The organism is Rhodococcus sp. YL-1, from assembly GCF_001942025.1.
Lineage (GTDB): Bacteria > Actinomycetota > Actinomycetes > Mycobacteriales > Mycobacteriaceae > Rhodococcus_F > Rhodococcus_F qingshengii.
Genome location: NZ_CP017299.1, coordinates 1,052,208 through 1,167,550, shown reverse-complemented (window position 1 = coordinate 1,167,550; position 115,343 = coordinate 1,052,208). Strand labels below are relative to the sequence as shown.

Here is a 115,343-nt window from a genome sequence, read left to right as displayed (position 1 = left end):
CTTTTCTGCAATCGCCGGGTCTGATCACCGCTGACACCAAGTACGACCTGACGCAGAATCCGTTCGGTTTTCTCGAACGCGCCTCGCATCAGTGGAGTAGTCAGGCCCCGCTCGGCCAGGTTCAAAACCAGGCCTACGGATATTTCTTTCCGCACGGGCCGTTCTTCGCGCTCGGCGAGTTGGCGAACGTTCCGCCGTGGGTCACCCAGCGCATCTGGTGGGCGCTGCTTCTGATCGCAGGTTTCTGGGGCATCATCCGAGTTGCCGAGGCTCTCGGCATCGGCAGCCGTAGTTCGCGCGTGATCGCAGCGGTTGCCTTTGTTCTTTCTCCCCGCGTGCTGACCACGCTCGGTTCGATTTCCTCGGAAACCCTTCCGATGATGTTGGCGCCGTGGGTGTTGTTGCCGGTGGTTTTGGCCTTCGGCCCTGTGCGTGGAAAAGGAGTCCCTGGACTCCCTGACCACTCACGGGGGTTGAGGCGGTTGGCCGCACAATCCGCACTTGCCGTCGCACTCATGGGTTCGATCAACGCCGTCGCCACCGCCGCGGCCTGCCTGGTCGCGATCATCTGGTGGCTCTCGCACAAACCCAACCGAACATGGCTGACGTTCACCGCGTGGTGGGCGCTGTTCGTCGCTCTCGGCACCCTCTGGTGGATCGTGCCGCTACTTCTGCTCGGCAAGATCAGCCCACCGTTTCTCGACTACATCGAGTCCGCCGGTGTCACCACTCAGTGGGCATCGCTCGCCGAGATACTTCGCGGCACGGACAGTTGGACCCCGTTCGTCTCCCCCGAGCGCATTGCCGGCGCCGTCCTGGTCACCCAACCCGCAGCAGTCGTCGCCACCGGCCTGGTTGCCGCCGCCGGCCTCGCCGGGCTCTGCATGCGGTCCATGCCTGCTCGCGGCCGGCTGACGCTCATCCTGTTCGTCGGTATCACCGGCCTGGCCGCGGGTTACGTGGGTGAACTCAGCTCGCCGGTGTCGGAGTCGGTGCGCCTGTTCCTCGACTCGGCAGGCGCGCCGCTGCGCAACGTCCACAAGCTCGAGCCGTTGGTCCGTCTGCCGCTGGTGCTCGGACTCGCACACCTGCTGGCCAAAGTGCCACTGCCGGGATCGGTTCCACTCCCCCGATGGCGCCGCGCGTTCGCCCATCCCGAGCGCGAACCGATGGTCGCACTGACCAGCCTGATCCTCGTTGCCCTCACCCTCTCGACCGCCTTGGCCTGGACGGGAAAGCTCGCTCCCCGCGGTGCGTATCCGGACGTCCCCTCGTACTGGAACGAGGCGGCGCAGTGGCTCGAGGACAACACCTCCCCCGGATCGGAAGCCGAACGTGCCCTGGTCGTCCCGGGAGCGCCCTTCGGCAGCCAGGTGTGGGGTCTGACGCGTGACGAACCGCTTCAGGCGTTGGCGAGTACGCCGTGGGCAGTACGTGACTCGGTCCCGCTGACCCCTCCCGGCGCCATCCGAGCGCTCGATTCGGTGCAACGTCTCATCGCCGACGGACGTCCGTCGGACGGCCTCGCACAGACCTTGCTGGGGCAGGGCATCCACTACCTGGTGATGCGCAACGACCTCGACGGCGAAACGTCGCGCTCGGCCAGACCGATACTCGTGCACCAGGCGGTCGAAGGCTCGCCGGGGATCAAGCGAGTCGCCCACTTCGGTGAAGACGACAGCCCCGAACCGATCGAAGGGCTGGTCGCGGACAGCGATCTGCGGCCCGGTTACCCAGCCATCGAGATCTTCGAGGTCACCCCGCCCGACGGCACCCCGGCGGTCAGCGGCCCGTACTCCGTCGACCTGAACCAGGTTCCGCGTGTACAAGGTGGGCCGGAATCGTCTGTGCGACTTCACGAAAGCGGGCTGGTTCCGGGGACCGGGCCGATGATTCTTGCCGCCGACGCCGAAGCTGCGGGACTGCCCGTCGATTCTGTCACCGTCACCGACACACCGCGCGATCGAGAAACCGATTTCGGTCAGGTCGACAACCACAGTTCCGCCCTGCGCACCCCTGACGACGCTCGTCGTACCTACAATCTGGTGCCCGACTACCCGGTTGCGAACACGCCTCTCGTGGAAGGCCGTTGGAGCGGAGCTTCGATCACCGTCTCCAGCGCCGCCTCGGATGCCACCCAGCTGGGCGGCACTTCACCGTCGAGCAGTCCCGCGTCGACGGTCGACGGCGATCCCGCCACCGGCTGGTTCAGCAACGGCATCGAGCGCGCACTGGGCCAGTGGTTGCAGATCGACTTCGACACACCGATTTCCAGTGGGTTGCTTCATCTGACCACAAGTGCCGCGGCAATCGGAGCTCCCGTCAAATGGCTCGAGGTCTCGACACCGAACGGCAGCACGGCGGTGAAGGTGGAGCGTCCCGGTGAGCCCATCACCGTCTCGATTCCGGGTGGCAACACTCCTTGGGTACGCGTCACAGCGACTCACACCGAAAACGGATCGCCTGGAACACAGTTCGGCATCAGCGAACTCTCCGTCGAAGACTTCTCCGATCGCAGCGCGCCGAAGACCGTACCGATCCGTTTCGACACGGTCCTGCCGAGTACGCCGACGGGCGCATCTGTGAACGCGTGGAACCTGAGCCAGGAGTTCCCCGGTCGCAACGCCTGCGCCGACTCGACGGACCGCGTGCGGTGCAGCAATGCATTCATGGCGATACCCGAAGAGCCGAGCCGTTTCCAGCGCACGCTCACGGTGCCCGAAAACACAGTCGTTGCAACGACACTGACTGTCCGAGCGCGTCAGGGCAACGCCCTCGAAGATCTGCTTTCCGTCCCCGGCCGAATCACGGCTTCGGGTTCGAGCGACATCGGCGACACACGCGGATCTGCCTTCGCTGCCACCGACGGCGACGCACGCACCACGTGGTCGGCGCCGCAGAGCACCACCGAACCGGGCGGCCCGAAACCGACGCTGACTCTCAATCTTCCCGAGCCCACCCTGGTCACCGGCCTGGACATCACGCGGGGACTCGGCACCCTGCCGTCGCTGCCGACCAGCGTCGCGGTGAATCTCGGCAACGGGCCGCAGGTGCGAGAGCTGCCCGAACCCTCGGACGATACGCCTCGAACCAGTCGAATTACCCTCTCCCCCTTCGTCACCGACAAGATCGTCCTGAGCATCACCGATTGGGAACCGGTCCTCGATCAGACGGCGCTCGGCTTCGCCCAGGCGCAGCCCACCGGCCTCGCCGAGGTCGGCGTCATCGGTGCCGACGGAACCCCGATCGCCGGTTCGGGAGTGCAGGGCTCGGACTCATTCGACAACCGCACCGTCACCGTCACCTGTGGCGATGGCCCGACCATTTCGGTTGCCGGACAGCAATTCCCCACCTCGATCACGGCGACGGCGACGCAACTCCGGACCGGCGCACCCGTCGAGGCACGTGTGTGCGGTCTGGACGCTTCGGCGACTTTGCCGGCGGGACAGCCTGAAGTGGTCGTCGAACCAGGCCCCGCATTCTCGGTCGACAATCTCGACCTGACGGCGGTCGGTCCTTCAGCCGCGCAGCGGAATACACCGCTCGAATCGACCGCGTGGACGGCGAATCACCGCGAACTCACCGTCACGAACTCGTCCACCGATCAGCTGATCGTCAATCCCGAGAGCACCAGCATCGGTTGGATCGCCACGGCGCCGGACGGTTCCGAGCTGACGCCGGTGGTCGTGAACGGTTGGCAGCAGGGCTGGATCGTGCCGGCAGGCACCGCGGGAACCGTCACCATCGACTTCCCCAGCGACCGTTGGTACCGCCTCGGCATATTCGGCGGGCTCGTGTTGCTGATCCCGCTGCTGTTCGCGGCACTTGTCCCTACGCGCCGAGAGCCCAAGTCCCTCACACCACCCCGTCCGTGGCGCAGCGTCGCGGCAGGATGGGTGGGCGTGCTCGCGGCGGCCACCGTCATCGGCGGCGGAGTGGGAGCGGCGATCGCAGTTGTGTGCTCGATCCTCGGACTTGCCGCGCTGCGAATCTTCGGCCCCGCTCGGACCGCACGCATTCTCGTCGGCACCGCCGGCGTGGCCGCGATGATCGGCATCACGCTGCTCTCGACCGGACCGTGGCGAGCACCGGGCGGCTATGTGGGCGACTCGTTCGCGATTCAGTTCTCGATGTTGGTGGCCTTGGTCGTGACCGGGTTGGCCGCGTTGCCCTTTGCCGGTTCACCGATATGGCGGCGCTTCTCCCAGCGCGTCACCGCGACGCGCGCCGGTTCCTCCACCAAGGCGTAACTGGCCGAGGCCACAGCGACGCTCAGGACGACCGTCAGGGCCAGGACGTAGAAGAAGCTGCCCGAGAACGGAACTATGCCGAACACGGGGAACACAGCGTTCAGTACGGCCAGGTGCCAGATGAACAGGCCGTAGGACCAGCGTCCGATTGCCAGCGCCAGCGGGCTCGCCAGGAATCGATGCTGCGATTGATCGCGCAGAACCAGTGGAGCGATCAACGAGAAGCTGATGATCGCGCCGAGTGCAATCTTGATCGCGTACTGCCACGGCTCCGGCCGCACCAGACCTTCGGGCCCGGCCAGATCGGTGCACGAGAGAACGAAGGCCACAAACGCAACAAAAGTCAGGAGCACCCGCCGGTGCGCGAGGCGATGCATCCACGTCGACGGGCCCACGGCCAACTCGGCCAGCACCATGCCTGCGCCGAACCACGGCAGGTAGCCCGGCAGCCAGTTGTCGTGGTGAATGGCGTCCGGAGTCGGGATCGGAATGAAAGCCCACGTCAGCGCCAACACCGACACCCCGAGCAGAAGCGGTAGCCGGAACCGGGCCGAGTTTCCGCGTAGTCGCACCATCAGATACGCGAACAGCGGCAGCAGAACATAGAACGCCACCTCGACCGACAGGCTCCACATCTGCGTGAGGCCCTCGGTGAGTGTCAACGGCACGAAGACCTGCGCCAACCCGAGATTCGCCAACCACACTTGGTAGCCCCCGCCGGCACCGGGCAGGAACAGCAGGATCAGGACCACTGCCACCCAGTACGCCGGCAGAATGCGCGTCGCGCGGGAGATCCAGTACCGGACGGTCGACTGCGGCTGCCCGATTCCGCGAGCCTTTGCCGCGTGGGGGCGCCACAGGAGAAATCCGGACAAGGCAAAGAACACCGCTACGGCGAGATCGAGTCGACCGAACGCCCGCCCGATCGCGCCGGACTGCGCTTCACCGGTTTGGAACGCGACATGGGTGACGAGGACACCGAGCGCCGCCAATCCACGCATACCGTCCAAAGCCGGAACGAAGCCCCGAGCCTGTGGCGGGACCGTCTGAGGGGAATTCGTGGAACTGATCATCACGGATAAGTGTGCACCCCAGGCCGATTGAGGGAAACCACCAGGGACTCACAACAAAATGCCTGGCCAATTCATGCCCTCATGCGACAAACCGGGCCGGTGGACTGTTAGTGTTCTGCCACACATGGTGTCCATCGGGGGCCCCATGCGATCTGCGCAGCTCATATTGTGCCGGTTGGGGAACCTCGAAAGACTTAACGGGTTAGGAGTCACAGCATGGCGGAACGCTCAGGGCCGAGCCGGATACTTCCTTGCATTCTGGTGGGCCTCGGTGCCTTCCTTTTGGCCATCGCCATCCTCATTCCTACCTACACGGTAGGCAAGCTGGAGAAGACGCCACTCGACCTCGAGGTGACCACTGTCGCCACAGGCACCGGTAGCGTCCTCAACTCGGCGGCCCTCCTCGGCGGAAAGGCACAGGTCGACACCAACGTGCCGATCGTCGCTCAGCGCTACGTCACCACGCAGGACCCGTCCGACGCCGACATCATCACCGTCGAAGCCGGCCAGACCGTCCGTCGTACCGACAAGCAGGGTGACACCGGACTGCTGACCGCAACCCTGGACCGCGTCACGCTCGATCGCGTCAGCTCGATGCCGACCAACGATCCGGTCGGAACCGTCCAGACGTCCAGCGACCAGCCCGCCGAAGAAGTTTCCCGCGACGGTCTGCAGTACAAGTTCCCGTTCAACACGGAACAGAAGAGCTACCCCTACTTCGACCTGAACGCTCGCGCCACGAAGGACATCGACTTCGTCGAAGAGACCGAGATCAACGGTCTGAAGGTGTACCACTTCCAGCAGACGATCGATCCCGTCGACCTGTCGAAGGTCGTCAACTCCCCCACCAACAAGCTGAGCCTGCCCGCCGACACCTGGGGCGTTCCCGGTGGCGCTACTCCGATCACGATGACGCGTTGGTACACCAACGTCCGTGACCTGTGGGTCGAGCCCAAGACCGGCGTCGTCGTCAAGGGCCAGGAGCAGTTGCACCAGTACTACGGACGCAACAAGGACTCGGTCGACGTCGAGGTTCTCAAGGTCACGCTGCCCTTCGACGAAGCAACCATCGAGTACCAGGTCCAGCAGGCACGTGACGGCATGGACAAGCTCTCGCTGTTCGGCCGCACAGTCCCGATCGTGGCAGGTGTCCTCGGTGTCATCGCGCTGATCGCCGGTATCTTCCTCGGCATTCGCGGCGGCAAGGGCGGAACTCCGGCCCGCGCTGCACACGGCGGAACGAACCAGAATCCCAGCGGCCAGGGCTCGCCCGAGCCGGCTCCGGGTGAGCACGACTGGACCTCGGACGACACTCAGGTGATTCCGCGTCCGGATCTGCGCAAGGACTGATTCAGACAGTAAGCAGAGCGCCCCTTCCACACGGAAGGGGCGCTCTGCTGCGTTTCGGGGCTTTGTTGCCGGATCGGCGTACGGATTGGCGCAACGGGTCGTTCCCTCCGCGTGGTTGCGGGCTTAGCGTTTTCTGGAAGTCCAGACCACCCCGAACACGAGGAGCCACATGCCCGCATCAACAGTTCTGGGTTCGCACATCTGTGTCAGCGATCTGACGCGACGGAGATTTGTTGTCGGCACGGCTGCATTCTCCGGGCTGTTCGCCGCCGGTTGCGCGAGGTCCGCCGGTACCGAGGGCGATTCGGCCGGGATGCGCACGGTCACGACCTCGCTCGGAACCTACGACATTCCGGTGACACCGAAACGCGTCGTCGCCATCGACTCCAGACTCGACCTCGAACCAGCCGTTGCGATCGGCCTGCCGGTCATCGCGTACAGCTTCGACGCCGCCGAGCCGTGGGTTCCGGCCGATCCCACGGCACAGGTGTTCGAGGCACCGGTCAACGTCGAGGCAATTCTCGCGCTGGAACCGGACCTGATCATCTGCACCGACATCGGTGAGGCCTCCGACATGTGGCCGCTACAGCAGTTGAGCCAGACAGCGCCTGTGCTTCCGATGGACTTCACGCGTCCGTGGCGCGAGAACATCGATCAGCTGGCGAGTTGGCTGAATCGCACCGAGAACCCCGACGTCCGTCAGGTCATCGGAGCGTACGAGGACAAGGCAGCCGGATTGAAGGAACGTCACGCCCCGAGCTTGGCGAGCAAGCAGATCGTGCTGCTGAACTACGTGAATCAGAAGGTCAACGGCGTCAACCGCAAGGGCATCTCCACGCAGGTGGCCGAAGACCTCGGCGTCCAGCTCCAGTGGCCGGTCGAGGGACAGAAGGAGATCTCTACCGAAAACCTGGTGACTTCCCTCGACTCGGCTGACGGAATGATCGTCACCACCGCGCCCGGCGTGGATCCCGTCAGCGACGACCGCGCGATGTGGAACCGTATCCGCGCAGTACAAGGCGACAACGTCGTCTACACGGGCGGGAACATCAACTACGGATCCGTCTACACCGCGATGCGTACGCTCGACTACTTCGACGATTTGTTCACGCGTCTGGAGAACTGACGCCGGTGTGAGGTGCCGGCCGGGCGCGGTCGGCACTTCGCACTGCGGCGACGGACACCGCCAACGCCGTCGTCGACGCAACCACCACGGCGACGCCGATCAACTCTCCCGGCGTCTTCGCCCACACCAGCATCACCGTCGCCTCCACGGCCAGTCCTGCCCACGCCAGAACGGCCACTCGTGTGCGTTCTGACGCGATTGCGGACAGCAAAGCACCCTGGAGTACCGCCAGCGCTGCACCGTGCAGAGCGAAGGCCCACAGCATCGGAGCCACGGCGGCGTACGCGTCGCCCACGAGCATCGGCACCAGCGGGCCGGCAACCGCGGCCCCCAGAACCAGGACGGCGCCGATACCGACGAGCACCGCCAACGCCGAGCGAACCGCCTGCGCCGAGTGCGCCGGGTTCGCCATCTTCGGGTACAGCACGACGCCCACTGCCTGTGGCAGCCAGAACGCCACCTTCGTCCCGACGGCGCCGAGTGCGTAGACACCGGCGTCGTATTCGCTGAGAACGACACGGACGATCAGCAGGTCCAGCGAAGACAACGCGATCAGCGCGAGCTGAACCTGAGACGCCGCGAGCACGGAGACGACGCCGATACGCACCGGACGGTCCGCGCTCACCGAGACGGTTCGGTCGACCACTCGAACTATCGCCACCAGCAACGCAGTTCCGGCCGCGCCCGCGACCAATGCCGCGCCTGCTCCGCCGCCGAAAGCCAGAACGATCACTGCCGGAAGGACTTTCATCACCCCGGCCCCTGCCAGTACGGCGCTGAGAGTGCCGAATCGACCGTGTCCCTGCAACAACCCCTGCTCCGTGGCCAGCAGAACCAACATGGGCGCAGTCACCAATGCCGAGAACGACGCCACGATTCCGGTGTCGAGCAGCCACGCCATCGCCGGAGTGAGCGCCACCGCGAGGACGGCGACGATCGCGGTGCATCGATACCCCAACGACCGCAACGCATCTGTGCTCTTGCCACGCACCGCCTCGCGGGCGACCACCGTCTGCAACGCCAAAGCCGGAACCGCAAGTACCAACTGGGCGGCAAGCAGACTCGCGAACTCGCCGTAGCCGACCGGCCCCAACCATCGGCTGGCCAACCATGCCAACAGGTACGACGCGACATTGGCCGTCATCGATCCCACCAAAACCATGCCGACCCCGGCCGCGGCGGCGCGATCGAGTGGTTGGCGAGGCATGGCAGTAATGATGCACCACGTATCGTGCGCGTCATGACAGTGCAAGCCGGATACCGCCGTTACCTGCCTGCGGCGTACAGCCTGGCGCTGGCACTGTTGATCCTCGGACCGCTGCTCGGCCCCGGCTACCTCCTGCTGCGCGACGCCGTCAGCACGCCGCGCTCGTACCTGACCGACTCCGCCCTCGGACTCACCGACGCCGCGGCCCGCGCCGTTCCCCAGGATGCGCTGATCGCAGCGTTGAGCACCGTGATCGACGGCGGACTGGTGGCCAAGTTCATCCTGCTCGTGGCGCTCTGGCTCGCCGGTTGGGGTGCGGCGCGCATGGTCGCCGTCCTGCTGCCGACGGCCGGTGTCGGTCCACAACTCGTCGCGTCGACGGTGATGCTCTGGAACCCCTACGTGGCCGAGCGCCTGTTGCAAGGACATTGGAGCCTGCTGACCGGATATGCCGCACTGCCGTGGATCGTGTGTGCCGGAATCGGAGTTCGCCGAGCCACGCCCGGGTCCTGGTGGGCGTCGGCCGCGTCACTGGCATTCGCGGGCCTGACATCTACCGGCGCTCTGCTCGCTCTGACGGCCGCGCTGGTGGTGGTAGCCACCCCAGGAGGCCGAACCTCGGCCATGCGGCGTGTCTGCGGCACTATCGGGCTGTTCCTCGTCGCCGCCTCGCCGTGGTTGGTCGCCACCTTCGTATCCGGAGCAGCAGGCGACGGTTCCGATCCGGCGGGAGTTGCCGCCTTTGCCGCCCGAGCAGAACCGGGACTCGCGACGCTGGGCAGCCTCGCCGGTCTCGGCGGTATCTGGAACTCGGCAGCGATACCGTCCACTCGCACAACACTCTTCGCATTGATCGGAACACTTCTTCTGCTAGTCGTGGTGTTCTCCGGTGTGCCCGCTCTGTGGCGACGACGCCGAAACCCCGTTGTCAGCGGACTCGGCGCGCTGGCCCTGTTTGCGGTGCTGGCTCCGACCCTGGGCGCCACCCCGTGGGGACTCGACGTCGGCCGATGGTCGGTCGAGATGTTCACCGGCGCCGGTCTGCTGCGTGACGCGCAGAAGTGGGTCGCGCTGGCCGTACCGTTCTACGCACTCGCTGCCGCCGCCGCGGTGATGTGGGCAGGCAATCGGTTCTCCCTTCCCCGCCCGGCATTCTCGATCGCCGCCGTCGTGGTGACGATCGTGGCGCTGCCGGATCTGGTGTGGGGCGTCGGCGGCGCGTTGAAGCCCGTGCACTATCCCGGGTCATGGACCGTGGTGGCCGAGCAATTGCGAGACGAAACCGGTGACGTTGCAGTGCTTCCCGCCGGAATGTTCCGTGCCTTCCCCTACAGCGGCGATGCGCCGGTGCTCGACCCCGCACCACGCTTCCTGCCTCTCGATGTTCTGCAGACCGGCCAACTGGTGGTTGCCGGTGGCGCTGTCGGCGGCGAGGGTACCCGGGCCACCCAGGTCGAGGACCTACTGCTGGCCGGCGGAAGTCCCACGCAGTTGGCCGATCTGGGGGTCGGATGGGTACTGATCGAGCGCGGGACACCGGGCCAAATCGGCAACGCGGCAACCACGCTCGACGGATTGGAGCAGGTCTTCGCCGACGACGATCTCGAGCTCTACCGAGTACCGGGAGACGTTGCCACACAGGAAGCCTCGACCGGCGCCCGAACTGCCGTCATAGTCGCGCATCTCGCGTGGGTACTGATGGGCGTGATCGCGCTGATCTCAGTCGGACTGAACCAGAACCGAATTCGACTCGCGCGGCGCGGCCAGTCCTGAGACCCACCGACCGTCCTTGTGTGCAGTCAGCACCTCGAGGACTCCGGTGCCGGTCTGTTCCCAGGAGAACTCGCCGGACCACACGCGAGCTTTCTCGCCGAGCACCGTGCGGAGTTCGTGGTCGCGGAGCAGGGTGCCGGCAGCCTGCGTCAGATCAGCGATGTCACCGTCGCCGGCATGCTCGCCACCGACGAGAAGCCCCGTCACTCCGTCGACGATCGAATCGGTCAGGCCTTTGGAACTGCGGTAGCCGATCGTCGGAACACCGTGCTGCGCAGCCTCGATGACTGCAAGACCCCATCCTTCTTTTCGCGAAGGCATGAGATGAATCCACGACTGCGCCAGTAGTTCATGTTTACGAGCCTCGTCGACGTGACCGTAGAACGAGACGGCGTCACCGATCCCCAACTCGGCGGCACGATCACGCAGGTTCTGCTCCCACCAACCACCACCGATGACGTCGAGATGGATGCCAGGAAGCGTCGGCCGCAGCGCCGCAACCGCTTCGAGTGCGTCCTCGATCTGCTTGTGCGGCACCAGCCGTGAGAGAACCGAAATGGTGGGACGCTCGGCCCTGGTGATGGATCCGCCCGCGTCGACGCCGACGGGAAGCCGATCGGCACCGTTGCGCACCACGGCAATTCGTTCGCGCTCGACACCGAGATCCACCAATTCTTCCGCCGAGGGAAGCGACACCGTCAGGTACTGACTACGCCGATGGGTGCGCGGTGACAATCGCGATTCGACCCACCAGCCGATCCGACCGACGAGCTTGCCTGCCACCGGCCACTGTTCACGATGGCAGTGATGGACGAGAAGCGTGACCGGTGCGCCCGCCACGGTCTTCGAGAAGAAGGGGATGCCGTTCTGGGTGTCGATCACCGCGTCGGGTCGAATGCCCTTCAGCGATCCGAAACCCAGACGCCCAGCGGCAATGGCAGCCAGAGCGCGGGGATACACGCTGAAGCGTCCACCTGCTCGGCTGATGGTGATGCCGTCGCGAACCTCCGACGCGGGCGCCCCGGGATACGACGCCGTCCGCAGCGTCACCTTGATACCGCGCTCGGCCAACTGGGATCCGACCTGCTCGAGGTAACGCTCGCTTCCACCGCCCTGGGGATGCCCGGTATCGCGCCAGCAGAGCAACAGAACCTCGCGCACGTGCGTTACTCCCTGAGTTGGTCGGTGGCCACCCCGGTTCGGGCGATCCTGCGGGATGCCCCGCCTGACCGGCCGGTAACCCTGCCGAACACCCTAACTGTTCGAGCGTCCGTATTGCCGCGCTCCTGACGGTGTTCGTGGACCGGGTGCCCCAGTGGCTAAAGTTGCTACCCGTGACCAAGCCCGCAGTGACCCGCATTTTCGGCCGACGGGCAACTCTGAAACGCTCGTTCGGCCTGCTCAGCGACTTCCGCCACGAGCAGTCCGCGCCCGACATCTTCTACGGCGCGCTCGCGCGCGACTCCGTCGAATTGATCTCGGACCTGCACGAAGGTCACACCGGGCGATCCCTCGACGGTCTCACCGTCCTCGACGTGGGCGGCGGTCCGGGCTATTTCGCGGAGGTCTTCCAGGCCGCAGGTGCCCGCTACATTCCCGTCGAACCCGATCCGTCGGAGATGCACGCAGCGGGTCTGACGGTGGGCGGAGCGGTGCGTGGATCCGGTTTGGCACTGCCGTTCCTGGACTCGTCCGTGGACATCTGCTTCTCTTCCAACGTGGCCGAACACGTCAGTGAGCCGTGGTTGATGGCCGAGGAAATGCTGCGCGTGACCAAGCCCGGCGGCTTGATGGTTCTCTCGTACACCCTGTGGTGGGGTCCGTTCGGCGGCCACGAAACCGGACCGTGGCACGCGCTGGGGGGCGAGTACGCAGCCAAGCGGTACCTACGCAAGACCGGACGCGAACCGAAGAACAGATTCGGGGTCTCGTTGTTCAAAGTCGGCGCCACGGACGGCTTACGCTGGGCCCGTGGAACCAGCCAGGGCACATTGCTCGCCGCGATCCCGCGCTACCACCCGTCGTGGGCGTGGTGGATGGTCCGAGTCCCCGGTCTGCGGGAGTTCCTGGTGAGCAACCTCGTCGTGGTTCTCGAAAAGCGATAGCGACATGCGCCTCGCAGTCGACATCGGTGGTACCAAGATGGCTGCCGGGGTCGTGTCCGAGGACGGCCGCGTTCCCGTGTTCGACAGCGTTCCGACGCCGCAGACCGACCCGTGGGGATCCTGTGCGGCGCTGCTCGAACGAGTCGCAGACGGCCGAGAGGTCGACGGTGTCGGCATCGCGTGCGCCGGGCCGGTGGACACCGTCGCCGGCGTCGTCGCTCCCATCAACATCACCGAGTGGGCACAGGGATTCGAGCTCGTAGCGGGCGTCCGCAGCGTCTTTCCCGATGCCGGAACCGCCCTCGCAATGGACGGAGCCGCAGCGGCATTGGCGGAGTTCCACCACGGCGCCGGACGCGGAACCCCGAACCTCCTGAGCCTGGTCGTCTCGACGGGAATCGGCGGAGGAATCGTTCTCGGCGGTGAGATTGCTCGGGGTCGCACGGGGAACGCCGGTCACATCGGCCACTTCGTCGTTCCAGGATCTGCCGAACCGTGCAGCTGCGGGGGCGTCGGCTGCCTCGAGACGGTGGCAAGTGGACCGTCCGCGGTGCGATGGGCTCGTAGCCAGGGCTGGTCGGGGAACACCGGCCGTGAACTAGCCGAGGGTGCACGCAGCGGCGACGCGATCGCCGTGGACGCGCTTCACCGCGCAGGGACGGCGCTCGGTGGTGCCATCGCCTCGGCGGCTGCCCTCCTGGACGTGGACCTCGTGGTGATCGGCGGCGGTTTCGCGCAGTCGGGTGCACCGCTGTGGGAACCGATGCTCGACGCGGCTGCCCGACATGCCCGTTTGTCGTTCATCGCCGGGCTCCGGATCGTTCCCGCCGAGCTGGGTGGCGCCGGAACTCTGACCGGTGCGGGCTTGCTCGCGCTTACCGCCGTTATCTGACACGCGTTCTTCCCCGATAAATCCGCAGGGAGTCCCACTAAACGGGTGCCACCTGTTCCCAATTTCTGTAACGTGTTTTAGTGTTCTGACTCACACCGTTACGGGCATTGCACGTGACGCCTACGGGAAGGAGGTGACCGTGAGCCCAGACGCTTCCTCATCTGACGTTGCCTCGACTGCTTCTTCGACCGATGAAACCGAGCATCACGCCCAGGTCGCCCGACCAAGCGATTCCCTCCGCGACACCGAAGACCTCCGTGAGCGCCTGGAACGGTGGATGGCCGGCAAGGTGCCGAGCGGATCCACTGTGACCGTCGCCGACGTCACCTTGCCCGCAGCCAACGGCATGTCCAGCGAAACCATCCTCTTCGACGCCACCTGGGACGGCGAACATCATCCCTTGGTCGCTCGGGTGGCACCGACGGAATCGACCATGCCGGTCTTTCCTGCCTACGACCTCGAATCCCAGTTCCGCACCATGGCTCAGGTGCGCGAGCACTCGGCGGTGCCCGTACCCGCGGTGTACTGGTCGGAATCCGACCCGGACGCGTTGGGTGCGCCGTTCTTCGTGATGGAACGCATCTCCGGCGACGTGCCACCGGACGTCATGCCGTACAACTTCGGATCGTGGGTCACCGAAGCGTCTCCCGAGCAGCGAAAGACCCTGCAGCGCAGCTCGGTCGACGTCCTGGCTCAGTTGCATGCCATCGACAAACCTGGTGAGCGTTTCGACTTCCTCCGACTCCCGAATTCGGGAACGACTGCACGAGAAGCATTCACGGCGCACATCGCCGAGCAGCGCGCGTACTACGAGTGGGTGGTCTCCGACGGGATCAGATCACCGCTCATCGAACGTGCCCTCGACTGGATCGAGGAGAACAATCCCGCGGACGATTCGCCGGCCGTGCTCTGTTGGGGCGACTCGCGCATCGGCAACGTCATGTACCAGGACTTCGCGCCGGTAGCCGTACTGGACTGGGAAATGGCAACTCTCGGCCCGCGGGAGATGGATCTGGGCTGGATGGCATTCCTGCACAGGTTCTTCGAGGACATCGCCGGTCTGGCGAACCTACCCGGCCTTCCCGACTTCCTTCGACTGCCGGATCTCGCGCAGACCTACGCCGAGATCACCGGCCACACCCCACACGATCTGGAGTTCTACGTTACGTACGCTGCACTTCGCCAGGCGGTGATCATGTGGCGAATCCAGGCCCGTGCCATAGCTTTCGGCCAGTCACAGCGACCCGAAGACCCCGACGACATGATCATGCATCGCGCTTCGCTGGCCGCCATGCTGGACGGTACCTACTGGGAGAGGTTGGCCTGACATGCTCTCACCGATGGACGACTACCCCGTTCACCAGATCGCCGAACCGATCCGTCACGTAGCCACCTCGGATCGAAACTTCTACGACCGCTACTACTTCAACTGCTACCCCACGGAATCCCCCGACGTGTTCCTCATCGTCGGACTCGGCCAGTACCCCAACCTCGGCGTCATGGACGCCTTCGCGGTACTGCGCCGCGGTGACGACCACATCGTTGCTCGTATGTCGAAGGCTCTGGGCGCCGACCGCACCGACACCACCGTCGGACCTTTGCGCATCGAAGTGCTCGAAGGACTGCAGAAGCTCCGCGTCGTCCTCGAACCAGGCAGCGAATACGATCTCTCCTTCGACATCACCTTCGACGCCACCATCCCGGCGGCGCTCGAGCCCAAGCACTTTCGCCGTCAACTCGAACGAGTCACGTTCGACACCTCACGCTTCCTGCAGACCGGAACCTGGACCGGATCGCTCACCGTCGACGGGGAGGAGTTCGCGATCGACCCGAAGACGTGGCGGGGGAACCGCGACCGCTCGTGGGGTGTGCGTCCGGTCGGTGAAGCCGAACCGCAAGGCAGACGCGCCGTCGACGGAATCCAGAACTTCTTCTGGATCTACGCGGTCATGCAGTTCGACGAGTTCACGATCTCGGTGATCATGCAGGAAGACGAGCAGGGCAGGCGCATCGTCGAAGAAGCCATGCGAGTGTGGCCGGACGAAGCCAGGGACAACGAATGGCTCGGCCGGCCCGAACACGAGCTGACGTTCTGCCCCGACACCCGCGACGTCACCGGGGCGAGAGTCACCTTTCACCGGCCGGGTGGTGAAGTCCTGACCGTCACCTGCGAACTGTTGCTGGCCAACTACATCGGAATCGGCACCGGCTACGGGCTCGAACAGGACTGGCGTCACGGAATGTGGCAGGGCGAACTCGTCGTACAAGGGCTCCGCCACAAGGTCCACGAGATCGAACCGTTCCAACGCATGTTCTCCCCCGTCGACAATCTCGCGTCCTTCACTCTCGCTGAGGGCACGAACACCAACACCGGCACCGGTCTTTTCGAGGTAGCCGCCATCGGACCGCACGAGAAATACGGATTCACCAGTTTCACCGACACCGCACAGGCAGACGACGCGTATGCCCTCGCGGCGACCGACAACACCGAGGAATGAATTGATGACTGACTACGACAAGCTCCACATCGGTGGAGCATGGGTGGCCCCGGCCACCGACCAGGTACTCGAAGTGTTCTCTCCCGCAACGGAGGAGCGCGTCGGCAGCTGTCCCATCGCAGCACCGGCAGACATCGACGCGGCCGTGTCCGCAGCCCGCGCGGCGTTCGAGGGACCGTGGTCACGCACCACCCCCGCCGAGCGCGGCGCGATCCTCGCCAAGGCCGCCAAGCTGATCGAAGAGCGCAGCGCGGAGATCAACCAGCTCATCTCCAACGAGATGGGCCAGCCGCCCGCCATGGTCGGCATGATGCAGCAGACCCCGTCGATGGCGACGCTGGGCTACTACGCCGAGCTGGCCGACAAGTTCGCGTGGGAAGAGAAGCGCACCGGCGCATTCGGGCAGACCAAGGTGACCCGTGAGCCCGTCGGCGTCGTCGCCGCCGTGCTGGCCTGGAACGTCCCGCTGTTCCTGGCGATCAACAAGCTGGCCCCCGCACTGCTCGCCGGCTGCACCGTACTGCTCAAGCCCGCACCCGAATCCCCTCTCTCCGTCCACGTGATCGCCGAGATCTTCACCGAGGCAGGTGTTCCCGAAGGCGTCATCTCCGTGCTCCCCGGCGGAGCCGAGACCGGCGAATATCTGGTCTCTCATGCGGGCATCGACAAGATCACGTTCACCGGATCCAGCGCCGTCGGCCGCAAGATCGGTGCCATCGCCGCGCAGAACCTCAAGCGCTGCTCCCTCGAACTGGGTGGCAAGTCCGCCGCGATCATCCTCGAGGACGCCGACATCGCCGCCGGAATGCCGATGCTCGTCATGTCCGGCCTGATGAACACCGGTCAGGCCTGTGTCGCTCAGACCCGAATCCTCGCTCCCCGTTCGCGTTACGACGAGGTCATCGAGGGAATGAAGACCGCCGCAGGCTTCATGACCGTCGGCGATCCGTCCGATCCCGCAGCACAACTCGGCCCGCTGATCTCCGAGAAGCAGCGCGAGCGCGTCGAGGGTTACATCGCCAAGGGTAAGGAAGAAGGCGCGCGCGTCGTACTCGGTGGTGGACGTCCCGCCGGCCTGGACAAGGGCTGGTACGTCGAGCCGACGATCTTCGCCGACGTGGACAACTCGATGACCATCGCACGCGAGGAGATCTTCGGACCCGTTCTCTCGGTGATCCCGTACGACTCCGAGGACGAGGCCATCAAGATCGCCAACGATTCGGATTACGGCCTCGCCGGATCGGTGTGGACCACCGACATCGATCACGGACTCGAAGTTGCTGCGCAGATCCGCACGGGTACCTACGCGATCAACTGGTACGCCTTCGATCCCGGATCGCCGTTCGGTGGTTACAAGAACTCCGGTATCGGGCGCGAGAACGGACCTGAGGGCCTCGAAGCCTTCTGCGAGACCAAGTCCGTACTCATGCCGCCCGGCTACGTGGGCTGACCCACCCGGGAGTTGGCACCCTTTGCTGACAGTTGGCACCCGTTCCGACCTGCCGGAACGGGTGCCAGCCCCATGAAATGGGTGCCAACTCCCAGCGAATCCACAGATCCACCCGGTACCGTCGAAAACGAATCAGTCATCTCACAAAGGACATTCATATGCTCACCAACGCCATCAACGCTTTCCTCGCACTCTGGGGCAGCGCCTCCGTCGGCAGCAGTGGATACCAGATCCCGCCGGGAACCCTTCCCTTCGGTTCCTGAGACAGGACAACAGAACCCGCTGAGCGCACTTCGCGCCCAGCGGGTTCTCTGCTTTACCGACCCGGTATCTACCGGTCCAGAACGTGATCCACCAATCGATCCTCGTGACCGGAGACCAAGGCCTCGGCATCACCGGCGTCCACATGACCGAACCAGGTGCCACCGGGGTTCGCGATCACCAACGGGCCCAGGTTGCACGGGCTCAGACAACCGGTTCCGGTCACCTTTGCCGAAGTGCCTTTGGCCGCCGCGCTCATCGCCCGGTGCAACGGTCCTGCTCCGTACGCCATACAGCGAGGGCCCTTGCACACCAACAGATGCCTATCGTGCTGCTCGATCACGGACCAAGCCGGACTGCGATACGACGCCGGACTCGCGGCGATCGGCTTTCCCGCCGAGTCGAGTTCGTCGATCAACTGCGCGGCCACCGCACCTTCGAGCGTTTCCGATTCGTGGAGCGTCACTTCCAGTTCGGCGTCGATTCGGGTTTCGCGCCAGTTCGCAACCGCCTTGCTTGTCCACGTGAGCAGGTACCGATCCCTCGGCACCGCAACTGGAATCAACACGACCTTGTCGACGTCATCGACATGGGCTCGATCGAGTTCCTCGTGAAGGCTCGGCGAAGCGACATCGAGGTACGCAACGCGAACGTCGGCGTCGGTGCCGGCCCGAACAGCGTCGAGCATCCGTCGTGCAGCCGACTCGTCCAGGCCGCTGACAGTCGGCCGTAAGACGACAATCACCCGACGCGAGCACCGGTTGTTGCTCATGCCGACGGCGCGGTTGTCCAGTCGATGCTGCTCGACGGAGCCAGCCCGAACTCTTCGATCTTCGCGCGCAGCTGTTCCGCGCCGTAGATATTGGGGAACCCACTGGTGAACATGGCGAGCGGGAGTACGACGAATCGGTTCTGCTTGACGGCGTCGAGGTCGCGTAGTCCTTCTCGGCTCTTGATCGCGTCGATCTTGCCCTGTACTTCGTCAGCACTCTTCTTGTAGTCCATGATCACGATGACGTCGGGTTCGGACTTCGCCACGGTTTCCCAGCTCGCTTTGAACCAGGTGTTGTCGACATCGGCGAACACGTTGGTTCCTCCGGCCGCGTCGATGATTCCGTTGGGGGCTCCGTTACCACCACTGGTGTACAGATCTTCCACACCGCTGTCGTAGATCAGCACCTTCGGCTTGTCGGCGGCATCTGGCGCGGACTCCAGACGTGCCAAACGTGAATCCAATTCGGTCAATGCCTCGGCGGCGGTGTCCTCGGTTCCGAACAGCTTTCCGTAATTGGTCACGTCCGCACGAAGGGCATCCCACGGACCCATCGTGCCGAGCGCGGAATCCGCTGCGGCACTCTGCCGACAACTATCGGAGATCACATATGCATCGATGTTGTTGCTCTGCAGCGATTCCGGCGTCACACCGGAGGCGCCCTTGAACAAGCCACTGTAGGAGCCGACCACCAGGTCCGCCTGCTTACCCAGAATCGTCTCCATCGTGATCGTTCCGTCCAGGTGTGGGACGTCCGCAATTCCAGGGCCGAACATCGACTCCATGACCGCGTCGTTGTTCGTGTTCAACACGACGGCCGCGAGACGATCCAAACCGCCGACTCGGAGAATGGTGCCGATATTGGCCGCATTGCTTGTCGCAACGACGTTCTCGATCGGAAGCTGGAAAGTGCTTTCGGTCCCGCAGTTCTCCAATGTCACCGAAGTCTTGTCTGCAGCTTCGTCCACCGGTGCAGTTGCCGAGCAGCCGGCAACTGTCAACAACGCTGTCGCGGCTACAACCGCACCGAACGACGCTCGAGTCTTGACATGTATCAAAGTGCACTCTCCGAAAATGATTGTTGTAGTTGAGAATTTCGTGATTCGAATACGAGGTGTGAACGGCCTGTCGCGGGGTTCACGAGCTCGAAAGTCTCGACGCCGAAGACAGTTGCCACCACCGAGGCGGTGAGTACGTCGGATGGATGTCCGAACGCCCTGGCCACTCCATCCGCGAGCACGAGCACCCGATCGCACACTGCCGCAGCCAAATCGAGGTCGTGCAGTGCCATGATCACCGTCCGGTCCAACGACCGGACCAGATCGAGCAGTTCGAGTTGATGCCGGATGTCGAGATGATTGGTCGGCTCGTCGAGGATGAGCACACCGGCGTCCTGCGCGAGACCTCGGGCGAGAAACACCCGCCGGCGCTCACCGCCGGAAAGCGTGTCCATCGAAGAGAACCGGTGCTCGATCATTCCGACCTCGCCCAGAGCACGATCGACGACGGCATTCTCGTGCTTTCCACCGACGCTCCAGGGCTTTGCATGTGGTGTGCGGCCCAGACTCACGTACTCGTGAACCAACAAATCGGCGGGGCTCTGCTCTTCCTGCGCCACAAAGGAAATGGCTTTGGCCCTCGACCGCGCGGACATCGCGTGCACGGAGTCGCCGCCGACACGAATGTCACCGCCGGCGATCGGCCCGAGACCGGCGAGAGCACGCAAGAACGTCGACTTGCCCGAGCCGTTCGGACCAACCACGCCGACCACTGCGCCGGCGTCGGCCGCGATGTCGACGCCTTTGACGATGGTTCGACGGTCGATGCGGACAACTACTCCGGACGCGGTCAGCGCCAGGGCTCGGGCGCTCACGAACTGCCACCGAATCGGTAGCGCCGACGGCCGAGAAGCAGGAGAAACAGCGGGGCCCCGATCACCCCGGTCACCACGCTCAGCGGGATCTCGGTCGGCCGCAACGAGGTCCGCGCCACGACGTCGACCCACACCAGGAAGGACGCGCCGATCAGTGCTGCCGCCGGTAACACCACTCGATGTCTGGCTCCGACGAGCATGCGTGTGACGTGCGGTATGACCAAGCCTACGAAGGCAATCGCGCCGGACACTGCAACCATCGTGCCGACCAACGCTGCCAGCACGCCGAACAGCACGTTTCGCAGGGTTCGGACGGGAATGCCGAGCGAAGCCGCGACGTCCGGTCCGGCCGCCAGCGCATCCAGCCAACCGTGCAGGGCGAACACCGCTGCCGTCAGCAGGAACACAACGATGACCGGCGCCCACAACTTGTCCCAGGATGCCCCGGCCAAACTTCCCAGGAGCCAGAACAATACGGACTGCGCGGCCTGGGAATCATTGGTACGCAGCACCAGAAAACTCGCGATCGCCGACAAGGCGGATGCGGTAACGGTGCCGGTCAGAACCAATCGCAGTGGAGTGATACCGCCTTGCAGCGTCGCGATGGTGAAGACGAGAATCGCAGCTCCCAGCGCCCCGATCATCGCGCCGAAACTGAGCGCCCACACTCCCGCGCCGGCGAACAGTCCGGTGGTGATGACGGCGGTGGCACCGACACTCGCGCCGGACGACACTCCCAGCAGGTGGGGATCGGCGAGAGCGTTACGGACGAGGGTTTGCACCACCGCGCCGGCGACGGCAAGACCAGCGCCGACGGCCAGACCGAGCAGTACCCGAGGTGCTCTGATCCCCCACACGATCGCAAGTTCGGAACGCGTGACGGGTGGGCCTCCAAAGCGCGAGTGCACCACGTCCACCACAGTGGACACGGGGAGCATCTCGGATCCGAATGCCAACGCGCACACAGCAGAGAGCACGGCGACGACCAGCAGAGCGGGCAGCACGATACCCGGACTGAGCCGTCCTCGAGGCGCACCAGCCTTCGGCGAAGGCAGGTGGGTAGGTGGAGACAGAGCTCCGCCAACAGCATTCATGGTGTGACCGATCCATCCTCGTGGCATGACACAACGTCAACGAGGGTGGTATCTGGCTACGGTCGACGCAGGGACGACCTCACAGTGGCGGGACCGCGCCGGAATTGCACCGACTTCCCATTACCTCGATGATGACGTCAGAAACCATAACGGACCGCGGTCACCATTCCGCACACCGGATCAGGATTCCGACGCGATCATCGATCTCGCCTGCCGCACGACGGCTTCCGTTCGCACTCGAAGTTCCTCGGGTGAATCCGATTCCAGCACAACCCGATGCACCTGACTGTCCACGGCAGTCACAGTCAGCCGCGACGTCAACAACGCATCCTCCGCACTGAAACCGTGGCTCTGGAGGTACTCCGAAAAGCCGAGTACCAGTTGACGATTCATTCCTTCGACCTGCTCGATGAGCTCACGCGTACGTGGAACCTGATCGTAGAGCAGGTGAAAGAACTCTCGCGGCTTACTGTTCACTTCGACCGCGCACTCCACCAACATCCTCACGGCCTCGTCCAGGGAGAGTTCGCGCTCGACGATGTCGGCAAGGCAGAGCGCAAAACTCTCCCGCGCAGCACTCACGTGACGGTTCGCCAACTCCGCAAGGATCTCGTACTTGTCGCTGAAATACTGGTAGAGCGAGCCCACCGACACCCCTGCTTCGTCAGCGATCCGGTTGGTGGTCGCTGCCATGGCTTCCGAAGCGAAAACGCGAGTAGCTGCCTCCAGGATCGCGTCGTAGGTAGCCCTCGAGCGCTGCTGGGAGGGCCTTTTCCGCCGAGTCGACACGGTCCTCCGATGCGAGTTGTCAGCCGCGACGCCGATACCGAGAATTGTGTAGGTGACCAGCGCCGATTACTCGAAGTTTATGCCCGACCGGTACACCGACTACATGCCGGCGCCGACCCCGACGTGGTGGGAGTGGAACGGCAACACCGTCCACGTCGCACGGGCCGTGGTTCCAGACGCGCCGGTTCGTGTTCTCGGCATCCACGGCGCCGGCGGCTACTCGGGCGCGTTGTGGCCGTTCGCCGGGATCGGCGTGAAACTCGGCGCCGAAGTCCTCTTCCCTGATCTTCCGCTGTACGGCGACACCGTCGTAGCCGATCCCGCCGGCGTCCGGTACGAGCAGTGGGTCGGTCTCTTCTGCGATCTCGTCCGGGCCGAGAAGGCAGCCGACGATCGGCCGCTGGTGTTGTTGGGCGCCAGCATCGGCGGTCTGCTGGCCTACGAGGTAGCCGCGCGGACCGGTCTGGCCGACGCCGTCGTCGCTACCTGCCTGCTCGATCCCTCGGATCCATCGGCCAGAGCTGCCGCGGCGCGGTTCGGCCCGATGGGTGTCTACGGCGCTCCCCTGATGCGGCGCACCGAACGACTGGTGGGCCGTATCCGCGTGCCCATCCGTTGGGTCGCCGACGTGGCGAACATGAGCAGCAATCGGGAGCTCGCAACGCTGTGCGCAACCGATCCGCGCGGTGGCGGTGTTCGGATGCCACTCGGATTCCTCAGCAGCTACTTCTCGTTCGAGCACACCGCACCCGAAGCATTTCGGACGACGCCCGTTCTGCTCACCCACCCGGCCGACGACCGATGGACGCCACCCGAACTGAGCCTGCAGTTCCTCCGCCGCATCAACGCACCCACCGAATTCGTGATGCTGGACGGGTGCGGGCACTTTCCCGTCGAAGAGCCGGGCCTGACGCAGTTCCACGACGCCGTCGCCACACTGCTGCACTCCGTCGCCGAGCGTCACCGCACGAAACCGTCGTCACCCGCCTAGCCTGAGAATCGTGAGCACCGAAACGGAAGCATCGGCCGACGAGAGCACCACGACGGTCGTACTGGCGTTTGCGGCGAACGCGCTGATCGCCGGTGCCAAGACGGCGGCCGCCATCGTCACCGGATCTGCATCGATGGTCGCAGAGGCCACCCACTCCTGGGCCGATACCGGCAACGAAGTGCTGCTGCTGATCGCGAACCGCCGCTCGAAAAGGGTTCCCGACCGAGACCAGCCACTCGGCTACGGCCGGGAGGCCTACATCTGGTCGATGTTCGCCGCCCTCGGACTGTTTGCACTCGGCGCGGGTGTCTCGATCACCCATGGCATCCAGGAACTGTTCCATTCCGAACCGGCGTCCGACTTCGGTGTCGCCTACGCCGTCCTCGGCGTCTCGTTCATCCTCGAAGGCATCTCGTTCCGGCAGGCGTACAAACAACTCCGAAACGAAGCGTCCGCCGTGAACCGCGACGTCATGACCCAGGCACTCAACACATCCGACCCGACGACTCGGGCCGTGTTCGCCGAAGATGCTGCGGCACTTATCGGTTTGGTCATCGCGTTCGTCGGTGTTCTGTTGCACCAGGTCACCGGTTCGCCGATCCCCGACGCCCTCGGCTCCATCTTCGTCGGCATTCTCCTCGGGGTCATCGCAATCATTCTGATAGATCGGAACCGCCGCTTCCTGGTCGGCGAAGAGGCCTCACCGACGCTGCGGGCAGCAGCCGTCGAAGCTCTCACTCAACTACCCGAAATCAACCGAATCACGTTCCTACGCATGGAATACCTCGGGCCGCGACAGGTCTACCTCGTGGCCAGCGTCGACCTGGTCGGTGACTACGCGGAATCCCGTGTGGCCCACACGTTGCGCGAACTCGAGCGCTCACTCGAGCAGAGCCCACGTGTCGTGCGGGCGATCCTGACCCTCTCGACCCCCGAAGAACCGTCGATCACGGTCTGAACTTCCGGCCGGGCGATAGGCTCGGGCGATGCGCACACTGATCGTGATTCTGGCGGTTCTGGGATTTGTCGTCGGGGGAATTCCCCTGGTGGGCAGTCTGATCGACGTGATGACCAGTCCTGACGAGACCATCGTCTATCAGGGTTCCTACGTACCACTGCGCGGCGTACAGATGGCTCGGGACTACGAGTCGTCGTTGAACATCGCTTTCGACGCCCGATCGGACAATCCACGCTGGCTCGTCCTGGCCTGCTATCCCTTGATCGGAGCAGCATTGGGCGCTGCGACGGCCGTCGTACTGGGACGTCGCGGGTGGCACCTGACGCGAGCCTGAACAGACGCCGACGGCCACCCGCCGTCTACACGAGGGTGGCCATCGAAGAAGGAGTGCTTCAGATGTACATCGCCGGATCGATGTAGCTGTTCGGGTCCACCAGTTTTTCCTTGGTGGTCCGTGGCCGCGCCACCGCCGGGATACCCGTCGCGATGGATTCGGCCGGAACATCTCTGGTGACAACGGCATTGGCGCCGATAGCGCTACCTTCACCGATGACGACAGGTCCGAGGATCTTGGCACCAGCGCCGACGGTTACCCGATCACCCAGCGTCGGGTGACGTTTGACCTGTTCGAGCGAGCGACCACCGAGAGTGACGCCGTGATAGAGCATCACGTCGTTACCGACCTCGGCCGTCTCCCCGATCACGACGCCCATGCCGTGGTCGATGAAGAACCGTCGACCGATGGTGGCACCGGGATGAATCTCGATGCCGGTGACGAAGCGTGTCAGCTGCGAGAGCACTCGCGCCGGGCCGCGCAGCGCAGGGACGGCCCACATGCGATGTGCAACCCGATGCGCCCAAATAGCATGCAGCCCTGAATAAACGAGCGCGTTCTCCACATTGCTGCGCGCGGCAGGATCCTGACCGCGCGCAGCCTGCAGGTCCTCGCGAATTGTCCCGAGGATACTCACAAGTCTCAGTCCCGGATGTGTTCGAACAGCGGGGTGGAGATGTAACGCTCGCCGAAGTCACACACGACAGCCACGATCAGCTTGCCGGCGTTTTCCGGACGCTTCGCCAACTCGAGTGCTGCCCAGACGATGGCGCCGGACGAGATGCCGCCCAGGATGCCTTCTTTGGTGCCGAGTGCGCGAGCGACCTCGATGGAATCGGGGAACGAGACGTCGATGATCTCGTCGTAGATCTCGCGATCGAGGACGTCGGGCACGAAGTTCGCGCCGATTCCCTGGATCTTGTGGGGGCCGGGCTGGCCACCGTTGAGGATCGGCGAGTCGATGGGCTCGACGCCCACGATCTTGACCTCGGGCTTGTACTTGCGAAGGGTGCGTCCGACGCCGGTGATAGTGCCGCCGGTGCCGATGCCGGACACGAAGATGTCGACGGCGCCGTCGGTGTCGGCCCAGACCTCTTCGCCCGTCGTTGCCTCGTGGATGGCCGGGTTGGCCGGGTTCGCGAACTGGCTGGCCGAGACAGCGTTCTCGGTCTGCTCGACGATTTCCTTGGCCTTGGCGACCGCACCGGCCATGCCCTCGGATCCCGGGGTCAGCACGATCTCGGCGCCGTAAGCACGCAGCATCACGCGACGCTCGGTGGACATGGTCTCGGGCATGGTCAGGATGACCTTGTAGCCGCGAGCAGCACCGACCATGGCGAGTGCGATACCCGTGTTACCGCTGGTTCCCTCGACGATGGTGCCACCGGGCTTGAGTGCACCGGACTTCTCGGCGGCGTCGATAATCGCCACGCCGATCCGGTCCTTGACGCTGTTGGCCGGGTTGTAGAACTCGAGCTTGACGGCGACCTGTGCGTCCAGGCCCTCGGTCAGACGGTTGAGCCGCACGATCGGGGTGCGCCCGACCAATTCGGTCACGTTGTTGTAGATCCCGCTCATATCTGGTCCTCCTGAGGATCGAGTGTGTCGACCCGCTCGCTGATCACTGCTTTACGGCTGAACTGCATAACGGCTGAACTGCTTAACGGCTACAGGCAAGGGCATACAGACGACCGATGCCGCATCGGTTCATCAAATTGAACCAATGCGGCATCAGGCCACTACATACGGGGGCGGTTTATCAGGCCAACCGCTGCTTCAGAGCTTCGAACTCGTCGCGAATGCCGGTCGGCAGCTTCTCGCCGACGAAGTCGAACCACTCTTCGATGAGCGGGATCTCGGCCTTCCACTCGTCGATGTTGACCGCGAGGGCCTCGGTGATGTCGGCGTCCGACACGTCCAGGCCTTCGATGTCGAGTGCCGATCCGGTGGGAACGACGCCGATCGGTGTGTCGATACCGGCAGCCTTGTGCTCGATACGCTCGACGATCCACTTCAGGACGCGAGAGTTCTCGCCGAAGCCTGGCCACAGGAAGCGTCCGTCGTCGCCGCGGCGGAACCAGTTGACGTAGAAGACCTTGGGGAGCTTGGACGCGTCCGCGGACTTGCCGAGGTCGATCCAGTGCTGGAAGTAGTCACCGACGTTGTAGCCGAGGAACGGCAGCATTGCCATCGGATCGCGGCGAACCGTACCGACCTGGCCTTCGGCTGCTGCGGTCTGCTCGGAGCCGACCGTTGCACCCATGAAGACGCCGTGCTGCCAGTCGCGAGCCTCGGTGACCAGCGGAACCGTCGTCTTGCGGCGGCCGCCGAACAGGATTGCCGAGATCGGCACGCCCTTCGGGTCGTCCCACTCGGGAGCCATGATCGGGCACTGCGACATCGGGGTGCAGTAACGCGAGTTGGGATGAGCCGCATGGGTGCCCGACTCGGGCGTCCACTCGTTGCCCTTCCAGTCGATCAGGTGCTGCGGGTCGCCTTCGAGGCCTTCCCACCAGACGTCACCGTCGTCCGTCAGAGCGACGTTGGTGAAGACCGTGTTGCCCTGGTCGATGGTGCGCATGGCGTTGGGGTTCGAGGACCAGTTGGTGCCGGGAGCCACGCCGAAGAAACCGAATTCCGGGTTGACGGCGTACAGCTGTCCGTCCTCACCGAAACGCATCCAGGCGATGTCGTCACCGAGGGTCTCGGCGCGCCACCCGGGGATGGTCGGCTGGATCATCGCGAGGTTGGTCTTGCCACAAGCGGAGGGGAATGCCGCCGCGATGTAGTAGGCCTTGTCCTCGGGCGAGATGAGCTTGAGGATGAGCATGTGCTCGGCCAGCCAGCCCTCGTCGTGCGCCATTGCCGAGGCGATACGCAGCGAGTAGCACTTCTTGCCCAGGAGAGCGTTTCCGCCGTAGCCGGAACCGAAGCTCCAGATCTCACGATCCTCGGGGAAGTGGGTGATGTACTTGGTGTCGTTGCACGGCCACGCGACGTCTTCCTGGCCTTCGGCCAGCGGAGCGCCCAGCGAGTGCAGCGCCTTGACGAAGAATCCGTCGGTGCCGAGCTTGTCGAGAACCTTGCTGCCCATGCGGGTCATGACGCGCATGGATACGACGACGTACTCGGAATCGGTGAGCTCGACGCCCAGCTTCGGGTCCTCGGCGTCGAGGGGGCCCATGCAGAACGGCACGACGTACATGGTGCGTCCACGCATGCAACCGCGGTACAGGTCACCCATGAGGGTGCGCATCTCCGCCGGGTCCATCCAGTTGTTGGTGGGACCTGCGTCGATTTCTTCCTTCGAGCAGATGTACGTACGCGATTCGACTCGCGCGACATCGGACGGATCGGAGTTGCCGAGGAAAGAGTTCGGCTTCTTCTCGTCGTTGAGGCGGGTGAAGGTTCCTGCCTCGACCAACTTCGTTGTCAGTCGGTCCCATTCTTCGTCCGAGCCGTCTGCGAAGACGACGCGATCAGGCTGGGTGAGTTCGGCAACCTCTTGCACCCATGCAAGCAGTTCCTTGTGCTGCGTGGGGGGCGTGCCGTCAGTTCCATTGAGACCGGGAATGGTCGCTGAGGTCATCAAACTCTCCTGGGGTGAGCCGGAACCGGGTTCTCGTGACACCGGATGCGAACTGCAGCGCCCCGATACCAGTCGATCCCGGTGTCCCCCTCTCGACGGGGTCCAGCCGCGTCATCCACTCACGTGGATTTCACGGACGCCGGGTGTCCTATGTATTGAGGTTAACGCTGGCTGTTCACCTGCAGGTAATCGGGTGCGGTCAGAAATGTCACAGAAACGATTCAGTTGGTGTGTTCAGGTGCCTACCCGGCGCTCAGAGCACATAAACGGAAGCTTTTCAGAGCGCTCCGGCATCGATTTTCTGCCACACGAGGGCGCCTTCGTCGTCTCGACTGCATTCCCAGGCCGAGTAGTCGCCGTCCGAGTCGATCATCGTGAGGCGATCGGCGCTACCGTCGCGATCGAAATCGGACACGATCACGACGGCGTCGTCGGAGTGGACGACACGGCTGTCGACCGTTCCGTCACCGTCCAAGTCGAAGGCGTCGAAGTTCAGGTCGCCGGCATCGACCGGTCCCGACGCGGGCCCGAAGGTCTCGGGCTCGATACGCCCAGGATCGAGCGCTTCGGCTTCGTGCCCGTCGATGTGTCCGGCCGTGATCAGAAATGCGTCCATTACTCCCCCTACTGGATGGTGACCTACTGCTTCGGCAACCCCTACCGAAACCGTCCGCTCAGTATTACCAGACCCCGACGATCAGTCGAGGCCGAAATTGCGGCACTGTGGAGAACTCTGCACTCGCGGAATGATCAGTAGGCGGCGTTCAAAACGGCGAGGTCGCGCTCGCACGACGCGAGCTGACCCGATCTGGCCGCGGCGAGCTCACGAAGTTCACCGTCGATCTCCACGATTCGGGCCTGCGCCGACGCCACCTGCTCGCGGCTCTCCGCCATGATCGCCGCTCCCAGATCCGCCTCGGCCTCGAGCAGAACACTCTGGACTCGCTGCTCCCACTGTGCGCGAACCGTCGACATCGATTCGACGATCCACGACCTGGAGTGGGCACGATCGGCCGTCAGCCCGCGAGTTCGCGCCAACCACCACGCCGCGGCGCCACCCAGAATCAACGTCACGGGGATACTTGCGAACTCCAAGGCCGGAATCATTTCCAGCGGAGTCACTGCGATACGGCCGAGGCCGAGACCCGCGGACGCGCCGACAAGAATTGTCACCCGGTCCTCGTTTCCGCGCTGACGGCCCGGCAGGCCCTCCGGAATCTGCGGGGAAGGCATGTATCCGTTCGTCCCCGCAGATTCCACCGCTGCCGCCATCGCGGCGTCGAACACCCGGGTGTGATGGTCGACCTCGTGCTGCAGTCGCGTCGGCACGCTGCCCAATTCGGCTCGCGAGGCCGCATCGACCCAGGCACGTGCCCCGGCGACCGTCGCCCGGGTTGCCTCGGCGATTTGTTGTGACAGATCCCCGCGCGCTCGTTGCAGTCGGCTTCGCACCTGCACCAGGCGTTCGCCTCGCCGGCCGTCACGATCTGTGAGCAGCTGCGATCGCTCGGCCCGCAATTCGGCACCAGGAACACTGTCACGTAGATTCCGGATCTCCATCTCGATCATCCGGCGCGTCTGTGCGATGACTCCGGAATCCGAACCACCTGCTTCCCTCTCCCGTGCCGCCCGGCTCACGACCGCAACGAGTGACTGCTCCCGACCAGGCGCAATCGGGACCACCGGAGCCTGAGCAAAAGCGGTGCAGTGCGAAGCGAGAATCTCGGCATCACGCCGGCGCACCGCCTGCCAGTCTCGATAGACGTCGACGCGGGTCAGCGCCACCACCACCGGGGTTCCGCTCGCCGCAGCGTCGCCGAGGAGAAGGAGATCCTCGCGTCCGATCACACTGGCGGCGTCGACGACCAGAAGTACGACGTCGGCGTCCACCTCGCGTGTCACTGTCGAACAATCTTCCGAAGCATCGAACATCTGCGTGACGTCTTCCCCTCCACACCTTGGTGGACCCACAACGTAAATGCGAGTGCCACTGGATGTTTCGGCGGCGACCCGGCGACCCGGATCGGATGCCGGATTCCATCGCTGCACCACGCGCAGCACCGAATCCGGAAGTACCGAAACGCTATTCATCGGTCACCGCCGGGGCAGAGCGATCGCCTCCGAGCTGCGCCCACCGACGCACATACCCGCGTCGAATCAGTGAGACCCGTTGTTGCGGACACTGTTCCGACTCGTTCACGAGCTCGCTCCACCACCGGCTGCACGTGCCCGCGTCGTCAGCGGTACGAGGATCGGGAGGCTCGCCTTGACGCAGGGCTCGAATTTCGGGGCTCATCATCGCCGCCGCAGCGCCGAACAACACCGGGGAGTCCGAACTCAGATACAACTCGATCTCGTCCCTGCCCGCAGCGCTGCGCGAGGCAGATCGCCTCAGCGCCGGGCCGATCTGCTCGACCCGGCCCCACCACTGCGCCTCCAGAACAGGTCCGAGAGCCGCGAACAACTCTTCGACGCCGCGCCCGGTCAGTGTCTCCACCGGAACCGTGGGCACGCCGACGTTCTCCGAGATTTCCGCCGCCCGTCCCAGCGCCTCGTCCCAGCGCGGACCGAACAAGTCAGCCTTGTTCGCAGCGACGACCACACGATCGGAAACTCGAGCAATGGCTCGGCCGTCGACGTCGCGGACCGCGTCGACCACCACGTAGACAACGCAACGACGACCCAGATCGGGGTTCGACGTTCCAGGGACATCGAATGCCCTCGACTCGGTCACCACAACCGGTGCGCCGACAACTCTGCGCGAGAACCGGTCGTCGCGCCTCAGGATTCGCGCCAAAGACGACCGCCCCACCCCGGCGCGTCCGGCGACCACCAGCTCGAGCGGCGCAGTCAGCGATCCGAGCACCGAGTGGACCGCCTCTGCGGCTCCCGAATCGATCGACGTCAGCCGATATGCCAGAGCGCGCAGCTGATCGATCGGCTCCGAGCAGGCGTCGTCGATCGATTCTGCGGGCAACATTCGTGACCAATTACTGCATGCAAATCCTGTGTTCATCCCCACCCCACGTCCCCATCGTGTCGGTGAGATTCTGTCAGGTTCTCGGCAAGGACGGCAGGTGACACCACCCTTTCGCCGACAGTCCGAAGTCGACGGTTTCAGGACTTTCCGTGGAAAGTCTCAACTCAAACTTCAGACCCGTCTGCGCTAAACGGGGGTCATGCGTGACAATGGGTTCGTGAACGAAGCCGATCAGCATGCACCGCAGACCCCTGACACGGGGCAGACGGACCACACCAAGGGGTCCCGTCTCCATCCGAGAGTGACCAGCTTTCGCTCTCGCCGGGGTGCGCTGACCGACGCACAGCAGCAGGCTTGGGACCGTCAGTGGCCGCTCATCGGCGCCGACGTCTCGGACACACCGCTCGACGCGAACGCCTGGTTCGGACGCGAGGCACCCCTGATCATCGAGATCGGTTCGGGTACCGGCACCGCGACGGCCGCTATGGCCAAGGCGGAACCGCACGTGAACCTGATCGCGATCGAGGTGTACCGCCCCGGGCTCGCGCAGCTTCTCCAGCAGGTCGAACGCGAAGAAATTCCCAACGTGCGCGTACTGCGCGGTGACGCGATGGACGTACTCGAGAACATGGTCGCCCCCGAGTCGCTGACAGGCGTCCGGGTGTTCTTCCCGGATCCGTGGCCCAAGGCCCGCCATCACAAGCGTCGCCTCCTGCAGGGGCCGACGTTCTCGCTGATCGCCAACCGCCTCAAGCCCGGCGGAGTGCTGCACGTGGCAACCGATCACGCCGAGTACGCCGAATGGATCGAAGAAGCCGGCAATGCCGAGCCGCTGCTGACCGCACTCGACTGGGAGTCTCCGATGACCCACGAGCGTCCGGTCACCAAGTTCGAGGACAAAGCCCATAAGGTCGGAAGTGCAATCACCGAGCTTATATGGGGGAAGATCAGAGCATGAGCGTCAGCGAACAGCTATCCGACGACGTGACGTCGTCGGAATCTCCTCTCGACTTCGGTCGTGACTCCCGCCACCCCAAGCGGGTGCTTCTGGTCTGGGACGCCCCTAACCTCGACATGGGCCTCGGCGCCATCCTCGGTGGCCGGCCTACCGCCGCCTACCGGCCACGATTCGACGCTTTGGGTCGTTGGCTGCTCTCTCGCACCGCCGAACTGTCCGCACAGAACAGCGGCACGCTCGAGCCTGAAGCGACCGTCTTCACCAACATCGCGTCCGGCAGCGCCGACGTCGTTCGTCCTTGGGTCGAAGCCTTGCGTAACGTGGGTTTCGCGGTGTTCGCCAAGCCGAAGGTCGATGAAGACAGCGATGTCGATTCGGACATGCTCGAGCACATCGCGCTCCGGTACGGCGAGGGCCTCGCCGGAATCATGGTCGCGTCCGCCGACGGCCAAGCGTTCCGCGAACCTCTCGAGGACATCGCAGCAACCGGCATCCCGGTCCAGGTTCTCGGGTTCCGTGAACACGCCAGCTGGGCTGTGTCGTCCGATATCTTGGACTTCGTCGATCTCGAGGACATCCCAGGTGTCTTCCGTGAGCCTCTGCCACGGGTAAGCCTGGACACCCTGCCCGACGAGGGCGCCTGGTTGCAGCCGTTCCGACCGCTTTCTGCCCTGCTCATCGGGCGAAAAAGTGTTGCCGAGTAGGAGTTGATCAGTGTTCGCCAGCTGGGGAAGCATCGTCTATCGAGCCCGCTTCACCGTCATCGCTGTCATGGTGGCGGGGCTCCTCGGGCTCGCTGCGTACGGCCTGAGCCTGCAGGATCATCTCAGCCAGAGCGGCTGGGACGATCCGGGGTCGGAATCGGTAGAGGCTGCCAAACTCGCTGACGGCACGTTCGGACGCAGCACGACGGGTGACGTTCTGGCGCTGTACACGGCGCCGGAGGGCAAGACCGTCGACGACCCCGAGTTCCAAGCGAAGGTCATCGACAATCTGCAGCGACTCGTCGCCGACAACCCCGACCAGATCATGAAGATCAACGGCTCGTACTTCAAGGTCGACAACGGTCTCTCGGTGGCGGCCCTGGCGGACAAGACCAAGCAACACGCGGTCACCAGCATCGCGATCGCCGGAGACAACGACACCGCGGTGTCCAACAACTTCCGCGACGTCGAGTCGCAGTTCTACATCGACGGCGTCGACGTGCAACTCGCCGGCCTGCAACCTGTCGCGAATTCGCTCAACGACACGATGGCCAACGACATCAAGCGCATGGAAATGCTCGCGATTCCTGCTGTCGGTGTCCTGCTGTTCTTCGTCTTCGGTGGCGTCGTCGCTGCTGCCCTCCCGTTGATCGTCGGCGGTCTGACCGTCATCGGCGCCAACGGCATCATTCGACTGATCACCAACTTCACCGAGGTCAACGCGTTTGTTGCGCCCGTGGTCTCTCTGGTCGGCCTGGGTCTCGCGATCGACTACGGGCTGTTCATCGTCAGCCGTTTCCGAGAAGAGATAGCCGAGGGGTACGACACCCCGACCGCAGTACGCCGAACGGTCATGACGGCGGGTAGAACGGTCATGTTCTCGGCGACCATGGTTGCCGTCAGCCTCGGCGGTCTGCTGTTGTTCCCGCAGGGCTTCCTCAAATCGGTGGCTTACGGCGCCATTGCTGCCGTCATGCTTGCCGCGATCTCGTCCATCACGATTCTTCCCGCGATTCTCGGCATTCTCGGCAAGCGGATCGACGCGCTGACCTTCAAGAAGCTGCGCCAGACCAAGACCAACGAGGAAATCGAGAACGGTTTCTGGGGCAAGCTCACCCGCTGGGTCATGCAGCATCCGCTCAAGGTCGCGGTCCCGATCGTCGCGGCTCTACTGCTGATGATCATTCCGCTGACGGGCATCAAGTTCGGCGGTATCAACGAGACGTACCTGCCCCCGGACAGCCCCACGCGTGTCGCGCAGGCGCAGTTCGACGAACTCTTCCCCGGCAATCGCACCGAGCCCGTTCGACTCGTCATCGAGGGAGCCGACAACACCACTCTCGGTCAGATTTCCAAGACCGCAAATGCTGCGCCGGGTCTGGTCGAGAAGTTCACCCCGGAGGTTGCGACGAAGGACGGTGTCAACGTCCTCAAGGCCGGTCTGACGGAGCGGAACGAGGCACGTCCCACCATCGACTATCTGCGGTCCGCGGACTGGCCCGAGGGCACAACTGTGCTGGTCGGCGGTACTCCGGCCATCGAGCAGGACAGCGTCGACGCATTGCTCGATCGTCTGCCGCTGATGGTCGTATCCGTCATCCTGCTGACGACCTTGCTGATGTTCTTGACGTTCGGCTCGCTCGTCCTGCCCATCAAAGCCGCATTGATGAGCGCGCTCGGACTGGGTTCGACGCTCGGAATCTTGACCTGGATCTTCATCGACGGGCACGGTTCCGGTCTGTTGAACTTCACACCGGGGCCGATCATGTCTCCCGTCCTGGTGTTGATCATCGCGATCGTCTACGGCCTGTCGACCGACTACGAAGTGTTCCTGCTCTCCCGCATGGTCGAAGCGCGAGCGCAGGGCGCGAGTACTACCGAATCCATCCGTATCGGCACGGCACATACCGGACGAATCATCACCGCTGCCGCACTGATTCTGATCGTGGTCACCGGCGCATTCGGCTTGTCCGATCTGGTGATGATGAAATACATCTCCTACGGCATGATCTCCGCGCTGATCATCGACGCGACTCTCATCCGAATGTTCCTGGTCCCCGCGACCATGAAACTGCTCGGCGACGACTGCTGGTGGGCTCCGGCCTGGATGAAGCGGATCCAGCAGAAGATCGGGCTGGGCGAGCCGATCCTCGACAACGAGCTGGTACTCGCGAACGTCCCGCAGATCGCGCCTGTCGGTGCGATCGCCGGACCGGGTCAGCCGCGCAAGATCGAAGCGGCCTCGCGGGTCATGCCGCCGCCTGCCCCGGCTGCACAGCCGGAAAGCGGACCTCGCGTTCCCGATCCTCTCACCGAGCCCATTCCGCTCAGCGAAATGGCGATCAAGGCACCCAACACGGAGGCTCCCGCCGCGGAGAAGCCGGCACCGCGACGTCGTCTCGATATCGGGAGTGCAGCCAGCGCCCCCCAGAACCTGATCGAGGCACCGGTACCCAATCCCTCGTACCGGCCGCAACCGAATGCCAGCGACAAGCGCAGAAACCCCACGCCCGCTGCGCCGGCCGAGCGTCCCATCGAGAGTTGGTTGTCGGACCTGCGGGCCCGGGAACAGACTCCCCCGGCCTCACGTCCACTGCCGGTGGTCCGGACGCCTTCGCGGACAAACGGTTCGGCGACCAACGGTGCTGCCAGCAGCAGTTCAGGCTCCAACGGCGCGAGCCGGAACGGCTCCGCAAACGGTGCTACCAACGGCTCTGCAACAAACGGTTCAGCCCCGACCTCGGTGGAGGCGACCCCCCAGTCGCCGCCTCCACCGACCGCTCCGGAGCGTCGTAACGGGGTTTTCACGGATTCGCCTTCGCCTACCAACGAGCCCCGAGTCTCGGACGCCACCCCTGACGGCGACGACAACGCCACCGGCAGGCACCGGCCTGACGACGCAGGCGCCATCAGCGTGAGCGAGCTCATCGCTCGCCAGAAGCGAAGCTGACCTGCTCCTGCTCCTGCTTGGCGAAGGCTCGTGCATAACGTGTCCCGACCAGCAGGAGCAGCAAGCCGACCACCAGGAAGGCAACGCTACGCACCAGCCCACTGAGTGTGGCCAGGTCGAAGAGGAACAGCTTTGCCACGGCCGCACTGGTGAGAGCAAGCCCGGCTCCGAGCAAGACGCGAGCGTGCTGGCGGTTGTTCAATCCGAGCACCAGCGCTGACGTGGCGGCAAGCATCCAGACGATGGTTGCAACGCTGTGCCCGGCAACGAAACCGGTTGCACTGTCGAAAATTTCGACGCCGGATGAGACGAGCGCGCACGTCACCGCGTAGAGGACACCGAACCCTGCGGCCGCCCATAGAACCGCTGCATTCGAATCGGCAATCAACTTCAGTCGGTGAATCGCCCAGACCAGCATCACCAGTGCACCTATCGCCGTCAGGCTCGAGAGTGCCGTGATCGCACCGAGTTGCCTGGATGCGGCGCGAGCGGTCGTCAACGCCTCCGGCGGAACCGTCGTGAGGTATCCGATCGATCCGATTGCCGCAAAGGCGGTTCCGAGCGCGAAGACGAAGCGCGAACCCGCATACAGCGAGACTCCGAGGAAGATCATTCCGACCGTGAGGATCAGCGGTACGACCAGAGATTCAGTCGCCCCGGAGAAGCAGCAGAGCAACAATGCGAGGGCGCCGGTTGCGCCCAGTCCGAATCGCAGTTGCGTCGGCAAAGGCTTGGCCGCCGCTGCAGCCGAAAGAAGTAGTGCCGCAGCAATTCCGTACAGCACTGCGGATTCGGTGCGCCCGAGCACGGCTCCGACGCTCATCAGCGGAAGGGACGAGACAACAAAGGTAGCGGTGGACCACGCCCCTGCAATGCCGTCACGCGAGGGCGAACCCGTCCACTGCATAACCATCGCGCAGCCGGCCCCCACGATTGCAACCACGCCGGCACTGACCACCAATTGCACTGCACTGTTACCGGATTCGTCAAAGATGGACTCCGACGCTATCGCTGCGAGCAGTGCGAGAACCACCGGTACGGTGCGCGCCATGCCCAGGTACTTCCAGTCACGACCGAGCTGGGCGGAGAATGTCGCCGACTGGATCGCGAAGAGGAAACCGATGAGGGTCAACGATATTCCCGACGTCAACACGGGAGCCAGCAGCGCTGCTCCCAGAACGATCATGAGCGCCAGCGATTCGGAATGCCACTTCACGGCGAGGGCAACGCCGGCGGCGGCGATTCCGAAGGCAATCACCACCGCGAGCGGTGTCGTCACCCAACCGTAGAGAACGGAGGCTGCGACGACATCGAGATACATCCCTGCAAAACCTGTGGCAGCCAGGGCAATTGCCCCCACTTTGCCCCCTGGTCGTCCGTGGACCCGCACCCCGGCAAACACCAAGGCGCCGGAAAGGAGCGCACCGCCGAGCACCCGCAGCGGAGGTCCGAAGAATCCGGCCTGCGCTGCAAGTACCAGCAGCATCACGACGCCGATCAGTGTGACGGCAACACCGGCCGCGGCCAGGAGTCGACTGATGACACCGTCGCGTTGCCACCAGGGCTGGCGAGGTGCGGCAACCGGATACGTCGGCGGCTGCCACGCGGGCACGCTCTGCTGAGAACGCATTGGCGGCATCTGCGGCACCTGTGGCACCGGAGCTGCGGGTGCCGGGACTACCGCCATGGGCGGGGTCGCAGTAGCCGAGGCCAGCTGAGTCTGCAGGATCGACAGGTTCTGGCCCATGTGACGCAACTGCCGGCCGATGCTGTCGCACTCGGCCGAGAGGGCGGTCACCAGTCGCGGATCGACGGCGGAAGAGCTCGGTGTGGTCATGGCTTCGAGCTTGCTGCGTGGCCGAACCGATCAGATGAGTAGTACTACTCGATCAGCCTGGGGACTTCTCGTACTCAACTGAGGACACCTTCGACTGACAGCACCCTCGACTGACTGCATCATCGACTGACAGGGCACTAACGCCGAGGTGCCGCGTTCCGCAATCGTTCGGACAGAAGCCGACCCGAAGTGTGAAGCGGAGCGGGATCCTGACGCGCCCGAGCAAGGACCAGCGCGCCCTCGAGTGCGGACAGAGCGAGAATTGCCTCGGACTCGGAGTCTTCGCGGGACCAACCGTCTGCCTCGAGGCGCTGAGCCAGCAGTGCGAGCCACGAGTTGTACCCGTCCGCACAAGCACCGCGGATGACCTCGGATTCCGTTGCAGCATCCAGTGTTGCCGTAGCCAGGGCGCATCCACGTTCGTAGTCCGAATCCGACAAACGCGCAGCCAATGCGGCGGCGAATGCCGAGATCGCGGTGGCTGCATCGGGTGAGCTCTCCAGCAGGTGCCGGATGAAATCGGCCATTGCCTCGCCACGTCGCCTCAGAGCCTCGCCTGCGAGTTCTTCCTTGCCGCCGGGAAAGTGAAAGTACAAGGAACCTTTGGTAGTCGCACTAGCCGAGAGAACTTCCGACACCCCCGTTCCGGCGTAGCCCTTCCGCTGCAACAAATCGGCAGCGGCATCGACCAACAAATCCCTCGTAGACATACGTTCAATATACCGATCAGTACACATATCGACAACACTTGAAGTGCATAAATTGTCAAAACCTTGCATCACTAGACCGATTGGTACATGATTCGGGAATCAACAAACCGGAGCACGGCCAACGACGCTCACGACGACGAAGGACTGAATCGATGTCACCGAATTCCCCGAACAACACCACCACGACCGTCCTCGGACCGGACGAAGACCTCGCCGGGACCCTCGCGGCCACCGGCGTCCGGATGATGGTTCGTAACAAACAAACCGAGGGAGGTTTCTCTCTTGTACAACACCGCATCGCTCCGCATTCGATGACCTCACCGGTCCATCGCCACAGCCGGGAAGACGAGTACACGGTGGTTCAAAGTGGCCGCGTCGCAGCGATGGTCGGAGACGAGGTCGTCTACGCGGAGACCGGCGCCATGATCTTCAAACCGCGTGGCCAGTGGCACGCCGTGTGGAATCCCGACGACGCTCCAGCACGGATTCTCGAAATCATCACGCCCGGAGGGATGGAAGACCTGTTCGAACTGATGCCGAAACTACTGGCCGAAGCAGGTTCCGCCGCGGAATCGGTTGCAGCGCGGGTAGAAGCAGACTTCGGGATCGAATTCGATCTCGTTGCCACCGCCGAGATCGCACAGACACACGGTGTGGGATTCGGCATCGAAAGTCACTGACCGACTGTCAGCACCTACCGATCGAAGGAAAATTCATGCTTGTACTCACCGGAGCAGAAGACCTCAGCGCCAACCTGAACCAAGAGCTGGGCGTCAGCGACTGGCACGATGTCACCCAGGAGTCCATCGACGAGTTCGCCCGGGTCACCGGCGACGATCAGTGGATTCACGTCGATGTGGATCGCGCGAAGGAGTCGCCGTTCGGCGGAACCATCGCGCACGGCAACTACACGCTCTCACTCGGCCCCAAGTTCTCGTACGCAATGTTCTCGCTCGAAGGTTTTGCGTTTGCTCTCAACTGCGGATTCGACAAGGTCAGGTTGCCCGCTCCGCTTCCGGTCGGCTCTCGTGTCCGCATGCGCGCGACGTTGAGCAAAGTCGAACCGATCAACGGCGGTGTCCAGATCACGGTGACGCAGACGTTCGAACGAGAACACGGTGACAAGCCCGTGTGCGTCGCCGAGATGTTGACCCGCGCGTATCATTGAAAGGTCAGGAGCCGAACATCTTTCGGATCGTGGTACCGAAGGGATGCTTCGCGGTGACACTGCCGAATCGCACCTTGCCGTGCACCACCAGATGCAGCGGGCCCATCTGTGGGCCGGAACGAACCTTGTTCGACGCGCTTCCCCCGACTGCCTCGACACCGTTCATGTCCACCGTCGCCTCTTCGGGAACGATCAGTGAAATCGAGCTGGCGTAGTCGTCGATCGAGATGTTCACGACCTGCGTCTGCATCACCGCACGCGTGAAATCGATAGTCACACTGGACATTCTGGTGTCGACCACGACAGCTGGTGGAACGATCCAGGCACCGTTCCGCGTCACCGTCGCCATTCGTCCACGGATCACGGCAGCATTTGCCGCTCCGTAAGTACCTACAACCGGAGCCCCGACGGGAGCGCGGTAAGGCGGGCTCGGGTGAACCGGCGGCGGTTGGGGTTGGTACGTCGGCGCCGGGTAGGGCTGGCCTTGGTACATCGGCTGACCCGCATTGGGATACGCGGGTGGGTCGTAGTCGGAGATCAGTGTGATGCCCGGAAGATCGGCGAGAACCGAGTTGAGCTCACCTCGTGTCTTTGCGGCCAAGGCAGTGTCCATGCGCTCGGTGAACTCACCGAGCGAGAGCATCCCTTGACCGACAGCTTTCTGCAGCAGCTCGCCGACATGCTCTCGTTCGGCATCGGATACGCGTAGATTCCTGGCCTCCATGATTTCCAGGATAAACGTTATTCGAGACCTTGTTCTATCGCGTATCGCGTGAGCTCGACGCGATTGGCCAACTGAAGCTTCCGAAGCGTTGCCTGCACATGGTTTTCGACGGTCCGGTGGCTGAGCGAGAGCCTCGTGGCGATCTGTTTTGCGCTCAGCCCCTTGGCGACAAGACGGAGCACTTCGGTCTCACGGTCGGTGAGCCGAGGCAGCTCGGGTGCGCGATCGTCGGCCGGTGCCGTCGACATCCGGCGGTACTCACCGAGCACCAATCCGGCGAGGCCGGGGGTGAAGACGGCTTGTCCGTCGAAAGTCGCTCGCACGGCCTCGAGCAGTTCCGCCACCGAAGCACTCTTGACCAGGTAACCCGACGCTCCGGCTTTGACCGCGTCGAGGACGTCGTCACGTTCGGCAGAGGCCGAAAGCACCAGTACCTTGCTCTTCGGCGAAACCTCGAGAACTGCGGTGGTGGCGTCGGCACCGTTTCCGTCCGGCAGGTTCATGTCCATCAGAACCACCGCCGGTTGCACGGCGGCGGCCCGGCGGCGCGCACTCTCGACACCCTCCGCCGTGGCGCTCACGGTGAAGCCGGCAGCTTCGAGGTCCCGGGAGACACCGTCGCGCCACATCGGGTGATCGTCGACGACCATCACCGTCACCGGATTCTCGCCATGTTCGTCAGCCACGCTCACTTTTCCCCTTCGGAACGTTGATCTCCCATTCGGTGCCCTCCCCCGGCCCGGTTTGCAGGACTGCAGTGCCGCCGAGCACCTGCACTCGACCGAGAATGGACTTCGATACTCCCATGCGGCCTTCGGCTTCGGCCTGCGCCAAGCGACCCTCGGGGATTCCGACGCCGTCGTCGCGGATGCTGACGATCACCTCGTCCGGCAAATCTTCGAGCAATACGTATGCCTTCGCCGCGGGCCCGGCGTGCAGCCCGACATTGGACAGAGCATTGTCGACGATGGCTGCCAGTTCGATGGCTCGATCACGCTCGATCACGACGGGGTGCGCGGGCGTCGACACCGACACCGACGTGCTTGCCTGCGTGGTCAGCAGCGGACACAGATCCACTGTCTGTCCGCCGACGTCTGCCGCGGCGCCCGAAACCTGCTCGGAGATCAGCATTCTCAAGGCGACCTCCTGCTCACCGGCCAGAGCAGCCAGTTCAGCTGCCTCGCCGCCGAGTGCCGCACCTCGCCTGCGCACCATCGCCAGCACCTGCAGAACGCCGTCGTGTACTTCGCGTGCCAAACGCTCGCGCTCTTCGGTGGCCGCCGCCAGACGGACGGCTTGCTCGAGTTGTCGATGCGAGCGCCGAGCGGTGGTGGTGGCCAAGCCCAACGCCAGACCGACCGATACGAGCACGGGAGCCGTCGCATCGCGCCAGAGGTCCAGGTTGACCTGGTCGCGGATGATCGCGCTGGCCGCCGAGATGACAACTCCGGACGCCATACCGAGCCACGGCCCGCCGAGAATTGCCGCGGAGATGACCGCGTTGGTGGCCCACAGCGTGGTGGGCAGCGTCTGGTGATTCTGATACCACTCGTGGTCGGAGACCAGCCTCGTCGACGCCATCAGCAAGATGACGACCACCTGATCGGCGATCACCACCTGATACCGCGGCAGCTTCTTCCCGAACAAAGCACCGGATGTCCCGAGCAACAGTGCCGACACCCCGGTCCACACGGCCATCAGAGCGACGAAGAACCAGCTGAGCCGAGAGTTGGTGTAGTCGGAGGCCGAGGCGAACTGGTAGCTGATCGCGTACACCAGCGTGACGAGCCGAAATGCCTGCGCCGCCCGCCACAGCGGGGCATCAGGGTCGGTGTCGACGCCCGACGCCTCGCGAACGGTCGGCTGATAGTGCAGCCGACGACGGCGGGTGGGCTCAGTCATCGGGAGGAGTGGGGTTCACGATGCGAGGCTCGGCGCGCGGCTCGTCGGGTTCGGCGGGGAACAGTGGGGTTTCCGGATCTTCGACGTGCAGTTCGGCGTACGCGATGTCCGGGTCGTCGGCGAGAAGGGAACGAATAGCGGTATTCAGGACCGCGACGATCGGGACAGCCAAGAGCCCGCCGACGATTCCAGCGAGAACGATGCCCGTTGTAATGGCGAGAACGACTGCCAGCGGATGCAGGCGAACAGCGCGACCCAACAACAGCGGTTGCATCACGTGCGCTTCGAGCTGCATGACGCCGATGATGATGCCGAGGACGATCAGCGCCGTCAGGAAACCCTTCGTGACCAGAGCGACAAGCACCGCGAGAAAACCGGTCAGAAATGCACCGACGATCGGAATGAACGCGCCGATGAACACCAACGACGCCAGCGGCAGGGCGAGCGGCACCCCGAGGATCGCCAGGCCGGCACCGATACCGATCGCGTCGGCGGCGGCAACCGCGACCGTGGCGCGCACGTAGCCGATCAGCGACCCGAAACCTGCAGAACCGGCGATCCGTACGCGACGACGCGCGTCGGTGGGAACGATCCGGGTGACGAACTGCCAGATCTGATCGCCGCCGTAGAGGAAGAAGATGAGAGTGAACAGCGTCAGCAATGCCCCGGTGAAGATCTCGCCGATGACTGTCGCCGTGGTCAAGGCGCCGCTGGTCAGGGACTCACGATTGGATTGCACCGACTTGACGACCGAATCACCTGCCTGGCGGATCTGATCCTCGCTGAAGTGCAGCGGACCGCTGGTGAGCCAGTTCTGAATTTGCGTGACGCTGGCCGTGAACTGGTCGGTGAGCTGGGGCAACCCGTCGATGAACTGCTCGACGACAAACGTCATGATTCCCGCGACCAGTCCGATCGAGGCAAGCAGAACGACGATGACGGCTGCCGAGCGGGGAACACCCCACACCTGTAGCCGATCGACAATCGGGATCAGCAGAGCTGATGCCAGCAGAGCCAGCCCCACCGGGATGAGCACGGTTTCGAGGCGGAGTACGACGTACCCGAGAACCAACAGTCCGGCGAAGATCACAATGAGGCGCCACGACCATTCCGCAGCGATGCGCACGCCGGGATGCACCGCCCGAGCGTCGGCGGAGATGGGTTTGTTCATCCTCGATGCTCGCTCCGCACGCCCCCTGTTTGCGTTCACATCGCGAGCCTAACCGGCCCGGCCGACACAGGTGAGCGGACGAATAATCGGACGCGCGTACCAACACTTCGACCTCTGCCAGCTAAATTGAACCCTGTGCGGGCCTCATACAGAGCAATAGCGGTGACCATCCGCAGCCGGTGGCCCCTCTATATGCTCTCCATGCTCGCAGCCAATCTGATCGGCGCGGTACTGGTCTTTGCCTTCGTCCGGTACGGCGTGCCGATCCAGGAGTCCGACGCGATAGTTGCCGACCGGGTCCGCAACTTCGCGATCTTCGGCGTGTACCTGGCATTCGCCGGCGCCGTCAGCCTCACGGCGGCGGCGATGATGTTGAAGTCGGTCATTCGCTGGCGGCTGCGCGGGGGTCCACCCACGAGGTCCGAGCAGATGGCGGCACTGCACGCGCCGCTTCGCCAGGCCATCGTCCACCTGGTGCTGTGGATTCTGGGCGGCATCATCTTCGTGTTCCTGACCATCACCGAGATGCCCGGACTCGCGATCGCCGTGATCGTGACGGTCTGCATGGCCGCGACCACGACCTTCGGGTTCACCTACATGCTCGGTGAGCGCATTTTGCGTCCGGTCGCCGCCCAGGCCTTGAGCGAGGGCGAATTCGATCGGACCATGGCGCCTGGCGTCGGAACCCGGCTGGCGATGACCTGGGGTCTCGGCACGCTGATGCCCGTCGCAGGCATCATCTTGCTGTGCTCGACGCAGCTCACGACCGATCTCGAGTTCTCCCCCGACTCTCTCGCGTGGGCGATCCTGCTCATCTCGATCATGGCGATCGTGCAGGCCTTTGCGCTGTCGATGCTGACGGCTACCCAGATCTCCGATCCGATCCGCCAACTGCGACGCGCCATCGAGCGGGTGCAGCGCGGCGCCACCGACGTACGCGTCGAGGTGTTCGACGGCAGTGAGATCGGCCGGCTGCAGGTCGGCTTCAACCGCATGATGAAAGAGTCCGACGAACGTCGTCTGCTGCGTGAGCTGTTCGGTCAGCACGTCGGCGAGGACGTGGCCCGGCGCGCGTTGAAGTTCGGTACCGAGCTGGGCGGCGAAACTCGATTCGTGGCAGTTCTGTTCGTCGACATGGTCGGATCCACCGGTGCCGCGGCCGAGCGCCCGCCGGGTGAAGTGGTCGAACTGCTCAACGAGTTCTTCCGTGTGGTCGTCGACGTCATCGATCGTCACCATGGTTTTGTCAACAAGTTCATGGGTGATGCGGCACTCGCCATCTTCGGTGCACCACTCGATCGGCCCGACGCTCCGACGGCAGCCCTCGCTGCGGCTCGCGAGCTGCGGTTCAAGCTCAACGACATCACCGGCCTCGACGTCGGAATCGGTGTGAGCGCGGGGCTCGCGGTCGCCGGCAACATCGGTGCTGCCGAACGTTTCGAGTACACCGTGATCGGTGATCCGGTCAACGAGGCGTCACGGCTCACCGAGCTCGCGAAACTTCGGCCCAGCCGGGTGCTGGCGTCGACGAGCGCGTTGTACTTCGCCGACGAAGAGGAACAGGCCGAGTGGGAACTCGGCGAGCAAGTCCAACTGCGTGGGCGCCGACGACTGACGCATCTGGCGTGGCCCGAAAAGTATCCAGAGGTCGATCCGGATCAAATTGGTTAGGGTGAGTCGATGGCTCAGCCTGGAAACACCCCACGGCGACTGAGACGACCACGCTCGCCCGTGGCCGAGACCAGTCGGGCCAGAGGGCGCTTCTGGTGGCTGAAGTGGGTGCTCGGGATAGCACTCATCGCCCTCCTGATAGTCGAAGGCGCATATCTCTGGCCCAGGCTAAGTGAGGCCTGGCGGGTCCTGACCGAAATCCATTGGGGTTGGGTGGCCGCGTGCGTCGCGGCCCAACTCATTTCACTCAGCGGTTACGCGTCCGTTCAACAACGTCTGCTCAATGCCGCTGGTGTGGTTGCCGGTCACCTCAAGAACCTCTCGGTCATCTATGCCAGTACGGCAATGGCGCTGACGTTGCCTGCGGGCCAGGTCTTCTCCACTGCGTTCACGTACAAGCAGACTCGAAAGTGGGGCGCTACACCGGTTGTCGCATCCTGGCAGTTGGCGATGTGCGGTGTCATCGCCGCCGCGACTCTGGCACTACTCGGCGCTACCGGCGCGGCGGCGTTCGGCACCAAGGTCAGCCCGGTGACGCTGACGATTTCGCTCGTCGGCATGGCAGCACTGTTTCTGGCGTTGCGATACATAGCCCAGAATCCCGGCAGCATCGAGCGCATCGGGCACCGAGTTCTGGCGCTGTACAACCGTTCTCGCAAGAACCCGACCGGGCGCGGTATGCACCGTTGGTCCGAAATCCTCAAGCAACTGGATTCGGTCGAGCTCAGCCGCACCGACTCGGTCATCGCATTCGGGTGGTCGGCCATCCATCGTGTCGCCGATGTCGCTTGTTTGGGTTTCGCATGCTGGGCGGTGGGCGCGGAACCCTCCTTCGCGGGGCTCCTGATTGCCTTTACCGCCGCCAAAGCAGTCGGCAGCATTCCGCTGCTGCCCGGCGGGCTGGGCTACGTGGACACCGCACTGATCACCGCGCTGACGATCGCCGGTGCCAGTGGAGCGCAGGCAATTGCGGCATGGTTTGTATATCGGATGGTCAGCTTCGTCGGGGTCGCTGTCGCCGGTTGGATCGTCTTCTTGATCACTTTCCGTGCAACCCACCACGAAGACCTCGAGATGGACCTCGAGTTCGAACGCCGCGAACAGCCGGGCGTCTAGCGTCGCAACGCTGCCGCCATGTCGTCGAGGTGTGCCCGACTGATCCGTACGGCTGCCTCCGCGTCGCCGGCTTCGATGGCGTCCACCAACATTCGATGCTCGTCCGCGTCGGGCTGGCTGTGGGGATGCAGGTCCAGAACCGCGATCAACTCGATCAACGCAGCCCGCAGACGCGGTACAAAGGTCTCGAAGAGTTCCGACAGCACGGGATTGTGTGCCGCGTCCACCACTGCTCGGTGGACGGCGATGTCGGCGTCGACGAACGCTGCGTCGCCAGAGTGCGCTGCGGCAGTTCTACCGTCGAGCGCTTGCCGCAGAGCCGCGACGTCAACGGCATCGCGCCGCTGCGCGGCGAGGCGAGCTGCTTCGATCTCGACCGCGTTGCGCACCTCGACGACGTGAAGGATCGCCTCGGCTTCGAGCACTCGGGGCCACTGATCCGGAGGCGTCGTACTCCGTAGGAAGACCCCGGCGCCCTGCCGCGATTCGAGCAGGCCAAGGCCCGCGAGAGTCCGCACTGCTTCCCTGATAGTGGACCGCCCGATACCCAACTGCGCAGCAAGAGTGGTTTCACCTGGAAGTTTCGCGCCGACTTCCCATTCACCGCTCACGATCCGCGCGCGTAGCAACTCCGCGGCCTGGTCGGTGAGCAGCCGACGCTCGACGATCGGGGACACGTGAACTCCTCAGGTTGTCTGATAAGTGATTTCGTTCTAGTGTAGCCCGCATGGCTACAGGAGCACTCCTTCTCGACTGCCGCGGCGGGGCCTGAAAGACCGGCACCCCTCCGCGGGGTTTCGCCATGCCGGTCTCTCGACTCGACCGCAGGAGAAACCGAAGATGAGTACTACCCGCGCCAACCGCTGGAACAACCAGAAGCCGTCACCCATGCCGTCCGAGCGCTATCGCGCCGCGTGGGATCGCGTCGACATTCCGACTTTCGAGCGGACGTGGCCGTCCAATCGCACCACCGCGGCACCCCTGTGGGTGCCCGTCGATCTGCGTGACGGCAACCAAGCCCTCGCAGAACCGATGGACCCCGAACGCAAGCGTCGAATGTTCGAACTGATGGTGGCGATCGGCTACAAGGAAATCGAGGTCGGCTATCCCTCTGCGAGCCAGACCGATTTCGATTTCGTTCGCGACCTGGTGCGCTTCGATCTCGTTCCCGACGACGTCACTATCGTCGTATTCACTGCCGCGCGTACGGATTTGATCGAACGGACATATCAATCGATCGAGGGGCTGCCTGACGCGGTCGTCCACATGTACACGGCGACTGCGCCGACGTGGAGAAACGTCGTTCTCGGCAAGGAGCGAGAAGAGTTGCACGACATGATTTTCCGCGCCGCGCAAGACGTTGCTCGTGGCGGCGAAGGCCACGACGGCTGGCGATTCGAGTTCTCACCCGAGGTCTTCAACCTCACCGAACCCGACTACATCCTGCAGGTCTGCAACAGTCTCACCGAACTCTGGGACGCCAGCCCCGATCGCCCGGTCATCCACAACCTCCCTGCCACAGTCGAAATCGCCACCCCCAACATCTATGCCGATCAGATCGAATACATGCACCAGAATCTGGCCCGACGCGATTCGGTGATCCTCTCGGTCCACCCGCACAACGACCGCGGCACCGGCGTTGCGTGCGCCGAACTGGCAGTGCTGGCCGGCGCGCAGCGCGTCGAGGGATGCCTGTTCGGCAACGGCGAGCGGACGGGCAACGTCGACCTGGTCACGCTGGGGCTCAATCTGCATGCACAGGGCGTCGATCCGGAAATCGACTTCTCCGACATCGACAAGATCCGTCGAACGGTGGAGTACTGCAACAGAATTCCCGTCCACGAACGCCACCCGTACGGCGGCGATCTCGTGTACACGGCATTTTCCGGAACCCACCAGGACGCGATCAAGAAGGGCTTCGCGCATCACTACGAGAGCGCGGAGGCTGCCGGCGTCGATCCGGGATCGGCGCCGTGGGCGGTCCCTTACCTGCCGATCGACCCCGCCGACGTCGGCCGCGACTACCAGGCGGTCATTCGTGTGAACAGCCAGTCGGGCAAGGGCGGAATCGCATATCTGCTGCAGACCGAGTACGGGGTCGAACTCCCCCGGCGCCTGCAGATCGACTTCGCCTCGCGGGTGCAGCTCGAAACCGACGACTCGGGCACCGAAATGACTGCCGACCAACTGTGGAAACTGCTGCTGCGCGAGTACGGGTACAACGGAGGAGTGCGTCGGTACTCACTGGAACACACCGCCGACGGTGATCAGTTGTTCGTTGCCATCGATCGCGACGGGCGCGAGGTCACCGCCGCGGCCAGTGCGTCCGGGCCGGTCGAGGCATTGAGCAAAATCCTGACCGAACAGGGCTCGGCCGTCGAGGTTGTCTCGCTCACCCAGCATTCACTGCCCCGCAACCCGAATTCTTCCGGGAGTGCGAATTCGGCAGTCACCATTGCAGAGTGCGTGGTGAACGGTGAAGGACGCTGGGGCATTGCGGTGCATCAGTCGGTGACAGCGTCGGCGCTTCACGCGGTCTATGCCGCAAGCACAAACACTGTGATGCAGCTCACATGATCTTGCGGAAGGATTTCCTGGGGTCCATAGTTGAAGCTACAAGAACTTGAACATTCAACTACTTATTCAGGAGCTTCCATGACCACCGCAACCTTGCCCGCATTGACCGCCGGAACCTGGGTCATCGACACCGTCCACTCCACTGTCGGATTCTCGGTTCGCCACCTCATGGTTTCCAAGGTTCGTGGAACGTTCGACGAGTTCTCCGGAACGATCACCGTTGCCGAAGACGGAACCCCGGCCGTCGAGGCCGAGATCTCCGTGGACTCCATCAACACCAAGAACGAGCAGCGCGACGGCCACATCAAGTCCGCTGACTTCTTCGACGTCGAGAAGTTCCCGAAGGCCACCTTCAAGTCCACCGCAGTGCGCTCCAAGGGCAGCGACTTCGTCCTCGCCGGCGACTTCACGCTCCACGGCGTCACCCGCGAGGTCGAGCTGAACCTCGAGTTCAACGGCGTCAACCCGGGCATGGGCCAGGGCCCCGTCGCCGGATTCGAGGCCACCACCGTCATCAACCGCAAGGACTTCGACATCTCCATCGAGATGCCCCTCGAAGGCGGCGGAGCAGTTGTCGGCGACAAGATCACGATCACCCTCGAGATCGAAGCCGGCCTCCAGGCCTAACAACACTGTGCGCCTTTATTAACCGCCCGCGGTTAATAAAGGCGCACAGTCGTATGGTGTGAGCGTGAAGAAGTACGCACCATTCCTGCTGATCGACGCCATTCTTGTCATAATCTTCTGCGCGATAGGGCGCCGTACCCACGAGGAAGCCAATGCGCTCGCCGGTCTGGCGAAGACATCCTGGCCCTTCCTGACCGGCCTGGTGATCGGATGGGCTGCCACGTTCGCGCTCTACCGCGACAAGTTCAACGCCGTTCTCCTTGTTCCCACCGGCGTTGTCGTTTGGCTCGGCGCCGTCGTCTTCGGGATGATCCTGCGAGTGTTGAGTGGCCAGGGCACCCAGTTCAGCTTCATCGTCGTCGCGACGCTGGTCCTCGGCGCGTTCCTTCTCGGTTGGCGCGCACTCGCTCCGCTGGTAGTGAAAATCCGCACCAAGTCGTAACCAAACTCCACGGCTCGGAACCACCCGAAATGCCCGAGCACGTAGGACACTTTTCGGATGAGCAACACTACGGAGCCCGTCGAACGTAGCGAGAAGGAAGACCGGGGGTTCTTCGGCCAACCCTTTGCGCTGGCGAACCTGTTCGGCGTCGAGATGTGGGAGAGGTTCTCCTTCTACGGGATGCAAGGCATCCTCATCTATTACCTGTACTACAGCGTCAGCGACGGCGGCCTCGGCATCAGCCAGGCGGCAGCGACCAGCATCGTCGGCGCGTACGGCGGCACCGTCTACCTGTCGACGATTCTCGGGGCGTGGGTGGCCGACCGACTGCTCGGCTCCGAGCGCACGCTCTTCTACAGTGCTTCGCTGGTGATGGCCGGCCACATCGCACTGTCGGTTCTTCCCGGCATGTGGGGTGTCGGCGTCGGCCTCGTCATGGTCGCCTTCGGCAGCGGCGGCTTGAAGGCCAATGCGACCTCTCTGGTCGGAGATCTCTATTCCGAACAGGATGTTCGCCGCGACGCCGGATTCTCCATCTTCTACATGGGCATCAACATCGGCGGTCTTGTCGGTCCGCTGCTCACCGGAGCCGTCCAGGACGCCTGGGGATTCCACGCCGGTTTTGCTCTCGCTGCCGTCGGCATGGCGCTCGGCCTGATCCAGTACACGCTGGGCCGCAAGCATCTTCACGGAATCGGTGCCGAACCAGGCAACCCGTTGCCCGCGGACAAGCGCGCACTCTACATCGGGATCGGCATTGCCGCGATCGTCGTCGTCGCGGTCGCCTCCGTCACCGGCTTGATCACGGCGGACAACATGTCCGACGTCGTTGTCGGACTCACGATCGTCGCGTCGGTCGGTTACTTCCTCCTCATGCTCACCAGCAAGAAGGTCACCAAGGTCGAACGCAGTCGAGTCTTTGCGTTCATCCCGATGTTCATCGCGAGCGCGGCCTTCTGGTCGCTGTTTCAGCAGCAGTTCACCACCGTGCCGGTGATCTCAGACAAGCTCCTGGACCGCAATCTCTTCGGTTGGGACTTCCCGCCGACGTGGGTACAGTCGATCAATCCGGTGTTCATCATCATCTTTGCCGGGGTGTTCGCAGCGATGTGGACCAAACTCGGTGACCGTCAGCCGTCGTCGCCGATCAAGTTCGCGCTCGGTACCGGCACGATGGGTCTGGCGTTCCTGGCGTTCATCCCGATCACCGGGGGCGGACCGAACAGTGCACCGCTCCTCGGCCTTGCCGGTGTGCTTCTGCTCTTCACCTTCGCCGAACTCTTCCTGTCCCCCGTCGGCCTTTCCCTTGCAACCAAACTCGCGCCCGAGCATTTCCACACTCAGATGGTGGCGTTGTTCTTCTTGTCCGTTGCATTGGGTTCTTCGATGGCGGGAACCTTGGCCGGTTACTTCGACATCGACGACAGTCGCCCGTTCTTCCTGATCATCGGTTTCTCGTCGATCGGAATCGGAGTGATTCTTGCTCTTGCCTCGCCGTGGATCAAGAAGCTGATGCAGGGCGTGAAGTGAACGGGCTCACTTCACCCACAACCACAGAGCCAACACGAATCCCGCTAACGCTACTGCCACACGCAGTACCGATGGCGGGATTTTCTTGACGACGGGCGGGCCACACCAACCTCCGGCCAACGCGCCGAGCGCCATCGCCAACGCGGCCACCCAATGCACCTGTCCGGAGAAGGCGAAGATGAGTGCAGCCACAAGATTGGCGATGCCGAGAAAGAAACTCTTCAGGATCGTTGCACGCCATACCGTTTCGGAAGTGAGGATGAGCGTCGCAGCCAGGAAGATGACGCCGGCACCGGCACCGAAATAGCCGCCGTATACCGCGACGGCGAACAGTGCTGCGGAGTAGATTCCGGGGCGGTCGCCGCCGCCGGACAACTCACGAATCTTCGGTTGCAGCAGCAGCGCGAGCGAGGCGAACACGACCATCGCCGGCACAACGGATTCGAACGAACCTTCCGGTGCCAGCCACAGGATGAGGGCACCGATGATGCCACCGGCCGCCGAATAGAGAGACCAGCGAACAAGTTTCGGACCGGTATCGGCAACTTCACGGGACGAGTTCGCCAACGCTCCGACGCCGACGGCCACCAACGCGACGGTATTGGTCATGTTCGCGCTGACCGGTGAGAGCCCGACGCTCAGCAGCGCCGGATACGAAACGATCGATGCAAGACCGGTGACAAAACCGACTAGACCGCTGAAGAATCCCGCTACGACGAGGAAAAGGAAATCGAGCAGGTTCACGAACCAGGAATCTACTCGCGGTGCCCGGTACTACTTGTCGGCAGGCTTGCCGAGTTCCTGGAAGAGCTTGTCCGTCATCTGCATTGCTCGATCGCCGCCGTCGGCGTCTGCGACGAACACTGCGAATGCGAAGTCTCCGCGTGATCCGTAGAACCAGCGATCGTCACCGCTCGCTGCACCGGCCGCCATCATGTCCGGGTACCCAGCCAGTCCGCCGGCGCCTCGCATGGCGTCACGCAGACGATTGTTGACGTCGCCGGGCAATGCCGTCGGCGTGACGTCGGCGGTAGCCGGTTGTCCGAAGACCATCATCGGCATCGGGGCACTGCCGCGGGCGATCGATGCCGCGAGCATCGCCATTCCGAACGGAGTTACCGTCGGCGCGCTCGCGTCGTTGGACGTCTTGTTGGCCATGACGTTGTTCATCGCCTGGTCCACGCCGGGGCGGTTCGCGGCAAGCACTGCTGTCTGCTGTTCGAGTCCCTGAATGTGGAAGCCGTTGCCGAGTCCGAGTTGCTGCCCGGTGTCGGCCAACTGCTCGGCTGACACGGCGCCGGGGTCGACGCCGTTCTGCATCGACGATGCGAGACGGACCAGATCGAGGGCACCGCCGGCCGGGCGCAACCCGGTGAAGGCGATCGGGCCCTGTTCGATGGCCTGATTGTTCTGTGCGGCAGCCAGAATGGCGCCGTCCGACGGGCGGATCGCGACGATGGCCGCAGGAGTACCTGCACTGACGACAGCTTCGATCGCGGCGAGTTGAGCGTGCGAGTCGAGGGTCGCGGCGACGTCGGGGCCGGGAGGTCCCTGGAAGCCGGCTTGCTTGATCGGGAATCCGTTGGGCTCGACCAGATTGACCGCCCAGCCGGCGGTGGCGTCGCGATTGGCCTGCCACACGGTCCGCAGTGGGTCCAGCAACGGCGAGTTGATGCGACGGTCGGAGGCGATCAGCTTGGGTGTCTTGACCACGACGACACCGGGGATCGCAAAATCGCTTTCCAGGTAGGCGTAGTCGGGATCGCGGAGCAGTACGGCGGTGACGGGCTTGCCGGGGTTTGCGGCGAGGTCGGCCAACATCGACTCCGAAGTGACCAACGGTGCGACAGGTTCGAGCACCGTGGCGAGGCGACGAGTGGTGTCGACGGGGTCCGGCATGGTGGCCGGGTCGAGAGTGATCGCGTTGATGGTCTGCTCGTTCATGAGCAGGGTGCCGGTGCTGTCGACTACCTTCGGCGGCGCTGCGTCCGTGCGGGTGTACGAAACGGTGCGACCGTTGCCGAGGTCGGGGACGAGGACCGACGGGTCCCAGGACACACGCCAGCCGACCGACAGATCACGAACCTCACCCTGCGACTGGTAGCTCCAGTCCTTGCCTTCGCCGAAGTTCCAGGACGCGTCGAGTGTGAAGAGTCCGGAGTCGCTACCCAGATCCATGACCTGAGCGACGTCGAAGTCGGTGGACTTGGCGGCCAGTCCGTCGAACATCTGCTGGATCGACGGCCGCGCCGCGTTGGGGTACGACGTGAGCGCCGCGGCAGCTTCGGCGTCGTGGTTGTTGAGGGCGGTGACGAAGTCCTCCACCACCGAGGCGGCGTCGGATTTCTTCTCCCCACCGATGACACACGACGCGAGCGCCACTGTCAGAACGACAGCAGTTATCGACGCAACGACATATTTTCCACGACGGTTGTGCTGTCCTCCGGGCCCCATGCATGTAACTCTTTACTTCTGTCACACGAGTAACAAGCACGGGATGCCTACGAACGTGTCACGGTTGAGCTACGACGGCGTGATCCAACTGCAACGGAAAACAGGTTTCAGCGCAGAAAAGTGCCCGCTACCTGCACTGCAGGCGAAGAGCTGTCCGCACCCGCGATGAATACCGCAAATGCGAGGTCTCCCTTGATTCCGACAAACCACCCATGTGCCGGGCCACCCTCGGTTTCGGCCGTGCCGGTCTTGCCGAGAAGCCCCGCAATGTCCTGCAACGACGTCGCCGTACCGCCTGTGACGGTCTCGCGCATCATCACCCGCAACTGTTCGGTCACCTCCGCGGGAGCGGGTACAACGGTCTGATCTGCCACGCCGGGCTGTCCCTTGACCAACATCGGCGCGGGTGTCGTTCCGTTGGCGATCGAGGCCGCCACGAGAGCCATCCCGAAGGGCGTGGCGGTCACCGTGCCCTGTCCGATCGCGGACTCGACGCGTTCGGCGGGGGTGTTCGCGTCAGGGACGTTGCCCGTCACCGTCGTGAGTCCGGGGGTGACGTAGTCGACGCCGAGCCCGAACTGCAGCGCCGCCTTGTGCAAAGCATCGGCGGGCAGACCGACGGCCATCCTCGCCATTGTGGTGTTGCACGACTTCGCGAACGCGGTGTGCAGCGGAACCGATCCGAGGTCGAACTCGTCGTCGTTGGGAATCTGACGGCCCTCGATGTTCTCGGTACCCGGGCACGGCAGAACGGTGTCCGGTGTAGCGACACCGGCTTGCAGGGCCGCGGACGTCGTCACGGTCTTGAACGTCGAACCCGGTGGGTACAGGCCGGTCAGAGCGATCGGGCCCTGTGCGTCGGCGGGGGCGTTCTGGGCCACCGCCAACACCGCTCCGGTCGACGGCTGCAGCGCAACGATCGCCGCCTGTTGTGTCACCCCGGCGAGCGCATTCTCGGCCGCGAGTTGCATCGGTCGGTCGATCGTTGTCGCGATGTTCGGAGCAACCGGCCCGTCTTGGCCGGCGACGGTGGTGACGGTTCCGTTCTGCTTCACCTGCTGTACCGCCCAGCCCGCGGACTTGTCCTGCCCCTCCTGCCACAGATCGGACAACCCACTGAAAGTCGGCGACGCCAGAGTTTTGTCCACCGAGAGCAACCGAGCCTGCGGCGCCAAGCTCACTCCGGGAATCGCCGCCAACCTCTCCTCGATCGGTGCAAGATCCTCGGCCCGCAAAGTGATTGCGGTGACCGGCTTCCCACTTGCCGACGCAAGATCGCCGCTCAGCGATGCCGCCGTGATCGTCGGTGCGACGGGCGAGAGAAGGGCCGCCACGGCTGCCGTGTCCACCGGGGGCACCGCGGCGGAATCGAGATTGACCAGCGTCACCACCTGCTGCTCCATGATCGGCTGGCCCGCCGCGTCCAGCACCGACGGCGGAGCACCGGTAGTGGGTGTGTAGCGCAAGGTCGTCGAGGAGGTCAGGTCCGGAGCCAACAGCGCCGGGTCCCACTGAATCAGCCAGTTGTCCCCGCTTTTCGACGCGTTTCCCTGCGTCGAGTAGTTCCAGTCCTGACCTTCACCGAACTTCCACGCCGCATCGAGTGTGAACTTCCCCGCAGAATCACCGGACTCGGTGGCGTCGGAGACGGTGAATGTTCCCTCGTCCTTGCCCAGCCCGTCGATCAGAGCCGAAATCGCAGTCGACGCCGCCGCCGGATCGGTGGTCAGGGCTGCCGCCGCTTGCACGTCATCGGACGTGAGCGCGGAGGCGAACTCCTCTGCCACTGATTTCGGCTGGTCAGGGCCAGAACTGCAGGCAACTACCGATCCTGCGGCCAATACCCCCAGAGCCACGGCAGCCACGGGACGACGGAAAGTTCGGAAGCTCTGACGAGCGTGTGAAAGGCGCACGACTCCGATCATGCCCGAATTTGTGGCGCCAGTTCGACTATCGGTGTAATCATGTAATCAGTGCAATAAATGCACGCCACACTCCACCAGCTCTCCGAGGAGAACGCCATGAAGAACTCACAAAACTCCGGCGACCGCAGGTTCGGCCGTCCCGGAGGTTGGCAACAGGCGTCGGTTCCCGACGCGAGTGATGCGTCCGACTGGTTTGCCGGTCGACTTCCAGATGACTGGTTCACCGGAACGGCCGACGTCCAGGTCGACCGCGAAGAAATCGTCGTGATCGGTGAACTCCCGGCAGTCGACGGTGGCGAGGCCGCCGCGGACGGAAGGATCTCACGCTTTCGCGAAACCACGCGCGCCGACCGGATGCGCATCGCCGACGAGGCCGAGGCTCGCTACGGGCGCAAGGTCGCCTGGGGTGTACGTCTGGACGAAAAGACCGTCCTGTTCACACATCTCGCAGTTCCGGTGATGACACGACTACGTCAGCCCGAACGCAAGGTTCTCGACACCTTGGTGGACGCGGGAGTTGCTCGCTCCCGAGCGGACGCTCTCATGTGGACAGTCCGGTTGGCGGGCAAGCACAGCGAACAATGGCTCACCGAACTCCGCGAAGCGATGTCGAAGGTCGACGACCTCCGATCCGAGGGTCCGAAAATCTGACGGCCCGAAAATCTGAGCACCGAACACCGACGAGACCGACAGCACAGAATAATTCGATTGCCCGGGACCGTTCGAGTGTTCTAACCTGGAACACGAATCATTCCCGACAGAACAGGAAACGGGCCGTTGCTCCTCTAGAGGTTCATCACGCGAAGGCACTCGCACCCATCAGCACTTGCTGAGCCGGGCGCACAGTCCAAGCACCCTCTGGAGTACTCATGACCCAATCCCATCTTTCTCTGTCGCTCTCGGATCTCACCTTCATCTGGCCGGACGGCGAATCAGTCTTTTCCCACACCAATTTTGTATTCCCCAGTGGCCGTGTCGGTCTCGTGGGACTCAACGGATCGGGAAAGTCGACTCTGCTGCGGTTGATCGCGGGAGAGCTCTCACCGGAATCCGGATCCGTGACCGCTTCCGGCGAGGTCGGCTACCTCCGTCAGGACATCACACTCGATCCGAGCGTTCGGGTGGATGACATCCTCGGTATCCACGAACTCCGAAACGCATTGCACCGCATCGAAACCGGCGACGGCTCCGAATCCGACTTTGCGCTCGTGGACAACAACTGGGATATCGAGGAGAGCGCCCTCTCCACCTTGCATCGACTCGGCCTCGAGAAGGTGGTTCCGGATACCGCAGCATTGAGCCGAACTGTCGGCACCCTCTCCGGCGGAGAGACCGTCTTACTCGGCTTGACCGCAACGCTGCTGAAGAATCCACAGGTACTTCTCCTGGACGAGCCGACCAACAACCTGGATCGCGACGCTCGATCACGAGTTCATGCTGCAGTCCAACAGTTTCCGGGAACCGTGCTGATCGTCAGCCACGACCGGGAACTGCTCGACACCGCGGAGTACACGATCGAACTACGTCGGGGGGATCTACGCGTGTTCGGCGGCAACTACTCGCACTACCAGGAGGTCGTGACCGCTGAGCAGGAAAACGCACTCGCCACCGTTCGCGACGCCAAGGCCGATCTGGCAAAGCAGAGCCGCGAGCTGATCGACGCTCGAACGAAACTGGACCGGCGTAAGCGCTATGGGCAGAAGATGTTCGAGAACAAGCGGATGCCGCCGATCATCGCGCAGACACGAAAACGTCAGGCCCAAGTTTCAGCGGGAAAGCTGGCCCTCAACCATATCGGGAAGGTGGACGAGGCCAAGTCTGTCCTGTCGGAGGCAGAGGAACTCCTTCGAGACGATCGCGAGATTCGTCTGGATCTGCCTGCTACAGAGGTTCATCCGGGGCAGCAGGTTGCGCGGCTCGACGAGGTGCCGTTGCAGAGCGGCCAAGTGGTATCGCTCCAGATCACCGGGCCGGAGCGGATTGCGATAGTGGGACGCAACGGAATCGGCAAGACGACGTTGCTCGATGCACTCGCCGCGTCGACTCCGTTCGTAGCCTCTCGTGCGCTCCCCCAACGTCTCGACGTGTTCGACGAGGACCTCTCGGTGGCGGACAACGTCGCGTTGGCCGCGCCACACGCGACAGCCGAGGAAATTCGCGGGCAGTTGGCACGGTTCCTTTTCCGGGGAACGGATTCCGACGTATCGGCATCCGCACTCTCCGGCGGTGAACGATTGCGTGCGGCGTTAGCCACGATCCTGCTGGCCGAACCCGCGCCCCAGCTGCTTCTTCTCGACGAGCCGACCAACAACCTGGACCTACCGAGTCTCGCCCACCTCACGCAGGCACTTTCCGATTTTCGCGGCGCCATGGTGGTGGTGAGTCACGATCTGCCGTTTCTGCGCGACATCGGTATAACGCGGTGGATCAGCATGGACGAGAATGGTCTTCGAGACATCGATCCCGAGTAGGCCGACGGTTGACGCTATCGGTGCTCGACGGTCTGGCCTACCGTGGGGCGATGTGCCTTCACCTCGACGCAACCGCCGCGCTGTCGCTCGCAGGTTGGGTTCGCGAAGAACCTACTCGATCGGCCTCTGCCCCAGTTCCGCAACCACTGGTCGGCGGTTGTGACCAACTCGTAGTGTGGGCGAGTTCCTTCTCCGTACTTGCCAGTTCCGACGACCAGGTGTGGTTTCTCTCGGCGGAGAACTATGCCGGTGGCGTTGGCGTCAGCGATGAGGCGTTTCCCTGGAATGCGTTCCGGCACGAGAGCCTGGCGGTCGCTTCCGGGCCGGCGGAACGCGCGGCGATCAACGCCTTCTGGTCCACTCACCTCCCGGTCCTGATGTCGGTCCGCAATGGGTACGAGTACTTGGCGCTCGCACCCGACGGTCAGGTTGTCCGTGGAGGAGAGCCGGAGTTCGAGGAGGTCACCATCGTCGCCGCTGATTTCGAGGCTCTGATTCTGGGCATAGCCGCAGGCGTCAGCACTGCAGACCCCTCCACCGATGCATTGCTTGGAACAGTGGGTACTGCCCCGCCGGGCAGTGACCGGTAGCTCTGGGGGAGGCCGAGTTGACGGCCCGACTGTTCGTGAGAGTCCACGCCATCCGTCGAATGGGACCGGACGACTACTCGAGTTCACGTGCGTAGCAACTGGCACCCATACTGGACGGGTGTTGCACGACGTGAGAAATCCGGTGGACGGTGCGCGGATCACCTATCAGATCGTGGGCGATGGCCCACCCCTGTTGATGGTGCACGGCACAGCGTTGTCGCGCTCCATCTGGCGTGGCTTCGGGTACGTCAAGGCACTTCAGGAGCAATATCGTCTGATCCTCGTCGACATGCGGGGTCACGGACGCAGTGACAAACCACACGACTCCGATTCGTATGCAATGGATCTGGTGGTCGGCGATCTCCTGGAGATCCTCGACACGGAGTCTCCGTTCGAACCGGCACACGTCCTCGGATACTCGTTCGGCGGACGTTCGGTGATGTCGCTGACAGTCGAGCACTCCGAACGGGTGCGATCGCTGACCGTCGGGGGCGGTAGCAGCCGACCGATGACGGGCGCGTTCGACGCATTGTTCTTCCCGGGCTGCATCGACGTACTCGAAAGCGGCGGTATCGAGGGATTTCTGACCGGTTGGGGCGTGAGGCGCGGCAAACCGGTGGATCCTCAGACTGCGACTGCCTTCCGAATCAATGATGCCCTCGCGCTCGCTGCCTACATGCGCGGCGCAGAGAAGGAGCACGGCATCGACGACGCCGTGCTGCAACGGATCACCACACCGGCGTTGTTGTTCGTCGGATCGAGAGATCGCGAGCGCCTGCCGGATACCGAGCATCTCGCGTCGCTGATCCCGGACAGTGCCTTGACTGTGATCGAAGGGGCTGACCACGCAAGCGCAGTCGCAGACTCCGATGCTGTACTGCGTGCGCTCATTCCGTTCCTGAGCCGACAGTAGTCCACCTTCAACCGCTCACTACTGCGATGTGAGCACTCTCGACTCCAGCGCGGTCACCGTTGGTTGCCGTAAGTCCAAGCGCCTCAACAACTGGGCATTCGCGGCAACGACCACAGTGGATACCGACATCAGGATTGCTCCGACCTCCATCGGCAGCACGAACCCGACGGGCGCCAGTACTCCCGCAGCGAGGGGAACCGAGATCGCGTTGTATCCCGCTGCCCACCAAAGGTTCTGAACCATCTTCCGGTAGGTGGCGCGGGAGAGCTCGATGACCGAGCTCACCGAACGCGGATCATCGCTGGCCAGAACAACTCCCGCCGACGCGATCGCCACGTCGGTTCCGGCACCGATCGCGATGCCCACATCCGCCTGGGCGAGTGCCGGCGCATCGTTGACCCCGTCACCGACCATCGCCACGCGGTGGCCCTCAGCCTGAAGCCGAGATACCTGCGCTCCCTTGTCCTGCGGAAGCACTTCGGCGAAAACTTCGTCGATCCCGAGCCTGCGAGCCACCGAATGGGCCACGGCCTCCGCGTCTCCGGTGACCATGGCCACCCGCACACCGCGAGCATGGAGGGCGTCGACGGCCAATGCTGATTCCGGGCGAATCTCGTCGGCCAATGCCAATGCGCCGATTACCTTCTCGTCACGCACTACATGCAGGACGGTCGACCCGTCACTGAGCCACTCTTCGGTCCCCGGGATCGCGGTGGCCCCGACCGATCGCAGCATCCCCGGTCCGCCGACACCGACGCGTGCACCGGCGACGTCCGCAGCAACCCCGATCCCGTTGTGCGCCCGAAAGTCGGAACCCGAAGTGAATTCGAGCGACAACTCCCGCGCCGCCGCGACGACGGCGCGCCCGAGTGGATGTTCGCTGTCGAACTCGACGGCAGCCGCTGCGCTGAGAACGTCGTCATCGGAATACCCGTCGACACCGCGTACACCGACCACTGCGGGCTCCCCCTTGGTGAGAGTGCCGGTCTTGTCGAAGAGAACGGTGTCTACGTTACGCATCGCCTCGAGGGCCATGCGGTCGGTGATCAAGATCCCAGCCCGAGCCGCCCGTTCCGTCGCGATCGAGACGACCAGTGGAATCGCCAACCCGAGCGCGTGCGGGCAGGCGATCACCAGAACGGTGATCGTCCGGGTGACTGCGCTCTCCGGGGTGCCCCAGATACTCCAGGCGATCGCGGTCAGCACTGCCGCGCCCAGTGCGTACCAGAACAGCAGAGCAGCGGCCTTGTCCGCCAACACCTGCGCGCGACTCGACGAGTTCTGGGCTTGCTCGACCAGGCGCCGGATACCGGCGAGCGCGGTGTCTTCTCCCACGGCGGTGACTCGAAGCCGAAGTGCCGAGTCGGTGGCTACCGTGCCGGCCACCACCTGATCTCCGACAGTCCGGCGGACGGTCTTCGACTCGCCTGTAATCATGGATTCGTCCATGTCGGCGCTTCCCTCGACCACCGTTCCGTCCGAGGGAACACGGGCGCCGGGACGAACTATCACCAGGTCGCCGGTCGCCAGAGCTGCGGTGGGCACGGTTTCCACCGATTCCCCCACCACCCGTTCTGCCTCGTCGGGCAGCAAAGCGGCAAGTGAATCCAAGGCGCTCGATGTCTGACTGAGCGAACGCATCTCGATCCAGTGGCCCAACAACATGATCACGATCAGAAGCGCGAGCTCCCACCAGAAATCGAGAGTGTGATCCACCCAGTGCAGACTCGCAGCCCATGACGCGAAGAAGGCCACGGTGATCGCGAGCGCGATCAACAGCATCATTCCCGGCTGCCGAGAACGGATTTCGGCAACAGCGCCGGTGAGGAACGGCTTGCCACCCCAGAAGTACATCACCGTGCCGAGTACCGGTGAGATCCATTCCACCAGAGAGTTTTCCGGCAGTGTGTACCCGACCAGATCAGCGAACATCGCGTCTGCCGCAACGACCGGAACCGCGATGACCAGCATGACTGCAAACAACGTCCGGAACTGTGCGACGTGATCCCCGTGACCACCGTGTGCCCCATGCTCCATCTGGCCATGGCTCATCTCGCTATGGTCCATCTGACTATGGTCCATCTGGCCATGGTCCATCTGACTGTGATCCATGTGGCGGTCATCCCCTCGCGTGTGATTGCAGCACAGCACCGGTCAAGCCATCAGCCTCGAACGTATGCCCAGGTAGCCACCCGAGCAAGGTCACGCGGCCAAGGCCTCCTGTTCAACTCCCCTTCAACATCGCTTCCATCTGAGTGATTTCCGCCTGCTGACCGGCAATGATCGCTTCTGCCATCTTCTCCGCCGACGGGTCGAGCCCGTTGTCGAGTTCGGTCTGGGACATGGTGATGGCACCCTTGTGGTGCTCGATCATCATCGTCAGCCACAACTTGTCGAACTCCGCGCCACTGGCATCGGTGAGGGCGGTCATGTCGTCGGCCGACATCATTCCCGGCATCTCGGCCATCCCGACGCCGTGTCCCGCGTGCGCCGACTCATCCATGCCCTCCATCGAACTCGACGAAGGCTCGGGGCGTCCCCACTCCGTCAACAATTCGGTCATCTGAGCCATCTCCGGGCCTTGCGCTGCCTCTATCTGCGCTGCAAGAGAGAGAAGTTCGGCATTGTCGGTTCGACCGTCGACCATTCTGGCCATGTCCAATGCCTGCGCGTGATGCGGGTACATCCCTTCGAGAAACTCGATGTCGGCAGCATTGACACCCGAAGGAATCTCCGACTGTGCTGCAACACTGGTTGTTTCGGAAGAATAGTTGATGCTCTCCCCGGAGTTGTCCGAGCATCCGGCAATCAACAGTGCTGCCGCTGCCACAACCGGAACGAACCGCGCGGCGCTCTTCCTGACCGTCAAAGACATGTTTTCACTCCCGAGAATTGATTCTGTTCGATATGCACTGCACCACAATTGATTTGACAAGAGTGCTGCACATGCACAGTTGCCACGTTACCGGCGAAAATCCACCGCGAAGCCCGATAACCGGCTCGAACAGGCTTCCTTCATCGAATCTTCACAGTCGAGTGGAAACCACCACGCGCCAGCAATGCAGACACGCAGTCGACTAACCTCGGTCTGATGAGCGCCGAACTACGACCTGGCGAGGAACCGGGGCGCGTTCTTGTCGTCGACGACGAGACTGCCCTCGCCAAGGTTGTCGCCAACTATCTGACACGCGAAGGATTCACCGTGCGCCTCGCCCACGACGGGCCGAGCGCAGTACGTTCGGTGCGCGAATTCGAGCCCGCGCTGATAGTGCTCGATCTGATGCTCCCGGGCTTCGACGGCATGGAAGTCTGCCGACGAATCCGTACCTTCTCTGATGCGTACATCCTGATGCTGTCCGCCCGCGGTGAAGAGTCGGACAAGGTGACCGGACTGGCGGCCGGCGCAGACGACTACGTGGTCAAACCCTTCGGCCCCCGCGAACTGGTTGCGCGAGTGAAAGCACTGCTCAGACGGCCACGCGCGTCGAGCATGATGCCAAAAGTGCTGCCGACGCCACCCGGTCTCGACATCGACGTCCTCGCCCGCACCGTGCATGTCGACAACCACCCTGTCGATCTCACTCCCACTGAGTTCGCGTTGCTCTCCGCGCTTGCATCTCGACCCGACGCTGCCTGGAGTCGGGCCGAGATCATCGCCTCGGTGTGGGGCTCGTCCTGGTTCGGGGACCAGCACATCGTCGACGTCCATGTGCGTGCATTACGCCGCAAACTCGGCGACGACGCGACCGATCCTCGGTTCATCAGAACCGTCAGGGGCGTCGGATACTCCCTGAGGTCGTCATGAACGAGGTCGTCATGAAGAAACTCGGGCTACGCGGAAAACTGCTGCTGGCGCAGCTTGTCGTCCTGTTCGTCTCCTGCCTCGCCATCGCCGCAGTCGCCATTGCCGTCGCTGCCCCGCTCTTTCACAACCACCTCATGATGGCCGGCATCGAAGACTCGAATGTCCGTACCCACACCGAAGAGGCATTCGCTCAGACCATGACCATTGCACTGTTGTGCGGGATCGCGGTCGCACTGGTAGGCGCAGGCATCGCCGCGGTCTACATCGTCCGACGCATCACGGCCCCGATCTCAACGCTGGCGGAGGCGGCGCAAAGCGTCGCAGACGGGAACTTCGACGTGACTATCGGCAGGTCCGACGTAGATGCCGATTTCACGCGTCTCGAAACTGCCTTTGCCGACATGGCGGCACGCCTTGATCATTCGGATCGGGTCCGCAAACGCCTGCTTGCCGATCTTGCCCACGAATTACGCACTCCGGTATCGACTTTGGCTGCGTACGTGGACGGCATCGAGGATGGCGTCCTCCCCACGGACAACTCTTCATGGTCGGTCATGCGCGATCAACTCGAAAGACTGCGTCGGCTCTCTTGCGATCTGGCGGACGTCTCCGCGGCCGACGAACACGCTCTCGAACTCGATCGCCGAGACGAGAAGATCGACGACATCGTTTGCAGCGCAACGGCAGCAGCGGCGCCACGTTTCGCCGATCGTGGAGTCGAATTGACGACCGCGCTACCTCCGCAACCGATCACGGCCGAGGTCGATCGCCAACGAATCGAACAGATCCTCGCCAATCTGCTCGAAAACGCGTTGCGGCACACTCCGAGCGGAGGTTCGGTGACGGTGACACTCGCACGGGAAGGTGACCACCTCTCGGTGTCCGTCACCGACACCGGTGACGGAATTCCCGCAGACCAACTCGAATCAGTCTTCGACCGTTTCCATCGCGGTGATCGATCCGACGGTTCCGGTTTGGGGCTCACGATTGCGCGCAGCCTCGCGCTCGCACACGGCGGCGATCTGTCGGCGCTCCGAAACGAGCAACCTCTCGGCAGCACGCTGATCCTCACCTTGCCGACAGGTTTCAGGCTGCCGCTTTGAACGGATCGTGCTCGGCGATCAGCTTCTCGAGTCGAGCCTCGTCCACTCGAACTCTGACAGTGGATGCCTCCTGCTGATCACGAATCACCTTGGCCAACGTGAACGTACTGGTGACCAAGAACAGCAAGGACATTCCGAGAAATCCGCGTTGCCACGCATCGATCGGAAGATACGCAATTCCGAGGAGGGTGCCGACAAAACTGACGGCAAAGGCTATTCCGGCCTGAAGATAGAAGGCTGCAGTGGTCTTCGAGGGTGTTGTCGGTGTGCTCATGCTTCGAAGTCTGCTCGCCCATCCCGGCACTCGGATGCGTAGTCCTACTCGAGTGCGCACAGTACTTCCCCGGCAAAAATCAGATGCCGTCACCCATCCTGGTGGATAGTCTCGGTCCGGTATCCGGAGTTGTTCCAGAACAGTCAGACGGCAGGAGTGATCGATGACCCGCAGACATATCGCCATGGTGAGCATTCCGGCACCGGGCCACGTCAATCCGAGCCTGGCGATCATCGCGCGTCTCGTCGCCGCCGGTCACCGCGTCACCTATGCCAACGACGAGTCGATGCGTGAGATCATCGAGGCGACCGGGGCCGAATTCGCACCGTACGTCTCCACGCTGCCCAGCCTCGTCCCTTCTCCCGACGGCGCCGAACCGGAGAAGAGCTGGGACGGGGATCTGATCGATCAGTTGACGATTTTCCAGGACGATTACGAGTCGATGCTGCCGCAGCTACGCCGAATCTACGAAGACGATCGCCCTGACCTCTTTCTCTACGACATCGCCGGCATTCCGGCACGAATACTGGCTCAGCAGTGGGGCGTTCCCATCATCCAGTTGTCGCCGACGTACGTTGCCTGGGACGGTTACGAAGCCGACGCCGCACCGATGTACGACGAAATTCGTTCCGATCCGAGAGGCGTCGACCTGCTCGATCGGGAGACCCGGTTCTTCCGCGCCGAAGGCGTCGAGGTCGATCCACGTGAGTTCACCGGACGCCCACCCCGTGCAATCGTGCTGATCGCAGAATCGATGCAGCCCAACGCCGATCGCGTGAACCGCGACGTCTACACGTTCGTCGGCCCCGCACTCGAACCGAGCAGTCAACCTTGGGTGAACCCGGATCCCGAACGCAAGCTCTTGTTGATCTCGCTGGGTTCAGCATTCACCGATCATCCGGATTTCTACCGCACCTGCGTCGAGGCTTTCGGCCAGATGGACGGCTGGCACGTCGTCCTCCAGATCGGAAAGCAGGTGCAGATCTCAGATCTCGGACCATTGCCCGACAACGTCGAAATACACCGTTGGGTACCGCAGTTCGCGATTCTGCAGCAGGCCGACGCGTTCGTGACCCACGCGGGTATGGGCGGATCCAGCGAGGGACTGGTGACCGGGACACCCATGATCTCAGTGCCGCAAGCCGTCGATCAGTTCGGCAACGCCGACTCGCTCGTCGACGCCGGTGTCGCAGTACGCGTCGACAGCGCTACCGTCACGGCAGAAGAGCTTCGTGAGGCGCTGACTCTGGTGAGCGCCGACGAGTTCCGCCGACGCAGCGCGGAGTTGGCAGAAGAACTCGCAGCGGCGGGCGGTGTGTCCCGTGCCGTCGAATTGATCGAAGCCGCTCTACCCGGCAGCGGGCCCAGATAATGTCTGCTACCAGTGCCAGGCGTCGCCGCCCACGTTCTTGATGGTTCGCTGCAGCACAGTGATGGTGGTGACAAACTCCTCTTCGGTGATTCCCTGCATCCGATCTTCCTGCAGCATCTGCTGTACCCGCGCGGCGCGATCGAACTGCTCGGAGCCCGCATCAGTCGGGCGAAGGACAGACCCGTCTTCGCGCGCCCACCCCAGTTCGAGGGCAGAGTCGACGGCGTCATCGATCACGTCGGTGGATTCGTTCGGACCGATCGTCCGCAAGAGGACAGCGCGCTCCACCCCTTCAGGGTGCAGCGAAAGTTGGTGCAGGACCCACCACCCCGGCTGGGTGACGCCGATCGCTTCGAGTGCTCCGCGCGTGCGCGTGCGAATCGCTTCACCGGCTCGCGCGGTCCAGAATCCGATCGGCTGCTTGGCCGGTGGCTGCATTGCTTGCTTGTTCATGCACACGACGATAAAACCTCAACGGAAGTTCAGGTCAACCACCAGCGAGGTGAAGTTCTACATATGTTGCGTGATTGCTCGGCCGATAATGCGGGCGGCGTCGGGGAACTCACCCGGGTTCGGTCCGGCGTAGTTGAGCCGCAAGAACTTTCCAGTCGGTTCTGCCGGGAACCAATCGTCACCGGCCCCGACGATGACGCCGGCCGACCGGCAGTCCTGCACCACGCGTTCGACGTTCGTGGTGTCCGGGAGCCGAAGCCAGAGGTTGAGTCCGCCTTTCGGTACGGCGTCGAGGTGAGCGTCCGGCGCGTGCTCGCGCAGACTCGACACGAGGAGGTCGCGTCTGGCCTCGAGTTGGTGACGAAGCCTACGCAAGTGCGTTCGCCAGGCCGGTTGGGTCACGACGTCGAGCGCTACCGCTTGCAACATCCCGCTGACATACATCGAATCTGCCTGTGTATCAGCCAGAATCCGCTCGTACGCCGGACCCCGAGCGATCAATCCGGCAACTCGCACCGATGGGGACACGCTCTTGGTCAGCGCACGAAGGTAGACGACGTGACCGCTGTCGTCTCGTGCAGCGATGGGGCTGGGATCTGCGGTGATTCCGAAGTCGAGCGCCGAACTGTCCTCGATGAGGAATGCGCCGTGCCGACGGACGGTGTCGAGAACCTTGTCAGCCAACGACGGCGACCACAGCGCTCCCGTCGGACTCGCGAAGCTCGGTTGTGCGTAGAACGCACGGGCACCGGTCTGTTCGAATGCACGCGAAAGCTCTTCAGGATCAGGCCCGTTGGCGCCGCTGGAAATCGGAATGACCGTGACTCCAGCCTGTGCGGCGGCCAGGATCGCTCCCCAGTAGGTCGGCGATTCCATGAGCAACGGACGCCCCTCCCCCACCAACGCGCGAAAGGACGTCGCAAGCCCACCCTGACTGCCGGGAAGTACAACCACGTCGTTCGGCCCCGGCGGAGTGATCCCGGCAGGAGTGGCGGAACCCAATTCGGAGGCAAACCAGGACTGCAGTTCCGGAAGCCCGGCAGCGAGGGGCCGATTGAACACGGCGTCGGTTCGCGTCGCCCTGGTGAAGGCTGCACGAACCAGACCTTCCGGCAACAGCTCTCGGGCCGGATAGCCGGAATGCAGCGCGATCACGTCGTTGGAGGTGGACTGCAGCGCCATGGGCAACTGCAGACGATAGTTCGGCGATCCGAGCGCCGCTGTCTGCCACCCGTAGTCGTTGGGTCGCACGACGCGCGCCGCGCGCACGAAGGTCCCCACACCGGGACGAGCCTCCACAACCCCCTGAGATACCAGTGTTCGCAGCGCCTTCTGCACGGTGACCGGACTCGCCCCGTGCAGGCTGACGAGCGACCGAGTGGACGGAAGCTTCGCGCCTGGAGGAGCCGTCGCGATCCACTCACGCAAGGCTGCGACAATCCTCGAACTGCTATCATTGGACATGTCGAATCATAGTAGCGCTACTCTTCTTTCGCCGCTAGCGCTATCGCGAATCAATGTCCGTTTCCAGACCGAACCCTGAGGCGCCCTTCTCATCTGAAACACAACTCACCCACCCGAACCGGAGAGGTACGTAACCGCGTGAACACACCCATCGATCAGGCCCGCAAGCTCGAGAATGTCAGGTACGACATCAGAGGGCGAATTCTCGACAAGACCGAAGAACTCGAGGATCAGGGACACACGATCCTGCGACTCAACGTCGGCAATCCGGCCCCCTTCGGGTTCGAAGCTCCGGACGAAATCATGATGGCCATGATCCGCAATCTCCCTACCGCGCAGGGATATTGCGATTCTCGCGGACTGTATTCGGCGCGCACTGCGGTGGTCCAGTACTACCAGACGCGGGGTATCACCGACGTCACCGTCGACGAGATCTATCTCGGAAACGGTGTGTCCGAACTGATCACCCTGACGATGCAGGCCCTCTGCAATCCAGAGGACGAGATCCTGATTCCCGCTCCCGACTATCCCTTGTGGACGGCTTCGGTTTCACTTGCCGGCGGCACGCCCGTCCACTACCTCACCGATGAAAGCCAAGGCTGGGCACCGGACTTCGACGATCTGGAAGCTCGGATCACGCCGCGCACCCGAGGGATTGTCGTCATCAATCCCAACAATCCGACGGGCGCCGTCTACTCGACGGAGGTGCTGCAACGCTTCGTGGATCTAGCGCGCAAACACGATCTGATGCTCTTCGCCGACGAGATCTACGAAAAGATCGTCTACGACGGCCGATCCATGACAAACCTTGCGACGATGACCGGGCGAGACGTTCTGTGTCTGACGTATTCGGGACTGTCCAAGGCCTACCGCGTGTGCGGATTCCGAGCCGGATGGCTGGCCATCACCGGACCACTCGAGCGGGCGTCGAGCTTCATCGAAGGCATCAAATTGCTGGCCAACATGCGAATGTGTGCCAACGTGCCGGCGCAGCACGCTATCCAGACTGCACTCGGCGGACGACAGTCCATCGAGGACCTGTTGCTTCCACAAGGTCGGCTGACGGCCCAGCGCGATCTCGCACACACCACGCTCAACAGCATCGACGGGATCAGTTGCCAACAGGCCGACGGGGCGCTGTACCTGTTCCCCAAGCTCGACGTCGACAAGTTCGGCATCGTCGACGACGAGAGGTTCGTTCTCGATCTACTGGAATCGGAGAAGATTCTTGTCAGCCACGGTCGCGCGTTCAATTGGATCGAACCCGATCACTTCCGGTTGGTGACTCTCCCCAACACCGACGATCTCTCGACGGCACTCGAGCGACTCGGCAACTTCCTCAGTTCCTACAGCCAGTAGCTCTGGGTACCGGGCCCACATACGACTGAACGCCGACCGGATTTCCGGTCGGCGTTCAGTGGTGAAAATCAGCAGGCGATCAGGCAGTGACGATCGCGTCGAGGGCCGAGTAGAACAAGCCCAATCCGTCGTCACTGGGACCGGTGAGAGCCTCGGTGGCGTGCTCGGGGTGCGGCATCAAACCGACGACCCGGCCGTTGGCCGAGGAGATGCCGGCGATACGACGCTGCGAGCCGTTGGGGTTCTCCTCCGAGTAACGGAAGACGACGCGGCCTTCGCCCTCGAGTTCGTCGAGAACCTTCTCGGACGCCTGGAAGCGACCTTCACCCGACTTCAGGGGGATGAGGATCTGCGCGCCGGCCTCGTATCGCGAGGACCACGCCGTGTTGTTGGCTTCGACCGTCAACCACTCGTCGCGGCAGATGAAGTGCAGACCCTGGTTACGGGTCAGGGCACCGGGCAGCAAACCTGCTTCGCAGAGGATCTGGAAACCGTTGCAGATGCCCAGGACCGGCATGCCGCCCTTGGCTGCTTCCACAACCTTGCCCATCGCGGGAGCAAAACGTGCGATCGCGCCGCAACGAAGGTAATCGCCGTACGAGAATCCGCCAGGAACGATGACCGCGTCGACACCCTTGAGGTCTGCATCGCCGTGCCAGAGTTCGACAGCTTCACCGCCGGCCAGGTTCACTGCCCGCGCCGCGTCGATGTCGTCGAGCGTGCCGGGGAAAGTGATTACTCCGATACGTGCGCTCATGCCTCGACTCGCCTGACGGTCCAATCCTCGATCACCGTGTTGGCCAGCAGGCCTTCGGCGATCTTCTCGAGTTCGGCGTCTTCGACACTGCCGTCGATCTCCAACTCGAACCGCTTGCCCTGACGGACATCGGATACTCCTGCAAAGCCCAGGCGAGACAGTGCCCCGACAATTGCCTGTCCCTGGGGGTCGAGAATCTCGGCCTTGGGCATGACTTCGACGACGACACGGGCCACGTGCTGCTCCTCGGTACTAGTGCGCGAACCCGGAGTGAAACGCTCGGGTGATGGCCAGTTTACCGGGCGGACCCGAGATGGTTCGCATCGAGTGATCGGGGCGTGACGGCCACCACCTGTGAAACCCGCCTGCGAGTCCCTTCGGGGCGGCGCATACTCGAAATCATGCGACTGACACATTTTGGCCATTCCTGTGTGCTCGTGGAGTTGAACGGCTCGAAGATCCTCTTCGATCCCGGCAACTTCTCGCACGGATTCGAAGGCATCACCGGCCTCGACGCCATCCTCGTGACACATCAACACCCCGATCACGCCGACCCTGCGCGGCTGCCCGAACTGGCCGAAGCGAATCCCGACGCCGTGCTCTACAGCGATCCGCAGACGGCTGAAAAGCTCGGTGGGCGCTGGACCGGCGTCCGGCCGGGCGACCGGTTCAGCATCGGCGACGTCGAGGTGACCGGAACGGGCGGAGAGCACGCAATCATCCATCCGGACCTACCGATGATCGACAACACCGCGTTCCTCCTCGGTGACGCCACCAACCCGGCACGGTTCATGCATCCCGGCGATTCCCTCTACGTCCCCGAACAGAAGGTCGACGTTCTCGCCCTCCCCGCCGCCGCACCGTGGCTCAAGATCTCGGAGGCCATCGACTACCTCCGCGCGGTGGCGCCGCGCGTTGCGGTTCCCATTCATCAAGCGATCATCCGCGACGAGGCCGCAGGCATCTTCTACGGTCGCTACTCGGAAATGGCTGCCGACGGCACCGAGTTCCGAGTTCTCGGCGAGGAGTCGAGCGTCGAAGTCGCCTGATTCGGTTCTCACGCACTCACATCGACGATGATCCAGCCGGTGCTCGTGCCACCGGCTGCGTCGGTGAGTGTGTAGAGAATCCTGTCGGTGCCTGCCTTCGTTCCGGCTTCGAACACCACTTCGCCGTTTTCGAGCTTCACGGTGCCACCGAGAAGTGACGTTGCCCCGACGCCGGTCACTTTGATCGAATCTCCGTTGCTGTCATGATCATTCGCGACGGCGTCGACGGTGACTGCGCCGCCTGAGCGGACCCGCGCGGTGTCGAGTGCGGCGTACGGCGGGATCGGGCTTGCCGTGTACCGACCGACGTCGTCGAGTCGAGCCGAGGCAACCTCCGCCGCATCGACGATGGCAGCGAATTCGGTGCCGTCGAAGCGCGAGAGCTCGTTGCCGTTCATGATGGTCGATCCCTCGGCGCCGCCGCCGTGGTAGTCGTCGGCATAGAAGTTGTGGCCCAACTCGTGGCGGAGAACGCGGCTGAAGTTGCCGTCGGACTCGGCACCGACATGCGCGTAGCTGTGGTCGAGTTCGAACTTCGAGTAGTAGGCATTTCCGCCACCGGATGCGCACACGACGGTCGCCTGATCGACACTCGACCCGACCTGATCGGACCACAGATCTTCCAACTGCTCGAGATTTTCACAACTGCTCGAGTACGGATCGCCGGCGGAATCTGCCCGCAGGACAACTCGACCGAGGACCGGCCGAATCCCGACGTCTCTGATCCAGATGGCAGCGGTGCGGGCCATTGATTCCTCGGCCCGATCCAGAGCGACGGCGGCACTGCCTGCGCCGTGCGCGGAGTACCACTCGCCACTGAGGTCCAGTCCGACCACGAACTGCTTGACCGTCTTGCCGACCCTTGCGGCCGAGGCCGGCGCAATGGCCGCGGTGGGCCACTTGGGTTTTGCGTCGATCGGCGCCGTGCTGCGACCGACCACCTCGGATCCGACGAACTCTATCGAAACACCACGATCGAAAATCACCTGCCCGCGCAGTGTTCCGGCGGAGTCGACGATGGCCGAGACGATTGCGTCCGGACGCCCTGCTACGCTGCCGATGTACGAACGGGGCGCCGGGATCACCGCGTCGGTCAGCTCTCCGTCGCTGTCTTGCACAGCCATCGAGAACTCGGATCCCCGCAGGTTCATCTTGTGAAGGCGCAGTGTGAGTTGCTCACCTTCATCGTCGACGGTTGCGGTGCGGACGCCATCGCTCGATCCGCTCGATCCGCTCGATCCGCTCGACCCGCCGTCGACACTGCCCGTCGGCAGCATGTGAACCGCGCCGGTCGGAGCGGCAGACGCGAGCGCCGGAACGAACGCAGCACAGACGACTGCGCCCACAGCCACGGCGACAAGACCCTCGGCCGACTTGGAGAACACTCTCGTGCGCATGGCGAGATCCCGATCCCATCTACTAGCGGCAGATTAACTGCACGCACTCTAGCAGTGGGAGAGCTGGCTGACCCAGCGCTCTAATTAATCGTCCGTTTTATGCGATTTTGACCCACTCTGCACTACTACCAGCAAGGAAGTGGAAAAACGCGAAGAGTCTGCCCACTCGGACAACCCGGACAGATGACATAGTCTCGTAGCTATCAAATAGTTGCCAACTGCCGAATTCAGGCAGCGCCGAGCTCCTGAGACGGGGAGTTCCACCGATACACCTGCGAGTCGGCTTCGTGGAAGAGGGCAAGGTCGACGGCGTCGAGGACGGCCTGACGTGGGCCCTCGTTTCCCAACTGCTTGGCCGTGATCGACAATCTGACCAGTCCCCCACGTTTGGCGGCACGCCCGGCTCCGAGAACCAATGCGCGACACCACCACGGCTCGGCCTTGAAGCCTTCGCCGATCCCGAAAACCCTTCCCCGTTGCAAGGTTCCGCGGGTCAGATCATGTACTGCCCCGAGGCCTGCCATCGTGCGAAAGCCCGTCTCCGGCAACACCGACATGGCACCGGGCGATGCCACCCAGCGCGGCGGTGCGAACACCCGGGTCCGAAGGCCTGCATGCTCGAGAACGCGGTCCGCAGCGAGTAGTCGCAGTTTCGCTTCGTGCTTCGACAGAGTGGCGAACTCGGCTCGGCGACGCTTGGTCGCGGCCTGGTCGTAGCCGTGCAGAACGATGGCATCGCCGTGCTCGCGACGCTCACGCAGCCAAGCCGTCGTCACCGCGTCGTCGGCCAGTCGGTATTTGTCCTTCAGTCGCGGCGCCACCAGGAGCGACAAGCGGACACCTCGAGTGTCCATCTCGTCTGCGAATCCGGCAGCGAGATAACATGTCTCGTCTCTGATTCCGGATACCGACACGATCAGTTCTGCGGACATACTCCGATAGTGGCAGCTGTGGGTGAACAGCACACTGCCGCCGGATGATCATCCGGCGGCAGTTTTCAGCGCACCTACTGGTTCTTGGAAACCTCTAGTTCTTGGGAAGCGCAGCTTCGATCGCGGCGACAACCTCGGGTGCGTCAGGCTCGGTCCGCGGACGGAAGCGGTTGACGACGGTGCCGTCCGGTCCGATCAGGAACTTCTCGAAGTTCCACTGAATGTCTCCCGCAGCGCCTTCGGCGTCGGCCGCCTTGGTGAGCTCGGCGTACAGCGGATGCTGGTTTTCGCCGTTCACCTCGATCTTCTCGAGAAGCGGGAACGTGACGCCGTAGGTAGTGGAGCAGAACGTCTCGATCTCTTCGGCGGTACCCGGTTCCTGCCCCATGAACTGGTTGCACGGGATACCGATCACGGTCAGACCGCGATCGGCGTACTCGCTGGCCAGCTTCTCGAGCGCCGAGTACTGCGGGGTCAGTCCACACTTGGACGCGACGTTGACCACGAGGACGGCGCGGCCGTCGTATTCACCCAAAGAGGTGGGCACGCCACCGAGGGTGTTGATCGCGATGTTCTGTACTGGAGTTGTCATAGGCTCCAACTTAGCGACTCTCTCGCGCACTGCTCCTTCGCGCACTGCTAATTCGACGCTCCGAGAATGCGATCGAGGTCGTCCAGAACGGTGAGGCCGCCGAGCGGTCCGACGCCGGTGATCCAGTAGGACATGTCCACCAGATGCGGGTTCGGGAAGAATCCGGCGTTGTCTGCGACGGCCTTCGGCATCGTGCCGGCATCGGCCGGTTTCGCGGAGGTGACCAGGATGAGGTCGGCGTTGGCTCCGGAGACGAATTCCGGGGAGAGGTCGACGGAGATCGAGTTCTCCCAGTCGCGTGCGGGAATCGTGAGTCCAGCACATTCGAGAGTGCTTCCGGCAAACGACGTGGGTCCGTACAGCGTCAGAACGTCGTCGCGTGGGCGGATCAGCTGAGCGGTCTTGCCCTCGGTGCTGTGCTTGCTCGCCACTTCCTCGCAGCGTGCCGTGTAGTCACCGAGCAGTTCACCTGCCTGATCGGTCTTGTTCAACGCCTCTGCGACGAACTGGACGTTGTCCTGCCACGGATCGGTCTGAGTTGCCATGTAGACGGTCGGTGCGATGGCAGCGAGCTGCTCGTACAGATCACCGTGCCGCGATTCCGTTCCGATGATCAGGTCCGGGCTCAGTGCGACGATCTTCTCGAGGTTCGGTGCCGCGACGGTTCCGACCATCTCGATCTCCGCCGCCTTCTCACCGAGGTACGCCGGAACGCCGGTCGTCTCGCTGAGTACCGCGGTGCCCACGGGAATCACGCCCAGCGCTACCGACGTGTCGAGCTGAACCGGCTCGAGCACGACAACTCGCTGCGGATCCGTCGGTACGTCGGTGGTTCCGCGGGCGTGGGTGACCGCGTGCACGGTGTCGGCAGACTGACTGCCGGTATCCGTCTTGTCGTCACTGCCACACGCCGTTGTCGTTGCCACGATGGCGGCGAGGACGAAACCACCCAGCACGTACTTCGCCCGCGAGTTACTGCGTTTCATTCCCAACACTCCTGTTACCGACTGCTTCCGACCGTCACAGCCACGCGCATTCACCACGGCTGAGCAAAGGATTCACCATCCAATAGTCTGGTGAGCCTAACCTACGAGACTGGAGCCTCATCATGTCTTCCCTCCCCTGCCACAGCGACGGTGTCCTGGGGAAAGGATCTATGCAGTGCCTTTCGGAATTTGTCGCCAATCCGCAAACCAGTCGACGCCCTCACGCCTGTACACGGCAGTCGTCGACCGCCGGCGAACCGATGGTCGGTCGCGCCGGAATGACACATCTGTGGGTATTGATCGAGCACCCCGGCCCCTGGCCGGCGTCCGCCCCTGACGACGTTCTCCCCGTCGCGCTCACCGAAAAAATCTACGCAGCGCAGGGCCGTATCCGTGTCGTGGTGATCCGGCGGACCCGCAACCGCCGAGTCCTCACCCCGACGTGCGTACTCGCCTGGACGGACGGCACACGCCAATGGATGCGGGAAGGGGCGGTCGACCGATACGAGGACCTGTCGGTACTGCCGTTCGAATCGATGTCCACCGGAGCGGAACCCGACTTCGGCCGCTCCCGCACGGAACCGCTCTTCGCAGTCTGCACACATGGAAAGAAAGATGCGTGCTGCGCGGAACTCGGCCGCCCGGTCGTGTCTGCGCTGAACGCGGCACAGATCGCAGATGTGTGGGAGTGCAGCCACATCGGCGGAGATCGTTTCGCGGCCAACATGATTGCGTGGCCTGCCGCAGTCTATTTCAGCCGACTGGACGGCAACTCCGCAATCGGTGCTGCCGAGAAATACCTAGCCGGAGAATTGGAGCTGCTGCACCTGCGCGGCCGGGCGGCACTGTCACAGGCCGCTCAGGCAGCCGAACATGCTGTCCGACGCGCCACCGACATCGTCGCCACGGACGCACTCGAGAGCATCAGCGAGAGTGTCGACGGAGAACACACGACTGTCGATCTTCGGTTGGAGGGGAGAGACTTTCGCGTCGTCGTTCGCTCCGGTCCTCCAGGGCTGCCGTTCCGACATGATTGTGGTGCCGGAGGGACCGTCGAATGGAGCGGATGGACCGTCGAGCACGTTCACGAGCAACCCCACTGACCACTCGATTTCGACAAGAGTGCCCGGCAGGCCATCGAACCGAGATTTGCGCGGACTGACAACACTTCGAATCAGGTCGCGATGAAGGATCGACGCCCCTGGTGTTTACAGCTTGCATTCTTCCCATGACCACCGCACTGACGCCGAATGCCGTACCCCGGTCTGCTGATCCGATCAAAAGTGAGGTCGACTACGAAACACTGGCAGAGAAATTCCGTCCGATCTTCGCGGACATCGCACAAGGCGTCGTCGAACGCGAACGCGATCACGTGCTTCCCTTCCAACAGATCGACGCACTCAAGAATGCAGGCTTCGGCGCCGTTCGGGTGCCGACAACACACGGTGGATCGGGTGCGAGCATCCCGCAATTGATCCGCTTACTAGTCGAGCTGTCGAGCGCCGATTCCAATATCACCCAGGCCCTGCGCGGACATTTCGCGTTTGTCGAAGACCGACTGGTCGCCGACCCCGGCCCGGAGCGTGACATCTGGCTCCGACGCTTCGCGGAGGGACAGTTGGTCGGCAACGCATGGACCGAAATCGGCGACGTTGCATTGGGCGAAGCCAACACCAAGGTCTCGCCCGCACCCGATGCCGACCATTTCCTGGCGAACGGGGCAAAGTTCTACAGCACGGGTTCCATCTTCGCCGACTGGATCGACCTGTACTCGCAGCGCACCGACACCGGCGCATTCGTGATCGCGGCAGTCGAAGCGAGACAACCCGGTGTCACACACAGTGACGACTGGAACGGGTTCGGCCAGCAGACGACTGGCTCCGGCTCGTCCGTCTACGAGAACGCAATAGTCCAGCCGGAGAACATCTTCGACTTCTCGACGCGATTCAAATACCAGACCGCGTTCTACCAACTGTTCCATCTCGCCACTCTCGCCGGCATCGCCAAGGCTGCGACAACCGAGATCTCTCGTCGAGTCGCCGCTCGCACTCGAACCTTCAGTCACGGCAACGCTCCGAGATACGCGCAGGATTCGCAGATCCAGCAAGTTGTCGGCGAGGTGTCCTCTGCTGCCTTTGCAGCCGAGGCCGTGGCACTGCACGCAGCACAGTCGTCCCAATGGGCATACGAAGCTGCATTCTCCGGCTCGCCGGAGGAAGAGAAGGCCGCCAACATCGCAGCCGAAATCGATTCGGGGCGAGGGCAGGTCGCCTCGATCGGACTCGTCGTTCCGGCCACGGCCAAGATCTTCGACGCACTCGGTGCTTCCGGAGTGAGCCGCGACCTCGATCTCGATCGGTTCTGGCGCAACGCCCGCACCGTGGCCAGTCATAATCCGGTCGTCTTCAAATCCAAAGTTGTCGGCGACTACGAAATCAACGGAACCGAACCGATTTACGTGTGGGCCATCGGGACCGCACCGACCGAAAAGGATGAACAGGCATGACCGTGACCAGTGAAACCGAAGTCTTCGTCGGCGTTCCCGACACATCCGAGGGCTGGATCGACCGGGCTCGCGAGGTGAGCAACATCCTTGCCGCCGACGCACTCGCCCGCGACCGAGCCGGCGAACCGCCGTTCCGAGAAGTTCAGCTACTCAAGGACAGTGGTCTTGTGACACTCCTGGGCCCGGTCGAGTTCGGCGGCGGCGGGCAGCGATGGGAGAGCGCCTACAAGGTGGTTCGGGAGATCGCCCGCGCCGACGGCTCCATCGGACAACTGCTCGGATACCACTACCTGTGGGCATGGGCAGCCAGATTGGTCGGAACCGATCCGCAGATCTCCGCTGTCGAGGAGCTGTACACGAGCAACCGATTCTTCTTCGGCGGCGCGGTCAACCCTCGAGACACCGACCTCACCGTCGCGGACCGCGGAGACACCCTGGTGTTCAACGGTGTCAAGTCGTTTTCCACCGGCGGCCGAGTCACCGACCTCACGGTGCTCGAAGGAATCATCGACGGAACTGCGACGCATGTGTTCGCAATCGTGCCGACTGCTCAGGACGGCATAGTCTTCCGCGGTGATTGGGACAATCTCGGACAGCGCCTCACCGATTCCGGCAGTGTCGAGATCAACGACGTCGAGGTCGACTGGGCAAGTGCGGCAGGCTTTGTCGACAAGGAATTCCAACCTCTGGTCTACAACACCCTGAACTTCCCCGCGATCGAGATCGTGTTCGCGAACTTCTACCTCGGGATCGCCCGTGGCGCACTGGACACTGCGGCCGAGTACACCCGAACCCGTACGCGTCCATGGCCGTACGGCGGTGACAACCGCGAAATCGCAACCGACGAGTGGTACCTCCGTGAGGGCTACGGCGACTTGCAATCGAAGCTGTGGGCGGCGGAGGCCTTCGTGGATCAGGTCAGCCGTGAGGCCGACGCAGTGCTCCACGACGCTCGCGAAAACCTCACCGAGCAGGCTCGCGGCGACCTCGCCGTACGCATCGCGGCCGCAAAACTTCGCGCCGCCGACGTCTCCTTGGAGATCAGCAACAAGATCTTCGAACTGACCGGTGCCCGAGCCACGTCCAACGACGTCGGCCTGGATATCTACTGGCGCAACATCCGGACGCATACCCTTCACGATCCGCTCGCGTACAAGCGCCGTGAAGTCGGTAGTCGTTTTCTGACCGGCGAGATTCCCGAACCCACCTGGTACACATAGCACCCACGAACAGAAAGAGACCGTCGCACGGTTGGTGCGGCGGTCTCTTTCATCGTTACGACCAGGATCACTGATCGTAGATCGGGTTCCGCGCCTGCTGTGCGGTCAAACGTTCAGCAGCGCGGAAGTATCTAGTGATGGCTCACAAATGACTGCTTGGTGCCGGTCGGAGCCGTTTCGAGTTTGTGCTGCTCTTCTTCGTCCTCGTCGTCGAGCATCGTGGCTTCGTTGAACGGAATCTTCCCGTCGAGCACCTCGATGACGCGTTCCTTGTCGATCGTCTTGGTCCACGCGCCGACCAGGAGAGTCGCGACCGCATTGCCCGAGAAGTTGGTGATCGCTCGCGCTTCCGACATGAAGCGGTCGATTCCGACGATGAGTCCGACGCCGTCGAGAAGTTCGGGGCGATGGCTCTGCAGTCCGCCGGCCAGCGTGGCCAGACCGGCGCCGCTGACTCCCGCAGCGCCCTTGGAGGCGATGATCATGAACACCAGCAGCGAGAGCTGTTCACCGAAGGCGAGCGGCTGTCCCATGGCGTCGGCGATGAAGATCGAGGCCATCGTCAGGTAGATCGCGGTGCCGTCGAGGTTGAACGAGTAGCCGGTGGGAACGACGATGCCCACCGTGGTGCGCTCGACGCCTACGTGCTCCATCTTGGCGATCAGACGCGGCAGTGCCGATTCGGAGGACGACGTGGCGAAGATGAGCAGGTACTCACGGGCCAAGTACTTGACCAGCTTGAAGATGTTGAATCCGGTGACCGCGCGCAGCAGCGTTCCGAGAACACCGAAAACGAAGATCAGGCAGGTCAGGTAGAAGCCGATCATCAGGGTTCCGAGTTGGACGACGGCGTTCAGACCGGTCTGGCCGACGACGCTGGCGATGGCGCCGAAAGCACCGATCGGGGCGAGCCAGAGAATCATCGTCAGGATCTTGAACACGAGCTTCTGGATGTATCCGACGGCCTTGAGGATCGGTTCACCCGACTTGCCGAGCGACTGGATCGCGAAGCCGACCAGAAGGGCGACGAACAGAGTCTGCAGCACGCTGCCGGCTGTGAGGGAGGACAGCATCGACGTCGGAATGATGGACGCGATGAAGTCCCAGGTACCGCCCTCGCTGTGGGCCTGATCTGCAAGCTTGGCCACGGAGGCCGCATTGGGCGTGATGTTCAGGCCACTGCCCGGGTTGAGCAGGTTGCCGACGCCCAGGCCGATCGCGAGTGCGATGGTGGACATCCCGATGAAGTAGGCGAGTGCGAGGCCGCCGACCTTGCCGACCTTGGCTGCCGCTCGAACCGAGCCGATGCCGAGCACGATGGTGCAGAAGATGACCGGGCTGATCATCATCTTGATCAGGCTGACGAACAACGTGCCGAGTACACCGACGGACTTACCGAACTCAGGTGCGAGCCAACCGACGAGGATGCCTCCGATGACCGCGACGATGACGCTCATGTAGAGCCAATGCGTCTTGTCGCGCTTTGCCTTGGTGCCCTCGGGCTGTGGGGAACCGTCTACTGTCCCTGTTGCCGTGCTGCTCATGGGGTGTCCTTTGGATCGGATATCTGTGAAGTGATCGGGATCACTTCGAGTCGTGGAGAATTCTTGTTGCAAACAGGTGGGCCCGGAAGTTTGTGTTCATTACGTTCAGGAGGCGCTCGATGGTCGAACGAAGGACCGGCCGACGTATGAGCGTCGCCAGGCAGATCCTGCTCCTGCAATTGGCGCTGTTAGCGCTGGTCATCGGCGTGGGGGCCGCGCTCGCAGTTGTCGACGAACGCCGAGACAGCGACGACGCGATCCGCAGGCAGGTGAGCTCGATAGCGCAGACTCTCGCCCTGTCGGATTCGACGGCGGCAGCCCTGACGAGTCCGGACCCGACCGCGATTCTGCAACCACAGACCGAGAAGATCCGACAGGCAACCGGCGTCGATTTCATCGTGGTGATGGCGCCTGATCGCACTCGGTTCACCCACACGAGCCCGGAGCTGATCGGTCAACTCTTCACCGGGAACATCGACCGCGCACTTGCCGGCGTGACCTTCACAGAGACGTACGCCGGGTCGCTGGGGCCGTCGATCCGCGCAGTCACTCCTGTCTACGATTCCGGCGGAACCCTGGTCGGTCTGGTTTCTGCCGGTGTCACCCGCGAGCAGATCAGCAAGCAGTTCGCCCAAAGTGTTCCGGTCATCCTGTTCGTTGCCGGCGGCGGTCTTCTTGCCGCCCTCCTGAGTTCACTTCTGGTGAGTCGGCGTATCCGGCGACAGACCCTGGGGATGGCGCCGGATGAACTGCGCACCATGTACGAACACCACGACGCCGTCCTGCACAGCATCGGTGAGGGTCTGGTGGTGATCGGGCGAGGCCGAAGCAGAGATGCGCGAGTGGATATCGTCAACGACGAAGCGCGTCGCCTCCTCGATCTACCGGACGGGCCCGTGCCACTTTCGTCCATCCCCGAGACCATGCGAGTCGACGACGCCTCTCCCGCGAAGGATCAAGTGCACCTCACCGACAAGCGTGTGCTGGTGGTCAACCAACACCCGGTTGAGTGGGAGGGCAACAGAATTGGCACCGTGCTGACAATTCGCGATCACACCGAATTGCAGAACGTACTCGGGGAATTGGATTCGGTACGCAGTTTTGCCGAGTCGCTTCGATCGCAAGCCCACGAGAGTGCAAATCGTCTGCACACGATCATCACGATGGTCGAGTTGGGCCGGAACGACGACGCAGTGGCCTTCGCCACCAATGAATTGCGAGTGTCCCAACAGTTGATAGATCGTCTGATGAATGCGGTCCACGAGCCGGCGCTCGCCGCACTGCTGCTCGGGAAAATGAGTGAAGCGGCCGAACGCGGGGTCGACCTGACCATCACCGAAGACACCGCGCTCGGTCCGGTTCCTTCGCTCAATGCACGCGAGTTGGTCACGCTGGTCGGCAATCTCGTGGACAATGCTATTGACGCATCGCGCGCGAGCGAGTCTCCGTGGGTGGAAGTGACGGTAATGGAAGAGGATTCGATGATGGTTGTTGCCGTCGCCGACAGCGGCCCGGGAATGACACCCGAAGCACTCGAAAAGGCCAAGGGCCGTGGCTACTCCACAAAATCCGGCTCTCGCGGACTCGGTCTCGCACTGGTCTCTCAAGTTGTGAAACGGCACGGCGGCACGCTCACCAGCGAGCCGGCGATGGGCTCCATGCTGGTTGTCCGTATCCCGCTGCGCGAGGCGGAAGCACCGCGATGATCCGTGTGCTGATAGTCGACGACGAACCGTTGATCGCCCAGGCGCACCGTTCGTACGTCGAGCGTGTGCCGGAATTCGTGGTCCACGGCGTGGTTCATTCCGGGAACGCCGCCGTGCGTGCAGTTACGGCGGCCAACGCCACCGACCAGCCCATCGACCTGGTCCTGCTCGACATCGGGTTGCCCGACGCCAGCGGTCTCGACGTGGCTTCCGCCCTGGGCGGTTTGCGGCCCAGTCCGGACATCATCGCGGTTACCTCGGCGCGCGATCTGGAGGTGGTCCGAAGCGCCGTGGCTCGCGGGATCGTCCTCTATCTTCTCAAGCCGTTCACTTTCGCAGCATTCCGCGACAAGCTCGAGCGCTACCTCGAATATCGTGCAGCGCTTCCCGCTGGAGAGTCTGCGGTCAGTCAACACGACATCGACCGCGCGATGTCTGCGCTACGAACGTCCGACGATCGAGCAGCGGCACCGAAAGGCTTTGCGTCTCAAACACTCGGACTCGTCGCAGCGTCTGTCCGGGATTCTGAGGGACCCGTGACCGCTGCAGAGGTGGCAGCATCGGTCGGCGTGTCCCGGGTGACAGCCTGGCGCTACCTGGAAAAGCTGGCAGACGACGGCATGCTCACCCGGGAGACCGAGTACGGGCGCGCTGGGCGCCCTCAAGTTCGTTACCGCAGAACCTGATTGACGCAGAACCAGATTGACACCGGAGCTAGTTCGCACCCACGGTGTCCAGCACCCAGGCGAACTCGAACGCGACCTCTTTCCACTTCTCGTACCGACCGCTGACACCGCCGTGTCCGGCGCTCATCTCGGTCTTGAGAAGTAGCGGAGCATCACCGGTCTTGGTGGCGCGCAGTTTTGCGACCCACTTGGCCGGCTCCACGTACAGAACACGGGTGTCGTTGATGCTCGTGATCGCAAGAATGGCGGGATAGTCCTTGGCTTCCACGTTCTCGTACGGGCTGTACGAGCGCATGTAGTCGTAGACGTCCTTGTTGTGCAGCGGATCTCCCCATTCGTCCCACTCGATGACCGTCAACGGCAGCGACGGATCGAGAATCGACGTCAACGGGTCGACAAACGGAACATTGGCGAGAATGCCGGCAAACAGTTCCGGAGCGATGTTGGCGACAGCGCCCATCAGCAATCCACCTGCACTACCGCCGTCGGCAACCATCCGGTCGGCCGACGTGACACCGGTGTCGATCAAATGCTTTGCGCAAGAGACAAAATCGGTGAAGGTGTTCTTCTTGGTGAGCGTCTTGCCGTTTTCGTACCAGTGACGGCCCATCTCGCCGCCGCCGCGCACGTGTGCGACGACGAAGACGACACCGCGATCGAGCAACGACAAGCGGGCAACCGAGAACGACGGGTCGATGCTCGCCTCGTAGGAACCGTAGCCGTACAACAGCAGCGGCGCGGGACCTTCCGGCGCACCTACGCGCCTCACGATCGAGAGCGGAATGCGGGTTCCGTCGTCGGCTACTGCCCAGTCGCGACGCTGCTCGTAGTTACTCGCATCGAAGTCTCCGAGAACGGGCTGCGACTTACGCAGTGCCAGTTCACCACTGGCGACGTAGTAGTCGTACACCTGCCCGGGAGTGATGAATGAGGTGAATCCGAGCCGGATGGTGGGCTGCGCCCATTCCGGGTTGGACCCCATGCCGATGCTGAAGAGTTCTTCGTCGAAGTCGATCTCGTGGCGTTCGCCGTAGCCGTCATCCGTCAACGGCCACACGGCAACCCGAGTGAGCGCCTCGCGTCGGTAGCTCAGGACGAGGTGTCCGGCAAAGGCTTCGGCTTCTTCCAGCCGAACGTCTGCGCTGTGCTCGATCAGCGTCGTCATGTTCGTCGGATCCGACACGGGAGCTTCCACCAACACGAAGTTCTCGGCCTTGATGCCGTCGACGACGTCGTTGTGGAGAATGAGGAAACGGTCCTCTCCCCCGATCACGGCGTGCTCGGCCCCGTACTCGACGCCCTCGCGACGTGGGATGATGACGCGGAATTCGCCTTCCGGGTTCGCCGATTCCAGCATCCAGCCTTCGCTGGTCACCTTGGAACCGACCCAGATCATCAGGTACTTCTCACTGCGGGTGGACCCCACCGAAACCCAGTACCGTTCGTCGGGCTCGTGGAACACCGAAACATCTTGACTCTGCGGCGTTCCCAGCTTGTGACGCCACACCGTGTCCGGACGCCAGGAGTCGTCGACCGTCATGTAGAAGACGTGACTGTGGTCGATCGCCCAGGTGGCGCCAGGCGCGGTATCGGGAATCTCGTCGGCGAGCATCTCACCGGTCTCGAGGTTCTTGAACCGCAAGGTGTACCGCTCGTCGCCGACGATGTCCACCGAGTACGCGAGCAACGTGCCGTCCTCGCTGATGGAGAACGCGCCGAGCGAAAAGAACTCGTGCCCTTCGGCTTCGACGTTGCCGTCCATGAGGATCTGCTCGTCGGCCAGCTCGACGCCGGGCGTCAGGTCGGGCGGAGTCCAGTCGTCTTCACCGGCGATGGGGCACCGGCACTGGACGGTGTACGACTTGCCTTCCACGCTGCGCGAGTAGTACCACCACTTACCCATGCGAGTGGGCACCGACATGTCGGTTTCCTGCGTCCGCGACTTGATCTCCTGGAAGATCTTCTCGCGCAACGGCTCGAGCGCGGCCGTCTGCTCGTCGGTGTACGCGTTTTCGGCTTCGAGGTATGCGACTACCTCGGCGTTGTCCTTGTCCCGCAGCCACTCGTAGTCATCGACGAACGTGTGTCCGTGATGGGTACGTTCGGTGGGGACCTTCTTTGCGACCGGCGGGATCAGGCTCATGCGCTGGGACCGACCCAATCGTCGAAGGACAGACCGGAAATGCGCTCGTACGCCTCGATGTAGCGTGCACGGGTCGCGTCGACGATCTCCTGCGGCAACGGCGGCGGTGTCGTGTCCGAGCTACGGTCCCAGCCGGATTCAGGGCTCGTGAGCCAGTCGCGCACGAACTGCTTGTCGAAACTGGGCTGCACCTTGCCCGCTTCGTAGCCTTCGAGAGGCCAGTAGCGCGACGAGTCGGGGGTGAGCACCTCGTCGGCGAGCACGAGGTTTCCAGCGGAGTCGAGACCGAATTCGAGCTTGGTGTCGGCAAGGATGATTCCGCGATCGGCTGCGAAGTTGGAGGCGCGGGCATAGACGTCGAGAGTGTCCTCGCGAAGCTGCACTGCCAGCTTCTGGCCGACCTTCTCCGCTACCTGATCGAAGCTGATGTTCTCGTCGTGATCCCCGAGAGCCGCCTTGGACGCCGGGGTGAAGATCGGGTCGGGCAGACGCGAGGCCTCGACGAGGCCCTCGGGCAACGCGACGCCGCACACTGCGCCGGTGTTGTTGTAGTCGACCAAGCCGGAGCCGGTGAGGAAGCCACGAACGACGCATTCGACGGGAACCATGTCGAGGGAGCGCACCACGAGAGCGCGGCCGAGAACCTCTTCCGGGATGCGATCGTCGTCGGGCTCGCCGGCCAGGTGGTTGGTGCCACCGAGGACGTTGAAGAAGAACACGCTCATCGCGGTGAGCACGCGACCCTTGTCCGGGATCGGCGTGCTGAGCACGTGGTCGTAGGCCGAGATCCGATCACTCGCGACAAGCAGCAGATGCTCGTCGTCGATCGTGTAAAGGTCACGGACCTTGCCACCGGCCAGATGAGTGTAGGAATCAAGTGTAGGACGCACCCGGTCACCCTATCGGGCGTTCGCAGTTCGTACAGAACCCCGGTAGCCGGGACAGGTAAGCGTCCTCGCCGATCGGAGAGCTGTCCGCCCTGCTCATCCGGATATGCAGGTGGCCCCTCGCCAGCAGGCGAGAGGCCACCGTCACAGTCGATGAACTACTGGTTTGCGGGCAGCTTCGACAGGCCCTCGTCGATCGAATCCAGCGTCAGAAGAGCCGTCTGATAGGTCGCGGCCAGCGAATGCTGGACCTGGACGACGTTGCCGGCCTTCACTGCGGGCAATTCCTTCCACAGCTCGGAATTGACCAGCTCCTGCAACTGCGGAGACATCGAGCCGTCGGCGTTGAGGCCGTAGACGATCACGTCGACATTTCCGAGATTTTCGCCGATCTTCTCGATGGATACCTGTTCGACGTGGATGTCGGCGGGGTCTGCGGGGGTGCCGGGGAACTGCAGTCCGAGTCCGTCGAAGAGATTGGTCGTGTACGAAGACGCGTACTCGCGTGAGAAGGTGCCGGCCTCCGGCTTGCAGACGTTGCACACGCCGCCGAAGGTCAACGAGCCGAGCTTGTCCTTGTACTTCGCGGCCAGTTCGGCGGTTTTGGCGTCGTAGTCGTCCTTGAACTCGCCGTAGGTGTCGGAGACATTCGCGGCATCGGCGAACTGCTCGCCCAGCACTCGCCAATCAGCAGGAACCGTCGGTCCCAGGAAGACGACGGGAGCGGCCGCCTCGAGCTGCGCCATGTCCAGCTGGCTTTCGACTCGAGCGGGAACGCCCATGATGATCAGATCGGGCTCGGCAGCGACGATTCCCTCGTAGTTGAGCTGGGAGACGTTGCCGTCGGGTGCGACCTTCGGCAGAGCTTCGTAAGCGGCCTTGGTCTTGTCGTCCATGTTGCCGAGTTCACGGGTCCACTCACATACTGCTGCCAGGTTCGCTCCCGCCTGAATCAGCGGCAGAACTGCGTATCCGCAGGCCACGATCCGTTGCGGGTCGCTCGGGATCTCGATGGATCCGTTCTGTGCCTCGAAGACACGGGTCTGCGAGCTCGCGGCTGTCGTCGACGATTCGGACGACGCCTCCTCGGAGTTGCTACAGCCGGCGACGCCGACCGCCAGCGCAGCTGCTGCGCCGATCACCACTGCGCGGCGAAACCGCGACAGACCTTGAACCCGCATGTTGAACTCCATCTGAACGCACCGGACTGCTCCGGAATTGATTTGGTGAGGCTAACCAATATCAGGGCACTGGACCTTTACACAAACACAGCTCCCGAGGAATGAACTGCGCCTCCCGAGCCGCCCACGCTCACAGCAGCACGCCTCCCACTGAGAGGGAGCAAAGCAAGATTCCTCTCGAATCGGACACGCGAACTCGCTACCTTGCCTTCGCGATACCTCATCGACTCGCCACTCTCTCCGCTCGACGAAGGGCTCACACATGTCCCGATCCACCCGTACCTGCTCACTACGGTCTGCCGCGGCCATTGCGTTGACCAGTAGCTTTCTCATCACCGGTTTCGGCGCCTCGATCGCGCAGGCCGAACCTGGCCCCTCGGCTCCGCTGTTCGGCTCGCTGGATTTCGGATCCAGCAACCTCGGCAGTTCCGAGCAGACCCCAGATGCGCCGCGGCTGACCGGGATCGACAATTTCCGCGACGTCGCAGGCACCGGCGCCGGATACTCGGGGACTTTCGGCCTGCCCGTGAACAAGGGAGTCTTCTACCGCGCGAACGCGATCACGCCCAAGGGCGATGACATGAGCAATCTCGAAAAGCTGGGACTGACAAAGGTTTACGATCTGCGCACTGAACCCGAGATCGCCAGTAAGCCCGATGTCTTGCCCGACGGGGTTGCGTACGAGAACATTCCGATCCTGTCCGGGAACATCGCCGAGATGATCGCGAAGATCAAGTCCCCCGAGGACTCACGATCGATGATGCAGGACATGAACCGCGCCTTCGTCACCGGAGCGACGGAGCGAGCCGGGTTCGCGCAGTTGCTCACGGGTCTCGCGGAAACCGAAGGTGCACAGGTCTTCCACTGCACCGCAGGCAAAGACCGCACCGGCTGGACGTCGTTTCTGCTGCTGAGTATCGCCGGTGTCGACCGCTCGGTGATCATGAACGACTACTTGCTGACCAACGAGTACACAGCCGAAGGCATGAAGGCCACGCGCGCGGGCATCGCGGCGAGCCTGGGCGAACAGATGGCCGTCAACATGGAGCCTCTGTTGGGTGTCGAGGCAAGCTATCTCGATGCCGGTCTCGCCCAGTTGGACCAGACCTACGGGTCGGTCGATCGGTACCTGACCGAGGGCCTGGGTCTGAGCCCGGCGACTGTCATGACGCTCAAAGCCAAACTGCTGGGCTGAGTGGCACGGATGCCCCGGGTTCGACGAGGGATCGGACCCGGGGCACGTGTACTTCTCTGCCCGTGCCGCGGCGGATGCGCCGCAGCGTCCCGTGCGTCAGCGCGATACGGCGATCACGTTGTTTCGGTACGCCCAGATGACGATCTGCACACGGGTACGCACCTGCAGCTTCTTGCAGATGTTGCTGATGTGCGACTTCACCGTGCTCTGTTCGAGGCTGAGGGAATCTGCGATGTCGTTGTTTCCCAAGCCTTGTGACAGCAACTGCACCACATCCATTTCACGCGCACTGAGACCGTGATCCGATCCGGAGCGCGCCGTGGACATCGGTGCCGGCTTGCGCCTCGCGAACTCCACGATCAGTCTCGACGTCAATCTCGGCGAGAGCACCGAGCCACCTTCGGCCACGGTCAACACTGCCGACGAGAGCTCTTCGGGATCGGCGTCTTTGAGCAAGAACCCTGCGGCACCGCTGTCGAGCGCCTCGAAAACGTACTCGTCGAGATCGAACGTGGTGATCACGATGACGCGGGTCCCGGGAAACTCGGCAAGGACCTCCCGGGTCGCAGTCAACCCGTCGCCGTGCGGCATTCGGATATCCATCAGCACGACGTCCGGACGCAGTGCACGCACCTGCTCGTACGCCTCGACTCCCGTCTTGGCATGCCCGACGACGCGAATCTCGGGGTGACCGGAGAGAAACAGCTCGAACCCCTGCCGTACCACCTGCTGGTCGTCTGCAATAAGGACATCGATCATGCGTTGATCCTCCCGTTCACCGGCACCAGTGCCTGCACAGCCCACTCACCTTCCGAATTCGGTCCGGCGTCCAGTTGACCACCCATGAGCGTCGCGCGTTCGCGCATTCCCACAATTCCGAGGTTTTGCCCGTCGGAGGCCGGGCGAGCATTCCCGAGAGTATTGACCACCCGTACCCTCACCGCACCGGCTTCTCGACTCAGACACACCTTGGACTCGCTACCCGGCGCATGGCGAAGGACGTTCGACAACGCCTCCTGCACGATGCGGTAACACGTCAACTGGACTCCGCTGTCCAGGTCGTCGAAGCGGCCGACCTTCTCCAACGAGATCGACGAGATGGTGCGCTTGCAGTCGTCCACCAACTCGTCGATGTCGGAGACCATGGGCGTCGGGAAATCGGGGTCTTCCTCACCCAGGCGAAGTATCCCCACGATCTGCCGCAAGCTGTTGAGGGCCCGCTGACCCTGCTCGATGACGCCCCCCAGAAGGGCTTGTGCTTGTTCGGGATTGCTCGAGAAGAACTTGTCGGCGGCACGAGCCTGGATGATCATGCCGGTCATGTGGTGGGCAGCGACATCGTGCAGTTCACGTGCCATGTCCTGCCGTTCGGCAACAACGGCATTCGCAATCTTGCGTTCGCGGTCCCGGTGCAGATCCGCTACTGCCTGACTGTTCTCCACTGCTTGTTTTCGCAGGCGCGCGACGATCTTTCCCATGGCTGCGACGACCAGAAAACTCGTGACGGTGTTTGCCGCCGGTTCGAGGAACAAGTGAGGCAACTCCCCCACCTGAACCTCGGCGACCGTCAGCCCGTCCCGTTCGGTGAGATACATCGCCAAGATCACGTCCATCGCCATTCCGAGGACCAGCAGTCCGACCAGGCGCATGCCTGTCACTCGGATGGACACTGCCATGATCGCGAACCAGAAAAGCGGCGTGGCCCCCAGCGATCGACTGCCGAGGAAGAGCATCAATCCGCCGGATCCTGCCAACGTCAGGAGGTAGTACGCGATCGGGTACCGCCGGCGCGCACACGCCACAACGGTCAACACCGTCAGGAAACCCATGATGCCGACGACGGTTCCCGGATCGCTCAGCACTCGATTGCTCGTCTCGGGTTCAGTCTTGAGACTGGCGAGACCGAACACCCACGGCACACTCAGCAGGCCGACGATCACGGCCGCCGTGGCCGGGTTGTTCAGGTTGAAACGTCCCCACCCTCGCGATGCCAGGGCTTGCCCCGGGGCATTCTGACCAGCCGAGTCGAACATCCACTCCCCATTCCGCATCCGATGATTGACGTTCATGGTGGCATGCGCGCACCACTTGGTCCCACATTCGGCGAACGTGAAGGGAATGTTCGATTCCCGGCTCCTACCAAAGCACTAGTTGAAGGTGAAAGGCCTAGTACTTATGGCTCAGCTGAACTGCTCGACCAACCGGTTCACCATGTTGGTTGCGCTGTAGTAGTCGAGACGGAAGGTGTCCAGACCCACGGCATAGACGTGGTGATCACGAATTGCCGGATGCTGGGCCAACAGTGGAAGTGCCTCGACCGCCTTCACCGCACCGTCGTCGGCACTGACCAAGATCAGGGTGTTGCCCGAGATACCGTCGTAGAGGTTCTCCGCCGAGACCTGAATGATGTCCTTGCGCTTACCCATGGATTCACTGCTCTTCGCGGACTCGGGAATGTCGGCGACCGTGAAACCCATCGCCGTGAGCAACTTCGCCTGCCCCGACTCGTGCGTCCAGATGTTGGCACCGCTGCCGTCCTCGTAGTAGACCAGCGCAGTGGTCGGCTGCGGGGGAAGTGTGATCTTGGCCTTCGCGGCCTCTACTGCGCTGTCGAACTTCGCGACCGTGGCCGCCGCGTTGTCTTCGAGACCTGTCGCCTTACCCAGCACAGCGGCGACTTCCTGCCAACTACTTCCGCCGTAGTCCACCACGATTGTCGGCGCGATGGCCGTGAACTGTTCGTACAGATCGACGACGGAGTCACCTCCAGTTGCCGAGACGACGATCAGGTCCGGGTTCTGCGCCAGAACGGATTCCGCGTTCGCACCGCCCATCGGCAACACTGCGAGTCCGCGTTCTTCTGCTATGTCGCCCCACTGTGTGAACAACCCCTGCGCATCCGAGACGTCGGTGTTCGGTCCCGTCGATGCGGTAGCCACCACCGGAGCGTCGATCGACAACAGCGTGCCCGTCAGCGTCACACTGGTCGAGACGATCCTCTCCGGCTTCGACGTGATCTCCACCGGCCCCTTCGGCGTTTCCACGGTACGCGGCCAATTACCCTGCGATGCAGCTGAGTCAGCATCGGAATCGGCATCCGCAGAACTACAACCGACGAGGGCGAACCCTGCCACCAAGACTGCGGAGAGCACCTTCAGGGTGCGTGATTTTTTCATTGTGACGCCCACTGGCGGACCACTCCTCGAATTCAAAAGCCCATCAAATTAGGTTAGGCTGCGCTCATGCTAACTCAGGCGGTGACCGAATTGTCCGCTACCCTCGCAGCCTCGCCCGACATCGAGACGTCCTGGAATCGGATAGTGCAACAAGGAACGCCGATCATCGAAAGCGTTGATACACAGACTGTTCGAGTTACGTTCCTCTGGCGTCAGCCCGAGGAGACCGAGGTCGAGCGCGTTTACCTGGATGCAAATTCGCTGACCGACCATCACGCAGAACAACTCAGCGTGATGCAGCGACTCGGAGACAGTCCGGTGTGGTTCTACACCGCCGAAGTCTCGAACACCTGGCGTAGCAGTTACAGCATCATCCCGGTACCGAAGTCCGTAGTCGACGAGTTCGACTATCCGGGAGCAGGCAAGGAAGACTCGACCCGCCGCACACGCTGGTTGGGGTTGCTCGAGCACCGAATTGCCGACCCACTCAATCCGCTTTCCGCAGGTGTGGACACAAGGCGTTCCGTCGCCGAGATGCCCTTGGCGCCGGTCCAGTTCGGGTGGGATGCTCCAGTTTTCAGGAAGTCGGTACAGCTCACCTGGGCTAGTTCGACTTTGGACGTCGAGCGGCCGGTGTGGATCTACGAGACCGTGGACGACGGATTGACACCGCTCGAAGAACGGCCGCTCGTGATACTTCTCGACGGGCGTCACTGGGCCGAGGTCATGCCGGCAGGCGCCGCCTTCGATCGTGCGGTCCAGACCGGCAAACTGAAATCCTGCGTTCTGCTGGCCATCGATTCCGTTGACAATCAACGCCGTTCGCAGGAATTGCCGTGCAACCGCGACTACTGGAGTGCAGTCGTCGACGAACTGCTTCCGCAGGTGCGCGCCGTCACACCTTTCTCGTCTGATCGAACGCGAACGGTGGTCTCGGGGCAGAGCTTCGGCGGCCTGGCTTCGATGTTCGCAGCACTCGAATTCCCCGAACACTTCGCGCTGGTCGCCAGCGGGTCCGGTTCGTTCTGGTGGCCAACCGGCTTGAAGCGCGGGGAAAACGGCCCGCCGGGTGGAGACATAGCCGCACGCATCGAGCGCGACGGCGTACCGGACGGATTACGCGTTGTCCTCGAAGTAGGTAAGCACGAGTCCGACATGGTCGGGCACAGCGCAGCGGTCGCACAGGCACTGAAGGCCGCAGGAGCGCAAGTATCGTGTCGGATCTTCGACGGCGGCCACGACTGGTTGTGCTGGCGCAGTGTCCTTCTGGACTCCGTTGTCGAACTGATCGGCAGTCCCTGAAACTGGCTGGCACCGCTAGTTCAGTGCACCGCGAATGACGGCAGCCGTGCTGTCGAGAACTGCCCGATTGGGCGTGCGAGGTAGTGCACGCAGGCCGAAGCCGTCGTCGCGATTTCGCGGAATGACGTGCAGATGAACATGGAAGACTTCCTGCCCCGCAACAGCTCCGTCGGAGAGGTGCAGATTCACTCCGTCGACGGGGAGAGGTCCGGTACGCATCGCCGCGGCGATCTTCTGCGCGACGGCGAAGATCCTGGCACCGTCGTCGGGATCGAGCGTGGACAATCCACTGGCGTGGCGCTTCGGCACGACCAGGAGATGGCCGGATGTGAACGGCCGAATATCCATGAAGGCAAGGACATTCGCGTCGTCGTAGACGACGCTGGCCTCGGCCTCACCGGCGATGATGGAACAGAAGATGCAGTCCATGGTCTCCGGCCCCTGTGCGCCTTTTCGGTAGTGGTGACCACCGAAAAGGCGCACGGGGCGTAGCCCTTACAGAATCGGCGACGGCGCGTACGCCGCAGCTTCGGGGTTGGCGTCGACAAGTTTCTGCACCTCGGCGACAACGGCATCGACCTGAGCCGAAGCGGCACCGACAAAAGCAGCCTTGTCGGCCAGGGCCTCGTCGAGTGCAACGCGGTCGAGCGGCAAACGGTCGTCGGCGGCAAGGCGATCGAGCAAGTCGGGCTCCTTGCCCTCTTCACGCATCGCCAGCGCAACTGCGACGGCATTCTCCTTGATCGCCTCGTGTGCGGTCTCGCGTCCGACGCCGGCGCGGACGGCGGCCATGAGCACGCGCGTCGTGGCGAGGAACGGCAGATACCTGGTCAGTTCCTTCTCGATGACGGCCGGGTACGCGCCCATCTCGATCAGCACGGTCAGGAAGGTCTCGAACATGCCGTCGATCGCGAAGAACGCGTCCGGGAGCGCGACGCGGCGCACGACGGAGCAGAAGACGTCGCCCTCGTTCCACTGTGCACCCGCAAGCTCGGCTGCCATGGAGCCGTATCCGCGCAGGATCACCTGAAGTCCGTTGACTCGCTCGCACGAGCGGGTGTTCATCTTGTGCGGCATCGCCGAGCTGCCGACCTGGCCGGGCTGGAAGCCTTCGGTGACCAACTCGTGGCCGGCCATCAGGCGGATCGTGTGTGCAAACGACGACGGGCCCGCGCCGACCTGGACGAGCGCGGAGATGACGTCGTGGTCGAGGGAACGCGGGTACACCTGGCCGACGCTGGTCAACACGTGAGCGAATCCGAGGTGCTCCGCAACCTTCGCTTCGAGCTGCTCGAGCTTGGCCGCATCGCCGTCGAGGAGGTCGAGCATGTCCTGAGCGGTCCCCATCGGGCCCTTGATCCCACGAAGCGGGTACCGGTCGATCAGCTGGCGCAGACGCGTCAGTGCAACCAGCAGCTCGTCGGCGGCCGAAGCGAAACGCTTGCCCAAGGTGGTGGCCTGAGCTGCGACGTTGTGCGAGCGGCCGGCCATGACGATGGACGAGTACTCGGCAGCGCGCTCACCCAAGCGGGCGGCAACGGCGATGCCGTGGCTGTAGACGTGTTCGAGAGAACGCACGATCTGCAGCTGCTCGACGTTCTCGGTGAGGTCGCGGCTGGTCATGCCCTTGTGGACCTGCTCGTGCCCGGCAAGTGCGTTGAATTCCTCGATGCGTGCCTTCACGTCGTGGCGGGTGACCCGCTCGCGGTCCGCGATGGACTCGAGGTCGACGTTGTCGATGACACGCTCGTAGTCGTCGATGGCGTCGGCCGGAATGTCGATGCCCAGCTCTGCCTGCGCACGCAACACCGCCACCCACAATTGACGCTCGAGCACGATCTTGTACTCGGGAGACCACAGAGCAACGAGCTCCGGGCTGGCGTAGCGGTTGGCAAGGACATTCGGGATGCGGCTCACGAGGCCTCAGTCTAACGGGGGCCAAGCAGTGCCGTTACCCCCGATAGAGACCGAGCTAGACCGGCGGCGCCATCACGTCGATCGATTCCAAGAGCATTCCCCTGGCCAACCCCCGTGGGTCCGGGTCGTACTCCCCCAGAGCCGTGATCATCGCACCGTCGACCATCGCGACAAGACGGCGCAATTGCCCCTCGGGAGCCGACCGGCCCGAGCGTCGAAGCGCATCGGTCAACAGGTCGTCGAGCTGGGCTCGTAGGCGCAACTGCACGTCACGAAGTGCGGGATGACGGGCACATGCCACAAATCGTTCGTAGCGCGAGATCAAACGCTCGCGGCTCTCCGGCCGCTTCTCTTCGTCTCCGAGCAGCAGCTCGACCAACAGTTCGACGGTTGATTCCGCGCCCCGCCGACGTTGGGTCACCGCAGCCACTCTGGCGCGCATCGCTTCCATGTCGGCGTTGCCGTTGAGCTCGACGGCACACGCGATCAGATCGTCGAGTGAGTCGAAGTAATAGGTCGTCGAAGCCAGTGGAAGGTCAGCTCTGGTTGCCACCGCTCGGTGACGAACGGCGTCGAACCCGCCCTCCAGCAAAAGTTCAGCAGCGGACGCCACCAGAGCTTGGCGACGTCGTTCGCCCTTGGGCGTAGCTGCAGAAGACACCACGACATCGTGCCAGCAGAGGGCACCTCCGCATGGCGAAACAGCTCGAAGACCCTGCTGTTTGTTACCCGAGCCACTTCTCGAGGCGGGTCAGTGCCTCCTGGATGTCGGCTGTCGCACCCGCGAACGAGAGTCTGACCATCCGGTTTCCGTGGACGGTGTCGAAATCGATTCCAGGTGCCAGCGCGACCCCGGTATCTGTCAGCAACCGGGCACACCACGCGGTGGCGCCCTCGTCGCCACACAGATGGCCGATGTCCGCGTAGACGTAGAACGCACCGTCGGCGGGAGCCAACTCGGTGATGCCCAGTTTCGGCAACCCGGTCAACAACAGTTCACGATTGACGGCGTACCGCTGAACGTGCCCGTCCAACTCGACCTTCGCCTCGTCCGAGAACGCCTCGACGGCGGCGTACTGAGAGATCGCGGGCGGACACACGGTCATGTTCGACGCGAGTCTCTGCAGCGGGCGCCGAAGATAGGTCGGCACCAACATCCACCCGAGTCGCCAACCCGTCATCGAGAAGTACTTGGACACCGAGCCGATCACGACGGATTCGCGTGAGGTCTCCCAGGCGCTCGACGTGTGCTGATCGCCGTATCCGATGCCGTGGTAGATCTCGTCCGAGATCAGAAGAGTTCCGTGCTGCTCGCACCACGTCGCCAATGCAGCGAGCTCCTCGGGCGAGATCACCGTGCCCGTGGGATTTGCCGGGCTCGCGACGATCAGACCGGCAGGCGGCGACGGCAAAGCCTCGAGCATTTCCACTGTCGGCTGGTATCGAGTTGCCGGCCCGCAGTCGAGTTCGACGACGTTGCAGCCGAGAGCGGCAAGGGTATTGCGGTACGCGGGATATCCGGGTCGAGCAACCACCACGGTGTCGCCCTCGTCGAACGCGGCCAGGAAGAGCAAGGTGAACGCCCCGGACGAACCGGTCGTCACCACCACGTCTTCGGCGTCGACGGCGATTCCCGATCGCTCGCTGTGGTAGCGCGCAATAGCCTCGCGTAGCTGCAGGATCCCGAAAGTCTCGGTATACCCGAGTAGTTCGGTGCCCAGAATCTCTCGCGTCGCACGTAGCACCGGCGCCGGCGCGGGCGTCGACGGTTGACCTGCCGCCAAGGTCAGGACGTCACCATGTGTCCGCTGACGTTCGGTCGCGGCCTTCCATACATCCATGACATGGAACGTCTGGATATCTGATCGACGAGATTCTGAGCGCACACTCCGACGGTAGTCGAACCGTGGTGCGGCAAGAAACGACGGCCACCCATTGTGACGATCCGACAGATTCAGGCGCTCAGCATGAGTCGATTCAACGAGACCTGGGCCACGTCCCTCGCGCAACATTGATCAACGACTTCCTTCGATCAAAAGGTGCATCAGATGAAAGCTCGCTCAGTGCCCACTGCGGCTCTGGTCACGATCGGCGTTCTCACGGTTGCCTCGTGCGGAAGCACCTCTGATCCTGGCGGCAATTCTTCCGGCGACTACGCGAAGGACGGCAGTTTCACCACGATCGTGAACACCGATCCCGGCAACCTTCATCCCCTGATCACCAATCTGACTGCCACGCAGGCGATCAACAGCTATACGAACGACTCGTTGTTGGCCATCGACCCCAAAACCCGCGCAGCGGGCTCGTATCTGGCCGAAAAATGGAGCGAGAACGGAACTTCGCTGAACTTCACCCTCAAAAAGGGGATCACGTGTGAAGACGGCACGACCTTCACTGCCCAGACAGCGGCAAACAACATCAACTGGGTCGTCGACACGACCAACGGCTCGCCGTGGTTGGGAGCATCCGTACCCGAAACTGCGGTAGCAACCGCTGATGGTGACGAGCTCACGATCAAGACAACGGAACCCGCGCCCTTCCTCCTCGAGCGCATCGGCGCTCTCAAGATGGCGTGCCAGGCAGCCCTCGACGACCCTGCCAGTGTTCGAGGCAGCAGCAACGGAACCGGACTGTTCAAGATCACCGAAGTAGTGGCCAACGATCACGTCACGCTCGAACGCCGCGACGGATACAACTGGGGGCCGAACGGCGAAACCACGTCGGACACGCTCGGAGTGCCCAAGACGGTCACGATCAAGGTCGTGACCGACGCCGCGACGACGGCGAATCTCGTCCTCACCGGAACGGTCAACGCGGCCCCGGTTGCCGGCGCGGATATCGAACGTGTGGAAGCTTCAGGCCTCGAGTCGATGACGTCCAACACCCTGAGCGGACAGTTCATCTTCAACCACAATGCGGCTCTCCCCACCAAGGACGAAGCCGTACGCACCGCACTCGTGCAAGCGATCGATCTCGACGATTACACGGACATCAACACCGGTGGCAAAGGCTCACGAGCTACGGCACTGGCAGTAGTCGATCCGCGGGCGTGTGACTTCGACAGCGTCACCGGTGTAGTTCCGAAGTTCGACATGGCCGCTGCGAAAAAGACTCTTGCGGACGCCGGTTGGAAGCCCGGATCCGACGGTGTCCTGACCAAGGACGGTCAAGCGCTGCAATTGACGGTCATCTTTGCCAACTACCGCGACACCACCTCTGCAGCAGCAGAATACGCGATGAAGCAGTGGCAGGAGCTCGGTGCGAAGGTAGAGCTTCGTGGTGGTGACAACAACTTCATCATTTCCAACACATTCGCAGCGAAAGACCTGACGTCATGGTCGATCTCGATCGGACTGACCGTCCAGAGCGATACCCCCAGCATCTTCGTTCCGTACTTCGCCGGCCCCACCCCACCGTCGGGTGTCAACTTCGCATCGATCGACAATCAAAAGTACGCCGAACTGGCGGCGAAGGCCTCGGTTCTGCCCGGGCAGGAATCCTGCTCGGTGTGGAAGGAAGCGGAACAAGCACTGTTCACCTCGTCCGACGTCATTCCGGTGTCCACGTCGCCGAACTTCATGTTCTTCAACGGCGCAACGGCCCTGTATGCACCAGTTGGCGGCACCCTGGCCGGCCCTGGCATTCGCGTTCTGAAATAAGCCGGAAGACAAAGCTTTACGTCTGCATCTATTTCTCCGATTCGAAGGATCTACATGACTGACCGTCCATTTGTTCTCGACGACCTCCACCGTGTGGTCACACCCACTGAGACCTCAATCTCTCCCGACGGCACCGTGGTCGTCTTCGTTCGCTCGGAAATTGTTGCCGGAAAGGCAACTACATCGCTCTGGGCGGTGTCCCGCGATTCCCAGGCTCGCCGCCTCACCGCAGGGCCCGCCGATTCTGCCCCTCGGTTCTCTCCGGACGGAACCTCGATTGCCTTCCTGCGTAAGGTCGGCGACTCCGCGCAGCTGCACCTGATCCCGCTCGCCGGTGGCGAGGCCGAAACTCTCACCACATCAGCATCACTCCCCCTCGGCGCCGGTGCAGCAGCCTGGAGCCCGGACGGAAATGCCATCGCGTTCGCCGCTGTGGTCTCACGCTCGGACTCCGCCGATCCGAATGCTCCCATCGTCACCGACCGACTCGGATACAAGGTGGACGGTGCCGGTTGGCTCGGCACCTTCCGTCGCCACCTTCACACCGTCGATCTGGAGACGAAGGCAGTTCGACGGCTCACCGACGGTGATTGGAATGCCGACGTTCCGTCCTGGTCGCCCGACGGCACGGCCCTTGCCTTCACCGCGAATCTCGAACCGGACAGCGATCTGAACCTCACGTTCAGCGCCTACCGCATCCTCGTCGACGATCTGTCGGTTCCCCCGCAGCGACTCGGTCATGCCACCGGAGTGCAGGGCTCCACACTGTGGCATCCGCAGGGAGATTCGGTCGTCGCCATCGGCACTCCCGAGGTCCGTGTCGGAACTGCAGACCTGATCCGGCTGTCCGTCCCCGGCCCAACCGAGACACCGGTCGACGTCACCCTCACAGCTCATCTCGATCGCAACGTGATGCCCGGTGCACCCGGTTACCCCGGCGGCACACCGGCACTGTCGAATACTCGCGACGAAATCGTGTTCTGCCTACGCGATCGTGGATGGACGCATCTGTACGCGGCCGACATCGAAACCGGCACCTCTCGATCCCTCGTCGCCAATCCCAACGAGGTCGTCTCGGCGCTCTCCGTTGCCCGTGACGCCCGCGTCGCCTCCGTCATCGTCACCACGCAGCAGTCCTTCGGCGAGGTCGCACTCGTCGATCTCGACAGCGGCGCGGTCACCACGCTGACGAAATTCACCGCAGAAGCACTCCCCGAGGTGACACTGTTTGCCGCCGAGGAACGCGAGTTCACCATCTCCGACGGCCGCACCGTGCATGGTTGGTTGCTGTCCGCTCCCGAAACCAGTGGTGCCGCACCCCTTCTGCTCGACATTCACGGCGGACCGCACAACGCGTGGACCGGCGTTGCAGATACCTATCACCCCGCCCACCAGGTTCTCGCCGCCCAGGGTTGGCGCATCCTGACCCTCAATCCACGTGGGTCGGACGGGTACGGCGCAGACTTCATGTACGCCGTCAACGGCGCCTGGGGTACCTCCGACCAAGCCGACTTCCTCGAGCCGATCGACGCGCTTGTCGCCGAGGGACTTGTCGACGGGGACCGTCTGGCGATCACCGGGTACAGCTACGGCGGATACAGTACGTGTCACCTGACGTCCGCGACGGATCGTTTTGCCGCTGCGGTTGCCGGCGGGCTGATCTGCGATTTCAACGCCATGGCCGGAGTCTGCGATTTCGGTCCGCACCTCGCGTCACTCGCCACCGGCACGACTGTTCCCGAGAACTCCGCGGGGCTCCTGGCAGCCTCACCGCTCGCCGCCGTGAAGAACGTGGTGACCCCGACGCTGATCCTGCACGGAAAGTCGGACGAGCGGTGCCCGCTGGGTCAAGCCGAGGCCTGGTTCGCCGCACTGCGCCAGCAGCACGTACCCACCCGTCTGGTGGCGTATCCCGGTGCAAGCCACGGGTTCCTCGTCAACGGCTCGATCTCGCACCGAATCGACTACAGCACACGACTCATCGAATGGGTCAAGCGATACACCTCCGCGAAGCTGCCCAAGACCGGCCTGGCCAACGCGTCTGCCGGAGCCGACGCGTGGAAGCGTTCGCTGGACGTACTGTGTGAGCGTTACGGCGTCACCGGTGCTCAATTCGGTATTCTCACACTCGATTCCAACGGCAAGGAAATCACCCGTACGACGGTGGCTTCCGGCGTGATCAATGCAGACACCGGGGTCGAGGTATCCACCGACTCCCTGTTCCAGATCGGATCCATCACCAAGGTATGGACCGCGATGCTGGTCATGCAGCTGGTCGACGAGGGCTTGCTCGACCTGGACGCGACCGTCCGGTCGATTCTGCCCGATTTCGCACTGCAGGACGAGGAAACAGCTGCCCGCATCACGGTTCGCGCACTTCTGAACCATCGCAACGGAATCGACGGTGACCTGTTCATCGACAAGGGTCGCGGCGACGACGTCGTCGAACGCTACGTCGAGGGCCTGCGTGACTTCCGTCAGGTTCATCCACTCGAGGACGGCTTCGCGTACTCGAACTCCGCGTACGTCCTTGCAGCTCGTATCGTCGAGGTTCTTCGCGGCGGCATCTGGGACGACATCCTCAAGGAGCGGATCATCGATCCGCTCGGCCTCGCGCACACACTCACGTTGACCGGAGATACACCGAGATACTCTGTGGCAGCGGGTCATACGGGGAACTCCGTCGTGATGCCCGTCTGGCCGATCACGCGCTCGATGGGGCCCGCGGGTTGCATCACTGCCAGCATCGGAGATCTACTCACGTTCGCGGAACTCGGTCTTCTCGAAGGACAGAGCGTCGACGGCGTACGGATCGTGTCGGAAAAGTCAGCCGCCGCGATGCGCACACCCGAAATCGACATCAGCGAACTGTTCCCGGACAAGTCGGGTTGGGGCTTGGGCTGGTTCCACGAAACCTGGTCGGGCGAAGAGATTTTCGGGCACGACGGCAGCACCATCGGCCAGCACGCGTATCTGCGCATCTTCCCCCGCCACAATGTCGCGATCGCACTGCTGACCAGCGGCGGCAAGGCCGACGGCCTCTACCGTGATCTCTTCACCGAAGCCGCGGCCGCGTTGGTCGGACTCGAACCTCCGCAAGCCCTCGCCCCGAACCCCGCGAGTGTGGAGTCGATTCCGGATTCGGTTCTGGGAAAGTACAGCTCGGGCGGAATAGCAATCGAGTTCCGTCGTGGAGAGTCCGCTGACGAGGCCGTGATCACCGTCATCGGCGACGTAATCCCGAATCCCGAGGAAGACGAGACAGCTCCGAAGAAGCCTGCAACGGTAGCCACTCTCGTACCGTCGCAGATCCCGGGGACCTGGACCACCCGTCAACCCGGGGCCGCGGGTTGGACGACGGTACGGCCGCACCGAGACGGAGTGTACGTCGGATTCCGCTTCCTACCACGGGTTAACGCGTGACGATGACCGATACACATACGATGACGGAAACACAGAACGCCGAAACACAGAACGCCAGCGAACTCGAGGAATCAAAGATGCAAGAACAGCTTCAAGAACTCGTCGATCAGTGGAGGGTCGAGGCAAACATCCCCGGCGTCTCGGTCGGCATCGTTCACGGCGACAAGGACATCGTCGTCACCAGTGGCATCGAGAGCGTCGAAACCCAACTCCCGGTCACCGACAAGACGATGTTCATGATCGGCTCCACCACAAAGGTGTTCGCCGCAACAGCCGCGATGGCACTCGTCGAGGACGGCCTACTCGATCTCGACACCCCTTTGGTCGAGTACGTCCCCGAACTGACCTTCGCCGACGAAACAGCCACGCGCACAGTCACGATGCGTCACCTCCTCACCCACACCGGCGGATTCACCGGCGACGCGGGCCTCTCGGCAGGCTGGGGCGAAGACGCCCTGGGACGCTCGGTTTCACGGCTGAACGAACTGCGACAAGAATTTCCCGTCGGAGAAGTCTTCTCCTACAGCAACTCCGGATTCGTTCTCGCCGGACATGTCGTGGCCAAGATCAGCGGACTGACCTTCGAAGAGCTGGTCAAGCAGCGCGTGCTCGACCCCCTCGAAATGAAGAACTCGGCCTTCCTGTCCTGGGACGTGATGACCCACCGGTTCGCACTCGGTCACTACATCCGCGACGGTGTGCCGTTCGTGTCCAACGAAACCGGACTGGACCGCGGCATGATCCCTTGCGGCGGAATGTGGTCCTCGGTGCGAGACCAACTCGTCTGGGCACGTTACGCACTGTCTGGCGAACACCCCGGCGAAGGACAGCCACTCGACGAGTCCACCCGGTTGTTGATGCAGAAGCCGCAGCGTCCCGCCGCGATGATGTTCGAAGAAGTCGGCCTGGGATGGCTGTTGACTCGATACGGAACCACGCAGGTAGTACGGCATGGCGGAAACGTGAGCAACCTCCAGGTCTCCGAGTTCATGACAGTGCCCGAGAAGAACTTCGCCGTCACCGTGCTGACCAACGCCCTCGGCGGCGGAATCGGCAAGAAGATCGTCGACTGGTGCATGGCCAACCTCACTGAACTACCCACGCCGGCATCCCTCGACGTGGTCGAGCCCGAACCCGCTGCCGTCGACGCAGTCCTGGGCAAGTATCAGGCCGGCTCACTGACGATGACCGTCGCCCCCGGTGACGAGGGAATCGGCATCCGGATGGGCAGCGCGCAGGATCTCGGTGAATACGAGGACATCGTCTGGCCGCCGGCAATCCCGATCGCCTTCCTCAACGACCGTGACTTCGCTGCGCGCGCCGACACCACCCGGGCGTTGGGACGCTTCGTCACCGACGACACCGGTCGCGCCGTGATGCTCGAATTCGGCGGCCGCACCGCCAAGCGAGTGGCCTGATCCTCTAGACGGGTGACGCGGTCCGATTACGGGACCGCGTCACCCGTTTGTGCGTCTGCGGGCTGCCGTTCATTGCTCGGTTCTGGCAGAACATCGACTTTGGTGCCAGTGAGAAAGGCGACCAGCGCGACGATCACGATCGTGAAGACAATGCTCACCACCGTCGGCCCGAATCCCAAGCCGCCCTCATCTCGGTCTTGGGTCAACAGGTCACCGATGGACGCTCCCAATGGACGAGTGACAACATAAGCGATCCAAAATGCAAGTACAGCATTGAGTTTCAGGCCGAAGTGCGCGGCGGCCACTACGGCGATCACGACGCCGAACAACACAGCAGACTTCGCATACCCCAGGTCCACCTGTTCGGCAATCAAGTCTCCTGCCGCCGTTCCCAGTGAAAATGTGAACAGGATGGCGAACCAGTAGAACGCTTCGCGCTTCGGCGTGCGAATACTGTGGATGGACAACGTCCGTTCACTGGCAAACCAGATCCCGAACGTAGCGGCCAGGGCAACCGCAAAGACTCCCGTACTCACTTCGAGCGGTACACCGAGATCGTCGGTCAGAATGTCGGTGATGAGCGTTCCGACTACGCTGATCAGAACTACCACCAGCCAATAAATCCACGGTACATACTGTTTCCGCGTGAACTGGATGATCAGCGCGACGACCAAGAACACCGAAGTCAACGCAGCGGTGCCGATCAGTCCGATACCTAGATCCGCGTCGAGTGAATCCGCGGCAGTCTCCCCCACCGTCGTGCCCAGAATCTTGATCAGCCAGAAGTACAGTGTGACCTCTGGGACCTTGCTCGCCATTTCACGCGTGAACGCCATGTCGGCCAGCGTGGCACCTGGTTGTTGAAGGGAAGCTGAGAACGTTCACCGCGATTGCGCCGGAGAGTACAGACTGGACGCCATGAACGTCATCGGCGAGTCGATTCTGCACCCCTCCCGGTGGAGCGTGCGTGCCCGTTCGACCGTGGCATCGACACTCGTGATCGCCTTCTGCCTGGTGATCGCCGGGCTTGCACTGGTTTTCGTGCTGGCAAACTCCCTGCATCTGTCCGCACTGAACAGCTCCGACGCTCGCGCCACGCAATTGGTCCAGCAGCTCAACGGAAAAAACCCGGCCGATCTCGACCCTTCGCTTCTGTCCACAGACAGTCAGATCGGAATCGTGCAGATCGTCGACGCCGATCACCGAATAGTCGCCCAATCACCGGGAACCGACAGCGACCTCCTGTCCGAACGTTTTCTCGGCCCTGACGAGTCGGACGCTCTCGGAAGGGTCAAGAAGTCCGACGACGAGGACTACTGGCTGATCGGGCGAGGCGCTCAGACGCCGACCGGACCAGTCACCGTCTTCGTCGGCGCCGACCGCGAACCGGTTGAAACCGTGGTGACGACCGTTGCCGTTCTGCTAGCCATAGTCGGACCCCTGGTCCTGGGGCTGGCTGCGTTTGCCACCTACCGCCTTGTCGGTTCGGCCCTCGCTCCCGTCGAACGCATCCGCGCTCGGGTAGCGTCGATTTCTAGTGGGCGTCAAGGTGAACGAGTGCCTGTACCGTCAGGGAACGACGAGATAGCCCGACTGGCAACAACAATGAACGACATGCTGGCGCGCCTCGACGAAGGTGCGCTGGCCCAGCAACGATTTGTCAGCGATGCCTCACACGAGTTACGCAGTCCGCTTTCGACGATCACGACGGCCCTCGAACTGGCACATCGACGCCCGGATCTCCTCGACGACGCGTTGATCGAAGACGCACTACTTCCCGAGGCGCGCCGAATGCGGCAGTTGATCGAAGACCTGTTGATTCTCGCACGCTCGGACGAAAGCGAACTCGAAAAGTTCGGCATCGTCGTCGACGTCGACCTCGATGACATCTTGTTCGCCGAGCAGAAAAGGATCGACGGTATCTCCGAAGTTACGGTCGCCGCTGCCGTGGCTCCGGTTCGGGTCTCCGGAGACCCGAGAGCATTGACGCGGATGGTGCGAAACCTCGTGGACAATGCAGTGCGGCATGCGGAGACCCTCGTGTATCTCGAGTGCTCCGAAGCCGGAAACGAAGCCCACATCGTGATCGAGGACGACGGGCCCGGAATCCCTGCAGCAGAACGCGAACGAATCTTCGGACGCTTCGTCCGCCTGGACCAGCCGCGGTCGAGGCAGGGAGGCGGGTCCGGACTTGGACTCGCCATCGCGTCGGAAATAGTTGCGGCGCACCACGGAACCATTTCCGTCAGCGAGAGGGCGGGCGGTGGAAGTAGATTCGAGGTGACGATTCCGGTACCGAACGACTGAAGATCAGGCAGTGCCGACAAAGCGGTACCCGACGCCTCGGACCGTTTCGATGCTCTGAGTTCCGAACGGGAGGTCGAGCTTCTTACGAAGGTAACCGATATATACCTCGACGATGTTCTCGTCACCTTCGTAGTTGGTGTCCCAAACAGAGCGAACGATCTCGGTCTTCGTGACCACCACACCATTGTTGCGCATCAAGAATTCGAGAACGCTGTACTCCCGCGGCGTCAGGGTCAATTCGATTCCCGCTCTGCTCACCTGATGTTTGGCCGGGTCGAGGGACAGGTCTCCAACGGAGAGTATCGCCGGACGCTGTGGAGCGCCGCGACGCACCAGTGCTCGCAGCCGAGCGAGAAGCACGACAAACGAGAATGGCTTGACCAGGTAGTCGTCGGCGCCGAGATCGAATGCATCGGCCAGGTCGTATTCGCCGTCCTTTGCCGACAGCATGAGGATCGGCGTCCAGATCTCCCGGGCGCGTAGATCCCGCACGATGTCGTACCCGTGTTTGCCCGGCAACATGATGTCGAGAACGATCACGTCGAATTCGTCACTGCACGCAGTCGCGAATCCGTCGTCACCGTTGAGTTCGACGGCGGTCACGAATCCCTCGGCCACCAATCCCCGCCGGATCGTCTCGGCCAAGCGCACTTCGTCTTCGACCACCAGTACTCGCACCACCGGCCCCGTTTCGTCGCCACGCAGTTGTTCGGATGCACCCAGTAGAGCAGACGGTAGACCCAGGGCCGAGTTCCGTTCAGCGTTTCTTCAGCTTCGGCTCGTCACACTGCATTCATGCCTGCAACTGTGTCGACCGTGCGAAACGTGGTCACCGAAGTCCTGACCGAGAGCACCACCGCAGAGATCGCGGTTGCCGCAATCGTGGTGGCCGCAGCTCTGTTCGCGTTCGGTTCGATCTACCGAGCTTCCAGCGTTCGGTCTACAGCCCTTCGCACGTGCGGACTCGTGCTTGCACTGGTGACGCTGTCGATCCAGGTGTATGGAAGCGGATGGTTGACGAGCTTCGACGGGCCGGTGACCGACTGGATGGTCGATCACCGGAGCGGCGCCCTGAACCAGATCGCGGTCGCCGTCACGGATCTCGGTAGCCCCGTCGCCACCGCGCTGCTCGGGATCACCTGCGGAGTGCTCATCTCCTGGCGAGCGCGTTCGGTCGTTCCGGGCTTGATCGTGATCGGAACGGTTGGCGCCGCGGCGGTCGCCAGCACGGTAATCAAAGCGCTCGTCGGTCGCGAACGTCCGCCGACCAACATCCAGGTGCTTCTCGAGACCGACCACTCGTTCCCGTCTGGTCACGTCACCGGGACCGCTGCACTGTTCGGCATCGTCGTCCTCGTTCTGAGCGCGCACCGCACACCCGCCGTCAAGAGACTGCTGATGCTCCTCGCCGTGACAGTCACAATCGTCGTAGCCCTGACTCGCCTGTATTTGGGAGTTCACTGGCTCACCGACGTCATCGCCGGGGCCATTCTCGCAACGCTTGCAGTCACCGTGGGCGGAGCCGTCTTCCGGTTCGTCGAAGGCCGCTCCAAGACGACCGACCGCACTTCCTCTGCCTCTCGCGATCGGGCGCTCGTATGACGCTCGCACTCACCAGCGGAATTCTGAACCCCGATACCCTGCTCTCCACGTTCGGTCTGATCGGCTTGCTTGGGGCGGTATTCATCGAAACCGGTCTTCTGTTCGGGTTTTTTCTTCCCGGCGATTCGCTCTTGTTCACAGCTGGTGTCCTCGTCGCACAGGAGCAGCCATTCGTTCCACTATGGGTTCTCCTCGTGACTATCCCCATCGTCGCTGTGGTCGGCGACCAATGCGGCTACCTTGTCGGACGCGCAGCGGGTCCTGCGGTTTTCGATCGACCTGGAGCCAAGCGACTTGGTCCCGATCAACTTGCGCGGGCAGAAGCATTCTTCGAGAAGCACGGACCTCGTACCGTCGTCCTTGCGCGATTTGTTCCCGTCATCCGAACCATCACCCCAGTAATGGCGGGTACTTCACGGATGCCGTATCGAACCTTCCTGACATACAACGTCATCGGAGGACTCGCTTGGGGAGTTCTCGTTCCGGTACTCGGCTACATGCTCGGAGGAATCGAGTTCGTTCGCGCCCACATAGAAATCATCCTCATCGCTGTCGTCGTCGTCTCGATTCTACCCATCGCTGTGAATTACTTGCGCTCACTGCGAGTACCGACCGTCCAGGCTGAACAAATCGAGATTCCCGAGTAATTACTACCGCTGCAGTGTGCTCTGCAGAACCTTCAGCACTTCACGAGCCGCAGTCGGCCCGGTATTGAGGTAGAAGACGTCGTCGTCAACAGCGACGGCATGGTTGGCGACCACACCACGTAACTGCGCCCACAACGGCGCGTTCGTCAATGTCGCCGGGTCCCCGCCCTGCACGCCGTAGAAGATCCAGTCGGCGTCCGCCACATTCAACTCTTCTTCACTGATGTCTCGGGAAGTATCGTCGAACTGCTGCGACTGCGGACGGGTCAAGCCGGCATCCTCGGCGATACTGCCGGTGAACGAAGGAATACCGAAGATGCGCAGACGATTTCCGTTCTGGCGCGTGAACGACACCGTCGGCGGCGACGACAGGGAAGCACCGAGGGCCGCGGCATCGGTATTGAAGGTATCCAGCAGTGCCATCGCCTGCTGCGTCTTACCTACCCCGTCGGCAACCAGCAGGAAGTCCTGCTTCCAGTAGACGCCGGTTCCCTGTGTTGCCACCGTGGGCGCAATTGCCGAAAGCTGGTCGTACAGCGAATCAGCGTCCTTTCCTGCAACATTCATCAAGATCAGGTCAGGATCGAGCGTGACGATCGCTTCGAAATTCGGTGTGAAGCGTCCACCTGTGTCAACGACATCACTTAGCTGAGTACGGAATTCGGGGTACGCAGACAACAAGTACGGAGGCACCAGGTCCGCACCGTCACCACGCGTCGAACCTGCGGGCACGACACCGAGCGACAGGAGTGCATCTGCTTGCCCGGTCGAGATGACGACAACCTTTTCGGGCTGCGATTCGATCGTGGTGTCCCCTTTGAAGTGTGAGACGGTACGAGGGAACTCGCCGTCCGACTTTCCGCTCCCCATTCCAACCGGGACTTCTCGCGGAGCGACAAACGCAGAGTCCGCCGGAGCTGACGCACTGATCTCGGCATCTGTGGGCGACGCGTCCTCGCTCGAGCAGCCACTGAGAGCTGCCACCAATGTCAGTGCGCCGATCAGCATTACACTGCGTGACTTCTTTCGAAAATTCATGATCGTGTCCCGTACGTCGTGAAGCATGACAGCTTCATCTTCCGTCATGGTTAGGTGACCCTACCCTTTGAAGAACTGTAAACTATATCTGTGTCAGATACAGTTCCAGGGCGTGGATCACACGGGGTCGATCGCTACTCCGATCGCATGCCCACCGCGGAAGAAGCATCGAGATCACTCATCGCTGCGGCGTTCGAATTGCGTCGAGCGCTGCGGGAATACATGGATACGTCGGGTACCGACGCGACTCTGCCAGAGGCACAATCCGAAGTACTTCACGATGTCGCACACCATCCGGGCACTCGCATCGGGGCGGTCGCCGATCGTCTCTCCAGACGCCCGAACACCGTCAGCACGCTGGTGCGCACACTCTCCGACAAAGACCTGATCGAACGGCGACCCGATCCCACGGACGGCCGAGTGAGCACACTTTTCGTGAAGGACGAGCGAAGCGCGCGACGAGACCGTCGATCCGAACTACGCATCGGCGTTCTCGCCGAAGAATTGGCGTCCCTCGACGAGGGCGACCTCGACACATTGTCCGCTGCCATCGACATCTTCGACCGGGTCAATCGATCATTGCGAGATCACGCACCGCGGTGACGCTGCTCAGGTGACTTTCTCGCTTTTCTCGTAGACGTCGGCAAAACGCTTCATCTGCTCGGTGATGCCCGTCAGGCTGTACCCCGTACGAAGTTCGACCGACGCAACCTGACCCGAAACCACAGCCGGAAGCCTGGTGAAAGTCGGCGAATTGAGCTCCGGTGCATCCGACCAAGTCGGCGGAATCAGGAGGAGATCAGCCGGAAAGGCGCCTGGCTCTTCCCAACTCGCTGATGCCCAGAAACCGTCCTCGCTGTCGAGCTTGGCGAATTCGACGCCCATCGTTTCGAGAATACTTCCGAGCGGAGTCCATCCCGGCACCGCATAGTCAAGGCTCGACTCCAACGGAATCACATATGCAACAGAGATATTCGTTCGCGATGTGGCCAAGTCACGCACCCGGTCACCGAGCGCACTCAACTCTTCCCGTTTTGCCGCATAGACCGGCGAGGTGTCGGTGCCGCCGATACCCTGGACCAACGAACTGAAGCTGTCCAACGCCGCTTGCGCCCCGTCGGTGATCTTGACACCGGCAATGGGAGCAACCTCTTCGACGCGAACGATGTCGTCGCCCCAGATGCTGCCGAAGTTTCCACCGTTGTACGAACTCCAGATGTCGATGACCAGATCCGGGTTCACTGCCAGGAGTTTCTCGGCGCTGATGTCCGTATCGGTTTCGCTGACATGGGCAATTCCACTGAAGTCGAATGCATTCAACGTTGATTCGTCCAGCCTGGAAAAGCCGATGATGCCGACCGGCACGACGCCGTATTCGAGCAACACCGGCGCGGTGTCTGCCGTCGCCACGATGCGTTCGGGGATCTTGTCGAGCGAAATCTGCTGACCACGCGCATCGACATACGTCCACGCATCACCGTCGGACTTCGTGTCGGTCGTGGAGGTGCCACATGCTGCCAGCACCGTCGAAAGTGCCACCGCCACAGCCATGAAGATGGCCCTGCTACCGCGTTTCGAACGCGGCGCAACAAAATCGATCACTTCTGCCCCATGCTGTCGAGCGGGTCTCGGGAGAACCCCGAACCCGGAAAGTAAAGTAAGCCTCGCCTACATGGCTACGGTAGAACGGATCAGGAGATGACGCAATCGCGGAGTTTTGTCAAAGAATGTCGAAATCTGATCAACGGTCCGCAGTCTTTCGAAATGCCATCGGCGTGACACCGGTGGACTGCTTGAAGGCGGCGACAAAACTACTGGGCGTCGAGTATCCGACCTGTTCTGCCACATCGGCGACCGCAACATCTTGGCCGAGTAGGGACATCGCCACGTTCATCCGAAGCAGTACTCGCCACTGGCCGAAACTCACGCCGGTGTCCACCTTGAATCGACGAGCCAAAGTGCTGGTGCTGACGCCGATCTCGTTCGCCCAGTCCCCGAAACTGCGTGGATCCTCCGGATGGGACAACAGGTCGCGTGCAATCCGGCCGACCGGGCCCGAATCGGGGATCTTCATCGCTCCGCGCTCGTCGCCGGGAACAACGAGGTCGAAGAACACTCGCTCGGCGCGGCGCCTCGCGTCGTCCGACATCTCGCGAGCACTCAGATGCAGAAACAACTCGTAGAGTAGCGGCGTGCCGTGTACCGCAACCGGGTGATCACCGAGCGAAGGCCCCTGCCCTACAGCGCAATACACCGTCAGGAACTGCGCACCCGCGGCAACGCGCACCGAGTGTCGATGCAGTGCCGGTATCCACAGCCCTCGTCCCGGCAACAACGTCCACATCTGGGCGCCTGAGCGCACAACCACAATGCCGGAACGAGGGAACAGAATCTCGTTCGATCGGTGCGCGTGGGTTTCCCATGTCACCGGTTGATCAGCACTCGACGCACCACCCCACAGAACCAAATCTTCGGGCTCGTCGTCTAATTCGTGTTCGGATACCACCAGCTCGTCGCTCGACGGCACGCCCCACCGGAGCCAATCACCGTCGACCTCGGATTTTGTCCGCCTCACGTCTACATCCCTGGATCGACCGTCGTCTGTCCAGGTGACTGTAACCGCTGCCCACGCCGAGCAGGTGCGGCAGGAAGTTGATCCCACCGCACCTGACCCCGAGTCGCCGCCCTAGTTCATGTCGTTCGCAATGATGTTCTCGATATTCCGTTCGGCCAGAGCGGTGATGGTGACAAACGGATTGACTCCCACATTGCCCGGTACGAGGGATCCGTCCATGACGTACAGACCCGGGTACTCCGGGAGTCGACCGTAGCCGTCGGTCGCCTTGCCGAGCACACAACCGCCGAGGGGGTGGTACGTCAACTGATCGCCCCACGTCTGCGTCGGGCCGAAGAGGTCGGTCCGGTAGATCGTGCCTTCCTTCTTGTTGATCTTGTCGAAGAGCTTCTTCGCCATGTCGATCGACGGCTGGTTCTGCGAGCGCTGCCAGTTCAATCCGACTTTGCCTGTTGCCGAGTTGAATTGGAACTGAGCACGTTGCGGATTCTTGGCAATCGCCAAGTACAGGCTGACCCACAGTTCGGTACCGGCCGGGAAGGGTGCGATTTCCGCAAAGACGGGAGCGGATGTGTCGGCCCAGTTGTCGATACCCATCACGGGGATCGCGGACTGCTTCGCACCGGTGGCGTCCCACATGTGATTGGCGCGGCCCACCATCACGTTGCCGTTGTGACCCCATTCCTGTCCAACTGCACCCGGCAAATTCGCCAGCTGCCCTTGCGCTTTCATCGCGACCAGGAGCTTGCTGGTCCCGATACTGCCGGCCGCGAAGAAGACCTTGTCCGCCGTCACTGTCTTGGTGCCGACGGTATTGCCCTGCTCGTTGATCTGGTTCATCACCACTTGATAGCCACCGCCGGTCGCGGCCGGGGAAACCGAGGTCACGACGTGCAGAGCTGAAATGGTGAGCTTGCCGGTGGCGGATGCCGCAGCGAGGTACGTCTTGTCCAGAGATTTCTTTCCGGCATTGTTGCCGTAGATGACCTCACTGACCAGAGCGGACTTGGTGACCTGGCCGGCAGCTTCTTGCTTCATGTAGTTGAAGTCGTAGACATTCGGCACGAACGTTGTTGTGTAACCGGATCTCTCAGCGGTCTTTCGCCCCGTCCGCGCGAACTTGTAGTACTCGGTCGATTCGAACCAGGCCGGGTCGATGTTGTTGACTCCGAGCGCAGCGTTCGCGCGCGGGAAATACGTCGAGTACATCTCGTTGGAATCGACGCCGGGCAGGATCTCTTCGAAGTAGTTACGCTTGGGTGTGACGGCCATACCGCCGTTGACCAGCGACCCACCGCCGACCCCTCGGCCCTGGTAGACCTTGATCCCGCCGAAGTCCTCGGCGTCGAGAACACCGACGTAGCGGCTGATGTTCTTGTCTACCGAGCCGCCGGAGAAGTGTGAAACCGGTTGAACTGTACGGTCTCTGAGCCAGAAGGACCGACCGTCGGGCGAGAGCATCGGGCAGAAGATCTTGCCGTCGGACCCTGGTGTGGTCCACGACTTCCCCATCTCGACCATGTGCGTGTCGATACCGGCCTGTGTCAGGCGAAGTGCCGCAACGGCACCGCCGTATCCACTGCCGATCACGAGCGCGGGGACACGGTCTCCGTCGTTCAATGCTCGTCTGGGCGCAGCGGCCGCCGTGGTCCACGAGGACGAGAGTGCGGCGGCCCCCACAGCTAATCCTGTTGCTGCCAAGAAGTTTCTACGCGAGAGCGTGGAATTGGTACGTGCGTGCCGTTCGTTGGATCCAGCGCGAATGCTCAAGTGTGCCCTTCTCTTTCCGTGACCCCCGCGCTGAGATATACCGGGAGAAACCGAACGAGAAGTCCATACTCGTGGGTAACTTCGAGGAACCGTTGATTTTCCATGAAAAGGGCCGATGAACAGAAAGTTCACCGGCCCTCCGAAAGAACGAGTCAGGGAATTGAGATGCGACCTTCGACGGCGCCGAGTCCGATGTCCTTGCGGAAATGACCGCCGGGAAGCTTGACGTCGGCGATCTTTGCGTAGGCGTCGTCGCGAGCTTCGGTCAGATCCTTGCCCACTCCGACAACACTCAGCACACGCCCGCCGGCCGAGACGACGGCACCGTCTTCACGCTTCTTGGTACCGGCGTGCAGGACTCCGTCGGCGTCGGCTCCGGTGATCACGTCGCCGGTGCGTGGGGTTGACGGGTAGTTCTCCGCGGCAATCACGACCGTGACAGCGGAACCGTCGCGCCACTGCAACGGACCGACCGAATCGAGTGTTCCGGTCGAGGCCGCATTGAGTAGACCGCCCAGCGGCGTTTCGAGGAGAGCAAGCACGGCCTGAGTTTCGGGGTCACCGAACCGGCAGTTGAATTCGACGACGGCCGGGCCGTCGACACCGATCGCCAGACCGGCGTAGAGAAGGCCGGAGAAACTGCTACCGCGCGCGACCAACTCGGCAGCGACAGGCTTGACGACGTCGTCGACGATCTGCGTGACCATCTCGTCGGGCAGCCACGGCAATGGGGTGTACGCGCCCATGCCGCCGGTGTTGGGTCCGGAGTCTCCGTCGCCTACTCGCTTGTGGTCCTGAGCCGGGAGCAGCGGGATCACGGTTTCGCCGTCGACGAGGCAGAAGAGCGAAACTTCCGGACCGTCGAGGAAGGACTCGAGGAGAACCGGGTGTCCGGTCTCGAGCAGTTCTGCGGCATGATCGCGCGCGGCGAGACGATCCGTCGTGACGACTACGCCCTTACCCGCGGCCAGTCCGTCGTCCTTGACCACCCAGTTGGGACCGAAGCGGTCGAGTGCTTCGTCGAGCTTGGCCGGATTGTCGACGATCTCGCTGTGAGCGGTCTTGACGCCGGCGACAGCCATCACGTCCTTGGCGAAAGCCTTCGATCCCTCGATGCGGGCGGCGTCGGCCGAAGGCCCGAAGCAGGCGATACCTGCTGCGCGCACCGCGTCTGCGACACCGAGGACCAGCGGAACCTCGGGTCCGATGACGACGAGGTCGGCTTCGACCTTCTGGGCCAGCGCGGTAACCGCGTCACCCGAAGCGACGTCGATGGGGTGCTGCTCGGCGATTTTTGCGATCCCGGCATTGCCAGGCGCGCAGATCAGGGCCGTGACACCTGGATCGCGAGCAAGAGAGAGAAGGAGGGCATGTTCACGGGCTCCGGAGCCGATTACTAGTACGCGCACGGTGAACAGACTACGGCCTGCGATAACAGGGCTCTCGGAGTGCCACTGGCGGGGCCAAGGTCCCAGCGTTCGGCCTTTGTGCGAAATATCCGTTTCGAGATGAGATCATATGAATACCTGAATAGGTGAACAGATGTTTTCGTACACCTGTCCACCAAGGAAAGGACACCCGTGAAACTCCACAAACCAGGCGTTCTGACGCTCACCGCAACCGCCGCAATCGGCGCACTTCTGATCACGTCGTGCAGTAGCCCGACTGGCACCGACTCCTCGGGCAACAACGACGGCCTGGTCTTGGCCGACGGCTACGAGCTGGGCGGCTACAACCCGGTCGCAGGCTTCGGCGCTGCCGGTGAGGCCAAGATGTACGACGGCCTCGTCCGGCTCACCGGAGGGACCGGCATGCCGGGATTCGAGCCGTCTCTGGCCGCGGAGATGCCCACTGCCAATGCCGACGCGACAGTCTGGACGGTCAAGCTACGTGACGGCGTCACCTTCTCCGACGGGTCGACCTTCGACGCCGACGACGTGGTTGCCACGTACAAGGCGATCCTCGATCCGGCTTCCGCCTCCGAAGCGCGGTCGTCGTACGACATGATCAGCGACGTCGCGGCCGTCGACGACAGCACAGTCGAGTTTCGTCTCGCCTACTCGTATGCGCCCCTGCTGACGAAGATGCTGATC

At 63.0% G+C, this 115,343-nt stretch carries 99 protein-coding genes, 1 pseudogene and 1 riboswitch (2 of these 101 cut by a window edge); of the genes and pseudogenes, 47 read left to right on the top strand and 53 right to left on the bottom strand.

The genetic code is table 11. The features are described from left to right. On the top strand, positions 1–4,250 hold the 3' portion of the coding sequence (locus BH682_RS37180) for an alpha-(1->3)-arabinofuranosyltransferase (RefSeq protein ID WP_075832349.1). The gene continues 85 nt to the left of window position 1, outside the view; 4,250 of the gene's 4,335 nt are visible here — the last part of the coding sequence; the start codon falls outside the window, past its left edge; the stop codon is at positions 4,248–4,250. Positions 4,251–4,273: 23 nt separating this feature from the next. On the opposite strand, the pseudogene BH682_RS05375 reads toward BH682_RS37180, so the two are convergent. After that, a pseudogene (locus BH682_RS05375) lies at positions 4,274–5,323 on the bottom strand (acyltransferase family protein); the annotation flags it as partial. A 216-nt stretch (positions 5,324–5,539) separates the two neighbouring features. On the opposite strand from BH682_RS05375, the gene BH682_RS05370 reads away from it, so the two are divergent. Together BH682_RS05370 and BH682_RS05365 are read left to right on the top strand one after the other, a co-directional pair. Continuing rightward, on the top strand, positions 5,540–6,673 hold the full coding sequence (locus BH682_RS05370) for a DUF3068 domain-containing protein (RefSeq protein ID WP_007734539.1): 1,134 nt from the start codon (positions 5,540–5,542) through the stop codon (positions 6,671–6,673). 169 nt (positions 6,674–6,842) lie between these two features. Continuing rightward, positions 6,843–7,799, top strand: coding sequence for an ABC transporter substrate-binding protein (locus BH682_RS05365; protein ID WP_075832344.1), 957 nt, complete (start codon positions 6,843–6,845; stop codon positions 7,797–7,799). Here the strand turns inward: BH682_RS05365 and BH682_RS05360 are convergent. Beyond that, positions 7,780–9,006: a lipopolysaccharide biosynthesis protein gene (locus BH682_RS05360; protein WP_075832342.1), complete on the bottom strand. Its 1,227-nt coding sequence runs from the start codon at positions 9,004–9,006 to the stop codon at positions 7,780–7,782. The genes BH682_RS05365 and BH682_RS05360 overlap by 20 nt on opposite strands. A gap of 33 nt (positions 9,007–9,039) precedes the next feature. On the opposite strand from BH682_RS05360, the gene BH682_RS05355 reads away from it, so the two are divergent. Beyond that, positions 9,040–10,779 (top strand): hypothetical protein, encoded by a 1,740-nt coding sequence (locus BH682_RS05355; protein ID WP_075832340.1) that lies wholly within the window; start codon positions 9,040–9,042, stop codon positions 10,777–10,779. On the opposite strand, the gene BH682_RS05350 is transcribed toward BH682_RS05355, so the two are convergent. Further along, positions 10,726–11,940, bottom strand: coding sequence for a glycosyltransferase family 4 protein (locus tag BH682_RS05350; RefSeq protein WP_075832338.1), 1,215 nt, complete (start codon positions 11,938–11,940; stop codon positions 10,726–10,728). The genes BH682_RS05355 and BH682_RS05350 overlap by 54 nt on opposite strands. A gap of 173 nt (positions 11,941–12,113) precedes the next feature. On the opposite strand from BH682_RS05350, the gene BH682_RS05345 reads away from it, so the two are divergent. From BH682_RS05345 to BH682_RS05325, 5 genes are all read left to right on the top strand, one after another. Further along, positions 12,114–12,884 (top strand): class I SAM-dependent methyltransferase, encoded by a 771-nt coding sequence (locus BH682_RS05345; protein ID WP_003945692.1) that lies wholly within the window; start codon positions 12,114–12,116, stop codon positions 12,882–12,884. Between the two features lie 4 nt (positions 12,885–12,888). Then, positions 12,889–13,776, top strand: coding sequence for an ROK family protein (locus BH682_RS05340; protein WP_075832336.1), 888 nt, complete (start codon positions 12,889–12,891; stop codon positions 13,774–13,776). Positions 13,777–13,915: 139 nt separating this feature from the next. Continuing rightward, on the top strand, positions 13,916–15,103 hold the full coding sequence (locus BH682_RS05335) for a phosphotransferase family protein (RefSeq protein ID WP_007734522.1): 1,188 nt from the start codon (positions 13,916–13,918) through the stop codon (positions 15,101–15,103). Between the two features lies 1 nt (position 15,104). Further along, positions 15,105–16,274 (top strand): hypothetical protein, encoded by a 1,170-nt coding sequence (locus BH682_RS05330; RefSeq protein WP_064688526.1) that lies wholly within the window; start codon positions 15,105–15,107, stop codon positions 16,272–16,274. Positions 16,275–16,278: 4 nt separating this feature from the next. Then, a complete protein-coding gene (locus BH682_RS05325) occupies positions 16,279–17,724 on the top strand; it encodes an aldehyde dehydrogenase (protein WP_075832334.1) in 1,446 nt (481 codons plus the stop codon). Positions 17,725–18,055: 331 nt separating this feature from the next. Here the strand turns inward: BH682_RS05325 and BH682_RS05315 are convergent, their stop codons facing one another. From BH682_RS05315 to BH682_RS05295, 5 genes are all read right to left on the bottom strand, one after another. After that, on the bottom strand, positions 18,056–18,757 hold the full coding sequence (locus BH682_RS05315; protein WP_075832332.1) for a (2Fe-2S) ferredoxin domain-containing protein: 702 nt from the start codon (positions 18,755–18,757) through the stop codon (positions 18,056–18,058). Continuing rightward, positions 18,754–19,815, bottom strand: a complete 1,062-nt coding sequence (locus tag BH682_RS05310) for an ABC transporter substrate-binding protein (RefSeq protein ID WP_075832330.1) — start codon at positions 19,813–19,815, stop codon at positions 18,754–18,756. The genes BH682_RS05315 and BH682_RS05310 overlap by 4 nt, the downstream gene beginning before the upstream one ends. Then, positions 19,812–20,630, bottom strand: a complete 819-nt coding sequence (locus BH682_RS05305; protein ID WP_075832328.1) for an ABC transporter ATP-binding protein — start codon at positions 20,628–20,630, stop codon at positions 19,812–19,814. The genes BH682_RS05310 and BH682_RS05305 overlap by 4 nt, the downstream gene beginning before the upstream one ends. Further along, entirely contained in the window at positions 20,627–21,634 is a 1,008-nt protein-coding gene (locus BH682_RS05300; RefSeq protein ID WP_075832326.1) for a FecCD family ABC transporter permease, read from the bottom strand. Before BH682_RS05300 ends, BH682_RS05305 begins: the two co-directional genes overlap by 4 nt. A gap of 117 nt (positions 21,635–21,751) precedes the next feature. Continuing rightward, positions 21,752–21,888: riboswitch (cobalamin riboswitch) on the bottom strand. Between the two features lie 16 nt (positions 21,889–21,904). Continuing rightward, positions 21,905–22,513, bottom strand: coding sequence for a TetR/AcrR family transcriptional regulator (locus BH682_RS05295; protein WP_075832324.1), 609 nt, complete (start codon positions 22,511–22,513; stop codon positions 21,905–21,907). Between the two features lie 52 nt (positions 22,514–22,565). Here BH682_RS05295 and BH682_RS05290 point away from each other — a divergent pair, with 52 nt between their 5' ends. From BH682_RS05290 to BH682_RS05280, 3 genes are read left to right on the top strand one after another with little or no spacing between them, the layout of a single operon-like run. Further along, complete coding sequence (locus tag BH682_RS05290; protein WP_075832322.1) at positions 22,566–23,504, top strand: alpha/beta hydrolase; 939 nt, start codon at positions 22,566–22,568, stop codon at positions 23,502–23,504. Positions 23,505–23,514: 10 nt separating this feature from the next. Then, the gene (locus BH682_RS05285; RefSeq protein ID WP_042452614.1) at positions 23,515–24,462 is read left to right on the top strand and encodes a cation diffusion facilitator family transporter; all 948 of its coding nucleotides are present in this window, start codon (positions 23,515–23,517) and stop codon (positions 24,460–24,462) included. A 28-nt stretch (positions 24,463–24,490) separates the two neighbouring features. Then, on the top strand, positions 24,491–24,796 hold the full coding sequence (locus BH682_RS05280) for a hypothetical protein (RefSeq protein ID WP_075832320.1): 306 nt from the start codon (positions 24,491–24,493) through the stop codon (positions 24,794–24,796). A 58-nt stretch (positions 24,797–24,854) separates the two neighbouring features. Here BH682_RS05280 and epsC read toward each other — a convergent pair whose 3' ends face one another. From epsC to BH682_RS05250, 6 genes are all read right to left on the bottom strand, one after another. Then, entirely contained in the window at positions 24,855–25,433 is a 579-nt protein-coding gene (gene epsC / locus BH682_RS05275) for a serine O-acetyltransferase EpsC (RefSeq protein ID WP_003945907.1), read from the bottom strand. Positions 25,434–25,438: 5 nt separating this feature from the next. Then, complete coding sequence (cysK, locus tag BH682_RS05270; protein WP_003945916.1) at positions 25,439–26,374, bottom strand: cysteine synthase A; 936 nt, start codon at positions 26,372–26,374, stop codon at positions 25,439–25,441. Positions 26,375–26,555: 181 nt separating this feature from the next. Further along, positions 26,556–28,385: a phosphoenolpyruvate carboxykinase (GTP) gene (locus tag BH682_RS05265; protein WP_003945806.1), complete on the bottom strand. Its 1,830-nt coding sequence runs from the start codon at positions 28,383–28,385 to the stop codon at positions 26,556–26,558. Between the two features lie 277 nt (positions 28,386–28,662). After that, positions 28,663–29,001 carry a DUF6802 family protein gene (locus BH682_RS05260; RefSeq protein ID WP_083954649.1) on the bottom strand — a complete coding sequence of 113 codons (339 nt, stop codon included), beginning with the start codon at positions 28,999–29,001 and terminating at the stop codon, positions 28,663–28,665. A gap of 134 nt (positions 29,002–29,135) precedes the next feature. Next, positions 29,136–30,287, bottom strand: coding sequence for a hypothetical protein (locus BH682_RS05255; protein ID WP_223304687.1), 1,152 nt, complete (start codon positions 30,285–30,287; stop codon positions 29,136–29,138). 181 nt (positions 30,288–30,468) lie between these two features. Beyond that, positions 30,469–31,401 (bottom strand): GTPase domain-containing protein, encoded by a 933-nt coding sequence (locus BH682_RS05250; protein ID WP_232354233.1) that lies wholly within the window; start codon positions 31,399–31,401, stop codon positions 30,469–30,471. Positions 31,402–31,564: 163 nt separating this feature from the next. Here BH682_RS05250 and trmB point away from each other — a divergent pair, with 163 nt between their 5' ends. Genes trmB through BH682_RS05235 form a run of 3 tightly spaced genes read left to right on the top strand, consistent with a single transcriptional unit; the run spans position 31,565 to position 35,977 of the window. Then, complete coding sequence (gene trmB / locus BH682_RS05245) at positions 31,565–32,323, top strand: tRNA (guanosine(46)-N7)-methyltransferase TrmB (RefSeq protein ID WP_007734493.1); 759 nt, start codon at positions 31,565–31,567, stop codon at positions 32,321–32,323. Next, a complete protein-coding gene (locus BH682_RS05240) occupies positions 32,320–33,027 on the top strand; it encodes an NYN domain-containing protein (protein WP_003945733.1) in 708 nt (235 codons plus the stop codon). Before trmB ends, BH682_RS05240 begins: the two co-directional genes overlap by 4 nt. 10 nt (positions 33,028–33,037) lie before the next feature. Next, positions 33,038–35,977 carry an MMPL family transporter gene (locus BH682_RS05235; protein ID WP_007734492.1) on the top strand — a complete coding sequence of 980 codons (2,940 nt, stop codon included), beginning with the start codon at positions 33,038–33,040 and terminating at the stop codon, positions 35,975–35,977. Here the strand turns inward: BH682_RS05235 and BH682_RS05230 are convergent. Together BH682_RS05230 and BH682_RS05225 are read right to left on the bottom strand one after the other, a co-directional pair. Then, on the bottom strand, positions 35,952–37,814 hold the full coding sequence (locus tag BH682_RS05230) for a DUF2339 domain-containing protein (protein ID WP_075832316.1): 1,863 nt from the start codon (positions 37,812–37,814) through the stop codon (positions 35,952–35,954). The two genes, BH682_RS05235 and BH682_RS05230, sit on opposite strands and share 26 nt — an antisense overlap. 137 nt (positions 37,815–37,951) lie before the next feature. Further along, positions 37,952–38,524: a TetR/AcrR family transcriptional regulator gene (locus BH682_RS05225; RefSeq protein ID WP_054188003.1), complete on the bottom strand. Its 573-nt coding sequence runs from the start codon at positions 38,522–38,524 to the stop codon at positions 37,952–37,954. Between the two features lie 152 nt (positions 38,525–38,676). Between BH682_RS05225 and BH682_RS05220 the strand changes: the two genes are divergently transcribed. Next, on the top strand, positions 38,677–39,204 hold the full coding sequence (locus BH682_RS05220) for a cupin domain-containing protein (RefSeq protein ID WP_007734488.1): 528 nt from the start codon (positions 38,677–38,679) through the stop codon (positions 39,202–39,204). Between the two features lie 35 nt (positions 39,205–39,239). After that, on the top strand, positions 39,240–39,692 hold the full coding sequence (locus BH682_RS05215) for a MaoC family dehydratase (RefSeq protein WP_003945664.1): 453 nt from the start codon (positions 39,240–39,242) through the stop codon (positions 39,690–39,692). 4 nt (positions 39,693–39,696) lie between these two features. On the opposite strand, the gene BH682_RS05210 is transcribed toward BH682_RS05215, so the two are convergent. From BH682_RS05210 to BH682_RS05195, 4 genes are read right to left on the bottom strand one after another with little or no spacing between them, the layout of a single operon-like run. Further along, the gene (locus BH682_RS05210) at positions 39,697–40,416 is read right to left on the bottom strand and encodes a DUF1707 SHOCT-like domain-containing protein (protein ID WP_007734485.1); all 720 of its coding nucleotides are present in this window, start codon (positions 40,414–40,416) and stop codon (positions 39,697–39,699) included. A gap of 17 nt (positions 40,417–40,433) precedes the next feature. Continuing rightward, positions 40,434–41,066, bottom strand: coding sequence for a response regulator (locus BH682_RS05205; protein ID WP_047269712.1), 633 nt, complete (start codon positions 41,064–41,066; stop codon positions 40,434–40,436). A 28-nt stretch (positions 41,067–41,094) separates the two neighbouring features. Then, positions 41,095–42,318 carry a MacS family sensor histidine kinase gene (macS, locus tag BH682_RS05200; RefSeq protein ID WP_007734482.1) on the bottom strand — a complete coding sequence of 408 codons (1,224 nt, stop codon included), beginning with the start codon at positions 42,316–42,318 and terminating at the stop codon, positions 41,095–41,097. Next, entirely contained in the window at positions 42,311–43,489 is a 1,179-nt protein-coding gene (locus BH682_RS05195; protein ID WP_007734480.1) for an AI-2E family transporter, read from the bottom strand. Before BH682_RS05195 ends, macS begins: the two co-directional genes overlap by 8 nt. A gap of 192 nt (positions 43,490–43,681) precedes the next feature. Between BH682_RS05195 and BH682_RS05190 the strand changes: the two genes are divergently transcribed. Next, on the top strand, positions 43,682–45,160 hold the full coding sequence (locus BH682_RS05190) for an adenylate/guanylate cyclase domain-containing protein (RefSeq protein ID WP_003945952.1): 1,479 nt from the start codon (positions 43,682–43,684) through the stop codon (positions 45,158–45,160). Positions 45,161–45,169: 9 nt separating this feature from the next. Continuing rightward, the gene (locus BH682_RS05185) at positions 45,170–46,276 is read left to right on the top strand and encodes a TIGR00374 family protein (protein WP_058039159.1); all 1,107 of its coding nucleotides are present in this window, start codon (positions 45,170–45,172) and stop codon (positions 46,274–46,276) included. Here the strand turns inward: BH682_RS05185 and BH682_RS05180 are convergent. After that, positions 46,273–46,953 (bottom strand): FadR/GntR family transcriptional regulator, encoded by a 681-nt coding sequence (locus BH682_RS05180; RefSeq protein WP_075832313.1) that lies wholly within the window; start codon positions 46,951–46,953, stop codon positions 46,273–46,275. The genes BH682_RS05185 and BH682_RS05180 overlap by 4 nt on opposite strands. 163 nt (positions 46,954–47,116) lie before the next feature. Here BH682_RS05180 and BH682_RS05175 point away from each other — a divergent pair, with 163 nt between their 5' ends. The 4 genes from BH682_RS05175 to BH682_RS05160 all read left to right on the top strand — a co-directional run bounded on the left by BH682_RS05175 (position 47,117) and on the right by BH682_RS05160 (position 51,452). Next, on the top strand, positions 47,117–48,853 hold the full coding sequence (locus tag BH682_RS05175; protein ID WP_058039160.1) for a 2-isopropylmalate synthase: 1,737 nt from the start codon (positions 47,117–47,119) through the stop codon (positions 48,851–48,853). Positions 48,854–48,931: 78 nt separating this feature from the next. Next, positions 48,932–49,480, top strand: coding sequence for a YceI family protein (locus BH682_RS05170; RefSeq protein WP_003945643.1), 549 nt, complete (start codon positions 48,932–48,934; stop codon positions 49,478–49,480). Positions 49,481–49,544: 64 nt separating this feature from the next. Beyond that, positions 49,545–49,922 (top strand): DUF3054 domain-containing protein, encoded by a 378-nt coding sequence (locus tag BH682_RS05165; RefSeq protein WP_050655475.1) that lies wholly within the window; start codon positions 49,545–49,547, stop codon positions 49,920–49,922. Positions 49,923–49,979: 57 nt separating this feature from the next. Continuing rightward, positions 49,980–51,452, top strand: a complete 1,473-nt coding sequence (locus tag BH682_RS05160; RefSeq protein ID WP_003945468.1) for a peptide MFS transporter — start codon at positions 49,980–49,982, stop codon at positions 51,450–51,452. Between the two features lie 6 nt (positions 51,453–51,458). On the opposite strand, the gene BH682_RS05155 is transcribed toward BH682_RS05160, so the two are convergent. The 3 genes from BH682_RS05155 to BH682_RS05145 form a co-directional block, all read right to left on the bottom strand. Then, entirely contained in the window at positions 51,459–52,196 is a 738-nt protein-coding gene (locus tag BH682_RS05155) for a sulfite exporter TauE/SafE family protein (RefSeq protein ID WP_075832311.1), read from the bottom strand. A 30-nt stretch (positions 52,197–52,226) separates the two neighbouring features. Beyond that, complete coding sequence (locus BH682_RS05150; protein ID WP_003945897.1) at positions 52,227–53,906, bottom strand: NTF2-like N-terminal transpeptidase domain-containing protein; 1,680 nt, start codon at positions 53,904–53,906, stop codon at positions 52,227–52,229. Positions 53,907–54,013: 107 nt separating this feature from the next. Continuing rightward, positions 54,014–55,831, bottom strand: a complete 1,818-nt coding sequence (locus BH682_RS05145; protein ID WP_075832309.1) for a penicillin-binding transpeptidase domain-containing protein — start codon at positions 55,829–55,831, stop codon at positions 54,014–54,016. A 96-nt stretch (positions 55,832–55,927) separates the two neighbouring features. On the opposite strand from BH682_RS05145, the gene BH682_RS05140 reads away from it, so the two are divergent. From BH682_RS05140 to BH682_RS05125, 4 genes are all read left to right on the top strand, one after another. After that, complete coding sequence (locus BH682_RS05140) at positions 55,928–56,482, top strand: hypothetical protein (RefSeq protein ID WP_003945732.1); 555 nt, start codon at positions 55,928–55,930, stop codon at positions 56,480–56,482. Positions 56,483–56,700: 218 nt separating this feature from the next. Continuing rightward, complete coding sequence (locus BH682_RS05135; protein WP_075832308.1) at positions 56,701–58,302, top strand: ABC-F family ATP-binding cassette domain-containing protein; 1,602 nt, start codon at positions 56,701–56,703, stop codon at positions 58,300–58,302. Between the two features lie 8 nt (positions 58,303–58,310). After that, a complete protein-coding gene (locus BH682_RS05130) occupies positions 58,311–58,892 on the top strand; it encodes a hypothetical protein (RefSeq protein WP_223304686.1) in 582 nt (193 codons plus the stop codon). Between the two features lie 142 nt (positions 58,893–59,034). Further along, complete coding sequence (locus BH682_RS05125; RefSeq protein WP_075835159.1) at positions 59,035–59,805, top strand: alpha/beta fold hydrolase; 771 nt, start codon at positions 59,035–59,037, stop codon at positions 59,803–59,805. 18 nt (positions 59,806–59,823) lie between these two features. Here BH682_RS05125 and BH682_RS05120 read toward each other — a convergent pair whose 3' ends face one another. Both BH682_RS05120 and BH682_RS05115 read right to left on the bottom strand, forming a co-directional pair. After that, positions 59,824–61,902, bottom strand: coding sequence for a heavy metal translocating P-type ATPase (locus tag BH682_RS05120; protein WP_083954745.1), 2,079 nt, complete (start codon positions 61,900–61,902; stop codon positions 59,824–59,826). 127 nt (positions 61,903–62,029) lie between these two features. Then, a complete protein-coding gene (locus BH682_RS05115) occupies positions 62,030–62,680 on the bottom strand; it encodes a DUF305 domain-containing protein (protein ID WP_070162131.1) in 651 nt (216 codons plus the stop codon). A gap of 216 nt (positions 62,681–62,896) precedes the next feature. On the opposite strand from BH682_RS05115, the gene BH682_RS05110 reads away from it, so the two are divergent. Both BH682_RS05110 and BH682_RS05105 read left to right on the top strand, forming a co-directional pair. Then, a complete protein-coding gene (locus tag BH682_RS05110) occupies positions 62,897–63,610 on the top strand; it encodes a response regulator transcription factor (protein WP_075832302.1) in 714 nt (237 codons plus the stop codon). Positions 63,611–63,621: 11 nt separating this feature from the next. Beyond that, positions 63,622–64,713 carry a sensor histidine kinase gene (locus BH682_RS05105; RefSeq protein WP_064074163.1) on the top strand — a complete coding sequence of 364 codons (1,092 nt, stop codon included), beginning with the start codon at positions 63,622–63,624 and terminating at the stop codon, positions 64,711–64,713. Here the strand turns inward: BH682_RS05105 and BH682_RS05100 are convergent. Further along, on the bottom strand, positions 64,697–64,987 hold the full coding sequence (locus BH682_RS05100; protein WP_003945505.1) for a YiaA/YiaB family inner membrane protein: 291 nt from the start codon (positions 64,985–64,987) through the stop codon (positions 64,697–64,699). The two genes, BH682_RS05105 and BH682_RS05100, sit on opposite strands and share 17 nt — an antisense overlap. A gap of 163 nt (positions 64,988–65,150) precedes the next feature. Here BH682_RS05100 and BH682_RS05095 point away from each other — a divergent pair, with 163 nt between their 5' ends. After that, entirely contained in the window at positions 65,151–66,359 is a 1,209-nt protein-coding gene (locus tag BH682_RS05095) for a macrolide family glycosyltransferase (protein ID WP_075832300.1), read from the top strand. A 6-nt stretch (positions 66,360–66,365) separates the two neighbouring features. Here the strand turns inward: BH682_RS05095 and BH682_RS05090 are convergent, their stop codons facing one another. Then, a complete protein-coding gene (locus BH682_RS05090; protein ID WP_075832298.1) occupies positions 66,366–66,812 on the bottom strand; it encodes a hypothetical protein in 447 nt (148 codons plus the stop codon). 57 nt (positions 66,813–66,869) lie between these two features. Further along, a complete protein-coding gene (locus tag BH682_RS05085) occupies positions 66,870–68,276 on the bottom strand; it encodes an aminotransferase-like domain-containing protein (RefSeq protein WP_042452643.1) in 1,407 nt (468 codons plus the stop codon). 138 nt (positions 68,277–68,414) lie between these two features. Between BH682_RS05085 and BH682_RS05080 the strand changes: the two genes are divergently transcribed. After that, positions 68,415–69,635: a pyridoxal phosphate-dependent aminotransferase gene (locus tag BH682_RS05080; RefSeq protein ID WP_003945423.1), complete on the top strand. Its 1,221-nt coding sequence runs from the start codon at positions 68,415–68,417 to the stop codon at positions 69,633–69,635. Between the two features lie 79 nt (positions 69,636–69,714). Here BH682_RS05080 and purQ read toward each other — a convergent pair whose 3' ends face one another. Continuing rightward, positions 69,715–70,392, bottom strand: coding sequence for a phosphoribosylformylglycinamidine synthase subunit PurQ (purQ, locus tag BH682_RS05075; RefSeq protein WP_003945887.1), 678 nt, complete (start codon positions 70,390–70,392; stop codon positions 69,715–69,717). Continuing rightward, on the bottom strand, positions 70,389–70,628 hold the full coding sequence (gene purS, locus BH682_RS05070; protein ID WP_003945817.1) for a phosphoribosylformylglycinamidine synthase subunit PurS: 240 nt from the start codon (positions 70,626–70,628) through the stop codon (positions 70,389–70,391). The genes purQ and purS overlap by 4 nt, the downstream gene beginning before the upstream one ends. A gap of 165 nt (positions 70,629–70,793) precedes the next feature. Here purS and BH682_RS05065 point away from each other — a divergent pair, with 165 nt between their 5' ends. Further along, on the top strand, positions 70,794–71,441 hold the full coding sequence (locus tag BH682_RS05065) for an MBL fold metallo-hydrolase (RefSeq protein ID WP_042452645.1): 648 nt from the start codon (positions 70,794–70,796) through the stop codon (positions 71,439–71,441). 8 nt (positions 71,442–71,449) lie between these two features. Here BH682_RS05065 and BH682_RS05060 read toward each other — a convergent pair whose 3' ends face one another. The 4 genes from BH682_RS05060 to BH682_RS05045 all read right to left on the bottom strand — a co-directional run bounded on the left by BH682_RS05060 (position 71,450) and on the right by BH682_RS05045 (position 75,348). Next, complete coding sequence (locus tag BH682_RS05060) at positions 71,450–72,838, bottom strand: Ig-like domain-containing protein (RefSeq protein ID WP_075832296.1); 1,389 nt, start codon at positions 72,836–72,838, stop codon at positions 71,450–71,452. A gap of 227 nt (positions 72,839–73,065) precedes the next feature. After that, a complete protein-coding gene (locus BH682_RS05055; protein WP_007734443.1) occupies positions 73,066–73,770 on the bottom strand; it encodes a DUF2334 domain-containing protein in 705 nt (234 codons plus the stop codon). A gap of 94 nt (positions 73,771–73,864) precedes the next feature. Continuing rightward, complete coding sequence (locus BH682_RS05050) at positions 73,865–74,362, bottom strand: glutathione peroxidase (RefSeq protein ID WP_003945816.1); 498 nt, start codon at positions 74,360–74,362, stop codon at positions 73,865–73,867. Positions 74,363–74,409: 47 nt separating this feature from the next. Continuing rightward, positions 74,410–75,348, bottom strand: a complete 939-nt coding sequence (locus BH682_RS05045; RefSeq protein ID WP_075832294.1) for an ABC transporter substrate-binding protein — start codon at positions 75,346–75,348, stop codon at positions 74,410–74,412. A 122-nt stretch (positions 75,349–75,470) separates the two neighbouring features. On the opposite strand from BH682_RS05045, the gene BH682_RS05040 reads away from it, so the two are divergent. The 3 genes from BH682_RS05040 (at position 75,471) to BH682_RS05030 (ending at position 79,074) form a co-directional block, all read left to right on the top strand. Beyond that, entirely contained in the window at positions 75,471–76,451 is a 981-nt protein-coding gene (locus tag BH682_RS05040) for a sucrase ferredoxin (RefSeq protein WP_223304684.1), read from the top strand. 125 nt (positions 76,452–76,576) lie between these two features. Continuing rightward, entirely contained in the window at positions 76,577–77,854 is a 1,278-nt protein-coding gene (locus BH682_RS05035) for an acyl-CoA dehydrogenase family protein (protein ID WP_003945638.1), read from the top strand. After that, complete coding sequence (locus BH682_RS05030; RefSeq protein ID WP_003945555.1) at positions 77,851–79,074, top strand: acyl-CoA dehydrogenase family protein; 1,224 nt, start codon at positions 77,851–77,853, stop codon at positions 79,072–79,074. Before BH682_RS05035 ends, BH682_RS05030 begins: the two co-directional genes overlap by 4 nt. A gap of 131 nt (positions 79,075–79,205) precedes the next feature. Here the strand turns inward: BH682_RS05030 and BH682_RS05025 are convergent, their stop codons facing one another. Then, positions 79,206–80,618 carry a cation:dicarboxylate symporter family transporter gene (locus BH682_RS05025; protein ID WP_075832290.1) on the bottom strand — a complete coding sequence of 471 codons (1,413 nt, stop codon included), beginning with the start codon at positions 80,616–80,618 and terminating at the stop codon, positions 79,206–79,208. A 119-nt stretch (positions 80,619–80,737) separates the two neighbouring features. Between BH682_RS05025 and BH682_RS05020 the strand changes: the two genes are divergently transcribed. Both BH682_RS05020 and BH682_RS05015 read left to right on the top strand, forming a co-directional pair. Then, the gene (locus tag BH682_RS05020; RefSeq protein WP_075832288.1) at positions 80,738–82,324 is read left to right on the top strand and encodes a sensor histidine kinase; all 1,587 of its coding nucleotides are present in this window, start codon (positions 80,738–80,740) and stop codon (positions 82,322–82,324) included. Beyond that, on the top strand, positions 82,321–83,010 hold the full coding sequence (locus BH682_RS05015; RefSeq protein ID WP_003945570.1) for a response regulator: 690 nt from the start codon (positions 82,321–82,323) through the stop codon (positions 83,008–83,010). The genes BH682_RS05020 and BH682_RS05015 overlap by 4 nt, the downstream gene beginning before the upstream one ends. Positions 83,011–83,038: 28 nt before the next feature. Here the strand turns inward: BH682_RS05015 and BH682_RS05010 are convergent, their stop codons facing one another. From BH682_RS05010 to BH682_RS05000, 3 genes are all read right to left on the bottom strand, one after another. Further along, positions 83,039–85,153: a S9 family peptidase gene (locus BH682_RS05010; RefSeq protein WP_075832286.1), complete on the bottom strand. Its 2,115-nt coding sequence runs from the start codon at positions 85,151–85,153 to the stop codon at positions 83,039–83,041. Continuing rightward, complete coding sequence (locus tag BH682_RS05005; protein WP_075832284.1) at positions 85,150–86,043, bottom strand: phosphoribosylaminoimidazolesuccinocarboxamide synthase; 894 nt, start codon at positions 86,041–86,043, stop codon at positions 85,150–85,152. The genes BH682_RS05010 and BH682_RS05005 overlap by 4 nt, the downstream gene beginning before the upstream one ends. Positions 86,044–86,198: 155 nt before the next feature. Next, positions 86,199–87,233, bottom strand: a complete 1,035-nt coding sequence (locus BH682_RS05000; RefSeq protein WP_081377449.1) for an ABC transporter substrate-binding protein — start codon at positions 87,231–87,233, stop codon at positions 86,199–86,201. 250 nt (positions 87,234–87,483) lie between these two features. Here BH682_RS05000 and BH682_RS04995 point away from each other — a divergent pair, with 250 nt between their 5' ends. Beyond that, on the top strand, positions 87,484–88,416 hold the full coding sequence (locus BH682_RS04995) for a tyrosine-protein phosphatase (protein ID WP_007734429.1): 933 nt from the start codon (positions 87,484–87,486) through the stop codon (positions 88,414–88,416). A gap of 96 nt (positions 88,417–88,512) precedes the next feature. Here BH682_RS04995 and BH682_RS04990 read toward each other — a convergent pair whose 3' ends face one another. From BH682_RS04990 to fepB, 3 genes are all read right to left on the bottom strand, one after another. Further along, positions 88,513–89,175 carry a response regulator transcription factor gene (locus BH682_RS04990; protein ID WP_003945911.1) on the bottom strand — a complete coding sequence of 221 codons (663 nt, stop codon included), beginning with the start codon at positions 89,173–89,175 and terminating at the stop codon, positions 88,513–88,515. After that, complete coding sequence (locus tag BH682_RS04985) at positions 89,172–90,449, bottom strand: sensor histidine kinase (protein WP_007734428.1); 1,278 nt, start codon at positions 90,447–90,449, stop codon at positions 89,172–89,174. The genes BH682_RS04990 and BH682_RS04985 overlap by 4 nt, the downstream gene beginning before the upstream one ends. Positions 90,450–90,596: 147 nt before the next feature. Continuing rightward, the gene (fepB, locus tag BH682_RS04980) at positions 90,597–91,592 is read right to left on the bottom strand and encodes a Fe2+-enterobactin ABC transporter substrate-binding protein (protein ID WP_054188018.1); all 996 of its coding nucleotides are present in this window, start codon (positions 91,590–91,592) and stop codon (positions 90,597–90,599) included. A 66-nt stretch (positions 91,593–91,658) separates the two neighbouring features. On the opposite strand from fepB, the gene fes reads away from it, so the two are divergent. After that, positions 91,659–92,894 carry an enterochelin esterase gene (fes, locus tag BH682_RS04975; protein WP_075832282.1) on the top strand — a complete coding sequence of 412 codons (1,236 nt, stop codon included), beginning with the start codon at positions 91,659–91,661 and terminating at the stop codon, positions 92,892–92,894. 15 nt (positions 92,895–92,909) lie between these two features. Here the strand turns inward: fes and BH682_RS04970 are convergent, their stop codons facing one another. The 4 genes from BH682_RS04970 to BH682_RS04955 all read right to left on the bottom strand — a co-directional run bounded on the left by BH682_RS04970 (position 92,910) and on the right by BH682_RS04955 (position 96,697). Beyond that, complete coding sequence (locus BH682_RS04970) at positions 92,910–93,323, bottom strand: HIT family protein (RefSeq protein ID WP_075832280.1); 414 nt, start codon at positions 93,321–93,323, stop codon at positions 92,910–92,912. Between the two features lie 66 nt (positions 93,324–93,389). Next, the gene (gene purB / locus BH682_RS04965; RefSeq protein ID WP_058039170.1) at positions 93,390–94,811 is read right to left on the bottom strand and encodes an adenylosuccinate lyase; all 1,422 of its coding nucleotides are present in this window, start codon (positions 94,809–94,811) and stop codon (positions 93,390–93,392) included. A 55-nt stretch (positions 94,812–94,866) separates the two neighbouring features. Continuing rightward, positions 94,867–95,472, bottom strand: a complete 606-nt coding sequence (locus BH682_RS04960; RefSeq protein WP_003945736.1) for a TetR/AcrR family transcriptional regulator — start codon at positions 95,470–95,472, stop codon at positions 94,867–94,869. Between the two features lie 64 nt (positions 95,473–95,536). Further along, positions 95,537–96,697: a pyridoxal phosphate-dependent aminotransferase gene (locus BH682_RS04955; RefSeq protein WP_070162182.1), complete on the bottom strand. Its 1,161-nt coding sequence runs from the start codon at positions 96,695–96,697 to the stop codon at positions 95,537–95,539. Between the two features lie 162 nt (positions 96,698–96,859). Between BH682_RS04955 and BH682_RS04950 the strand changes: the two genes are divergently transcribed. Genes BH682_RS04950 through BH682_RS04940 form a run of 3 tightly spaced genes read left to right on the top strand, consistent with a single transcriptional unit; the run spans position 96,860 to position 103,311 of the window. After that, entirely contained in the window at positions 96,860–98,470 is a 1,611-nt protein-coding gene (locus BH682_RS04950) for an ABC transporter substrate-binding protein (protein ID WP_042452661.1), read from the top strand. Between the two features lie 54 nt (positions 98,471–98,524). Then, a complete protein-coding gene (locus BH682_RS04945) occupies positions 98,525–101,893 on the top strand; it encodes a serine hydrolase (protein ID WP_075832278.1) in 3,369 nt (1,122 codons plus the stop codon). A gap of 2 nt (positions 101,894–101,895) precedes the next feature. Then, positions 101,896–103,311 carry a serine hydrolase domain-containing protein gene (locus tag BH682_RS04940; RefSeq protein ID WP_232354232.1) on the top strand — a complete coding sequence of 472 codons (1,416 nt, stop codon included), beginning with the start codon at positions 101,896–101,898 and terminating at the stop codon, positions 103,309–103,311. 26 nt (positions 103,312–103,337) lie between these two features. Here BH682_RS04940 and BH682_RS04935 read toward each other — a convergent pair whose 3' ends face one another. Next, positions 103,338–104,147 (bottom strand): COG4705 family protein, encoded by an 810-nt coding sequence (locus BH682_RS04935; RefSeq protein WP_075832276.1) that lies wholly within the window; start codon positions 104,145–104,147, stop codon positions 103,338–103,340. Between the two features lie 82 nt (positions 104,148–104,229). Here BH682_RS04935 and BH682_RS04930 point away from each other — a divergent pair, with 82 nt between their 5' ends. Further along, positions 104,230–105,618, top strand: coding sequence for a sensor histidine kinase (locus BH682_RS04930; protein ID WP_075832274.1), 1,389 nt, complete (start codon positions 104,230–104,232; stop codon positions 105,616–105,618). 3 nt (positions 105,619–105,621) lie between these two features. Here BH682_RS04930 and BH682_RS04925 read toward each other — a convergent pair whose 3' ends face one another. Continuing rightward, positions 105,622–106,296, bottom strand: a complete 675-nt coding sequence (locus BH682_RS04925) for a response regulator transcription factor (protein WP_037132434.1) — start codon at positions 106,294–106,296, stop codon at positions 105,622–105,624. A gap of 117 nt (positions 106,297–106,413) precedes the next feature. On the opposite strand from BH682_RS04925, the gene BH682_RS04920 reads away from it, so the two are divergent. Both BH682_RS04920 and BH682_RS04915 read left to right on the top strand, forming a co-directional pair. Continuing rightward, positions 106,414–107,220 carry a phosphatase PAP2 family protein gene (locus BH682_RS04920; RefSeq protein ID WP_223304466.1) on the top strand — a complete coding sequence of 269 codons (807 nt, stop codon included), beginning with the start codon at positions 106,414–106,416 and terminating at the stop codon, positions 107,218–107,220. After that, positions 107,217–107,867 (top strand): DedA family protein, encoded by a 651-nt coding sequence (locus tag BH682_RS04915; protein ID WP_075832272.1) that lies wholly within the window; start codon positions 107,217–107,219, stop codon positions 107,865–107,867. Before BH682_RS04920 ends, BH682_RS04915 begins: the two co-directional genes overlap by 4 nt. 3 nt (positions 107,868–107,870) lie before the next feature. Here the strand turns inward: BH682_RS04915 and BH682_RS04910 are convergent, their stop codons facing one another. Next, positions 107,871–108,953 (bottom strand): ABC transporter substrate-binding protein, encoded by a 1,083-nt coding sequence (locus BH682_RS04910; RefSeq protein WP_223304465.1) that lies wholly within the window; start codon positions 108,951–108,953, stop codon positions 107,871–107,873. Positions 108,954–108,995: 42 nt separating this feature from the next. On the opposite strand from BH682_RS04910, the gene BH682_RS04905 reads away from it, so the two are divergent. Next, on the top strand, positions 108,996–109,508 hold the full coding sequence (locus BH682_RS04905) for a MarR family winged helix-turn-helix transcriptional regulator (protein WP_223304464.1): 513 nt from the start codon (positions 108,996–108,998) through the stop codon (positions 109,506–109,508). Between the two features lie 6 nt (positions 109,509–109,514). On the opposite strand, the gene BH682_RS04900 is transcribed toward BH682_RS04905, so the two are convergent. The 4 genes from BH682_RS04900 to purD all read right to left on the bottom strand — a co-directional run bounded on the left by BH682_RS04900 (position 109,515) and on the right by purD (position 114,659). After that, positions 109,515–110,507: an ABC transporter substrate-binding protein gene (locus tag BH682_RS04900; RefSeq protein ID WP_223304463.1), complete on the bottom strand. Its 993-nt coding sequence runs from the start codon at positions 110,505–110,507 to the stop codon at positions 109,515–109,517. A gap of 139 nt (positions 110,508–110,646) precedes the next feature. Beyond that, positions 110,647–111,480 (bottom strand): helix-turn-helix domain-containing protein, encoded by an 834-nt coding sequence (locus tag BH682_RS04895; protein ID WP_075832266.1) that lies wholly within the window; start codon positions 111,478–111,480, stop codon positions 110,647–110,649. A gap of 111 nt (positions 111,481–111,591) precedes the next feature. Beyond that, positions 111,592–113,160 (bottom strand): GMC oxidoreductase, encoded by a 1,569-nt coding sequence (locus BH682_RS04890; RefSeq protein WP_197487702.1) that lies wholly within the window; start codon positions 113,158–113,160, stop codon positions 111,592–111,594. A 242-nt stretch (positions 113,161–113,402) separates the two neighbouring features. Then, positions 113,403–114,659, bottom strand: a complete 1,257-nt coding sequence (gene purD, locus BH682_RS04885; RefSeq protein ID WP_007734401.1) for a phosphoribosylamine--glycine ligase — start codon at positions 114,657–114,659, stop codon at positions 113,403–113,405. Between the two features lie 171 nt (positions 114,660–114,830). On the opposite strand from purD, the gene BH682_RS04880 reads away from it, so the two are divergent. Next, on the top strand, positions 114,831–115,343 hold the start of the coding sequence (locus BH682_RS04880) for an ABC transporter substrate-binding protein (protein WP_075832264.1). Its footprint extends 1,110 nt past the window's final position; the window shows 513 of its 1,623 coding nt (coding positions 1–513); its start codon is at positions 114,831–114,833; its stop codon lies beyond the right edge, outside the window.

Coding starts and splice junctions, on each gene's coding strand:
- BH682_RS05115 (WP_070162131.1), bottom strand. CDS start 62,680: ATGTCTTTGACGGTCAGGAAGAGCGCCGCGCGGTTCGTTCCGGTTGTG.
- BH682_RS04915 (WP_075832272.1), top strand. CDS start 107,217: ATGACGCTCGCACTCACCAGCGGAATTCTGAACCCCGATACCCTGCTC.
- BH682_RS05035 (WP_003945638.1), top strand. CDS start 76,577: ATGACCACCGCACTGACGCCGAATGCCGTACCCCGGTCTGCTGATCCG.
- BH682_RS04920 (WP_223304466.1), top strand. CDS start 106,414: ATGCCTGCAACTGTGTCGACCGTGCGAAACGTGGTCACCGAAGTCCTG.
- BH682_RS05040 (WP_223304684.1), top strand. CDS start 75,471: ATGTCTTCCCTCCCCTGCCACAGCGACGGTGTCCTGGGGAAAGGATCT.
- BH682_RS05325 (WP_075832334.1), top strand. CDS start 16,279: ATGACTGACTACGACAAGCTCCACATCGGTGGAGCATGGGTGGCCCCG.
- purQ (WP_003945887.1), bottom strand. CDS start 70,392: ATGAGCGCACGTATCGGAGTAATCACTTTCCCCGGCACGCTCGACGAC.
- BH682_RS05250 (WP_232354233.1), bottom strand. CDS start 31,401: ATGAACACAGGATTTGCATGCAGTAATTGGTCACGAATGTTGCCCGCA.
- BH682_RS05170 (WP_003945643.1), top strand. CDS start 48,932: ATGACCACCGCAACCTTGCCCGCATTGACCGCCGGAACCTGGGTCATC.
- BH682_RS04950 (WP_042452661.1), top strand. CDS start 96,860: ATGAAAGCTCGCTCAGTGCCCACTGCGGCTCTGGTCACGATCGGCGTT.
- BH682_RS05330 (WP_064688526.1), top strand. CDS start 15,105: ATGCTCTCACCGATGGACGACTACCCCGTTCACCAGATCGCCGAACCG.
- BH682_RS05220 (WP_007734488.1), top strand. CDS start 38,677: ATGTCACCGAATTCCCCGAACAACACCACCACGACCGTCCTCGGACCG.
- BH682_RS05230 (WP_075832316.1), bottom strand. CDS start 37,814: ATGACCACACCGAGCTCTTCCGCCGTCGATCCGCGACTGGTGACCGCC.
- BH682_RS05140 (WP_003945732.1), top strand. CDS start 55,928: ATGAAGAACTCACAAAACTCCGGCGACCGCAGGTTCGGCCGTCCCGGA.
- BH682_RS04990 (WP_003945911.1), bottom strand. CDS start 89,175: ATGATCGATGTCCTTATTGCAGACGACCAGCAGGTGGTACGGCAGGGG.
- BH682_RS05025 (WP_075832290.1), bottom strand. CDS start 80,618: ATGAGCAGCACGGCAACAGGGACAGTAGACGGTTCCCCACAGCCCGAG.
- BH682_RS05105 (WP_064074163.1), top strand. CDS start 63,622: ATGAAGAAACTCGGGCTACGCGGAAAACTGCTGCTGGCGCAGCTTGTC.
- BH682_RS05150 (WP_003945897.1), bottom strand. CDS start 53,906: ATGGGGCCCGGAGGACAGCACAACCGTCGTGGAAAATATGTCGTTGCG.
- BH682_RS05240 (WP_003945733.1), top strand. CDS start 32,320: ATGAGCGTCAGCGAACAGCTATCCGACGACGTGACGTCGTCGGAATCT.
- BH682_RS05050 (WP_003945816.1), bottom strand. CDS start 74,362: ATGACAACTCCAGTACAGAACATCGCGATCAACACCCTCGGTGGCGTG.
- BH682_RS04945 (WP_075832278.1), top strand. CDS start 98,525: ATGACTGACCGTCCATTTGTTCTCGACGACCTCCACCGTGTGGTCACA.
- cysK (WP_003945916.1), bottom strand. CDS start 26,374: ATGAGCGGGATCTACAACAACGTGACCGAATTGGTCGGGCGCACCCCG.
- fepB (WP_054188018.1), bottom strand. CDS start 91,592: ATGAAAAAATCACGCACCCTGAAGGTGCTCTCCGCAGTCTTGGTGGCA.
- BH682_RS04940 (WP_232354232.1), top strand. CDS start 101,896: ATGACCGATACACATACGATGACGGAAACACAGAACGCCGAAACACAG.
- BH682_RS05265 (WP_003945806.1), bottom strand. CDS start 28,385: ATGACCTCAGCGACCATTCCCGGTCTCAATGGAACTGACGGCACGCCC.
- BH682_RS05020 (WP_075832288.1), top strand. CDS start 80,738: ATGGTCGAACGAAGGACCGGCCGACGTATGAGCGTCGCCAGGCAGATC.
- BH682_RS05145 (WP_075832309.1), bottom strand. CDS start 55,831: ATGATCGGAGTCGTGCGCCTTTCACACGCTCGTCAGAGCTTCCGAACT.
- BH682_RS04910 (WP_223304465.1), bottom strand. CDS start 108,953: ATGACGGAAGATGAAGCTGTCATGCTTCACGACGTACGGGACACGATC.
- BH682_RS05280 (WP_075832320.1), top strand. CDS start 24,491: ATGCGCACACTGATCGTGATTCTGGCGGTTCTGGGATTTGTCGTCGGG.
- fes (WP_075832282.1), top strand. CDS start 91,659: ATGCTAACTCAGGCGGTGACCGAATTGTCCGCTACCCTCGCAGCCTCG.
- BH682_RS05015 (WP_003945570.1), top strand. CDS start 82,321: ATGATCCGTGTGCTGATAGTCGACGACGAACCGTTGATCGCCCAGGCG.
- BH682_RS05185 (WP_058039159.1), top strand. CDS start 45,170: ATGGCTCAGCCTGGAAACACCCCACGGCGACTGAGACGACCACGCTCG.
- BH682_RS05365 (WP_075832344.1), top strand. CDS start 6,843: ATGCCCGCATCAACAGTTCTGGGTTCGCACATCTGTGTCAGCGATCTG.
- BH682_RS05195 (WP_007734480.1), bottom strand. CDS start 43,489: ATGAACAAACCCATCTCCGCCGACGCTCGGGCGGTGCATCCCGGCGTG.
- BH682_RS05000 (WP_081377449.1), bottom strand. CDS start 87,233: ATGGAGTTCAACATGCGGGTTCAAGGTCTGTCGCGGTTTCGCCGCGCA.
- BH682_RS04995 (WP_007734429.1), top strand. CDS start 87,484: ATGTCCCGATCCACCCGTACCTGCTCACTACGGTCTGCCGCGGCCATT.
- BH682_RS05190 (WP_003945952.1), top strand. CDS start 43,682: ATGCTCTCCATGCTCGCAGCCAATCTGATCGGCGCGGTACTGGTCTTT.
- BH682_RS05315 (WP_075832332.1), bottom strand. CDS start 18,757: ATGAGCAACAACCGGTGCTCGCGTCGGGTGATTGTCGTCTTACGGCCG.
- BH682_RS05370 (WP_007734539.1), top strand. CDS start 5,540: ATGGCGGAACGCTCAGGGCCGAGCCGGATACTTCCTTGCATTCTGGTG.
- BH682_RS04985 (WP_007734428.1), bottom strand. CDS start 90,449: ATGTTCGACTCGGCTGGTCAGAATGCCCCGGGGCAAGCCCTGGCATCG.
- BH682_RS05030 (WP_003945555.1), top strand. CDS start 77,851: ATGACCGTGACCAGTGAAACCGAAGTCTTCGTCGGCGTTCCCGACACA.
- BH682_RS05065 (WP_042452645.1), top strand. CDS start 70,794: ATGCGACTGACACATTTTGGCCATTCCTGTGTGCTCGTGGAGTTGAAC.
- BH682_RS04930 (WP_075832274.1), top strand. CDS start 104,230: ATGAACGTCATCGGCGAGTCGATTCTGCACCCCTCCCGGTGGAGCGTG.
- macS (WP_007734482.1), bottom strand. CDS start 42,318: ATGACTGAGCCCACCCGCCGTCGTCGGCTGCACTATCAGCCGACCGTT.
- BH682_RS05055 (WP_007734443.1), bottom strand. CDS start 73,770: ATGTCCGCAGAACTGATCGTGTCGGTATCCGGAATCAGAGACGAGACA.
- BH682_RS05360 (WP_075832342.1), bottom strand. CDS start 9,006: ATGCCTCGCCAACCACTCGATCGCGCCGCCGCGGCCGGGGTCGGCATG.
- BH682_RS05340 (WP_075832336.1), top strand. CDS start 12,889: ATGCGCCTCGCAGTCGACATCGGTGGTACCAAGATGGCTGCCGGGGTC.
- BH682_RS05110 (WP_075832302.1), top strand. CDS start 62,897: ATGAGCGCCGAACTACGACCTGGCGAGGAACCGGGGCGCGTTCTTGTC.
- BH682_RS05060 (WP_075832296.1), bottom strand. CDS start 72,838: ATGCGCACGAGAGTGTTCTCCAAGTCGGCCGAGGGTCTTGTCGCCGTG.
- BH682_RS05355 (WP_075832340.1), top strand. CDS start 9,040: ATGACAGTGCAAGCCGGATACCGCCGTTACCTGCCTGCGGCGTACAGC.
- BH682_RS04935 (WP_075832276.1), bottom strand. CDS start 104,147: ATGGCGTTCACGCGTGAAATGGCGAGCAAGGTCCCAGAGGTCACACTG.
- BH682_RS05010 (WP_075832286.1), bottom strand. CDS start 85,153: ATGAGCCTGATCCCGCCGGTCGCAAAGAAGGTCCCCACCGAACGTACC.
- BH682_RS05045 (WP_075832294.1), bottom strand. CDS start 75,348: ATGAAACGCAGTAACTCGCGGGCGAAGTACGTGCTGGGTGGTTTCGTC.
- BH682_RS05175 (WP_058039160.1), top strand. CDS start 47,117: ATGAGTACTACCCGCGCCAACCGCTGGAACAACCAGAAGCCGTCACCC.
- BH682_RS05215 (WP_003945664.1), top strand. CDS start 39,240: ATGCTTGTACTCACCGGAGCAGAAGACCTCAGCGCCAACCTGAACCAA.
- BH682_RS05095 (WP_075832300.1), top strand. CDS start 65,151: ATGACCCGCAGACATATCGCCATGGTGAGCATTCCGGCACCGGGCCAC.
- BH682_RS05205 (WP_047269712.1), bottom strand. CDS start 41,066: ATGGTCGTCGACGATCACCCGATGTGGCGCGACGGTGTCTCCCGGGAC.
- BH682_RS05160 (WP_003945468.1), top strand. CDS start 49,980: ATGAGCAACACTACGGAGCCCGTCGAACGTAGCGAGAAGGAAGACCGG.
- BH682_RS05135 (WP_075832308.1), top strand. CDS start 56,701: ATGACCCAATCCCATCTTTCTCTGTCGCTCTCGGATCTCACCTTCATC.
- BH682_RS05100 (WP_003945505.1), bottom strand. CDS start 64,987: ATGAGCACACCGACAACACCCTCGAAGACCACTGCAGCCTTCTATCTT.
- BH682_RS05225 (WP_054188003.1), bottom strand. CDS start 38,524: ATGTCTACGAGGGATTTGTTGGTCGATGCCGCTGCCGATTTGTTGCAG.
- trmB (WP_007734493.1), top strand. CDS start 31,565: ATGCGTGACAATGGGTTCGTGAACGAAGCCGATCAGCATGCACCGCAG.
- BH682_RS05210 (WP_007734485.1), bottom strand. CDS start 40,416: ATGGAGGCCAGGAATCTACGCGTATCCGATGCCGAACGAGAGCATGTC.
- BH682_RS05085 (WP_042452643.1), bottom strand. CDS start 68,276: ATGTCCAATGATAGCAGTTCGAGGATTGTCGCAGCCTTGCGTGAGTGG.
- BH682_RS05090 (WP_075832298.1), bottom strand. CDS start 66,812: ATGAACAAGCAAGCAATGCAGCCACCGGCCAAGCAGCCGATCGGATTC.
- BH682_RS05260 (WP_083954649.1), bottom strand. CDS start 29,001: ATGGACGCATTTCTGATCACGGCCGGACACATCGACGGGCACGAAGCC.
- BH682_RS04970 (WP_075832280.1), bottom strand. CDS start 93,323: ATGGACTGCATCTTCTGTTCCATCATCGCCGGTGAGGCCGAGGCCAGC.
- BH682_RS05120 (WP_083954745.1), bottom strand. CDS start 61,902: ATGGACCATGGCCAGATGGACCATAGTCAGATGGACCATAGCGAGATG.